This is a genomic window from Kitasatospora sp. NPDC091335 (assembly GCF_044757205.1).
Classification (GTDB): Bacteria; Actinomycetota; Actinomycetes; order Streptomycetales; family Streptomycetaceae; genus Kitasatospora.
Genome location: NZ_JBIVUM010000007.1, coordinates 1 through 115343, shown reverse-complemented (window position 1 = coordinate 115343; position 115343 = coordinate 1). Strand labels below are relative to the sequence as shown.

30 protein-coding genes (1 of these 30 running past the window's edge) are annotated in these 115343 nt (G+C 76.2%); 22 read left to right on the top strand and 8 right to left on the bottom strand.

The window, feature by feature from the left end; genetic code table 11:
- Positions 1–3710, top strand: the final stretch of a protein-coding gene (locus ACIQOW_RS17335) for a type I polyketide synthase (RefSeq protein ID WP_401085389.1). It extends 7201 nt beyond the left edge of the window; the window shows 3710 of its 10911 coding nt (coding positions 7202–10911); its start codon lies beyond the left edge, outside the window; its stop codon occupies positions 3708–3710.
- Positions 3711–3790: 80 nt separating this feature from the next.
- Here the strand turns inward: ACIQOW_RS17335 and ACIQOW_RS17330 are convergent, their stop codons facing one another.
- From ACIQOW_RS17330 to ACIQOW_RS17315, 4 genes are all read right to left on the bottom strand, one after another.
- Positions 3791–4429 (bottom strand): response regulator transcription factor, encoded by a 639-nt coding sequence (locus tag ACIQOW_RS17330; protein ID WP_188299918.1) that lies wholly within the window; start codon positions 4427–4429, stop codon positions 3791–3793.
- Positions 4426–5664 carry a sensor histidine kinase gene (locus tag ACIQOW_RS17325; RefSeq protein ID WP_401085387.1) on the bottom strand — a complete coding sequence of 413 codons (1239 nt, stop codon included), beginning with the start codon at positions 5662–5664 and terminating at the stop codon, positions 4426–4428. The genes ACIQOW_RS17330 and ACIQOW_RS17325 overlap by 4 nt, the downstream gene beginning before the upstream one ends.
- 64 nt (positions 5665–5728) lie before the next feature.
- Entirely contained in the window at positions 5729–6457 is a 729-nt protein-coding gene (locus ACIQOW_RS17320; RefSeq protein ID WP_188299916.1) for an ABC transporter permease, read from the bottom strand.
- Positions 6458–6512: 55 nt separating this feature from the next.
- Entirely contained in the window at positions 6513–7430 is a 918-nt protein-coding gene (locus ACIQOW_RS17315; protein ID WP_317620373.1) for an ABC transporter ATP-binding protein, read from the bottom strand.
- A 262-nt stretch (positions 7431–7692) separates the two neighbouring features.
- Between ACIQOW_RS17315 and ACIQOW_RS17310 the strand changes: the two genes are divergently transcribed.
- From ACIQOW_RS17310 to ACIQOW_RS17285, 6 genes are all read left to right on the top strand, one after another.
- On the top strand, positions 7693–8931 hold the full coding sequence (locus ACIQOW_RS17310) for a cytochrome P450 (RefSeq protein ID WP_401085383.1): 1239 nt from the start codon (positions 7693–7695) through the stop codon (positions 8929–8931).
- Positions 8932–9283: 352 nt separating this feature from the next.
- Positions 9284–47086 carry a type I polyketide synthase gene (locus tag ACIQOW_RS17305; protein ID WP_401085380.1) on the top strand — a complete coding sequence of 12601 codons (37803 nt, stop codon included), beginning with the start codon at positions 9284–9286 and terminating at the stop codon, positions 47084–47086.
- Positions 47087–47122: 36 nt separating this feature from the next.
- Positions 47123–58171 (top strand): type I polyketide synthase, encoded by an 11049-nt coding sequence (locus ACIQOW_RS17300; protein WP_401085378.1) that lies wholly within the window; start codon positions 47123–47125, stop codon positions 58169–58171.
- 15 nt (positions 58172–58186) lie between these two features.
- Positions 58187–82663 carry a type I polyketide synthase gene (locus tag ACIQOW_RS17295; RefSeq protein ID WP_401085376.1) on the top strand — a complete coding sequence of 8159 codons (24477 nt, stop codon included), beginning with the start codon at positions 58187–58189 and terminating at the stop codon, positions 82661–82663.
- A gap of 358 nt (positions 82664–83021) precedes the next feature.
- The gene (locus tag ACIQOW_RS17290; protein ID WP_401085373.1) at positions 83022–83741 is read left to right on the top strand and encodes a hypothetical protein; all 720 of its coding nucleotides are present in this window, start codon (positions 83022–83024) and stop codon (positions 83739–83741) included.
- Between the two features lie 583 nt (positions 83742–84324).
- Positions 84325–84657, top strand: a complete 333-nt coding sequence (locus ACIQOW_RS17285; RefSeq protein ID WP_401085370.1) for a hypothetical protein — start codon at positions 84325–84327, stop codon at positions 84655–84657.
- 138 nt (positions 84658–84795) lie between these two features.
- Here ACIQOW_RS17285 and ACIQOW_RS17280 read toward each other — a convergent pair whose 3' ends face one another.
- Positions 84796–85155 carry a hypothetical protein gene (locus tag ACIQOW_RS17280; protein WP_401085367.1) on the bottom strand — a complete coding sequence of 120 codons (360 nt, stop codon included), beginning with the start codon at positions 85153–85155 and terminating at the stop codon, positions 84796–84798.
- Between the two features lie 763 nt (positions 85156–85918).
- Positions 85919–86440 (bottom strand): SigE family RNA polymerase sigma factor, encoded by a 522-nt coding sequence (locus ACIQOW_RS17275; protein ID WP_401085364.1) that lies wholly within the window; start codon positions 86438–86440, stop codon positions 85919–85921.
- A gap of 241 nt (positions 86441–86681) precedes the next feature.
- Between ACIQOW_RS17275 and ACIQOW_RS17270 the strand changes: the two genes are divergently transcribed.
- The 11 genes from ACIQOW_RS17270 to ACIQOW_RS17220 all read left to right on the top strand — a co-directional run bounded on the left by ACIQOW_RS17270 (position 86682) and on the right by ACIQOW_RS17220 (position 103132).
- Positions 86682–88028: a GH1 family beta-glucosidase gene (locus ACIQOW_RS17270; RefSeq protein ID WP_401085362.1), complete on the top strand. Its 1347-nt coding sequence runs from the start codon at positions 86682–86684 to the stop codon at positions 88026–88028.
- 176 nt (positions 88029–88204) lie between these two features.
- Complete coding sequence (locus ACIQOW_RS17265) at positions 88205–89719, top strand: TIGR02677 family protein (protein WP_401085359.1); 1515 nt, start codon at positions 88205–88207, stop codon at positions 89717–89719.
- An 88-nt stretch (positions 89720–89807) separates the two neighbouring features.
- The gene (locus tag ACIQOW_RS17260; RefSeq protein ID WP_401085356.1) at positions 89808–91064 is read left to right on the top strand and encodes a TIGR02678 family protein; all 1257 of its coding nucleotides are present in this window, start codon (positions 89808–89810) and stop codon (positions 91062–91064) included.
- 16 nt (positions 91065–91080) lie between these two features.
- Positions 91081–95244, top strand: coding sequence for a TIGR02680 family protein (locus ACIQOW_RS17255; RefSeq protein ID WP_401085353.1), 4164 nt, complete (start codon positions 91081–91083; stop codon positions 95242–95244).
- Positions 95241–96464 carry a TIGR02679 family protein gene (locus ACIQOW_RS17250; protein ID WP_401085350.1) on the top strand — a complete coding sequence of 408 codons (1224 nt, stop codon included), beginning with the start codon at positions 95241–95243 and terminating at the stop codon, positions 96462–96464. The genes ACIQOW_RS17255 and ACIQOW_RS17250 overlap by 4 nt, the downstream gene beginning before the upstream one ends.
- Before the next feature lie 171 nt (positions 96465–96635).
- Positions 96636–98696, top strand: a complete 2061-nt coding sequence (locus ACIQOW_RS17245) for a phosphocholine-specific phospholipase C (RefSeq protein WP_401085347.1) — start codon at positions 96636–96638, stop codon at positions 98694–98696.
- A 154-nt stretch (positions 98697–98850) separates the two neighbouring features.
- The gene (locus tag ACIQOW_RS17240) at positions 98851–99381 is read left to right on the top strand and encodes an RNA polymerase sigma factor (protein WP_401085344.1); all 531 of its coding nucleotides are present in this window, start codon (positions 98851–98853) and stop codon (positions 99379–99381) included.
- Positions 99378–100214 (top strand): zf-HC2 domain-containing protein, encoded by an 837-nt coding sequence (locus tag ACIQOW_RS17235; RefSeq protein WP_401085341.1) that lies wholly within the window; start codon positions 99378–99380, stop codon positions 100212–100214. Before ACIQOW_RS17240 ends, ACIQOW_RS17235 begins: the two co-directional genes overlap by 4 nt.
- Before the next feature lie 122 nt (positions 100215–100336).
- Positions 100337–101149 carry an ATP-binding cassette domain-containing protein gene (locus tag ACIQOW_RS17230; protein WP_401085338.1) on the top strand — a complete coding sequence of 271 codons (813 nt, stop codon included), beginning with the start codon at positions 100337–100339 and terminating at the stop codon, positions 101147–101149.
- A 43-nt stretch (positions 101150–101192) separates the two neighbouring features.
- A complete protein-coding gene (locus ACIQOW_RS17225; RefSeq protein ID WP_401085336.1) occupies positions 101193–102542 on the top strand; it encodes a hypothetical protein in 1350 nt (449 codons plus the stop codon).
- Positions 102539–103132: a hypothetical protein gene (locus ACIQOW_RS17220; RefSeq protein WP_401085334.1), complete on the top strand. Its 594-nt coding sequence runs from the start codon at positions 102539–102541 to the stop codon at positions 103130–103132. The genes ACIQOW_RS17225 and ACIQOW_RS17220 overlap by 4 nt, the downstream gene beginning before the upstream one ends.
- A gap of 46 nt (positions 103133–103178) precedes the next feature.
- Here ACIQOW_RS17220 and ACIQOW_RS17215 read toward each other — a convergent pair whose 3' ends face one another.
- A complete protein-coding gene (locus tag ACIQOW_RS17215) occupies positions 103179–105392 on the bottom strand; it encodes an HAD-IIB family hydrolase (protein WP_401085331.1) in 2214 nt (737 codons plus the stop codon).
- Between the two features lie 240 nt (positions 105393–105632).
- On the opposite strand from ACIQOW_RS17215, the gene ACIQOW_RS17210 reads away from it, so the two are divergent.
- The 3 genes from ACIQOW_RS17210 to ACIQOW_RS17200 all read left to right on the top strand — a co-directional run bounded on the left by ACIQOW_RS17210 (position 105633) and on the right by ACIQOW_RS17200 (position 112896).
- Entirely contained in the window at positions 105633–108992 is a 3360-nt protein-coding gene (locus ACIQOW_RS17210) for an FtsX-like permease family protein (protein ID WP_401085328.1), read from the top strand.
- A gap of 95 nt (positions 108993–109087) precedes the next feature.
- A complete protein-coding gene (locus tag ACIQOW_RS17205) occupies positions 109088–111913 on the top strand; it encodes a hypothetical protein (RefSeq protein ID WP_401085326.1) in 2826 nt (941 codons plus the stop codon).
- Complete coding sequence (locus ACIQOW_RS17200) at positions 111910–112896, top strand: ABC transporter ATP-binding protein (RefSeq protein WP_401085323.1); 987 nt, start codon at positions 111910–111912, stop codon at positions 112894–112896. The genes ACIQOW_RS17205 and ACIQOW_RS17200 overlap by 4 nt, the downstream gene beginning before the upstream one ends.
- Before the next feature lie 84 nt (positions 112897–112980).
- Here the strand turns inward: ACIQOW_RS17200 and ACIQOW_RS17195 are convergent, their stop codons facing one another.
- Positions 112981–113361, bottom strand: coding sequence for a peptidase inhibitor family I36 protein (locus ACIQOW_RS17195; protein ID WP_401085320.1), 381 nt, complete (start codon positions 113359–113361; stop codon positions 112981–112983).
- Positions 113362–113877: 516 nt separating this feature from the next.
- Between ACIQOW_RS17195 and ACIQOW_RS17190 the strand changes: the two genes are divergently transcribed.
- Entirely contained in the window at positions 113878–114792 is a 915-nt protein-coding gene (locus ACIQOW_RS17190) for an alpha/beta hydrolase (protein ID WP_401085317.1), read from the top strand.
- Positions 114793–115343: the final 551 nt, after the last annotated feature.

Here is a 115343-nt window from a genome sequence, read left to right as displayed (position 1 = left end):
CCGCCGCAGGCGACGTGGCGGCCCTCGGCCAGGCCCCCGCCGGGCACCCGCTGCTGGGCGCCGTGCTGGCCCTGGCCGGGGACGGCGGCGCGGTGCTGACCGGCCGGCTGTCCACGGCGAGCCACCCGTGGCTGGCCGACCACACCGTGCTCGGCCGGCCGGTCGTGCCCGGCACCGCGCTGGTCGAGCTGGCGCTGCGGGCCGGCGAGCAGGTCGGCCGTACGGTGCTCGACGAGCTGGTGGTGCAGTCGCCGCTGACGCTCCCCGAGCGGGGCGAGGCGCAGGTCCAGGTCAGGGTGGCCGCCCCCGGCGAGGGCGACGACTGCCGGGTGGAGATCCACGCCAGGACCGGCGACCGGGCCCCCTGGACCTGCCACGCCACCGGCCTGCTGACCGGGGCCGCGGAGGCCGAGCCCTTCGACCTGACGGCCTGGCCACCGCCGGCCGCCGAGCCGGTGCCGCTGGACGGCTTCTACGACACGCTGGCCGGCAGCGGCTACGGCTACGGCCCGGTGTTCCAGGGGCTGCGCGCCGCCTGGCGGGCCGAGGACGCGGTGTACGCCGAGGTCGCGCTGCCCGAGGAGGCCGCCGAGGACGCGGCCGGCTTCGGCCTGCACCCGGCGCTGCTGGACGCGGCGCTGCACGCGGTCGGCTTCGCGGGCGGGTCCGGGACCGGGGGCACCGCCCTGCCGTTCGCCTGGACCGGCGTCCGGGTGGACGCGGTGGGCGCCTCCGTGCTGCGGGCCCGGATCACCAGGACCGCCGACGGTGTCGCGCTGCGCCTGGCCGACGGCACCGGGCGCCCGGTGGCCACGGTCGGCTCGCTGGTGATGCGCGAGGTGTCCCCGGAGGCGCTGGGCGCCACCGCCCCCGCAGGACCGGACGCGCTGTTCGCGGTGGACTGGCGGCCGCTTCCCCCGGCGGCGGCCGGTGCGGCGGAGCCCGACCTGACCGCCTGGGCGGTGGTCGGGGCGGCCCCCGAGGGCGGGGCGGGCCACCGCCACGCCGACCTGGCGGCGCTGCTCGCCGACCTGGACGGGGGAGCGGACGTACCGCCGGTGACCGTCCTGGCCGCGGACACCGGCGGGGAGTTCGCCGCCACCGCCGTCCACCGGGCGACCGCCCGGGTGCTCGGCGAGGTGCGGGCCTGGCTGGCCGAGGAGCGGTTCGCCGACTCCCGGCTGGTGGTGCTGACCCGCGGGGCGACGGCGGCCGGCACCGGCGGTGACCCGGCCGGAGCCGCGGTGTGGGGCCTGGTCCGCTCGGCGCAGACCGAGAACCCGGACCGCATCGTGCTGGTGGACGTCGAGGCCGAGGGCGGCCAGGCCGACCCCTGGGCCGGCTGGCCCGCGCTGGCCGGCGGCGAGGAGCCCCAACTCGCCGTCCGCGGTGGCGACGTACGGGTGCCGCGGCTGGTCCTGGAGGCCACCGTAGCCCGGCTGACCCCACCGGAGACGGCGGGCGCCTGGCGGCTCGGCATCGCGGGCCGCGGCGCCGGACTGGAGGACGTGGCGCTGGTGCCCGCGCCGGACGCCGACGCGCCGCTGAAGGCCGGCGAGGTGCGGGTCGCGGTGCGCTCGGCGGGCCTCAACTTCCGCGATGTGCTGATCGGCCTGGGCATGTACCCGGACCGGACGGCCGCGATGGGCTCCGAGGCCGCCGGCCTCGTGCTGGAGGTCGGCGCCGGGGTGACCGACCTGGCCGTCGGCGAGCGGGTGTTCGGCTTCTTCGCGGGCGGCGCGGCCGACCGGGCCGTCACCGACCGGCGGCTGTTGGCCCGGGTGCCGGAGGGCTGGTCGTTCGCCCAGGCCTCGTCGGTGCCCCTGGTGTTCGCGACCGCCTACTTCGGGCTGCGCGACCTGGGCGACGCCCGGCCGGGGGAGTCGGTGCTGGTGCACGCGGCGGCCGGCGGTGTGGGCATGGCGGCCGTCCAACTGGCCCGTCACTTCGGGCTGGAGGTGTACGGCACGGCCAGTCGTGGCAAGTGGGACGTGCTGCGTGCCGCCGGTCTGGACGACGCGCACATCGCCTCCTCGCGCGACCTCGCCTTCGAGGAGCGGTTCCGCGCCGCGACCGGCGGGCGCGGGGTGGACCTCGTCCTGAACTCGCTGGCCGGCGAGTTCACCGACGCCTCGCTGCGGCTGCTAGCCGAGGGCGGGCGCTTCCTGGAGATGGGCAAGACCGACATCCGGCAGCCCGACGGCCTCCGGTACCGGGCCTTCGACCTGGGCGAGGCGGGGCCGGCCAGGATGGGCGGCATCCTGCACGAGGTCATCGAGCTGTTCGAGGCCGGTGCGCTGCGGATGCTGCCGATCACCGCCTGGGACGTCCGGGACGCCGTCGGCGCCTTCCGGCACGTCAGCCAGGCCCGGCACGTCGGCAAGAACGTGCTCACCGTGCCCGCGCCGCTCGACCCCGAGGGCACCGTGCTGATCACCGGCGGCACCGGCACGCTGGGCGGGCTGCTGGCCCGTCACCTGGTCGCCGGGCACGGGGTGCGGCACCTGACGCTGCTCAGTCGTCGTGGGCCGGGGAGTCCGGAGGCGGCCGAACTGGTCGCCGCGCTGGCCGAGTCGGGAGCCGAGACCGAGGTGGTCGCCTGTGACGCGGCGGACCGTACGGCGCTGGCGGCCGTGCTGGAGGGTCTGGCCCGTCCGCTGACCGGTGTGGTGCACGCGGCCGGAGTGCTGGACGACGGGGTGTTCGGCTCGCTGACACCGGAGCGGCTCGCCACGGTGCTGCGCCCGAAGGTGGACGCCGCGCTCAACCTGCACGAACTGACCGCCCGTCACGATCTGGCGATGTTCGTCTTGTACTCCTCGGTGTCGGGCACCTTCGGCTCCGGCGGGCAGGCCAACTACGCCGCGGCGAACGCCTTCCTGGACGCCCTGGCCGCCCGGCGGACGGCCGACGGCCTGGCCGGCCAGTCGCTGGCCTGGGGGCTGTGGGAGCAGGCCAGCGAGCTCACGGGCCACCTCGGGAAGGCCGACCAGGCCAGGGCCGGCGGTCTCAGCGCGCCGCTGTCCACCGCCAGGGCGCTCGCACTGTTCGACCGGGCGCGCAGCGTGGGCCGGTCCCACCTGGTGCCGGTCGAGATCGACCTGGGCGTCCTGCGCGCCGCCGCCCACCCGGTGCCCGCCCTGCTGCGCGCGCTGGTGCGGGGGACGGTCCGCCGGGCCGCCGACAACCGGGGCGCGGACGGCCCCGCGCTGGCCGAGCGGCTGGCCGTGATGGCCGACGCGCAGCGCGACGCCACCCTGCTGGACCTCGTCACCGGGAACGCCGCGGTGGTCCTCGGGCACGGCTCGACGGACGCCGTGGCGGCCGACCGGCCGTTCAAGGACCTCGGCTTCGACTCGCTGACCTCGGTCGAGCTGCGCAACCGGCTGAACACCGCCACGGGCCTGCGGCTGCCCCCGACCCTGGTCTTCGACCACCCGACCCCGGCCGCGCTCGCCCGCCACCTGCGGGAGAGCCTGCTGCCCGAGGCCGACCCGGCCGAGGACCTGCTGGCCAGGCTGGCCGGGATGGAGGCCGACCTGGCCGCGCTGGCCGGGGCGGAGCGGGCCGGGGTCCGGGCCCGGCTCGAACTGCTGCTGGACCGGCTGCGCGACAACGACGGGCCGTTGGAGCCGCAGGACGACAGCGACCTGGAGTCCGCGACGGCGGAGGACATCTTCGCGCTGATCGACGACGAGCTGGGGAGCTGACCAGAACGCCCGGTGCCCGGACCCGCCGTCACGGCGGGCCCGGGCACCGGGCGTTGCGGCCGGAAGCCGGGCTCAGGGGTTCAGGTCACCAGGCCACGCCGGAACGCCTCGCCGACCGCGCCCGCCCGGTCGCGCACCCCGAGCTTGTCGTAGATCCGCAGCAGGTGGGTCTTGACGCTGGCCTCGGTGATGAACAGCCGGCTCGCGACCTCCTTGTTGGAGGAGCCGTGGGCGACCAGCCGCATCACCTCCAGCTCGCGCGCGCTCAGCATGCCGTTGCTGGGCCGCCGCACCCGGTCCATCAGGCGCTTGGTGATGGTGGGGGAGAGCATCGCCTCGCCCCGCGCCGCCACCCGGGCCGCCCGCAGCAGCTCCTCGGTGGGCGCGTCCTTGAGCAGGTAGCTGGTGGCGCCCGCCTCGATCGCGGGCAGCACGTCGTTGTCGGTGTCGAAGGTGGTCAGCACCAGCACCCGCACCTCGGGCGCGGTCTCGCCGAGCCGGTGGATCGCGGTGACGCCGTCCATCACCGGCATGCGCAGGTCCATCAGCACCAGGTCGGGCTTCAGTTCGGCGACCAGGTCCAGCGCCTCGGCGCCGTTGCCGGCCTCGCCGACCACCTCGAACTCGGGGCTGTTGGTGAACGCGCCGCGCAGGCCGTCCCGGACGATCGGGTGGTCGTCCACGATCAGCAGCCGGACGGGGACAGGCTGTTCGCTCATGACCCGGTGCCCCGGCGGATCGCGGGCACGCTCGCGTTGACGGCGGTTCCGGTGCCCGGAGTGCTCTCCACGGTCAGGGTACCGAGCACCCGGTCGAGCCGTCGGCGCAGGCCGTCCAGCCCGTAGCCGCTGTCGCCGTCGGCGGGCGGCGGCCCGTCCAGGTCGGCCACGGTGAAGCCGACACCGTTGTCGTGAACGTCCAGCATGACCGTGTCCTCCAGGTAGGAAATAGTCAACCTGACCTTACTGGCACGGGCGTGCTTCGCGATGTTGGCGAGGGTCTCCTGGGCGACCCGGAACAGCGCGATCTCGATCTCCGTCAGCAGCGGGACCGGGTCGCCGGTGGCCTCCACCGAGGCCGGGACGTCCTCGCGGGCCGACCAGCGCCGCGCGAGGTCCTGGATGGCGCTCGGCAGGTGCGCGGCCTCCTCCAGCTCCGCCGGGCGCAGCGCGGCCACCGAGCGCCGGGCCGCGGTGAGGCTCTCCCTGGCGAGCATCCGGGCCTGTTCGAGGTGCCACTCGCGCTGCTCGGGCTGCGGCCTGGTCCGGTCGGCGGCCTGGAGCTGGGTGATGATGCCGGCCAGCCCCTGCGCGATGGTGTCGTGGATCTCGTGGGCCATCCGCTGCCGCTCGTCCTGGATGCCCGCCTCCCGGGCCTGGATCAGCAGTTGGGCGTGCAGGCCGTTGTTCTCCGCGATCGCCGCCTTCAGTTCGGCGACCAGCCGGCGGCGTTCCTCGCTGCGCTGGTTGAAGCGGTGCGCCAGGTTGCCGAACACGCCGATCAGGCAGGTCTGGAGGGAGACCGAGGCGGCCGCGATGGCGATCCGCTTGGAGTTGTCCGGTACCCCGCTGGGGACCAGGTTGATGATCAGCGAGGTGGCGCCGACGCTGACCAGGGCCCACTGCGGCGGGAGCAGGTCGTAGGCCTGGACGAACCCGATCACGGCGAACACGAAGAAGATCGGGTGCTGCGTCATCAGCAGGGCGGCCAGCACCTGCTGGCCCGCCACGTAGGTCAGCATCGGGCCGGTGCGGCTCCGCCACTTCCCGGACCGCAGGGTGTACATCGCCAGCGTCCAGGCGGCGGTGACCGCGACCAGCGGGAGGAGGGTGAGGTGGGAGTGGACCGCGCCCTCCTCGGGCGCCAGGGCGGCCAGCACCGTGGCCAGGCTCAGCAGCGCGACGGGCAGGGGGGTGAGGAACCGGCGGTAGCCGATCGGCTCGTCGCTCTTCATGCTGCTCCTCGGCCCCCGCGGTGCCGCGGCCGGACGCCCCGGCCGCGGATGATCCAGACTATTCCTACTCCCAGCGGAAGAGCCGCGCCGCCAGCACGCCGAAGACCAGGCAGTAGGCGGCGAGCACCAACAGCGGTGTGGCTCCCGGCATGTGACCCTTGGCCACGTCCCCGAAGGCCTGAACGGAAGCGCCCAGCGGGGTGTAGTCGCCGATCTTGTTGACGGCTTCGGGCATCTGCTGGCGCGGCACGTAGAGGCCCGCGAAGAACATCAGGGGGAAGAAGAGCATGCTGCCCGCGCCCGTCGCGGCCTTGGTGGTCTTCATCACGGACGCCAGGAAGAGCCCGATGCACAGGACCGCCGCGACCGAGAGGAAGAACGCGAGTGCGAAGGCGGCGGGCTTCTCCGGGAGTTTGACGTCCCACAGCAGCCGGGAGGTGGCCAGCACCAGGATGGTGGTGGCGGTGGAGACGGTGGCCTGGACCACGAGTTGGGCGATCAGCACCCGGGCCGGGCCCACCGGAGTGGTCGAGAGCCGGCGCAGGATGCCCTTCTCCCGGTAGCCGACCAGGTAGGTCGGGGTGATGAAGAGACCGGTCAGCGCGAAGGCCAGCACCACCAGGACGGGGGTGAAGTAGTCGATGCTGCGCTGGCCGAGGTCCGGGTTGATCTCCCGGGAGGAAGGGATGCTGCCGATGATCACCACCAGGGCGACCGGGAAGAGCAGCGTCCAGAAGTAGGCGGCGGGGTCTCGCAGGAAGAGCTTGAACTCCACGGCCGTGAGTCGGTTCATCGCCCGCACGGGGGTCTCCTTACAGGGGGTCTGGTCTTGGTCCGGGGGCGGGGAGTCAGCGCGAGGGGTGGTCGAACCGGCGGCCGGTCAGGGCGAGGAACGCGTCCTCCAGGCTGGCCAGTTCGGCCCGCAGGTCGGCGGCGACGATCTGGTTGCGGGCCAGCGCGGAGGTGACCGCGTACACCAGGTTGCCGGTGCCGGTGACGACGACCTGGGCGCCGTGCCGCTCGACCGACGTCACCTCGGGCAGCGAGGTGAGGATCCAGTCGTCGAGGTGGGAGGTCGGGCGGAAGCGCACCTTCTGCTCGGCGCCGACGCCAGCCACCAGCCCGGCCGGGGTGTCCAGGGCGACGATCTTGCCGCCGTCGATCAGGGCCAGCCGGTCGCAGAGCCGCTCGGCCTCCTCCATGAAGTGGGTGACCAGGAGGACGGTGATGCCGCGCGACCTGACCTGCTCGATCAGCTCCCAGGTGTCCCGCCGGGCCGCCGGGTCCAGACCGGTGGTCAGCTCGTCCAGCACGGCCACCTTCGGGTTGCCGACCAGGGCCAGGGCGATCGACAGCCGCTGCTTCTGACCGCCGGAGAGGCTGGCGAACGGGCTGTCCAGCTTGTCCAGCAGGTTCAGCTCGGCGAGCAGCTCCCGCCAGTCGGCGCTGTCGTCGTAGAAGGAGGCGTACAGCTGCATCGCCTCGGCGACCCGGAGCTTGTCCGGCATCTCGCTCTTCTGGAGCTGCATGCCCAGGATCTGGTGCAGCTTGGAGGCGTCGCGCTGCGGGTCCAGGCCGTACACCGAGATGGTGCCGCCGGTCGGCTTGCGCAGCCCGGCGATGCTCTCGACCGTCGTGCTCTTCCCGGCCCCGTTGGGGCCGAGGATCCCGAAGATCTCCCCCTCCTGCACTTCGAACGAGATTCCGTCCACGACGACCTTCTGGCCGTATTGCATCCGCAGGCTCGACACGACGATCGCTGACACGGTCCTGCCCTCCGTCCTCTAAGGTCCCACCAGTGTCCGGCTCGCACCGTTTCGCGCGGATCGACCCGGCGATATCCGTACGGTGGAACTTCCCGCGATCGAATGGTTGACACCCGGAGTGCTCCGCCCGCCCCCCAGTCGTCGCGACCCGCTCCGGGGGCCCCTATTTCCCCTCCCCGGGCGGCGGTTAGGGGTGTCCGGTACAGGGCGCCCGTGCCTACGCTCGGCCCCAATTCGCGGAGGCTGAAGGGGCACGGGACCGATGGAGTCGAGTGAGCGGCAACTCCGGGCGCAGATGCGCTTCTTCCACGACCTGGTGCGCAAGCTCGCCGCCGACGGCGATCCGTACGCCAAGGTGCTGAGCGCACCGGACAACCCCTACCCGGCGTACGAGGCGATCCGGGCGCGCGGCGTGCTGTACCACAGCCCGCTCAACACCTGGGTCACCGCCGACCACGAGCTCGCCAACCAGGTGCTGCGGGACAAGCGCTTCGGCGTGCGCATGGCGAACGGCGACAAGGTGCCGGAGTTCATGAACTTCGACAACTCCATGCTCGGCCTCGACCCGCCGGACCACACCCGGCTGCGCCGGATGACCGTGCCGACCTTCAACCCGCGCATCGTCGAGCGCTGGCGGGGCCGGGCGGAGGCGATCTGCCACCGGCTGATCGACGACATCCTGGCCAAGGGCGGCCGGTTCGACCTGATGACCTCCTTCGCCCACCACCTGCCGACCGCGGTGATCGGCGACCTGGTCGGCATCCCCGAGGAGGACCGGGAGCGGTTCCACCTGCTCAGCCGCGAGATCACCCCCCTGCTGGACGGCGTGGTCACCTACGAGAAGTCGGTGAGCGTGCACGCGGCGCTCGACGGGATGGCCGAGCTGTTCGGCCGGATCGTCGAGCAGCGCAGGTCCGATCCGCGCGAGGACATGATCAGCCGGATGCTGCCGCTGGTCGACGAGGGCAGCCTGACCATGGCGGAGCTGCTGCCGCTGTGCATGTTCCTGCCGCTGGCCGGCACCGAGACCACCGTCAACCTGATCGGCAACGGCATCCTGGCGCTGCTGCGCCACCCCGAGCAGTGGCGGATGGTGGCCGAGGACCCGGAGCTGGCCCAGGGCGCGGTGAACGAGACGCTGCGCTACGACCCGCCGGTGCAGACCTACCGGCGGATCGCGCACGAGCCGGTCGAGCTGGCCGGCGTCACGCTGGCGGTCGACGACGAACTGGCGATCGTGGCCGCCGGGGCCAACCGGGACCCGAAGGTCTTCCCCGATCCGGAGCGCTTCGACATCACCCGGTCCAGCCGCAACGACACGCTGGCGTTCTCGGCGGGCATCCACTACTGCCTCGGCGCGCCGCTGGCCAAGTTCGAGGCCGAGGTGGCGTACCAGACCCTGATCACCCGGCTGCCCGACCTGCGGCAGGCCGGACCCGTGCGCAGGCGCGGCTCCTTCATCATCCGGGGGCTCCAGGAGTTCCCCCTGTCGGCCGGCTGATCCCGGCGTGGCGCGCGGCCCGGGGACCGGCAGGGGCCAGGCAGGTCCCCGGGCAGCATTCCGGCAGGAACCCGCAGGACAGGGCCCTGGTCCTGCGGGAAACGCCCCGGACCGAACCCCTAACTGTGGGGCCGCGGTCCGGGGACGGCGCCCGCCCCGCTTAGGGGTTGGTGCCGGTGGGTTCGCTCCCTAAGCTCGCGGAGGATGCGCCACCGGGTCGGACGGGAACTCCTCCCGGACAGTCGCGGTGGCCCTGTGTGAAGCACCGAATCCGCCAGGTCGACGCGGTGGACGAACGTCCACCCGTGCATTTCGTACGGCAATTTCCGGCGCATCAAGTGTTGAGGTGGCCATGCCTGAGTTCCCTGCCGATGACGCTGCCATCGCCGTCGTAGGACTCGCCTGCCGACTGCCGGGCGCCACGACACCGCGGGCCTTCTGGAAACTGCTCTGCGACGGCGTGGACGCGATCGGCGAGTTCCCCCTCGACCGCGGCGACCTGCCGGCCGAGGGCGTGCCGCGCCAGGGCGGATTCCTCGACCGGATCGACGGGTTCGACCCCGGCTTCTTCGGCATCTCGCCGCGCGAGGCCACCGCCATGGACCCCCAGCAGCGGCTGATGCTGGAGCTGAGCTGGGAGGCGCTGGAGGACGCCCGGATCGTCCCGGACGCCCTGCGCGGCAGCCGCACCGGCGTCTTCGTCGGCGTGATGGCCTCCGACTACGCCACCCTCGCCCAGCGCGGCGGCGCCGCGGCCATCGGCCCCCACTCGCTGGCCGGCCTGCAACGCGGCCTGATCGCCAACCGGGTCTCCTACGCCGTCGGGCTGCGCGGCCCCAGCATGACCGTCGACGCCGGACAGTCCTCCTCGCTGGTCGCGGTGCACGTGGCCGCCGACAGCCTGCGGCGCGGCGAGGCCACCCTCGCCCTGGCGGGCGGCGTGCACCTGATCGCGGCCCCGGAGAGCACCGTCGGCGCGGCCCGCTTCGGCGCGCTCTCCCCGGACGGTCGCTGCCACACCTTCGACGAGCGAGCCAACGGCTACGTCCGCGGCGAGGGCGGCGTCGTCGTCGCGCTCAAGACCGTCGCCAGGGCCGTCGCCGACGGCGACCGGATCTACGCCGTCATCCGCGGCAGCGCCGTCAACAACGACGGCGGCGGCGACAGCCTCACCACCCCGAGCCGCGACGCCCAGGCCGACGTGCTGAGCGCCGCCTACCGCCGGGCCGGCATCGCCCCCGACGCGGTCCGCTACGTCGAACTGCACGGCACGGGCACCGCCGTGGGCGACCCGATCGAGGCGGCGGCCCTCGGCGCCGTGCTCGGCGCGGGACGCACCCCGGGCACCGCGCTGCGGGTCGGCTCCGCCAAGACCAACATCGGCCACCTGGAAGGCGCCGCCGGCGCCGCCGGCCTGCTCAAGGCCGTGCTGTCGGTGACCCACCGGCAGCTCCCGCCCAGCCTCAACTTCGAGCGCCCCAACCCGCGCATCCCGCTGGACGAACTCGGCCTGCGGGTGCAGACCGCCCTCGAACCCTGGCCCGAGGGCCCGCGGATCGCGGGCGTCAGCTCCTTCGGCATGGGCGGCACCAACTGCCACGTCGTGCTCACCGAGTGGCCGGGCCGGGCGGAGGCCCCGCGCGAGCGGACCGCCGCCGACGACGCACCGGTGCTCTGGCCGCTGTCCGGCCGCACCGAGGACGCGGTGCGCGAGCAGGCCGCCAGGCTGCGCGCCCACCTGGAGGCCGACCCGGCCGCCGACCCGGCCGACATCGGCCACTCCCTGGCCACCACCCGCGCCGCCTTCGCCCGCCGGGCCGTCGTGGTCGGCCGGTCCCGGGACGAACTGCTGCGCGGCCTCGGCTCGCTGGCCGCCGGCGAGCCCGTGCGCGGAGTGGTCTCCGGCGAGACCGACGAGGGCCGGACGGCCTTCCTGTTCACCGGCCAGGGCTCGCAGCGGGCCGGGATGGGGCGCGGGCTGTACGAGGCGTTCCCGGTCTACGCCGAGGCCTTCGACGCGGTCTGCGCGGAGCTGGGTCTCCACCTCGACCGGCCGGTGCGCGAGGTCGTCTTCGAGGGCGTGGACCTGGACCGGACGGTGTGGGCGCAGGCGGGGCTGTTCGCCGTCGAGGTGGCCACCTTCCGGTTGCTGGAATCCTGGGGCGTGGTACCGGAGTTCCTGCTCGGGCACTCGATCGGTGAGATCGCGGCGGCGCACGTCGCGGGGGTGTTCTCGCTGGCCGACGCGTGTGCGCTGGTCGCGGCGCGTGGCCGGCTGATGCAGGCGCTGCCGGAGGGTGGCGCGATGCTCGCCGTGCAGGCGGGCGAGGCCGAGGTGCGTGCGGAGATCGGCGGGCGGCTGGACGTCGCGGCCGTCAACGGGCCTTCCTCGGTGGTGGTTTCGGGCCCCGCCGAGGTGGTGGACGAGTTCGCCGTCCGCTGGAAGGCCGAGGGCCGCAAGACCAGTCGGCTGACCGTCTCGCACGCCTTCCACTCGGCGCTGATGGAGCCGATGCTCGCCGAATTCGCTGCCGTCCTGGAGCAGTTGACCTTCGCCGAGCCGCGCATCCCGATCGTCTCCGATCTGACCGGCGCGATCGCCGAACCCGGGCTGCTCACCACCCCCGACTACTGGGTCCGCCAGGTCCGCGAGGCCGTCCGCTTCGCCGACGGCGTCGAGACGCTCGACGGCCAGGGCGTCACCCGCTTCCTCGAACTCGGCCCGGACGGCGTGCTGTGCGCGATGGCCCGGCAGGCCGGCGCCGAGGGCGCGCTCGCCCCGGCTCTGCGCAAGGACCGCGACGACGCGCAGACCCTGCTCGGCGCCGTGGCCCTGTTGCACACCGTCGGGGTGACGCCCGACTGGGACGCCGTCTTCGCCGGCCACGACCCCCGGCCGGTCGACCTGCCCACCTACGCCTTCCAGCGCCGCCGCTTCTGGCTGGACGCCCCCGCCCGGCCGGCCGCCGGGCCCGTTCCCGCCGCGCAGGCCCCGGCCGTCACACCGGCCGAGCCCGTCACCGAGCCTCTCGCCGAGCGGCAGGACGAGCGGCGGGACGAACAGCGGGACGAACGGGCGCTGCTGCACCAGATCCGCGCCCAGGTCGCCGCCGTCCTCGACTACCAGAGCCCCGGCGACGTCGACGCCCGGCTCACCTTCCGCGACCTCGGCCTCGACTCGCTCACCGCCGTCGAACTGCGCGACCGCCTCGCCGCCGCCACCCGGCTGCGGCTGCCGGACTCCCTGGTCTACGACCACCCGACCCCGCTGCGCCTGGCCGGCCACCTCTCCGGCCTGCTCTACGGCGAGCCCGCCACCGTCACGCCCGGCACCCCCGCCCCCGGCGCCGCGAGCGACGAGCCGATCGCGATCGTCGCCATGAGCTGCCGCTACGCGGGCGGCATCGACACCCCCGAGGCCCTGTGGCAGGCCGTCTTCGAGGGCCGCGACCTGGTCACCGGCTTCCCCGAGGACCGCGGCTGGGACATCGCGGGCGTCTACGCCGACGAGGGCCGCAACCCGACCGGCACGCTCACCCCCGCCGGGGCGTTCCTGACCGACGCGACCCGCTTCGACGCGGCGTTCTTCGGCATCTCCCCGCGCGAGGCCCTCGCCATGGACCCGCAGCAGCGGCTGCTGCTGGAGACGGCCTGGGAGGCCGTCGAGCGCCTCGGCGTCCACCCCGCCGAGCTGCGCGGCAGCCGTACCGGCGTGTTCGTCGGCGCCACCGCCCAGGACTACGGCCCCCGGCTGCACGAGGCCCCGGCCGACCTGGAAGGCCACCTGCTGACCGGCAACACCGCGAGCGTCGCCTCCGGCCGGATCGCCTACGTGCTCGGCCTGGAGGGCCCGGCCGTCACCGTGGACACCGCCTGCTCCTCCTCGCTGGTCGCCCTGCACCTGGCCGCCCAGTCGCTGCGCCTCGGCGAGTGCGCCCTGGCCCTGGCCGGCGGCGCCACCGTGCTGGCCACGCCCGGCATGTTCATCGAGTTCAGCAAGCAGCAGGGCCTGTCGGCCGACGGCCGCTGCAAGGCCTTCGCCGACGGCGCCGACGGCACCGGCTGGGGCGAGGGCGTCGGCCTGCTCGCACTGGAGCGGCTCTCCGACGCCGAGCGGCTGGGCCACCCGGTGCTGGCCGTGATCCGCGGCAGCGCGATCAACCAGGACGGCGCCTCCAACGGCCTGTCCGCGCCCAACGGCCCCTCCCAGGAGCGGGTGATCCGGCAGGCGCTGGCCGGCGCCGGGCTGACCGCCGCCGACGTGGACGCCGTCGAGGCGCACGGCACCGGCACCGCCCTCGGCGACCCGATCGAGGCCGGCGCCCTGCTGGCCACCTACGGGCAGGGCCGCCCCGCCGGGGACCCGCTCTGGCTCGGCTCGGTGAAGACCAACCTCGGGCACACCCAGGCCGCCGCGGGCGTCGCCGGGATCATCAAGATGGTGCAGGCGATGCGGCACGGCACCCTGCCGCGCACCCTGCACGCCGACACCCCCTCCGGCCGGGTGGACTGGAGCGCCGGCGCCGTCCGGCTGCTCACCGAGGCCAGGGACTGGCCGGAGCGCGACCGTCCGCGCCGGGCGGCGGTGTCCTCCTTCGGCATCAGCGGCACCAACGCCCACATGATCGTCGAGAGCGCGCCGCAGGCCGCCCCGGTGCCGGCCCCGGCCGCCGAGACCGGCCCCACCGGGCCGCTGCCGTTCCCGCTGGCCGCCCGCGGCGAGGCCGCGCTGCGCGCCCAGGCCGCCCGCCTCGCCGAGGCCGTCCGCGGCCAGGACGGGCCGAGCCCCGCCCTCGCCGACATCGGCCTGTCGCTGACCGGCCGGGCCGCCTTCGACCAGCGCGCCGTGGTGGTCGCCGCCGACCGCGCCGAACTGCTGGCCGGCCTGGACGCCCTGGCCCAGGAGCTGCCCGCGCCCCACCTGACCACCGGCACCGCCGGCGCCCCCGACGGCCCGGTGTTCGTCTTCCCCGGCCAGGGCTCGCAGTGGGCCGGCATGGCCGCCGGGCTGTACGCCACCTCCGAGGTCTTCCGCGCCGAACTCACCGCCTGCGCCGAGGCCCTCGCCCCGCACACCGACTGGTCGCTGATCGACGTGCTGCACGGCGCCCCCGGCGCCCCCACGCTGGAACGCGTCGACGTGGTGCAGCCCGCGCTGTTCGCCGTGATGGTGTCGCTGGCGAAGCTCTGGCGGCACTGCGGCGTCGTCCCCGCCGCCGTCATCGGCCACTCCCAGGGCGAGATCGCCGCCGCGCACGTCGCCGGCGGCCTCACCCTCGCGGACGCCGCCCGCATCGTCGCGCTGCGCAGCCGCTACCTGCGCGCCATCGCGGGCACCGGCGGCATGGCGTCGATCCCGCTGCCGACCGCCGAGGTCGAGGCACGGATCGCCCGCTTCGACGGCCGGATCGGCGTCGCCGCGCACAACGGCCCCACCGCCACCGTGGTCGCCGGCGAGGGCGACGCCCTCGACGAGCTCATCGAGGAGTGCCAGGCCCAGGACATCCGCGCCCGGCGCGTCCCGGTCGACTACGCCTCGCACTCCCCGGCCGTCGACCCGCTGCGCGAGGAACTGGCCGCCGCCCTCGCCGGCATCGAGCCCCAGGAGGGCCACACCGCCTTCTACTCCACCGTCACCGGCGGCCTGCTGGCGACCACCGGGCTCGACACCGACTACTGGTTCCGCAACCTGCGACAGGTCGTCCGCTTCGAGCCCACCGTGCGCGCGCTGCTCGCGGCCGGCCACCGCACCTTCATCGAGTCCAGCCCCCACCCGGTGCTCACCTTCGGCATCCAGGAGACCCTGGAGGCCGACGGCCGCGGCGGCGCCGTCCTCGGCACCCTGCGCCGCGACCAGGGCGGCCCCGAGCGGTTCCTCGGCGCGCTCGCCGAGGCGTACGTCGGCGGCGTCGAGGTGGACTGGACGCACGGCCTCCCCGGCTCCGCCCGGCGCGTTCCGCTGCCCACTTACCCCTTCCAGCGCGAGCGGTACTGGCTGGCGCCCGGCGCCGGCACGACCGACGCCACCGGCCTCGGCCTCGACCCCGCCGACCACCCGCTGGTCGGCGCCGCGGTCACCCTCGCGGGCGACGACACCCTGGTCCTCACCGGCCGCCTCTCCACCGCCGACCAGCCCTGGCTCGGCGACCACGTCGTCCTCGGCGCCGTCGTGCTGCCCGGCTCCGCGCTCGTCGACCTCGCCCTGCACGCGGGCCTGCGCTGCGGCTTCCCGCAGCTGGAGGACCTCACCCTGCAGAGCCCGCTGATCCTCCCGGCGGACGGCCAGGTCCAGATCCAGGTGGTGCTGCTGCCGCCGGACGGGACGGGCCGCCGCCCGGTCACCGTCCACTCCCGGCCGCGCGCGGCCGCCGAGGACCGCCCCTGGACCTGGCACGCCACCGGCGCGCTGAGCGCCGAGCCGGCCGCCGCGCCCGCACCGCGGGGCGCCTGGCCGCCCGCCGACGCCGTCCCGCTCCCGGTCCAGGACGCCTACCCCGGCCTGGCCGAGCGCGGCTACGCCTACGGCCCGGCCTTCCAGGGCCTGACCGCCGGCTGGCGGCGCGGGGAGGACCTGTTCGCCGAGGTCACCCTCCCCGACACCCTCCCGACCGACGGCTACGGCATCCACCCGGCGCTGCTGGACGCTGCCCTGCACGTGCTGCTGGTCGACGGCGACCCGGCGCGGACCCGGCTCGCCTTCTCCCTCGCCGGCGTACGGCTGCACGCCGCCGGGGCCACCACCGTCCGGGTGCACGCCGCCCCGGCCGGCCCCGACGGCTCCTACACCGTCACGCTGAGCGACCCGGCCGGCGCCCCCGTCCTGGACATCGACGCGCTGGTGCTGCGTCCCGTCGACCCGGAGCAGGCGGCCGCCGCCCCGGGCACCGCCGACCCGCTCCACCGGCTCGACTGGATCGCCGCCCCCGCGACCACCGCGCCCGCGACCGCCGCGCCCGCCGAGTCCGGTCCGACCGCGCCCGCCGACCTCGCGCTCGGCCTGCCCCCGCTGGACGGCGCCCCGGCACCCGCGGCCCTCCTCGTCCCGGTGGCCGGAGACCAGGCCGCCCCCGCCGAGAGCGCCCACACCCTGACCCGGGCCGCCCTCGCGCTGCTCCAGGCCTTCCTCGCCGAGGAGGCCTGGGCGGACACCCGGCTCGTCCTGCTCACCCGCCAGGCCCTCGCGGCCGGCCCGGACGAGGAGGCCCGCGACCTCGCCGCGGCCGCCGTCCTCGGCCTGGCCCGCACCGCCCAGGCCGAGCACCCCGGCCGGATCCTGATCCTCGACCACGACGGCGAGCCCACCGACGAGGCCCTGCGGGCCGCCCTGGCCGGCGACGAGCCGCAGCTCGCGCTGCGGGCCGGCCGCCTGCTGGCGCCCCGGCTGGTGAAGGCAGGGGCCGCCCCGGCCGCCGAGCCCGGCCGCAGGCCGTTCGACCCCGACGGCACCGTCCTGCTGACCGGCGGCACCGGCGCCATCGGCCGCCTGCTGGCCCGCCACCTGGTCACCGCGCACGGCGTCCGCCACCTGCTGCTGGTCGGCCGCCGCGGCCTGCCCGCCGAGGACCTCGCGGAGCTGACCGCCGGACTGGACGCCGAGGTCACCGCCGCCGCCTGCGACGCGGCCGACCCGGACGCCCTGGCCGCCCTGCTGGCCGCCGTCCCCGCCGAGCACCCGCTGACCGCCGTCGTGCACGCCGCCGGCGTCGTCGACGACGCCTCCGTCCAGCGGCTGCGCCCCGAGCAGCTGGACGCGGTGCTGCGCCCCAAGGCCGACGCGGCCTGGAACCTGCACCGGCTCACCCGCGACCTCGACCTGGCCGCCTTCGTCGTCTTCTCCTCACTGGCCAGCACCGTCGGCACCGCGGGCCAGGGCAGCTACGGCGCCGCCAACGCCTTCCTCGACGCCCTCGCCCAGCACCGGCACGCCCTCGGTCTGCCCGCCCAGGCACTGCTCTCCGGCCTCTGGGCGCACGGCGACGGCATGGGCGGCCGGCTCGGCGAGGCCGACCGGGCGCGCCTGGTGCGCGGCGGCCTGGCGCCGATGACCGCCGAACAGGGCCTCGCGCTCTTCGACGCGGCCCTCGCCGACGGCCGTCCGCTGATCGCCCCGGCCCGGATCGCCGTCGCCGAGGCGGCCGGCCGCGCCGAGGCCGTCCCCGCCGTGCTGCGCGGCCTGATCCGCACCCCGCTGCGCCGGGCCTCCGCCGCGGCGGGCGCGAGCGGCCTCGCCGACCGGCTGGCCGCGCTGCCCGCCGCCGACCGCCGCCGCACCCTGCTGGACCTGGTCCGCACCGGCGCCGCGACCGCGCTCGGCCACAGCGACCCGACCGGGATCGCGGTGGACGGCGCGTTCAAGGCCCTCGGCTTCGACTCGCTGATCGCGGTGGAGTTCCGCAACCGGCTGAACGCGGCGGCGGGCCTGCGGCTGCCCACCACCGTCGCCTTCGACCACCCCACGCCGAACGCGCTCGCCGACCACCTGCTCGCCCTGCTGACCTCCGACACCGCCGCCGACCCGGCGCCGACGGCGGCCAGGGCCGCGACCGCCGCCCCCGGCGAGCCGATCGCGATCGTCGCGATGGGCTGCCGTTTCCCCGGCGGCATCGGCTCGCCCGAGGAGCTGTGGCAGGTCGTCGCCGAGGGCGGCGACGTGATCTCCACGCTGCCCACCAACCGCGGCTGGGACCTCGACCGGCTCTTCGACGCCGACCCCGACGAGCCGGGCCGCTCGTACACCCGCGAGGGCGGCTTCCTGCACGACGCGGACCGCTTCGACGCCGCGTTCTTCGGCGTCTCCCCGCGCGAGGCCGCGGCGGCCGACCCGCAGCAGCGGCTGCTGCTGGAGACGGCCTGGGAGGTCGTCGAGCGGGCCGGGATCGACCCGACCGCGCTGCGGCACAGCGCCACCGGCGTGTTCACCGGTGTCGCCACCCAGGAGTACGGCCCGCGGATGGACCACGCCCTGGAGAGCTACGAGGGCTACCGGGTCACCGGCAACGCGGGCAGCGTCGCCTCCGGCCGGGTCGCGTACGCGCTCGGCCTGGAGGGCCCGGCCGTCACCGTGGACACCGCCTGCTCCTCCTCGCTGGTGGCCATGCACCTCGCGGTGCAGGCGCTGCGCTCCGGGGACTGCGACCTGGCGCTGGCCGGCGGCGCCGCCGTGATGTCCACCCCCGGCCTGTTCATCGAGTTCAGCCGGCTGCGCGGACTGTCCCAGGACGGCCGCTGCCGGGCCTTCGGATCGGGCGCGGACGGCTTCGGCCTGGCCGAGGGCGTCGGCCTGGTCATGCTGGAGCGGCTCTCCGACGCCCGGCGCAACGGGCACCAGGTGCTCGCGGTGATCCGCGGCACCGCGATCAACCAGGACGGCGCGTCCAACGGTCTGACGGCGCCCAACGGCCCGTCCCAGGAGCGGGTGATCCGGCAGGCGCTGGCCAACGCGGGGGTCCCGGCCGCCGAGGTCGACGCCGTCGAGGCGCACGGGACGGGCACCACGCTGGGCGACCCGATCGAGGCGCACGCGCTGCTCGCCACCTACGGCCAGGAGCGGGCGGGCGAGCCGCTGTGGCTCGGCTCGGTGAAGTCCAACATCGGGCACACCCAGGCCGCGGCCGGCGTGGCGGGCGTGATCAAGATGGTGCTGGCGATGCGGCACGGACTGCTGCCCGCCACGCTGCACGTGGACGAGCCGTCCGAGCACGTGGAGTGGGCGACGGGCGCCGTGGAGCTGCTGGCCGAGGCGCGTCCCTGGCCCGAGGCGGGGCGCCCGCGCCGGGCGGGCGTCTCCTCGTTCGGCATGAGCGGCACCAACGCCCACCTGATCCTGGAGGCCGCGCCCGCGGCGCGCCCGGTGGAGCCGGCGGCCGTCGAGGGCCCGGTGCCGTGGCTGTTGTCGGGCAAGACGCCGGCCGCGCTGGCCGGGCAGGCCGAGCGGCTGCGGGAGTTCGCGCTGGAGCGTCCGGAGGACGCGGTGGCGGACGTGGCGTCCGCACTGCTGTCCAGGGCCGCTCTGGAGCACCGCGCGGTGGTGCTGGGCGGCGACCGGCAGGCGCTGCTGGACGGGCTGGCCGTGCTCGGCGGCGAGGGTGTGGTGCGGGGCCGGGTGGTTCCCGGTGACGTGGTGTTCGTGTTCCCGGGGCAGGGTTCGCAGTGGGTCGGCATGGCGTGGGAACTCGCCGAGGCCTCACCGGTGTTCGCGGCGCGACTGGCGGAGTGTGAGGCGGCGCTGGCGCCGTACGTGGACTGGTCGCTGACCGGGGTGCTGCGGGAGGCCGCCGAGCTGGAGCGGGTCGACGTCGTCCAGCCGGTGCTGTGGGCCGTCATGGTGTCGCTGGCGGAGGTCTGGCGGGCGCACGGTGTGGAGCCGTCCGCCGTCGTCGGCCACTCCCAGGGCGAGATCGCGGCCGCGGTGGTCGCGGGTGCGCTGTCCGTGGAGGACGGCGCCCGGGTGGTGGCGCTGCGCAGCCAGGCGATCACCGAACTGGCCGGTGGCGGCGGGATGGTGTCCGTCGCGGCGGGCAGCGCGGTGGTCGAGGGGCTGATCGCGTCCTTCGACGGCCGGATCTCGGTGGCGGCCTTCAACGGTCCTTCCTCGACGGTGGTTTCGGGTGAACCGGACGCGCTGGACGAGCTGATGGCGCTCTGCGAGGCCCGTGAGGTGCGAGCCCGTCGGATCCCGGTGGACTACGCCTCGCACTCGGCCCAGGTGGACCGGCTGCGTGAGCGCATCCTGGCGGAGCTGGGCGAGATCGCTCCGGTGACCTCCACCGTGCCGCTGTACTCCACGCTGACCGGTACCCCGATCGACACCGCGCGGATGGGCGCGGAGTACTGGTTCGACAACCTGCGCTCCCCGGTCCGTTTCGAGGAGGCGACCCGGGCGCTGCTGGGCGGCGGCCGGTCGGTGTTCGTGGAGTGCAGTCCGCACCCGGTCCTGACCGTCGGCGTGCAGGAGACCGCCGACGCGGTCGGGACCGAGGCGGCCGTGCTCGGCACGCTGCGGCGTGGACAGGGCGGCCCCGGCCGGCTGCTGACCGCCCTGGCCGAGGCCTGGACGGCCGGTGTGGCCGTCGACTTCACCGCGGTCGTGCCCGCCGGCCGCCGCGTCGAGCTGCCGACGTACGCCTTCCAGCGCGAGCGCTACTGGCTGGAGCAGGCCACCGCGCAGGCCGCCGAGAGCGACCCGGCCGAGGCCCGGTTCTGGGACGCGGTCGAGCGCGAGGACCTGGCCGAACTGTCCGAGGCGCTGCGGCTGGACGACACCCCCGAGCTGCTCGGCTCGGTGCTGCCCGCGCTGGCCGACTGGCGGCGCCGCCGCCGGGACCGCTCGACGCTGGACTCCTGGCGCTACCGGATCGGCTGGAAGCCGGTGGACGGCGCGCGTGGCACGGCCGCCCTGACCGGCACCTGGCTGGTGGTGGCCACCGAGGAGGCCGCCGCCGAGGAGGTCGTCACCGCGATCCGCGCCGCCGGGGCGCAGACCGTCACCCTGGTCGTCGCCGACCCGGCCGTGGACCGGACGGCGCTGGCCGGGGCGCTCCTCGGTGCCGTCCCGCCGGCCGAGCCGCTCGCCGGGGTGGTCTCGCTGGCCGGCCTGGCCGAGGATCCGCTGCCCGGCACCGCGCTGCCCGCGGGCCTGGCCGTCTCGCTGACCCTGGTGCAGGCGCTCGGCGACGCCGGGATCGCCGCCCCGCTGTGGAACCTGACCCGCGGCGCCGTCTCCACCGGCCGCGCCGACCGCCTCGACCACCCGGTGCAGGCCCAGCTCTGGGGCTTCGGCCGGTCGCTGGCGCTGGAGCACCCGGACCGCTGCGGCGGCCTGGTCGACCTGCCGCCGGTGCTCGACGCGCGGGCCGGCCGGCGGCTGGCCGCGGTCCTGTCCGGCGCCATCGGCGAGGACCAGACGGCCGTACGCTCCTCCGGGACCTTCGCGGCCCGGCTGCTGCGCGCCCCCGAACCCGCACCCGCCGGTGAGCCGGGGCGGCTGTCCGGGACCGTCCTGGTCACCGGGGCCGACGGCGCCCTCGGCCGGCAGGCCGCCCGCTGGGCGGCCGGCCGCGGCGCGGAACGCCTGCTGCTGGCCGCCACCGGTCTGGATGGCGAACTCCTGGAGTTCACCGAGGAGTTGACCGAGGCCGGTACTCCGGCCGAGGCCGTCGCGGTGGACCTCGGGGACGGCGCCGCGCTCGCCGCGCTGCTCGCCGAGCACCCCGTCGCCGGCGTGGTCTTCACCGCGGAGACCGGCCCCACCGAGGCCCTGGAGCTGAGCGGCCGGGCCGGTTTCGAAGCCGTCCTCGCCGCCAAGACCGCCGGCGCCGCCCAGCTGCACGCCGCCCTCGCGGACGCGCCGCTGGACGCCTTCGTGCTGTTCTCCTCGATCGCCGGCGTCTGGGGCAGCGGCGGCCAGGCCGCCTACGCGGCCGGCAACGCCTACCTGGACGCCCTGGCCGAGCACCGCGCTTCGCTGGGCCTGCCCGCCACCGCCGTCGCCTGGGGCCCGTGGTCCGGCGGCCCGGACGGCCGCGGCGCGGACTTCCTGAGCCGCCGCGGCATCCCCGCCATGGACCCCCGGCTGGCCCTGGCCGCGCTGGACCGGGCCGTCGACCGGGACGAGACCGCCGTGGTCGTCGCCGACGTCGACTGGCCGGTCTTCACCGCCTCCTTCACCTCCGCCCGGCCCAGCCCGCTGCTCGCCGACCTGCCGGGGCCGCGCACCGCGACGGCCGAGGCCGCGCCCGGCAGCGGCCCGGCGTTCGGCGGCCGGATCGCCGCCCTGTCCGCCGCCGAGCGCGAGCGCGAGACCCTGGCCGTGGTCCGCGCCGAGGTCGCGGCGGTGCTCGGACACGCCGACCCGAGCGGCCTGGAGACCGGCCGCACCTTCAAGGACCTCGGCTTCGACTCGCTGACGGCCGTGGAACTGGGCAAGCGCCTGGCGGCCGGCACCGGCACCCCGGTGCCCGCCACCGCCGTGTTCGACCACCCGACCATCGGCGAGATGACCCGCTTCCTGGTCGGCGGGCTCGACGCGGGACCGGTCGCGACGGCCACCGCCGCCACCGACGAGCCGATCGCGATCATCGGCATGAGCTGCCGCTTCCCCGGCGGCGTCGAGGGCCCCGAGGACCTCTGGCGGCTGGTCGCCGAGGGCGGGGACGCCATCGGCGGCTTCCCCGGCGACCGCGGCTGGGACGTCGAGGGCCTCTACCACCCCGACCCCGACCGCCAGGGCCGCACCTACGTCACCTCCGGCGGCTTCCTCGCCGGGGCGGGCGACTTCGACGCCGCCCTGTTCGGCATCTCCCCGCGCGAGGCCCTCGCGATGGACCCCCAGCAGCGGCTGCTGCTGGAGTCCGCCTGGGAGGCCTTCGAGGACGCCGGGATCGACGCGGCCGGCGTGCGCGGCAGCCAGGGCGGCGTCTTCGTCGGCATGACCTCCTCCGGCTACGGGCAGGGCGCGGCGCTGCCCGACGGCGTCGAGGGCCACGTGCTGACCGGCACCACGACCAGCGTCGCCTCCGGCCGGCTGGCGTACACCTTCGGCCTGGAGGGCCCCGCCGTCACGGTGGACACCGCCTGCTCCTCCTCGCTGGTGGCCCTGCACATGGCCGCCGGGGCGCTGCGCTCCGGCGAGTGCTCCATCGCCCTCGCGGGCGGCGTGACCGTCATGGTGTCGCCCGACTCCTTCATCGAGTTCAGCCGCCAGCGCGGCCTCGCCGTCGACGGCCGCTGCAAGCCGTTCTCGGCGGCGGCGGACGGCACCAGCTGGTCCGAGGGCGTGGGCATGCTGCTCGTCGAGCGGCTCTCCGACGCCCGGCGCCACGGGCACCGGGTGCTGGCCGTGCTGCGCGGCAGCGCGGTCAACCAGGACGGCGCCTCCAACGGCCTCACCGCCCCGAACGGCCCCGCCCAGCAGCGGGTGATCCGCCAGGCGCTGGCCAACGCCCGGCTGGAGGCCGGCGAGGTCGACGCGGTCGAGGCGCACGGCACCGGCACCCGGCTCGGCGACCCGATCGAGGCCCAGGCGCTGCTCGCCACGTACGGTCAGGACCGCCCGGCCGACCGGCCGCTGTGGCTCGGCTCGGTCAAGTCCAACATCGGCCACACCCAGGCCGCCGCCGGTGTCGCCGGCGTGATCAAGATGGTCATGGCGATGCGCCACGGCGAGCTGCCGGGGCTGCTCCACCTGGACGCGGCCTCGCCGCACGTGGACTGGTCGGCCGGCGCCGTCGAACTGCTGGCCGCCGCCCGGCCCTGGCCCGAGCAGGGCCGGCCGCTGCGGGCCGGTGTCTCCTCCTTCGGCGTCAGCGGCACCAACGCCCACGTCATCCTGGAGAGCGCCCCGGCCGGGCAGGCCCCCGCCCCGGACGCGCCGCGGCGGCCCACCGCGCCCGTCGACGGCGTGCCGCTGCCCTGGCTGCTGTCCGCCGCCGACCCGGCGGCGCTGGCCGCCCAGGCCGAGCGGCTGCACGTCTTCGCCGCGGCCGGCACCGACGCCGACCCGGCCGACGTCGCGCTGTCGCTGGCCACCGGCCGGACCGGCCTGGCACGGCGCGCCGTCGTGCTGGCCGCCGACCGCCCCGGCCTGCTGGCCGGCCTCACCGCGCTGGCCGGCGGCGCCGAGGCGCCCGGCGTGCTGCGCGGCGAGACCGCCGACGGCCGCTCGGCGTTCCTGTTCTCCGGCCAGGGCTCCCAGCGCCCCGGCATGGGCCGCGCCCTCTACGCCGCCTTCCCGGTGTTCGCCGACGCCCTGGACGCCGTCTGCGCCCGGCTCGACACCGAGCTGGACCACCCGCTGCGCGAGGTGATGTTCGCCGAGGCGGGCACCCCCGTGGCCGCCCTGCTCGACCGCACCGTCCACACCCAGGCCGCGCTGTTCGCCTTCGAGGTGGCCCTGTTCCGGCTGCTGGAGGACTGGGGGGTGCGGGCGGACTTCCTGCTCGGCCACTCCATCGGCGAGATCGCCGCCGCGCACGCCGCCGGCGTGCTGTCGCTCGACGACGCCTGCACCCTGGTCGCGGCGCGCGGCCGGCTGATGCAGGCGCTGCCCGAGGGCGGCGCGATGCTCGCCGTCGAGATCGACGAGGCCGGGGCCGCCGAGGCGCTCGCCGCCTCCGACGGCCCGGTCGGCATCGCCGCTGTCAACGGGCCCCGGGCGGTCGTGGTCTCCGGACCGCAGGACGCGATCGACGAACTGGCCGGGCGCTGGCGCGCCGAGGGCCGGCGGACCAGCCGGCTGCGGGTCTCGCACGCCTTCCACTCCGCCCTGATGGAGCCGATGCTCGCCGAGTTCGCGGCCGTCGCCGAGGGCCTGGACTACCACCCGCCGCGCATCCCGCTGGTCTCGAACCTGACCGGCACCGCCGTCGGCGCCGAGGAGGTCTGCGACCCCGGGTACTGGGTGCGGCACGTCCGCGAAGCCGTCCGGTTCGCCGACGGCGTGCGCTGGCTCGCCGGCCAGGGCGCCGGCCGCTTCCTGGAGGTCGGCCCCGAGGCGGTGCTCACCGCCATGGCGCGCCTGACCCTGGACGCCGACGGCCGGGACGGCGCCGTCCTGGTGCCCGCCTCCCGGGGCGAGCGGCCCGAGGCCGACACCCTGCTCGGCGCCGTCGCCACCGTCTGGACCGGCGGCGCCGCGGTGGACTGGTCCGCCGTGCTCGCCGATCGCGGCGCCCGGCGGATCACCCTGCCCCCGTACGCCTTCCAGCGGCAGCGGTACTGGCTGCGCCCGGGCCGCGCCGCCGACGTGGCCTCCGACGGCCTGCTGCGCACCGAGCACCCGCTGCTCACCGCCGCCGTGCCGCTCGCCGACGGCGAGGGCGCGCTGCTGACCGGCCGGCTGTCGCTCGCCGCGCAGCCCTGGCTGGCCGACCACGCCGTGCGCGGCACGGCCATCCTGCCCGGCACCGGCTTCGTGGAGCTGGCCCTGCGGGCCGGCCGGGAGGTCGGCTGCACCGCGCTGCGGGAGCTGATGGTCGAGGCCCCGCTGGCCGTCCCCGCCACCGGCGGCGTGCGCATCCAGGTGCGGGTCGGCGACCCCGACGAGTCCGGCGACCGCCCGGTGTCCGTGCACGCCCAGGCCGACGGCGCGGCCGGCTGGACCAGGCACGCCTCCGGCGCCCTGGCCACCCGGCCGGAGACCGCGCCGTACGACCTCTCCGCCTGGCCGCCGGCCGGCGCCGAACCGGTCGAACTGGACGGCTACTACGACCGGTTGACCGAGGCCGGCTACGGCTACGGGCCGGTCTTCCGCGGGCTGCGCGCGGCCTGGCGGGCCGAGGACGCGGTCTACGCCGAGATCGCCCTGCCCGCGGACGCGGCCGAGGAGGCCGGCGGCTACGGCGTCCACCCGGCGCTGCTCGACGCCGCCATGCACGCCACCACCGTCGGCGGCTTCCTCGACGGCGCCGGCGCCACGCCGCTGCCCTTCGTCTGGTCCGGGGTGTCCCTGCACGCCACCGGTGCGTCCGTCGCCCGGGTCAGGCTCGCCCCCGCGGGCCGGGACGCGATCTCGATCCGGGTCGCCGACGCCACCGGCGCCCCGGTCGCCGACGTCCGCTCGCTGACCCTGCGCCCGACGCCCACCGGGCGGCGGGACACCCGCCGCGCGGAGGCCGGCGACGCGCTGTTCGCGGTCGAGTGGACCGCGCTGCCGGCCGGCGCCGCCGCCGAGCCCTGCCCGGTCGCCGAGCTGGCCGAGGTCGAGGCCGGCCTGGCCTCCGCCGCCCTGGTGCTGCACCGGGTCGAGGCGACCGGCGACGCCGCCGCCCGCGCCCGCACCGCCACCGGCGCGGCGCTCGACGCCGCCCGGCGCTGGCTGACCGGCGACCGGGACGAGGCCGCCCGCCTGGTGGTCGTCACCCGCGGCGCCGCCGCCGTGCAGCCGGGCGAGGAACCCGCCGACCCGGCGGGCGCCGCCGTCTGGGGCCTGCTCCGCTCGGCCCAGTCCGAGCACCCGGACCGCCTGCTGCTGCTCGACGACGACGGCACCGCCGACTGGGCCCTGGTCCGCCGGGCCGTCGAACTGGGGGAGAACCAGCTCGCCGCCCGCGCCGGCGCCCTCTACGCGCCCCGGCTGGTCCGGGTGCCCGCCTCCGCCGCGCTGACCGTCCCCGAGGACGCCGCCGCCTGGACCCTCGACCCCACCGAGCCCGGCATCCTGACCAGCCTGCGGCTGCTGCCCGCCGACACCGCCGAGCGGCCGCTCGGCCCCGGCGAGGTCCGGATCGGCGTCCGCGCGGCCGGCGTGAACTTCCGCGACGTGCTGCTCGCGCTCGGCATGTACCCCGAGCGCGCCGAACTCGGCTCCGAGGGCGCCGGCGTCGTCCTGGAGGTCGGTGCGGACGTCACCGACCTGGCCGTCGGCGAGCGGGTCCTCGGCCTGTTCCCCGGCGGCTTCGGCCCGGTCGCCGTCGCCGACCGGCGCCGGCTCGCCCGGATCCCGGCCGGCTGGACCTTCACCGAGGCCGCCTCGATGCCGGTCGTCTTCGTGACCGCCTACTACGGTCTGGTGGACGTGGCCGCCGCCAGGCCGGGGGAGTCGGTGCTGGTGCACGCCGCGGCCGGCGGCGTGGGCATGGCCGCCGTCCAGCTCGCCCGCCATCTGGGCCTGGAGGTGTACGGCACCGCCAGCGCCGGCAAGTGGGACGTGCTGCGAGCCGCCGGACTGGACGACGCCCACCTCGCCTCCTCCCGCGACCTCGGCTTCGAGGAGTCGTTCCGCGCCGCCACCGGCGGCCGGGGCGTGGACGTGGTGCTCAACTCGCTGGCCGGCGAGTTCATGGACGCCTCGCTGCGGCTGCTCGCCGACGGCGGGCGCTTCGCCGACATGGGCAAGGCCGACCCGCGCGACGCCGAGCGGGTCGCCGCCGACCACCCGGGCGTGCGCTACCGCGCCTTCGACCCCTCCGAGGCCGGCCCGCAGCGGATGGGCGAGATCCTCACCGAGGTGCTCGGGCTGTTCGAGTCCGGTGCGCTGCGGCTGCTGCCGATCACCGCCTGGGACGTCCGCGAGGCGCCCGCCGCGTTCCGGCACATCAGCCAGGCCAGGCACGTCGGCAAGAACGTGGTCACCGTCCCGGCGCCGCTCGACCCCGAGGGCACCGTGCTGATCACCGGCGGCACCGGCACCCTCGGTGGCCTGCTGGCCCGCCACCTGGTCACCGAACGCGGCGTACGGCACCTGCTGCTGCTCAGCCGGCGCGGCGCCGACAGCCCCGGCGCGGCCGAACTGGTCGAGCAGCTCACGGAGTTGGGTGCCGAGGCGACCGTCGCGGCCTGCGACGCCGCCGACCGGGACGCGCTGGCCGCGCTGCTCGCGCGGATCCCCGCCGAGCACCCGCTGACCGGCGTCGTGCACACCGCGGGCGTGGTCGACGACGGCGTCGTCACCGCCCTCACCACCGAACAGCTCGCCACCGTGCTGCGCCCGAAGGCGGACGCCGCGCTCCACCTGCACGAGCTGACCGCCGACCGCGACCTCGCGATGTTCGTGCTGTTCTCCTCCGTCGCGGCGGTGCTCGGCCCGCCCGGACAGGGCAACTACGCGGCGGCGAACGGCTTCCTGGACGCGCTGGCCGCGCACCGCCGGGCCCGCGGCCTGGCCGGCGCCTCGCTGGCCTGGGGCCTGTGGGCGGAGTCCAGCGGCATCACCGGCCACCTCACCGGCGCCGACCTGGCGCGGGCGGCCAGGGTCGGCGCCCCGCTGACCACCGCGCAGGGCATGGCCCTGTTCGACGTCGCCGGCACGGTGCCGCGCGCCCACCTGGTCACCTCCAACCTCGACGTCGCCGCGCTGCGCGGCGACCCGGCAGGACCGCCGCCGATGCTGCGCTCCCTGGTCGGCGCCGCGCTGCGCCGGGCCAGCGACGCCCCGACCGCCGCGAGCCTCACCCAGCGGCTCGCCGCCGTCCAGCCGGACGGCCGGCTCCCGCTGCTGGTCGACCTGGTCCGCGAGCAGACCGCCCTGGTGCTCGGCCACGCCTCCCCGGAGGCCGTCGCGGCCGGCCGCGCCTTCAAGGAGGCCGGCTTCGACTCGCTGACCTCGGTGGAACTGCGCAACCGGATGCAGGCCGCCACCGGCCTGCGGCTGCCCGCCACCCTGGTCTTCGACCACCCGAGCCCGGCCGCGCTCGCCGAGTACCTGCTCGGCGAACTGCTCGGCGGCCGGGACGTCCCGGTGGCGGCCCAGGCCGCCGCGGTGGCCACCGACCGGGACCCGGTCGTCATCGTCGGGATGAGCTGCCGCCTGCCGGGCGGCGCCGACAGCCCGGAGCGGCTCTGGGCGCTGCTCGCCGACGGCGGCGACGGCATGACCGGCTTCCCCGCCGACCGCGGCTGGGAGGCCGAGACCGCGGACGCGCCGTACGCGCTCACCGGCGGCTTCCTCCCCGACGCCACCGAGTTCGACGCGGCCCTGTTCGGCATCTCCCCGCGCGAGGCGCTGGCGATGGACCCGCAGCAGCGGCTCTCGCTGGAGGCCGCCTGGGAGGCGTTCGAGGCCGCGGGCGTCGACCCGACCTCGGTGCGCGGCGAGCAGATCGGCGTCTTCCTCGGCGCCGGGACCTCCTACTACGGCATCGGCACCGACCTCTCCACCACGGCCGAGGGGCACGTCCTCGCGGGCACCTCGAACAGCGTGATCTCCGGCCGGGTCTCGTACACCTTCGGCCTGGAGGGCCCCGCCGTCACGGTGGACACCGCCTGCTCCTCCTCGCTGGTCGCGTTGCACCTGGCGGCGCAGGCGCTGCGCGGCGGCGAGTGCGCGATGGCCCTGGCCGGCGGTGTCACGGTGCTGGCGGGGCCGGAGATCTTCGCCGAGTTCAGCCGGCAGGGCGGCGTCGCCGCGGACGGCCGCTGCAAGCCGTTCTCCGCCGAGGCGGACGGCACCGGCTGGTCCGAGGGCGTCGGCATGCTGGTGCTGGAGCGGCTCTCCGACGCCCGCGCGAACGGCCACCGGGTGCTCGCGGTGGTGCGCGGCAGCGCGCTCAACCAGGACGGCGCCTCCAACGGCCTCACCGCGCCCAACGGGCCCTCGCAGGAGCGGGTGATCCGCCAGGCGCTCGCCAACGCCGGACTGACCACCGCCGACGTGGACGCCGTCGAGGCGCACGGCACCGGCACCCGGCTCGGCGACCCGATCGAGGCCGGAGCGCTGCTCGCGACGTACGGTCAGGACCGCCCGGCCGACCGGCCGCTGTGGCTCGGCTCGGTCAAGTCGAACATCGGGCACACCCAGGCCGCGGCCGGCGTCGCCGGGGTGATCAAGATGGTGCAGGCCCTGCGGCACGGGCGGCTCCCGGCCACCCTGCACGTGGACGCGGCCTCGCCGCACGTGGACTGGGCGGCGGGCGCGGTCGAGCTGCTGGCCGAGGCGCGGCCGTGGCCGGCCGTGGACCGGCCGCGCCGGGCCGGCGTCTCCTCGTTCGGCATGAGCGGCACCAACGCCCACGTCATCCTGGAGGCCGCGCCGGTCGTCACCGAGGCCCCGGCCGCCATCGAGGCCGCGACCGCCCCGGAGACCGGCCCCGGGGTGCTCCCGTGGTTCCTGTCCGCCCGCACCCGGGCCGGGCTGGTGGCCCAGGCCGCGCGACTGGGCGCCTTCGCCGCCGAGCGCGACGAGCTCACCGGGGCGGAGATCGGCCGGGCGCTGCTCTCCCGGGCCGCCCTGGACCACCGCGCGGCGGTGCTCGGCAGCGACCGGGCCGAACTGCTGGACGGCCTGGCGGCGCTCGCCGACGACACGGCCAGGGCCGGGGTGGTCACCGGCGTCGCCCAGGAGCGCGACAGCCGTTCGGTGGCCTTCGTCTTCCCGGGGCAGGGCTCCCAGTGGGTCGGCATGGCGCGCGAACTCGCCGACTGGTCACCGGAGTTCGCCGGTCGGCTGGCCGAGTGCGAGGCGGCGCTGGCGCCGTACACGGACTGGTCGCTGACCGAGGTGCTGCGGGAGGCCGCGGCCCTGGACCGGGTGGACGTGATCCAGCCGGTGCTCTGGGCCGTGATGGTCTCGCTCGCCGAGGTGTGGCGGGCCCACGGCGTCCGCCCCTCGGCCGTGATCGGCCACTCCCAGGGCGAGATCGCCGCCGCCGTGGTGGCCGGCGCCCTGTCCGTCGAGGACGGCGCCCGGGTGGTCGCGCTGCGCAGCCGGGCCCTGATCGAACTCGCCGGTGACGGCGGCATGGTGTCCGTCGCCGCCGGCAGCGCGGTGGTCGGGGAGCTGATCGCGCCCTTCGACGGCCGGATCTCGGTGGCCGCCTTCAACGGCCCCTCGTCCACCGTCGTGTCCGGCGAACCGGACGCCCTGGACGAACTGATGACGCTCTGCGAGGAGCGCGACGTCCGCGCCCGCCGCATCCCCGTCGACTACGCCTCGCACTCCGCCCAGGTGGAGCGGGTCCGCGAACGGGTCCTGACGGACCTCGCCGGGATCAGCCCGCGGACCTCCCGCGTCCCGCTGTACTCCACGCTGACCGGCGAGCCGATCGACACCGTCCGGATGGACGCCCGGTACTGGTACGACAACCTGCGCTCCACCGTCCGCTTCGAACAGGCCACCCGCGCCCTGCTCGCCGACGGCCGCTCGGTGTTCGTCGAGTGCAGCCCGCACCCCGTCGTCTCGGTCGCCCTCCAGGAGACCGCCGAGGACGCCGGCACCACGCTCACCGCGGTCGGCACCCTGCGGCGCGACGACGGCGGCGCCGAGCGCTTCCTGAACGTCCTCGCCGAACTCTGGACGGCCGGCGTCCCGGTGGACGCCACCGGCGTGCTGCCCGCCGCCGGGCCCGTCGCCCTGCCCACCTACGCCTTCCAGCGCGAGCGCTTCTGGCCCAGGCCCCTCGCCGCGCACGACGCCGCCGCCGTCGGCCAGGTCACCGCCGGCCACCCGCTGCTGCGCGCCGCCGTCCCGCTCACCGACGACGCCGTCGTGCTGACCGGACGGCTCTCCACCACGAGCCACCCGTGGCTCGCCGACCACGCCGTGCTCGGCCGCACCCTGGTGCCCGGCGCGGCCTTCGTGGAGATGGCCCTGCGGGCCGGCGAACAGGCCGGCTGCGCCCTGCTCCGGGAACTGGTGCTCCAGGCCCCGCTGGTGCTCACCGCGACGGACGGCGCGGCCGTCCAGGTCGCCGTCGGCCCGGCGGACGGCGCCGGCGACCGCACGGTCGAGGTGTCCTCCCGCGCCGGCGAGGACGCGCCGTGGATCTGCCACGCCACCGGCCTGCTCGGCGCGGACGCCCCCGCCGTCGGCTTCGACCACACCACGTGGCCGCCCGCCGGTGCCGGGCCCGTCGACGTCGAGGGCTTCTACGAGGCGCTGACCACGGCCGGCTACGGCTACGGCCCCGCCTTCCAGGGCCTGCGCGCCGCCTGGCGGGACGGCGACACCGTCTACGCCGACGTCGCCCTGCCCCAGGACGTCCAGGCCGACGGCTACGGCGTGCACCCCGCCCTGCTGGACGCCGCCCTGCACGCCGCCGCCCTCGACGCCGAGGCCGGCACCAGGCTGCCCTTCGCCTGGACCGGCGTCTCGCTGCACGCCGTCGGCGCCACCGCGCTGCGGGTCGCCCTCACCCATGGCCCCGGCGGCACCACCCTGCGGGCCGCCGACCCCACCGGCGCCCCGGTGCTCGCCATCGACGCGCTGACCGCCAGGGAGGTCACCCCCGAGGCCCTGGACGGCGGCGCCGGACGCCGCGTCCACGACGCCCTGTTCGCCCTGGACTGGGTGCCCGCGACCGACCCGGCCGCCGCCCCCGACACCACCGGCTGGGCGGTGCTCGGACAGGACGACGCCGGACTGCCGCGGGCCGTCCGGCACGCCGACCTCGCCGCCCTGACCGCCGCCCTCGACGCGGGCGCGCCCGCGCCCGCCGTCGTGGTCCTGCCGGTACCGGCGGGCGGCGACGCCGAGGCCGTGCTGCGCGCCACCTCCGCCACCCTCGGCCTGCTGCGCGACTGGCTCGCCGAGGAGCGGCTCGGCTCCTCCCGGCTGGTCCTGCTGACCCGCGGCGCCGTCGCCGCCCGGGACGCCGGAGGAGACGGCGCCGACCTCGCCGGAGCCGCCGTCCACGGCCTGGTGGCCTCGGCCCAGGCCGAGCACCCCGGCGGCCTGATCCTGGTCGACCGCGACCCGGCCGGCGACGACGGGGCCTGGCCGGCCGCCGTCGACACCGAACCCAGGACCGCGCTGCGCGACGGCACGGTGCTCGTCCCGCGCCTGGTCCGCACCCCCGCCACGGACACCCCCGCGCTGCCCGGCACCGTCCTGATCACCGGCGGCACCGGCACCCTGGGCGGCCTGGTCGCCCGCCACCTGGCCGCCCGGCACCAGGTGCGGCACCTGGTGCTGCTCGGCCGCCGGGGCGCCGACGGCCCCGGCGCCGCCGAACTGGTCGAACAGCTGCGCGAGCTGGGCGCCGAGGCGACCGTCGTCGCCTGCGACGCCACCGACCGCGACGCGCTCGCCGCGGTGCTGGCCGAGCACCCCGTCACCGGCGTCGTCCACGCGGCCGGCGTGATCGACGACGGCACCGTCACCTCGTACGACACCGACCGGCTCGCCGCGGTGCTGCGCCCCAAGGTGGACGCGGCCCTCCACCTGCACGAGCTGACCGCCGACCGCGACCTCACGATGTTCGTGCTGTTCTCCTCCGCCGCCGGCACCTTCGGCTCCGAGGGCCAGGCCGGCTACGCGGCGGCCAACGCCACCCTGGACGCCCTGGCCGCCCGCCGGGCGGCCGCCGGCCTGCCCGCCGTCTCACTCGGCTGGGGCCTGTGGGCCTCCGCCAGCGGGATGACCGGACACCTGTCCACCGACCAGGTCGCCCGCGCCTCGCGCACCGCGGAGTCGCTGAGCGACGCCGACGGACTCGCCCTGTTCGACGCGGCCGTCGGCTCCGCCCTCCCGCACCTGCTGCCGATCAGGCTGCGCCCGGCCGCCGGACCGGACGGCGAGGTGCCGCCGCTGCTGCGCGCCCTGGTCCGCCCGGCCCTGCGGCGCGCCGCAGCCGCCGAGACCGGCACCGGCGCGCTCGCCCGGCGGCTGGCCGGCCTCGCCGAGGCCGAGCAGGTCAGGACGGTGACCGAGCTGCTCGCCACCGAGGTCGCCGCCGTCCTCGGCCACGCGAGCGCGACCGCCGTCGAGCCGGGGCGGGCCTTCAAGGACCTCGGCTTCGACTCGCTGCTCGCGGTCCGGCTGCGCAACCGGCTCCAGGAGGTCACCGGCCTGCGGCTGCCCGCGACCCTGGTGTTCGACCACCCGACCCCGGCCGTGCTGGCCGAGTTCGTCCGAGGCCGCCTGCTCGGCGGTCGCCCGGCGGGACCGGCCGCCGCCGCGGCGAAGCCCGCCGCGGCCACGGTCGCCCTCGACGAGCCGATCGCGATCGTCGGCATGAGCTGCCGCTACCCCGGCGGCGTCACCGACCCGGACCGGCTGTGGGCGCTGCTGGCCGCCGGCGGGGACGGCATCTCCTCCTTCCCGACCGACCGCGGCTGGGACGTCGCCGCGGTGTACGCCGGCGAGAGCGCGGGCTCCGCGACCGTCTTCGAGGGCGGCTTCCTGCACGACGCCGCCCGGTTCGACGCCGGGCTGTTCGGGATCTCGCCGCGCGAGGCGCTGGCGATGGACCCGCAGCAGCGGCTGCTGCTGGAAGCCTCCTGGGAGGCCTTCGAGAGCGCGGGCCTGGACCCGACCTCGCTGCGCGGCAGCAGGACCGGCGTCTACGCCGGCCTGATGTACCACGACTACGCGACCGGCGGCGGAGCCGTCCCGGACGAGGTCCAGGGCTTCCTGGGCACCGGCAACGCGGGCAGCATCGCCTCCGGCCGGGTGTCGTACACCTTCGGCCTGGAGGGCCCGGCGGTCACCGTCGACACCGCCTGCTCCTCCTCCCTGGTGGCGATGCACCAGGCGGCGCAGGCGCTGCGCTCCGGTGACTGCGACCTGGCGCTGGCCGGCGGTGTCACCGTGCTCGCCACGCCCGCGGTGTTCACCGAGTTCAGCCGCCAGGGCGGGCTGGCCTCCGACGGCCGCTGCAAGGCCTTCTCGGCCGCGGCCGACGGCAGCGGCTGGTCCGAGGGCGTCGGCGTGCTGGTGCTGGAGCGGCTCTCCGACGCCCGGCGCAACGGGCACGAGGTGCTGGCGGTGGTGCGGGGTTCGGCGGTGAACCAGGACGGTGCGTCGAACGGTCTGACGGCGCCGAACGGGCCTTCGCAGGAACGGGTGATCCGGCAGGCGCTGGCGAGTGCCGGGCTGTCGGCCGCCGAGGTGGACGCGGTGGAGGCGCACGGGACGGGCACCAAGCTGGGTGACCCGATCGAGGCGCAGGCGCTGCTGGCGACGTACGGTCAGGACCGGTTCGCCGACCGGCCGCTGTGGCTGGGCTCGATCAAGTCCAACCTCGGGCACACTCAGGCCGCGGCCGGCGTGGCGGGCGTGATCAAGATGGTGCTGGCGATGCGGCACGGGGTGCTGCCGGCCACCCTGCACGTGGACGCGCCGTCCCCGCACGTGGACTGGTCGGCCGGCGCGGTGGAACTGCTCACCGAGGCCCGTCCGTGGCCCGAGGCCGGCCGGCCGCGCCGCGCGGGCGTCTCCTCGTTCGGCATCAGCGGCACCAACGCCCACGTGATCCTGGAGTCCGTGCCGGCCGTCGAGTCCGCCGAGTCTCCGGCTGTCGAAGGTCCGGTGCCGTGGCTGCTGTCCGGCCGGACGCCGGCCGCGCTGGCCGGGCAGGCCGAGCGGTTGCGGGAGTTCGCCGCGGAGCGTGCGGAGCTGGCGGTGGCGGACGTGGCGTCCGCGCTGCTGTCCCGGGCGGGTCTGGAGCACCGTGCGGTGGTGCTGGGCGGCGACCGGCAGGCGCTGCTGGACGGGCTGGCCGTGCTCGGCGGCGAGGGTGTGGTGCGGGGCCGGGTGGTTCCCGGTGACGTGGTGTTCGTCTTCCCGGGGCAGGGTTCGCAGTGGGTCGGGATGGCGCGTGAACTCGCCGAGGCCTCACCGGTGTTCGCGGCGCGACTGGCGGAGTGTGAGGCGGCGCTGGCGCCGTACGTGCCGTGGTCTCTGACCGGGGTGCTGCGCTCGGCGGCCGAGCTGGACCGGGTCGACGTCGTCCAGCCGGTGCTCTGGGCGGTGATGGTGTCGCTCGCGGAGGTGTGGCGGGCCCATGGTGTCCGGCCCTCGGCGGTGGTGGGCCACTCCCAGGGCGAGATCGCGGCCGCGGTGGTCGCGGGTGCGCTGTCCGTGGAGGACGGTGCGCGGGTGGTGGCGCTGCGGAGCCAGGCGATCATCGAACTCGCCGGTGACGGCGGGATGGTGTCCGTCGCGGCGGGCAGCGCGGTGGTCGGGGAGCTGATCGCGCCCTTCGACGGCCGGATCTCGGTGGCGGCCTTCAACGGCCCGTCCTCGACGGTGGTTTCGGGTGAACCGGAGGCCCTGGACGAGCTGGTGGCGCTCTGCGAGGCCCGTGAGGTGCGGGCCCGCCGGATTCCGGTGGACTACGCCTCGCACTCGGCTCAGGTGGACCGGTTGCGTGAGCGCATCCTGGACGACCTGGCCGAGGTCGCTCCGGTCACCTCCGCGGTGCCGCTCTTCTCGACTCTCACGGGCACGTCGATCGACACGGTGCGGATGGATGCCGGGTACTGGTTCGACAACCTGCGCTCCCCGGTCCGGTTCGAGGAGGCGACGCGTGCGCTGCTGGCCGGTGGCCGGTCGGTGTTCGTGGAGTGCAGTCCGCACCCGGTGCTGACCGTCGGTGTGCAGGAGACCGCCGACGCGGTCGAGGCCGAGGCGGCCGTGCTGGGCACCCTGCGACGCGGCCAAGGCGGCCCCGAGCAGCTGCTGACCGCCCTGGCCGAGGCCTGGACCGCCGGCGTGGCCGTCGACTTCGCGTCGCTGCTGCCCGCCGGCCGCCGCATCGGACTGCCCACCTACGCCTTCCAGCGCGAGCACTACTGGCTGGAGACGGCGGCCGTGGCGGCCGAGGGCGACCCGACCGAGGCCCGGTTCTGGGACGCCGTCGAGCGCGGCGACCTGGCCGAGCTGTCGGAGTCCCTGGAGCTGGACGAGGACGGCGCGCTGCGGTCGCTGCTGCCGGTGCTGTCCTCGTGGCGGCAGCGGCGCCGGGTGGATTCGGTGGTGGACTCCTGGCGGTACCGGGTGGTGTGGAAGCCGCTGGCGGCTTCGGCGGACGGGCGGTTGTCCGGCCGCTGGCTGCTGGTGACGGGCGCGGGCGCGCCGTTGGAGGGTGTCGAGGCGGCGCTGGTCGCGGCCGGGGCCGAGGTCGTGCCGCTGGCCGTGGACGGTGCCGGCCGGGAGGAACTCGCGCTCCGGATCGGTGAATTGGCCGCCGAGGGTGAGTTCGCCGGCGTGCTCTCGCTGGTCGCCACGGCGGAGTCCGAGGGCTCTCCGGTGTCGGCCGGCGTGCCGGCGACACTGACGCTGGTGCGGGCCCTGGGCGATGCGGGCGTCCGGGCCCGGGTCTGGACGGTGACGGCCGGTGCGGTCTCGGTGGGCCGGGCCGACCGGCTGGTGAGCCCGTGGCAGGCGCAGGTGTGGGGTCTGGGTCGGGTGGTGGCGCTGGAACTGCCGGATGTGTGGGGTGGGTTGGTCGATCTTCCGTCGGTGGTGGACGAGCGGGCCGGGCGCCGGTTGGTGGCCGTGCTCGGTGGTCTCGGCGGTGCGGAGGATCAGGTCGCGGTGCGTTCCTCGGGCGTCTACGGCCGCAGGTTCGTGCACGCGCCGCAGCCGGCGGGTCGTGGTGGTGTGTGGACGCCGTCCGGCACGGTGCTGGTGACCGGTGGTCTGGGTGCGTTGGGTGCGTCGGTGGCCCGTTGGCTGGCCGAACGCGGCACGCCGCACCTGGTGTTGACCGGCCGGCGGGGCGGCGAGACGCCGGGCGTGGACGCCTTGGTCGCGGAGCTGACCGCGCTGGGCGCCCGGGTGACGGTCGCCGCGTGCGACGTGGCGGACCGCGACGAGGTGGCCGCGTTGCTGGCGGGGATTCCCGCCGAGCTGCCGCTGACCGGTGTCGTGCACACCGCCGGTGTGGTGGACGACGGCATGCTGGACTCGCAGTCTCCCGAGCGCTTCGAGACCGTCTTCGCGGGCAAGGTCGGCGGTCTGCTGCACCTGGACGAGCTGACCGCCGGTCTGGGCCTGGACCTGTTCGTGGTGTTCTCCTCGCTGGCGGGCACCCTGGGCAGTGCCGGGCAGGGCAACTACGCCGCCGCCAACGCCTTCCTGGACGCCTGGATCCAGCAGCGCCGCGACCGCGGCCTCGCCGGACTCTCGATCGCCTGGGGCGCCTGGGCACAGGACGGCCTCGCCACCGGCGAGGTGGTCGTCGAGCGGCTGCGGCGCGGCGGCGTGGTGCCGATGGACCCGGAGTCGGCGGTCCAGGCCCTGGCCAGGGCCGTCGACCAGGACGAGACCGACGTCAGCGTCGCCGACATCGACTGGCCGCAGTTCCTCGGCGGCTTCACCGGCTCCCGTCCGAGCGCCCTGCTCGCGGACCTTCCGGAAGCCGCCGCACGGCCCGCGGCCGCCGGGGCCGACGCCGCCGCGCCGGTGCGCTCCGAGCTGGCCTCGGCGCCGGCCGGACAGCGCCGCCAGTTGCTGCTCGACATCGTCCGGGCCCAGGCCGCGTCCGTGCTCGGCCACGCCTCGGCCGACGCGGTGGCGCCCGCCAGGGCCTTCCGGGAACTGGGCTTCGACTCGCTGACCGCCGTCGAACTGCGCAACCGGATCAGCGCCGAGACGACCCTGCGGCTGCCGACGACGCTCGTGTTCGACCACCCGACGCCGACCCGGCTCGCCGACCACCTGCTCGGCCTGATGCTCGGCGACGACACCCTGCTGACCGAGACGATGCTGACCGAGGCGATGACTCCCGCCCCGGCCGGGACCGACGAGCCGGTCGTGATCGTCGGCATGAGCTGCCGCTTCCCCGGCGACGTCGGCACGCCCGCCGAGCTGTGGCAGCTGCTGGCCGACGGCGTGGACGGCGTCGGTCCGTTCCCGACCGACCGCGGCTGGGACCTCGACCGTGACGCCGGGGCGTACGCGCCGGAGGGCGGTTTCCTGCGGCACGCGACCGACTTCGACGCGAGCCTGTTCGGCATCTCGCCGCGCGAGGCGCTGGCGATGGACCCCCAGCAGCGGCTGCTGCTGGAGGCGTCCTGGGAGGCCTTCGAATCGGCGGGCACCGATCCGCTGTCCGTCCACGGGGCCCCCGTCGGCGTCTTCGTCGGCACCAACGGCCAGGACTACGGCACCCTGCTCGCCGCCTCGGACGAGGAGGTCGAGGGGCACGTGCTGACCGGCAACGCCGCGTCGGTGCTCTCCGGCCGGGTGGCGTACGCGTTCGGGCTCGAAGGCCCGGCGATGACGGTGGACACGGCCTGCTCCTCCTCGCTGGTCGCCCTGCACCTGGCGGCTCAGGCGCTGCGCCGCGGCGAGTGCGAACTGGCGCTGGCCGGCGGTGTCACCGTGATGTCCACCAACACCGCCTTCGCCGAGTTCGCCCGGCAGGGCGGGCTGGCCGCCGACGGCCGCTGCAAGGCCTTCTCGGCCGAGGCGGACGGCACCGGCTGGTCGGAGGGCGTCGGTGTGCTGGTGCTGGAACGGCTCTCGGACGCGCAGCGGCTCGGGCACGAGGTGCTTGCGGTGGTGCGGGGTTCGGCGGTGAACCAGGACGGTGCGTCGAACGGTCTGACGGCGCCGAACGGGCCCTCGCAGGAACGGGTGATCCGGCAGGCGCTGGCGAGTGCCGGGCTGTCGGCCGCCGAGGTGGACGCGGTGGAGGCGCACGGGACGGGCACCAAGCTGGGTGACCCGATCGAGGCGCAGGCGCTGCTGGCGACGTACGGCCGGGAGCGGGCGGGCGAGCCGCTCTGGCTGGGCTCGATCAAGTCGAACATCGGCCACACCCAGGCCGCCGCCGGTGTCGCGGGTGTGATCAAGATGGTGCAGGCCATGCACCACGGCGTGCTCCCGGCCACCCTGCACGCGGACCGGCGGACCTCGGAGGTGGACTGGTCGGCGGGCGCGGTGGAGCTGCTGAGCGAGTCCCGCCCGTGGCCCGAGGCCGGCCGGCCGCGCCGGGCCGGCGTCTCGTCCTTCGGGATCAGCGGCACCAACGCCCACGTGATCCTGGAGGCCGCGCCGGCGGTGGCGGCCGAGGAGCCGGTGGCCGTCGAGAGTGTGCTGCCGTGGCCGGTGTCGGGGCGGTCGGCCGCCGCACTGGCGGCGCAGGCCGGCCGGCTGGCCGAATCCCTGGCGGGTGAGCCGCGGTTCGGAGCGGTGGAGGTGGCCAGGGCGCTGGTCTCCCGGGCCGCCCTGGACCACCGCGCGGTGGTGTTCGGCGGTGACCGGGCGGCCCTGCTGGACGGCCTGGCCGCGCTGGCGGCGGGCGAGCCGTCGGCCCAGGTGGTCCCGGGCGTCACGGCGGAGGGGCGGACGGCGTTCCTGTTCACCGGTCAGGGCGCGCAGCGGACCGGTATGGGACGCGGGTTGTACGAGGCGTTCCCGGTGTTCGCCGAGGCCTTCGACGCGGTCTGCGCGGAGTTCGACCTGCTGCTGGACCGTCCGGTGAAGGACGTGGTGTTCGAGGGCGCCGAGGATCTGGACCGTACGGTGTGGACCCAGGCCGGGCTGTTCGCGGTCGAGGTCGCCTCGTACCGGATGCTCGAATCCCGGGGCGTGACAGCGGACTTCCTGCTCGGGCACTCGATCGGTGAGATCGCGGCGGCGCACGTCGCGGGGGTGTTCTCGCTGGCCGACGCGTGCGCGCTGGTGGCGGCGCGCGGTCGGCTGATGCAGGCGCTGCCGGGCGGCGGCGCGATGCTCGCCGTACAGGCCGCCGAGGCCGAGGTGCGCGCGGAGATCGGCGACCGCCTCGACGTCGCGGCCGTCAACGGGCCGACCTCGCTGGTGGTTTCGGGCCCCGCCGAGGTGGTGGACGAGTTCGCCGTCCGCTGGAAGGCCGAGGGCCGCAGGACCAGCCGGCTGACCGTCTCGCACGCCTTCCACTCGGCGCTGATGGAGCCGATGCTCACCGAATTCGCAGCCGTCCTGGCCGAGTTGACCTTCAACGAGCCGGTCGTTCCGATCGTCTCCAACCTGACCGGCTCGACGGCCACGGCCGGCCTGCTCACCACCCCCGACTACTGGGTCCGCCAGGTTCGCGAGGCCGTCCGCTTCGCCGACGGCGTCGAGACCCTGCACAGCGAGGGTGTCACCCGCTTCGTGGAACTCGGTCCGGACGGTGTGCTGACGGCGCTGGCGGGCCGGATCCTCCCTGACGCGGTCTGCGCGCCGCTGCTGCGCAAGGACCGGGACGACCGCGAGACGGCGCTGCGGGCGCTCGCCACGCTGTGGACGGCCGGGGCGGAGATCGACTGGTCCGGGCTGCTGCCCGCCGGCCGTCCGGCCCCGCTGCCGACGTACGCCTTCCAGCGGGACCGCTACTGGCCGAGGGTGGTGCCCGGCGCGGCCGCCGTCACCGACCCGGACGAGGCCCGCTTCTGGCAGGCCGTGGAGAGCCAGGACCTCGGCGAACTCGCCGCCGCCCTGGACATCGCCCAGGCCCCCGAGGAGTTGGGCTCCGTGCTGCCGGTGCTGTCCTCGTGGCGGCAGCGGCGCCGGGTGGATTCGGTGGTGGACTCCTGGCGGTACCGGGTGGTGTGGAAGCCGCTGGCGGCTTCGGCGGACGGGCGGTTGTCCGGTCGCTGGCTGCTGGTGACGGGTGCGGGTGCGCCGTTGGAGGGTGTCGAGGCGGCGCTGGTCGCGGCCGGGGCCGAGGTCGTGCCGCTGGCCGTGGACGGTGCCGGCCGGGAGGAACTCGCGCTCCGGATCGGCGCATTGGCCGCCGAGGGTGAGCTGTCGGGCGTGGTCTCGTCGGCTGCCGGTGAGGAGTCGCACGTCGAGGGCTCGCTGGTCCCTGCCGGGGTGGCCGCCACGCTGACCCTGCTGCACGCCCTCACCGACGCGGGCGTCCGCGCCAAGGTGTGGACGGTGACGGCCGGTGCGGTCTCGACCGGTCGCGCGGACCGGCCGGCCGACCCGGCGCAGGCGCAGGTGTGGGGTCTGGGTCGGGTGGTGGCGCTGGAACTGCCGGATGTGTGGGGTGGGTTGGTCGATCTTCCGTCGGTGGTGGACGAGCGGGCCGGGCGCCGCCTGGCGGCTGTGCTCGGCGGTGCGGAGGATCAGGTCGCGGTGCGTTCCTCGGGCGTGTACGGCCGCAGGTTCGTGCACGCGCCGCAGCCGGCGGGTCGTGGTGGTGTGTGGACGCCGTCCGGCACGGTGCTGGTGACCGGTGGTCTGGGTGCGTTGGGTGCGTCGGTGGCCCGTTGGCTGGCCGAACGCGGCACGCCGCACCTGGTGTTGACCGGCCGGCGGGGCGGCGAGACGCCGGGCGTGGACGCCTTGGTCGCGGAGCTGACGGCGCTGGGCGCCCGGGTGACGGTCGCCGCGTGCGACGTGGCGGACCGGGACGAGGTGGCCGCGTTGCTGGCGGGGATTCCCGCCGAGCTGCCGCTGACCGGTGTCGTGCACACCGCCGGTGTGGTGGACGACGGCATGCTGGACTCGCAGTCTTCCGAGCGCTTCGAGACCGTCTTCGCGGGCAAGGTCGGCGGTCTGCTGCACCTGGACGAGCTGACCGCCGGTCTGGGCCTGGACCTGTTCGTGGTGTTCTCCTCGCTGGCGGGCACCCTGGGCAGTGCCGGGCAGGGCAACTACGCCGCCGCCAACGCCTTCCTGGACGCCTGGATCCAGCAGCGCCGCGACCGCGGCCTCGCCGGACTCTCGATCGCCTGGGGCGCCTGGGCGGAACAGGGCATGGCCACCGAGCAGGTGGTGGCCGACCGGGTCCGGCGCGCCGGACTGACGCCGATGGACGCGCGGTTGGCGATGGAGGCGATGGCCAGGGCCGTCGACCACGGCGAGGACTTCGTGGCGATCGCCGACGTCGACTGGGCACGGATGCTGCCCGCCTTCGCCGGCGCCAGGACCAGCCCGCTGCTGGCCGAACTGCCCGAAGCGGGCCGGGCCGGGCAGGCCGATCACGCCGGGGCCCAACCGGTCGGAACGCAGGGGCCGGCCGGAGTGCGGGCGCTCGCGGAACTGCCCGCCGCCCAGCGCGACCGGGCCCTGCTGGACCTGATCCGCGTCTGCGCGGCGGCGGTGCTGGGGCATGCGTCGAGCGCGAGCGTCGAACCGGGCCGGGCCTTCCGCGACATCGGCTTCGACTCGCTGACCGCGGTGGCCTTCCGCAACCTGATCGGTGCCCGCACCGGCCTCCAGCTGCCGGCCACCCTGGTCTTCGACCACCCGACGCCGATCGCCCTGGGCGAGTTCCTGCTCGCCGAGCTGTACGGTTCGGCCGACCCGGCGCCGGCGCCGGACACCGCGGCCCTCGCCGCCGAGGACGAGCCGATCGCGATCGTCGGCATGGCCTGCCGGTTCCCCGGCGGTGCCCGGACGCCGGAGGCCCTGTGGTCGCTGCTCTCCGGCGACGGGGACGCGATGACCGGCTTCCCCGCCGACCGCGGCTGGGACCTGGCCGGCCGGTCGGGCTCGTACGCGGCCGTCGGCGGCTTCCTCGACGGCGCCGCGGAGTTCGACGCGACGCTGTTCGGCATCTCGCCGCGCGAGGCGCTGGCGATGGACCCCCAGCAGCGCCTGCTGCTGGAGACGGTCTGGGAGACCTTCGAGTCCGCCGGCCTGGACCCGAGGTCCGCGCGGGGCCGGTCGGTGGGCGTCTTCGCCGGCACCAACGGCCAGGACTACCCGACGCTGCTCGCCGCCTCGGCGGACAAGGTCGAGGGCCACGTCGCCACCGGCAACGCGGCGGCGGTGCTCTCCGGCCGCGTCGCGTACGCCTTCGGGCTGGAAGGCCCGGCGCTGACCGTCGACACGGCCTGCTCGGCCTCGCTGGTCGCCCTGCACCTGGCGGCCCAGGCACTGCGCCGCGGCGAGTGCGAACTGGCGCTGGCCGGCGGTGTCACCGTGATGTCCACGCCGGGGGTGTTCAGCGAGTTCGACCGCCAGGGCGGCCTGGCCGCCGACGGCCGCTGCAAGGCCTTCGCGGCCGGCGCGGACGGGACGGGCTGGGGCGAGGGCGTCGGCGTCCTGCTGGTCGAGCGGCTGTCGGACGCGCGCCGCAACGGGCACCGGGTGCTCGCGGTGGTCCGGGGCAGCGCGGTCAACCAGGACGGCGCCTCCAACGGCCTCACCGCACCGAACGGCCCCGCCCAGCAGCGGGTGATCCGGCAGGCGCTCGCCAACGCCGGGCTGTCCGCCGGCGAGGTGGACGCCGTGGAGGCGCACGGCACGGGCACCACCCTGGGCGACCCGATCGAGGCCCAGGCGCTGCTGGCGACGTACGGCCGGGAGCGGGCGGGCGAGCCGCTCTGGCTCGGCTCGATCAAGTCCAACATCGGCCACACCCAGGCCGCCGCCGGTGTCGCGGGCGTGATCAAGATGGTTCTGGCGATGCGGCACGGCGTGCTGCCGGCCACCCTGCACGTCGGCGAGCCGTCGCCGCAGGTCGACTGGTCGGCGGGCGCGGTGGAACTGCTCACTGAGTCCCGCCCGTGGCCCGAGACGGACCGTCCGCGCCGGGCCGGCGTCTCGTCCTTCGGGATCAGCGGCACCAACGCCCACATCATCCTGGAGTCCGCCCCGGCCGCGGACCCGGCGCAGGCCCCGGCCGCCGTGCCGCCGGGCGGGCTGCCGTGGCTGCTCTCCGCGCAGAGCCCCGAGTCGCTGCGGGCCCAGGCGGACCGGCTCACCGCGCACCTGGACGCCGCGCCCGGCCACGACCCGGTGGACGCCGCCTGGTCGCTGGCCACCGGACGGGCCGGGCTGGCGCACCGCGCCGTCGTGCTCGGCGGCGACCGGGACGCGCTGCGCTCCGGCGCCGGGGCGCTCGCCGCGGAGGCCTTCTCGCCGGCCGTGGTCACCGGCACCGTACGGGAGGGCCGGGTGGCCTTCCTGTTCACCGGCCAGGGCGCCCAGCGGACCGGCATGGGCCACGAACTGTACGAGGCGCAGCCGGTGTTCGCCGAGGCCTTCGACGCGGTCTGCGCCGAGTTCGACCTGCTGCTGGACCGTCCGGTGAAGGACGTGGTGTTCGACGGCGCCGAGGATCTCGACCGTACGGTGTGGACCCAGGCCGGGCTGTTCGCGGTCGAGGTCGCCTCGTACCGGCTGCTGGAATCCTGGGGTGTGGCACCGGAGTTCCTGCTCGGGCACTCGATCGGTGAGATCGCGGCGGCGCACGTCGCGGGGGTGTTCTCGCTGGCCGACGCGTGCGCGCTGGTGGCGGCGCGTGGCCGGCTGATGCAGGCGCTGCCCGAGGGCGGGGCGATGCTCGCCGTGCAGGCCACCGAGGCCGAGGTCATGGCGGCGCTGGAGGGCCGCCTCGATGTGGCCGCCGTCAACGGGCCTTCCTCGGTGGTGGTTTCGGGCCCGGCGGAGGTGGTGGACGAGTTCGCCGAGCGCTGGAAGGCCGAGGGCCGCAAGACCAGTCGGCTGACCGTCTCGCACGCCTTCCACTCGGCGCTGATGGAGCCGATGCTCGCCGAATTCGCTGCTGTCCTGGCCGAGTTGACCTTCAACGAGCCGGTCGTTCCGATCGTCTCCAACCTGACCGGCACGACGGCCGGGCCAGGGCTGCTCACCACCCCCGACTACTGGCTGCGCCAGGTCCGCGAGGCCGTCCGCTTCGCCGACGGCGTCGAGACCCTGCACCGCGAGGGTGTCACCCGCTTCGTGGAGCTCGGCCCGGACGGCGTGCTGTGCGCGATGGCCCAGCAGTCCGTCTCCGAGGCCGTGTTCGCCCCCGTGATGCGGCGCGACCGCGACGAGGCCGAGACCGCGCTGCACGCGCTGGCCCGGCTCTGGACGGCCGGCGCCGAGGTGGACTGGCCGGCGGTCCTGCCGCGCGGCCGGCGGGTGGACCTGCCGACCTACGCCTTCCACCACGAGCGGTTCTGGCCGACCCCGGCGCCCGCGCCGGCGCCGTCCGGGGACGCCGTGGAGTCCCGCTTCTGGGAGGCCGTCGAGCGCGAGGACCTGGACGAGCTGGCGGGCACCCTGCGCCTCGGCGAGCACGCCCGGGTGCTGGGCGAGATCCTGCCCGCGCTCTCCTCCTGGCGCAGGCTGCGCCGCCAGGACTCGGTGCTGGACAACTGGCGCTACCAGGTCACCTGGAAGCCCGTGCCGGTCGCCGAGCCCGAACTGGACGGCAGCTGGCTGGTGGTCGTCCTCGACGGTGCGGACCCGGAGCTCGCCGAGGGCGTGCGCACGGCGATCCGCTCCGCCGGAGCGGGCACCGTCGACCTCGCGCTGGACCCGGCGGACCTCGACCGGGCCGCGCTCGCGGCCCGGATCCTGGACGCGGTCGAGGGCGTGCCCGACGTCGTCGGCACGGTGCTGCTGGCCGCGCCCGACGGTGCGCCCGACGGCCCCGCCGCCGTGTCGCCGGCCGTGGCGGCCGCTCTGGTGACGGTGCAGGCGCTCGGCGACGCCAACCTGAAGACCCCGCTGTGGACGCTCACCAGGGGCGCCGTCAGGACCGGCCCCGGCGAGGTGCTCGCCGACCCGGCCCAGGCGCAGGTCTGGGGCCTCGGCCGGGTCGCCGCGCTGGAGCACCCGCAGCGCTGGGGCGGCCTGGTCGACCTCCCGGAGAGCCTGGACGCGGCGTCCGGCCGGACGCTGGCCGGGGTGCTGGGCGGCACCCCGGGCGAGGACCAGGTCGCGGTGCGCGGCACCGGCGCGGCCCTCGTCCGGCGTCTCGTCCGGGTCGACGCCACCGACGGCGCGCCGGAGCCCACCTGGGCCCCGGCCGGCCCCGGCACGGTGCTGGTGACCGGCGGCACCGGCGCGCTGGGCGCGGTGGTCGCCCGCTGGCTCGCCGGGTCCGGCGTCACCAGGCTGCTGCTGACCGGCCGGCGGGGACCGGCGGCGCCCGGCGCCGCCGAGCTGGTCGCCGAACTCGCCGGGCTGGGCGCCGAGGCGACCGTCGTGGCCTGCGACGCCGCCGACCGCGAGCAACTGGCGGCGGTGCTGGCGGAGATCCCGTCGGACGCCCCGCTGACCGGCGTGGTGCACGCGGCCGGGGTGCTGGACGACGGCACCCTCGACTCCCTCACCCCGGAGCGGCTGGAGACCGTCCTGGCGGCGAAGGCGGCCGGCCTGGTCCACCTGGACGAGCTGACCGGGGACCTGGACTTCTTCGTGGCCTTCTCCTCGCTGGCCGGCACCGTCGGCAGCGCCGGGCAGGGCAACTACGCCGCGGCGAACGCCTTCCTGGACGCCTGGATGGAACACCGGCACGACCGGGGCCTGCCCGGGGTGTCGGTGGCCTGGGGCCCGTGGGCGCGGGAAGGCATGGCCACCAGCCAGGTGGTCACGGAGCGGCTGCGCCGCCACGGCGTCCCGGCGATGGACCCGCGCTCGGCGGTCCGGGCCCTGGCCAGGGCGATCGGCGAGGACCGGCCCCACCTGGTGGTCGCGGACATCGACTGGCCCACCTTCGCGCCCCGGTTCGCCGGGACGCGGCCGAACCCGCTGATGCGCGACCTGGCGGAGTTCGCGGCGCTGGTCCCGCTGGTCCCCGGCGCCGTCACCCCGGACGGTGCCGCCGGGCTGCGTCAGGAGCTGGCCGCGCTGCCCGCCCCGCAGCGGCAGCGGATGCTGCTCGACCTGATCCGCGCCCGCGCCGCCGCGGTCCTCGGCCGCGGCAGCGCCGAAGCCGTCGCGCCGGACCAGGCGTTCCGGGAGATGGGGTTCGACTCGCTGATCGCGGTGGAGTTCCGCAACCTGCTGCACCACGAGACCGGCCTCAGCCTGCCGGCCACGCTGGTGTTCGACCACCCGACGCCCACCGCGCTCGGCACCCACCTCGGCGGCCTGCTGCTGCCGGAGGAGGCCGACCGGCCGGCCGGCCTCGCGGCGGACCTGGACCGGCTGGAGGCCAGGCTGCTGCGGTTCGACGCCGACGAGCGCGAGCGGGCGGACGTCGCCGCCCGGCTCCAGGGCCTGCTGGCCCACCTGGCCGGGGCGGACGGGACGCAACCGCAGGACGCGCTGGACGACGCCAGTGCGGACGAGGTCTTCGACCTCATCCGGAAGGAATTCGGGGGCCCGGCTTGATCGGCGTCGAGGCACCACTCGTGAAGGGGAAGACCCATGGCGGATGACCAGAAGCTGCTCGACCATCTGAAGTGGGTGACGACCGAACTTCGCCAGGCGCACCGCCGGATCCGCACCATCGAGGACCGCGCGCAGGAGCCGATCGCGATCGTCGGCATGGGCTGCCGCTTCCCCGGCGGCGTCCGGACGCCCGCCGACCTGTGGCGGCTGGTGGCCGAACGCACCGACGCGGTCGGCGACTTCCCCGTCAACCGGGGCTGGGCCGAGGACGAGGACGAGGACTACGCCCGGCAGGGCGGCTTCATCCACGACGCCGACGAGTTCGACGCCGCGCTCTTCGGCATCAGCCCGCGCGAGGCCACCGCCATGGACCCGCAGCAGCGGCTGCTGCTGGAGGCCTCCTGGGAGGCCTTCGAGGCGGCGGGCCTGAACCCGCGCGCGCTGCGCGGCAGCCGCACCGGCGTGTTCACGGGCACCAACGGCCAGGACTACGGGCTGGTCGCGCTCGCCTCCCCGGAGGGCCTGGAGGGGCACATCGCGACCGGCACCACCGCCAGTGTGATGTCGGGCCGGCTCTCGTACGTGTTCGGCCTGGAGGGCCCGGCGGTCACCGTGGACACCGCCTGCTCCTCCTCGCTGGTGGCCATGCACTGGGCGGCCCAGGCGCTGCGCTCCGGCGAGTGCGACCTGGCCCTCGCGGGCGGCGCCACCGTGATGTCCACCCCCGGCGGGTACGCCTCCTTCAACCGGCAGGGCGGGCTGGCCTCCGACGGCCGCTGCAAGGCCTTCGCGGCCGGCGCGGACGGAACGGGTTGGGGCGAGGGCGTCGGCGTGCTGGTGCTGGAGCGGCTCTCCGACGCCCAGCGGCTCGGGCACGACGTGCTGGCGGTGGTGCGGGGTTCGGCGGTGAACCAGGACGGCGCCTCCAACGGTCTGACGGCGCCCAACGGGCCCTCGCAGGAGCGGGTGATCCGGCAGGCGCTGGCGAGCGCCCGGCTGGAGGCCGCCGAGGTCGACGCGGTGGAGGCGCACGGCACGGGGACCAGCCTCGGCGACCCGATCGAGGCGCAGGCGCTGCTGGCGACGTACGGGCAGGAGCGGGCGGGCGAGCCGCTCTGGCTGGGCTCGGTCAAGTCGAACATCGGCCACACCCAGGCGGCGGCCGGTGTCGCGGGCGTGATCAAGATGGTGCAGGCGATGCGGGAGGGCGTGCTGCCGGCCACCCTGCACGTCGACGAGCCGACCCCGCACGTGGACTGGTCGGCGGGCGCGGTGGAGGTGCTGGCCGAGGCCAGGCCGTGGCCGGAGCTGGACCGGCCGCGCCGGGTGGGCGTGTCGTCCTTCGGGATCAGCGGCACCAACGCCCACGTCATCCTGGAGTCCGCGCCGGAGACGGCTCCCGAGGAGCCTTCGGCGGTGCCGGTGCCGGTGCCGGGCCCGCTGACGGGGTCGGTGCCGTGGCCGGTGTCGGGGCGGACGGCCGAGGCGCTGTCGGCGCAGGCCGGGCGACTGGCCGAATTCCTTCGTGGTGAGCGGGAGTTCGCTCTGGCGGACGTGGCCGCGACGCTGCTCTCCCGGGCCGGGCTGGAACACCGTGCGGTGGTGCTCGGCTCCGATCGGGACGGCCTGGTGGAGGGCCTGGCGGCGGTGGCCGAGGGGCGCCCCGCGGCCGGTGTGGTGTCGGGCACCGTGACCGGGGGCCGGACGGCGTTCCTGTTCACGGGGCAGGGTGCGCAGCGGGCCGGGATGGGCCGGGGTCTGTACGAGGCGTTCCCGGTGTTCGCGGCGGCCTTCGACGAGGTCTGTGCGCGGTTCGACCTGGGCAGGCCGCTCAAGGACGTGGTGTTCGAGGGCGCCGAGGACCTGGACCGGACGATGTGGGCCCAGGCCGGGCTGTTCGCCGTCGAGGTCGCTTCGTACCGTTTGCTCGAATCCTGGGGCGTGGTACCGGAGTTCCTTCTCGGGCACTCGATCGGGGAGATCGCGGCGGCGCACGTCGCCGGGGTGTTCTCGCTGGCCGACGCGTGCGCGCTGGTGGCGGCGCGGGGCCGGCTGATGCAGGCGCTGCCCGAGGGCGGCGCGATGCTCGCCGTGCAGGCCGCCGAGGCCGAGGTGCGCGAGGCGATCGGTGAGCGGCTCGACGTCGCGGCCGTCAACGGGCCTGCCTCGCTGGTGGTTTCGGGCCCCGCCGAGGTGGTGGACGAGTTCGCCGCCCGCTGGAAGGCCGAGGGCCGCAAGACCAGCCGGCTGACCGTCTCCCATGCGTTCCACTCGGCCCTGATGGAGCCGATGCTCGCCGAATTCGCCGCAGTCCTGGAGCAGTTGACCTTCGCCGAGCCGCAGATCCCGCTGGTCTCCAACCTGACCGGCGAACCCTCCGCGCCCGGGATGCTCACCACCCCGGACTACTGGCTGCGCCAGGTCCGCGAGGCCGTCCGCTTCGCCGACGGCGTCGACACCCTGGGCCGTCAGGGCGTCACCCGCTACGTCGAACTCGGCCCGGACGCCGTGCTGGCCGGTCTGGCCGGACAGTCGGCCGCCGACGGGACCTTCGCCCCGCTGATGCGCCGCGAGCGGGACGAGGCCGAGACCGCCCTGACCGCCCTGGCCGTCCTCTGGACCACCGGCGCCGAACCCGACTGGTCCCGGGCCGTCACCGCCGGCCGCCGGACCGAGCTGCCGACCTACGCCTTCCAGCGCGAGCGCTACTGGCCGAAGCCCACCGCCGGCTCCGGCGACGTACGGGCCCTCGGCCAGATCGGCGCCCGGCACCCGCTGCTGGGCGCCGTCATCGCCCTGAACGGCGGGGGAGTGGTGCTGACCGGCCGGCTGAGCCTGGCCACGCACCCCTGGCTCGCCGACCACGCCGTCCTGGACACCGTGCTGGTGCCCGGCACCGCCCTGGTGGAGCTCTCGCTGCGGGCGGGCCGGGAGGCCGGCTGCGAGGTGCTGCGGGAGCTGGTGATCCAGTCGCCGCTGGTGCTGCCCCAACAGGGCGGCGTCGCCGTCCAGGTGAGCGTCGGAACGGCCGACGAGGCGGGGGACCGCACCGTGGAGGTGCTGTCGCGCGCCGAGGCGGAGGACGCCGAGTGGGTGTGCCACGCCGTCGGGGTGCTCGCTCCGGCGGGCGCGCCCGCCGCACCCGCCACGCCCGCCGCCTGGCCGCCCGCCGGTGCCGAGCCCGTCGACCTCACCGGCTTCTACGAGCGGCTGACCGCCGTCGGCTACGGCTACGGCCCGGCCTTCCAGGGCTTGCGGGCGGCCTGGACGGCCGGCGACAGCGTCCACGCCGAGGTCGTCCTCCCCGAGGCGGCCGCGGGCCAGGCCGAGGCGTTCGGCCTGCACCCCGCGCTGCTGGACGCGGCCCTGCACGCGGTGGGCTTCTCCGCCGCCACCGACGAACACCGCGCCGCCCGGCTCCCGTTCGCCTGGACGGGCGTCCGGCTGCACGCGGCCGGCGCGTCCGCGCTGCGGGTGACCCTGACCGTGACCGCCGACGGCATGGCGCTGGGCGTCGCGGACGGCACCGGGGCCCCGGTGATGACCATCGACTCCCTCGTGCTGCGCGAGGTCGAGGCCGCCCAGCTGGGCCCGGCCGTCGACCCCGCCGTCGCCAGGTCGCTGTTCGAACTCGGCTGGACCCCGGTGACGGCGCCGGACGGCACCGTCGAGCCGTCCGCCCTGGCCCTGCTCGGCCCGGACCTCCGGTCGCTCGACGCGCCCCGGTTCCCCGGCCTGGCCGAGCTGCTCACCGCGCTCGACGGCGGGCGGCCCGCGCCGCGGCTCGTCGTGCTGCCCGTCCCCGGCACCGCCACCGCCACCGGCACCGGCACCGACGCCGCCGACCTGCCCGGCCGGGTGCGGGAGACGGCCGGCCGGGTCCTGGCGGACCTCCAGGCCTGGCTGGCCGAGGACCGGCTGACGGACAGCAGGCTGGCGGTCGTGACGCGTGGCGCCGTCGCCGTCGGGCAGGGGCCCGTCGACCCGGTCGCCGCGGCCGTCCGGGGCCTGGTCCGCTCCGCGCAGACCGAGAACCCCGACCGGATCGTGCTGGTCGACCTGGAGCATGACGGCCCGGACGGCGACGGCCCGGGCGACTGGTGCCGGATCGCCGTCCACGGCGACGAGCCGGTCCTGGCCGTCCGTGCCGGCGTGCTCCTCGCCGCCCGGCTCGGCCGGCCCTCGGACGCGCTCGCCGTGCCGCCGGGGCGGGACGCCTGGCGGCTGGACACCCTCGGCCCCGGGACGCTGGAGAACCTCGCCCTGGTCGCCGCCCCGGACGCCGACCGGCCGCTCGGCCCCGGCGAGGTGCGGGTCGCCGTCCGCGCCGCCGGCGTGAACTTCCGGGACGTCCTGATCGCGCTCGGCATGTACCCGGAGCGCGCGCCGATGGGCGCCGAGGCGGCCGGCGTGGTGCTGGAGACCGGCCCCGGTGTCGAGGACCTCGCCCCCGGCGACCGGGTGTTCGGCTTCTTCTCCGGCGGCATCGCCGCCACCGCGGTCACCGTCCGCGACCTGCTGGCCCGCATCCCGGACGGCTGGACCTTCGCCCGGTCCGCCGCCGTCCCGCTGGTGTTCGCGACCGCCTACTACGGGCTGCGCGACCTGGCCGACGCCCGGCCGGGCGAGTCCGTGCTGATCCACGCCGCGGCCGGCGGCGTCGGCATGGCCGCCGTCCAGCTCGCCCGCCACCTGGGCCTGGAGGTGTACGGCACCGCCGGCCCCGGCAAGTGGGACGTGCTGCGCGGCCAGGGCCTCGGCGACACGCACATCGCCTCCTCCCGGGACCTGGACTTCGAGGAACGGTTCCGGGAGAGCACCGGCGGGCGCGGCGTCGACGTGGTGCTCAACGCGCTGGCCGGCGAGTTCGTGGACGCCTCGCTGCGGCTGCTCGCCTCCGGCGGGCGGTTCCTGGAGATGGGCAAGGCCGACGTCCGCGACACCGTCGGGCGCGACGACGTCACCTACCGCGCCTTCGACCTCGGCGAGGCGGGACCGGCACGGATGGGCGAGATCCTCGCCGAGGTCATCGCCCTGTTCGACGCCGGCGCCCTGCACGCCCTGCCGACCACCGCCTGGGACGTGCGCAACGCCGTCGAGGCGTACCGGCACATCGGCCAGGGCCGGCACGTCGGCAAGAACGTCCTCACCGTGCCCGCGCCGCTCGACCCCGAGGGCACCGTCCTGATCACCGGCGGCACCGGCACCCTCGGCGGGCTGCTCGCCCGCCACCTGGTGACCGGTCACGGCGTACGGCACCTGCTGCTGCTGAGCCGGCAGGGCCAGGCCGCCGCCGGGGCCGCCCAACTGGTCGGGGAACTGAGGGAACTGGGCGCCGAGGTGACCGTCGCGGCCTGCGACGCCGCCGACCGGGACGCGCTGGCCGCCCTGCTCGCCGAGATCCCCGCCGCGCACCCGCTGACCGGCGTGGTGCACACCGCGGGCGCCCTGGACGACGGCGTGTTCGGCGCGCTGACCCCGGCCAGGCTCGACACGGTGCTGCGCCCCAAGGTGGACGCCGCGGTCCACCTGCACGAGCTCACCGCCGGCGCCGACCTGGCCGCGTTCGTGCTCTACTCCTCCGCCGCCGGCACCTTCGGCACCGGCGGCCAGGCCGGCTACGCGGCCGCCAACGCCTTCCTGGACGCCCTCGCCGCGCACCGCAGGGCGGCCGGCCTGCCCGCCCAGTCGCTCGGCTGGGGCCTGTGGGAGAAGGCCAGCGCCCTCACCGGCCACCTCGCCGACGGCGACACGGTCGTCAGCGGCGACCGCCTCGGCGGCACCCTGAGCGCCGGCCTCGGCCTGGCCCTCCACGACCGCGCGGCCGCCCTGCCCGCCGCGCACCTGCTGCCGATCGCGCTCGACCTCTCGGCCGCCCGCGGCGCGACCGCCGAACCGCCGTCCCTGCTGCGCGGGCTGGTGCGCTCGGCCCTGCGGCGGGCCGCCGCGGGAGAGCGGGCGGACGGGCAGGCCTCGCTGGAGCGCCGCCTCCAGGGCCTGGAGGAGAGCGCACAGCGCCAGCTGCTGCTCGACCTGGTCCGGACGAACACGGCGACCGTGCTCGGCCACGCCGGGGCCGAGGCGGTCGGCCCGCAGCAGGCCTTCAAGGACCTCGGCGTGGACTCGCTGGCCGCGGTGGAGCTGCGCAACCGGCTGAACGCCGCCACCGGGCAACGGCTGCCCGCGACCCTGGTGTTCGACTACCCGACGGCCACGGCCCTCGCGGACTTCCTCGCCACCCGGCTGCTCGGCACCGCCGCCGAGGCAGCCGGGACCAGGACCGCGGCCGCCGTCGCCGACCCCGGCGAGCCGATCGCCATCGTCGGCATGGCCTGCCGCTTCCCCGGCGGGGTGGCCTCCCCGGCCGACCTGTGGCGGCTGGTGGCCACGGGCCGGGACGGGATCGCCGGCTTCCCGACCGACCGCGGCTGGGACCTCACCGGGCAGTCCGGTGCGTACGCGCCGCTGGGCGGCTTCGTCGACGACGTCGCGGACTTCGACGCCGGGCTGTTCGGCATCTCGCCGCGCGAGGCGCTGGCGATGGACCCGCAGCAGCGGCTGCTGCTGGAGGCCGTCTGGGAGGCCTTCGAGTCCGCGGCGCTCGACCCCGGGGCGCTCAGGGGCGAGTCGATCGGCGTCTTCGCCGGCGCCGCCCCCTCGTACTACGGCGTCGACGTGGAACTGCCCCAGGGCACCGAGGGGCACCGGCTGACCGGCGGCGCGACCAGCGTGCTGTCCGGCCGGGTGGCGTACGCCTTCGGTCTGGAGGGCCCGGCGATGACCGTCGACACCGCCTGCTCCTCCTCGCTGGTCGCCCTGCACCTCGCCGTCCAGGCGCTGCGCGGTGGCGAGTGCGACATGGCGCTCGCGGGCGGCGTGACGGTGATGACCGGCTCCGGGGTGTTCAGCGAGTTCGCCCGGCAGGGCGGGCTGGCGCCGGACGGCCGGTGCAAGGCCTTCGCGGGCGGTGCGGACGGGACGGGCTGGGGCGAGGGCGTCGGCGTGCTGCTGGTCGAGCGGCTGTCGGACGCGCGCCGCAACGGGCACGAGATCCTGGCGGTGGTTCGGGGGAGCGCGGTCAACCAGGACGGTGCCTCCAACGGCCTCACCGCCCCCAACGGCCCGTCCCAGCAGCGGGTGATCCGGCAGGCGCTCGCCAACGCGGGGCTGTCGGCCGCCGAGGTGGACGCGGTGGAGGCGCACGGCACGGGCACCAGGCTCGGTGACCCGATCGAGGCCGGGGCGCTGCTCGCGACGTACGGGCAGGAGCGGGCGGGCGAGCCGCTCTGGCTCGGCTCGGTGAAGTCCAACATCGGGCACACCCAGGCCGCGGCCGGCGTCGCGGGTGTGATCAAGATGGTGGAGGCGCTGCGGCACGGGACGCTGCCGGCGACCCTGCACGTGGACGAGCCGTCGCCGCACGTGGACTGGTCGGCGGGCGCGGTGGAGCTGCTGACGGAGGCCAGGGCGTGGCCGGAGGCGGATCGGCCGCGCCGGGCGGCCGTGTCGTCCTTCGGGATCAGTGGCACCAACGCCCACGTGATCCTGGAGTCCGTGCCGGCCGTCGAGTCCGCCGAGTCTCCGGCTGTCGAAGGTCCGGTGCCGTGGCTGCTGTCGGGCAAGACCCCGGCCGCGCTGGCCGCGCAGGCGGGGCGGCTGCGGGAGTTCGCCGCGGAGCGTGCGGAGTTGGCGGTGTCCGATGTCGCCGGGTCGCTGTTGTCGCGGGCCGCTCTGGAGCACCGCGCGGTGGTGCTGGGCGCGGACTGGACCGCGCTGCTGGACGGGCTCGACGCCTTCGACGCCTTCGACGGCGAGGGTGTGGTGCGGGGCCGGGTGGTGCCGGGTGACGTGGTGTTCGTCTTCCCGGGGCAGGGTTCGCAGTGGGTCGGCATGGCGCGTGAACTCGCCGAGGCCTCACCGGTGTTCGCGGCGCGACTGGCGGAGTGTGAGGCGGCGCTGGCGCCGTACGTGCCGTGGTCTCTGACCGGGGTGCTGCGCTCGGCCGCCGAGCTGGACCGGGTCGACGTCGTCCAGCCGGTGCTCTGGGCCGTGATGGTGTCGCTCGCGGAGGTGTGGCGGTCGTACGGCGTCCGGCCCTCGGCCGTGATCGGCCACTCCCAGGGCGAGATCGCGGCCGCGGTGGTCGCGGGTGCGCTGTCCGTGGAGGACGGTGCGCGGGTGGTGGCGCTGCGGAGCCAGGCGATCATCGAACTCGCGGGCGGCGGCGGCATGGTGTCCGTCGCGGCGGGCAGCGCGCTGGTCGGGGAACTGATCGCGCCCTTCGACGGCCGGATCTCCGTCGCCGCGTACAACGGCCCGTCCTCGACGGTGGTTTCGGGTGAACCGGAGGCCCTGGACGAGCTGGTGGCGCTCTGCGAGGCCCGTGAGGTGCGGGCCCGCCGGATTCCGGTGGACTACGCCTCGCACTCGGCTCAGGTGGACCGGTTGCGTGAGCGCATCCTGGACGACCTGGCCGAGGTCGCTCCGGTCACCTCCGCGGTGCCGCTCTTCTCGACTCTCACGGGCACGTCGATCGACACGGTGCGGATGGATGCCGGGTACTGGTTCGACAACCTGCGCTCCCCGGTCCGGTTCGAGGAGGCGACGCGTGCGCTGCTGGCCGGTGGCCGGTCGGTGTTCGTGGAGTGCAGTCCGCACCCGGTGCTGACCGTCGGTGTGCAGGAGACCGCCGACGCGGTCGAGGCCGAGGCGGCCGTGCTGGGCACCCTGCGGCGTGGCCAGGGCGGCCCCGAGCAGCTGCTGACCGCCCTGGCCGAGGCCTGGACCGCCGGCGTGGCCGTCGACTTCGCGTCGCTGCTGCCCGCCGGCCGCCGCATCGGACTGCCCACCTACGCCTTCCAGCGCGACCGCTACTGGCCGGACCAGGCCCCGGCCGCCGGTCCGCGGGAGACCGGCGCGGCCGACCCGGTGGAGGCCGGCTTCTGGGCCGCCGTCGAGCGCGGCGACCTGGCCGAGCTGGCCGACACCCTCGATCTAGGGGCGAACGCGCTGGACCAGGTCGTGCCCGCGCTCGCCACCTGGCGCACCCGCCGCCGCCGGGACGCCACCATCGACGGCTGGCGCTACCGCGTCGACTGGACCCCGCTGACCGGCCTGCCCGCCACCGGGCTGCTGGACGGCACCTGGCTGGTCGTCGCCCCGCAGGAATCCGAGCTCACCGACTGGGCCGTCACCGCGCTGCGCGCCGCCGGAGCCGAGGTGACCGTCCTGCTCGACCCCGGCACCGGCCCGGACGCGCTGGCCGCCGGGCTCGCCGAGGCGGCCGCAGCACCGGGCGCCGTGGCCGGCGTCCTGTCGCTGACCGCCGCCGTCGGCGCCGCCCTGCCCGCCTCCGCCCTTCCCGAGGGCACCGCCGCCACCCTGGCCCTGCTCCAGGCGCTCGGCCGGGCCGGCATCGAGGCGCCGCTCCGGGTGCTGACCAGGGGCGCCGTCACCACCGGCGGCGGCGACACGCTGGACAACCCGGCGCAGGCCCCGGTCTGGGGCCTCGGCCGGGTGGCCGCACTGGAGCACCCGGAGCGCTGGGGCGGCCTGGTCGACCTGCCGCAGGACGTCGACGCCAGGACCGGCGACCTGCTGACCGCCCTGCTGTCCGAGGACACCGACGAGGACCAGATCGCGATCCGCGCCACCGGGCCGCTCGCCCGCCGGCTGGTGCGCGCCCCGCTGGACCCCGCCCTTCCGGTGCCAGCCGGCTGGCGGCCCACCGGCACCGTCCTGGTGACCGGCGGCCTGGGCGCGCTCGGCGCCGAGTCCGCCCGGTGGCTGGCCGGGCGCGGCGCGCCGCACCTGCTGCTGCTCGGCCGGCGCGGGGCCGACACCCCCGGCGCGCAGGCCCTCGCGGAGGAACTGACCGGGTACGGCAGCCGGGTCACCCTGGCCGCCTGCGACACCGCCGACCGCGACGCCCTGGCCGCCGTCCTGGCAGGAGTGCCGCAGGACCAGCCGCTGACCGCCGTGCTGCACGCCGCCGGAGTCGACGGCCAGGCCCCGCTGGACGAGGCCGGCACCGGCCACCTCGACGCGGTGCTGGGCGCCAAGCTCGGGGGAGCGGTGCACCTGCACGAGCTGACCCTCGGACTCGACCTGGAGCAGTTCGTCGTCTTCTCCTCGGTCTCCGGGATCTGGGGCGGCGGCGGCCAGGGCGCGTACTCGGCCGGGAACGCGTTCCTGGACGCACTGGTGGAGCACCGCCGGGCCCGCGGCCTGGCCGGCACCTCGGTCGCCTGGGGCGCTTGGGCGGGCGCGGGAATGGCCGCCACCGGGGACACCGACGGCCTGCTGCGCCGCGGCGTGACCCCGATGGACCCCGAACTGGGCATCCAGGCCCTCGCCCAGGCCGTCGACCGGGCCGAGCACGGCCTCACCGTGGCCGCGGTGGACTGGGAGGCCTTCGGCGCGGCCTTCACCTCCACCCGGCCCAGCCCACTGCTGGCCGGGCTGCTCACCGGCCCGGCGGAGGCCGGGAGTCCGGAGCCCGCCGAGCCGGAGGACGCCGACGAGGCGGCCGCCCTCGTCGCGCGGCTGACGGCGGCACCGCTGCGGCAGCGCCCGCAGATCCTGGTCGACGTGGTGCGCGCCCAGGCGGCCACCGTGCTGCGCTACCAGGACGGCCGCACCCTCACGGCCGGCCAGGCCTTCAAGGACCTCGGCTTCGACTCGCTGACGGCCGTCGAGCTGCGCAACCGGCTGAGCCGGGTGACCGGGCTGCGCCTGCCGCCGAGCCTGGTGTTCAACCACCGCACCCCCAACGGGGTGGCGGCCTTCCTCGGCGAGCAGCTGGGCGTCCTGACCGAGGACCGGCCGGCCGGGCCGGACGAGGCGGCGGTGCGTGCCGCCCTGGCCGCCATCCCGATCGAACGGCTGCGGGAGGCCGGGCTGATGGACACCCTGCTGGGCCTGGCCGGGGCCGCCACCCCCGAGCCGGCCGGCCCGCTGGACGACCCGGGCACCCAGGACGGCCCCGACGGGCCGGACGAGCCGGACGGTCTCGGCGACCTGGACGACCTGGATGCCGACGCCCTGATCGAGATCGCCCTGAACACCGAACGAGACGACGTCTGAGCCATGGAGAAATCGATGAACACCCGCGGTGACAAGGCGGTCGAAGCGCTCCGGGCCTCACTCAAGGAGGTCGACCGGCTGCGCAGGCAGAACCGGGAGATCCAGGCGGCGGCCCGCGAGCCGATCGCGATCGTCGCGCTGGGCTGCCGGCTGCCCGGCGGCGTCACCGGCCCCGAGGACCTGTGGCGGCTGGTCGCGGACGGCACCGACGCGATCGGCGGGTTCCCGACCGACCGCGGCTGGGAGGAGTCCTTCCCCGGGGGCCGGGACTACGCCCGCCGGGGCGGCTTCATCGGCGACGCGACCGAGTTCGACGCCGAACTGTTCGGCATCAACCCGCGCGAGGCGCTGGCGATGGACCCCCAGCAGCGGCTGCTGCTGGAGGTCGCCTGGGAGACCTTCGAGCGGGCGGGCATCGATCCGCGGTCCGTGGCGGGCAGCGAGACCGGCGTCTTCGTCGGCGCCTCCCCGTCCGGCTACGACGGCGTCGGCCGGCTGCCCGACAACACCGCGGGCTACCACCTGACCGGCACCGCGAGCGGGGTGCTCTCCGGCCGGCTCTCGTACGTGTTCGGCCTGGAGGGCCCGGCCGTCACGGTGGACACCGCCTGCTCCTCCGCGCTGGTCGCGCTGCACCTGGCCGTCCAGTCGCTGCGCCAGGGCGAGTGCGGGCTGGCGCTGGCCGGCGGCGTCGCGGTGATCAGCACCCCGGCGGCCTTCGGCGAGTTCGGCAAGCAGGGCGGCCTGGCCGCCGACGGGCGCTGCAAGTCCTTCGCCGCCGCGGCGGACGGCACGGGCTGGGGCGAGGGCGTCGGCGTGCTGCTGCTGGAGCGGCTCTCCGACGCGCGCCGCAACGGCCACGAGGTGCTGGCGGTCGTCCGCGGCAGCGCCGTCAACCAGGACGGTGCCTCCAACGGCCTCACCGCCCCCAACGGTCCCTCGCAGGAGCGGGTGATCCGCCAGGCGCTCGCCAACGCCCGGCTGGAACCGGCCGACGTGGACGCCGTCGAGGCGCACGGCACCGGCACCCGGCTCGGCGACCCGATCGAGGCCGAGGCGCTGCAAGCCGTCTACGGGCGCGGCCGGAGCGCCGAACGGCCGCTGCTGCTCGGCTCGTTGAAGTCCAACGTGGGGCACACCCAGGCCGCGGCGGGTGCCGTCGGCATGATCAAGAGCGTGCTGGCGCTGCGCCACGGCCTGCTGCCGGCCACCCTGCACGTGGACGCCCCGACCCCGCACGTCGAGTGGACGGGCGGCGGCGTCGAGCTGCTGACCGAGGCCCGCCCCTGGCCGCAGGCCGAGCGGACCCGGCGGATCGGCGTCTCCGCGTTCGGCGTCGGCGGCACCAACGCCCATGTGCTCATCGAGGAGAGCCCCGCCGAGGTCGAGGCCGAAGCCGGCACCGGGGCCGGGGCCGAGCCGCCGGCGGCGGCGTCCGGTCCGGTGGCCTGGCCGGTGTCAGCGCAGAGTGCGCAGGCGCTGCGAGCCCAGGCGGCACGGCTGGCCGGATGGCTCGGTCCCGACACCGACCCGGGCGAGGTGGCCTGGTCGCTGGCCACCACCAGGGCCGGACTGGCCCACCGGGCAGTGGTGCTCGGGGCCGACCGGGACGGCCTGGCGGCGCTGGCGGAGGGCCGTCCCGCGGCCGGTGTGGTGTCGGGCGTCGCGGTCGAGGGCCGTACGGCGTTCCTGTTCACGGGGCAGGGTGCGCAGCGGGCCGGGATGGGCAAGGGCCTGTACGAGGCGTTCCCGGTGTTCGCGGCGGCCTTCGACGAGGTCTGCGCCGGGTTCGACCTGGGCGGGCCGCTCAGGGACGTGGTGTTCGGGGGCGCGGAGGATCTGGACCGTACGGTGTGGGCGCAGGCCGGGCTGTTCGCGGTCGAGGTCGCGTCGTACCGTTTGCTCGAATCCTGGGGTGTGGTACCGGACTTCCTGCTCGGGCACTCGATCGGTGAGATCGCCGCCGCCCATGTGGCGGGGGTGTTCTCGCTGGCCGACGCGTGTGCGCTGGTGGCGGCGCGTGGCCGGCTGATGCAGGCGCTGCCGGAGGGTGGCGCGATGCTCGCCATGCAGGCCGCCGAGGCCGAGGTGCGTGCGGAGGTCGGTGGCCGGCTGGACGTCGCGGCGGTCAACGGCCCGACGTCCGTGGTGGTTTCCGGGCCCGTCGAGGCGGTGGAGGCGTTCGCGGCCGAGTGGTCCGCGCAGGGTCGCAAGACCAGCCGGCTGGCTGTCTCGCACGCGTTCCACTCGGCGCTGATGGAGCCGATGCTCGCCGAATTCGCCGCCGTGCTCGGTGAGTTGACCTTCGCCGAGCCGCAGATCCCGCTGGTCTCCAACCTGACCGGCGAACTCTCCGGGCCAGGGCTGGTCACCACCCCGGACTACTGGCTGCGTCAGGTCCGCGAGGCCGTGCGCTTCGCCGACGGTGTCGACACCCTGGGCCGTCAGGGGGTCACCAGGTTCGTCGAACTCGGCCCGGACGCCGTGTTGTCCGGTCTGGCCGGACAGTCGGCCGCCGACGGGACCTTCGCCCCGCTGATGCGCCGCGAGCGGGACGAGGCCGAGACCGCCCTGACCGCCCTGGCCGTCCTCTGGACCACCGGTGGCGAGCTCGACTGGCGGTCCGTCCTGCCGGCCGGCCGCAGGCTGGACCTGCCGACCTACGCCTTCCAGCGCGAACGCTTCTGGCCCGACGTGCCGCTCGACGCGCCCGGCTCCCCCGAGGACGCCCGGTTCTGGGCGGCCGTGGAGCGCGCCGACGTCTCCGAACTGGCCACCACCCTGAGGCTGGCGGACACCCCGGAGGTCCTGGACGGCGTCGTCCCCGCGCTCTCCGCGTGGCGGCGCTCGCGCCGGCAGGAGGCGGTCGTCGACTCCTGGCGCTACCGGGTGGAGTGGCAGCCGCTGGCGGTGCCGGAGGCCGCCGGGCCGTCCGGCACCTGGCTGCTCGTCACCGCCGCCGAGGCCGCACCCGACCAGGCCGTGTCCGCCGAGACCGGACCCGCCGAGACCGCACCCGGCCAGGGCGGCCCGGCCGAAGCCGTGGCAGCGGCGCTGCGGGAGGCCGGGGCGCAGGTCACCACCCTGACGGCGGCCGGCGACCTGGCCGCCCTCGCCGAGCGGCTGGCCACCGAGGACCCCGCCGGTGTGGTGTTCCTGGCCGGCTCCGCCGCCGGCGGGCTGCCGGTGCCCGGCGACCTCGCCGCCCTGCTGCTGCTCTTCCAGGCGCTCGGCGACGTGGGCTCGCGGGCCCCGCTGTGGTGCCTGACCCGGGGCGCGGTCTCCACCGGGGACGAGGACGGGTCGCAGGCCCCCGAGCAGTCGCTGCTGTGGGGCCTCGGCCGGGTCGCCGCGCTGGAACAGCCGGACCGCTGGGGCGGGTTGATCGACCTGCCGCCCGTCCTGACCGCCGAGGACGGCCGACGGCTGGCCGCGCTCCTCGCCGCCGCGGGCGAGGAGGACCAGCTGGCCCTGCGCGGGGAGCGGGTGCTCGTCCGCCGGGTGGTCAGGGCGCCGCTGCCCGAGAGGCCCGCCGAGGAGTGGAACACCGGCGGCACCGTCCTGATCACCGGCGGGACGGGCGCCCTCGGCGGGGACACGGCGCGCTGGCTGGCGGGCCGGGGCGTGCCGCACCTGCTGCTGACCAGCCGCCGGGGCCCGGCCGCGCCGGGCGTGGACGAGCTGGTGGCCGAACTGACCGCGCTGGGCAGCCGGGTGACGGTCGCCGCCTGCGACGTGACCGACCGGGAGTCGCTGACCGGGCTGCTGGCCGGCATCCCGGCCGAGTACCCGCTGACCGGCGTGGTGCACACCGCCGGAGTCGGCTCGCCCGGTCCGCTGATGGAGACCGGCCCTGAGGCCGTCGCCGAGGTGATCGGCGGCAAGGCGGCCGGCGCCGCGCTGCTGGACGAACTGACCGACGGCCTCGACCTGTTCGTGGTGTTCTCGTCGATCGCCGGCCTCTGGGGCAGCGGCGGCCAGGGCGCCTACGCGGCCGGGAACGCGTTCCTGGACGCGCTGGTGGAGAACCGCCGGGCCCGCGGCCTGGCCGGGACCTCGGTCGCCTGGGGCCCCTGGGCCCAGGCCGGCATGGCCGACGACGCTGACTTCGAGGACTTCCTGCGCCGCCGCGGCCTGTCCGGGCTGGACCGGACGACGGCGATCCTGGCCCTGGCCGGGATCGTCGACCGGGACGAGGGCTGCGTGGCCGTCGCGGACGTCGACTGGGAGCGGTTCGGGCCCTCGTTCGCCTCCGGCCGGCCCAGCCCGCTGCTGAGCGAACTGGCCGAGACGGCCGGGACCACCGGCACCGCAGGCGCGCCCGCCGTCTCCTCGGAACTGCGGGACGCGCTCGCCGCCGCGCCCGAGGGCGAGCGCTCGCGCCTGCTGCTGGAGGTGGTCAGGGCCCGCACCGCGCTGGTCCTCGGGCGCCCGACCACCGAGGCGGTGGAGCCGCGCCGGGCCTTCCGAGACCTGGGCTTCGACTCGCTGACCGCCGTCGAACTGCGCAACCGGCTCGGCGAGGAGACCGGCCTGAGGCTGGCCGCGACGCTGGTCTTCGACCACCCGACGCCCGCCGCGCTGACCGAGCACCTGCTCGGCGAGCTGTTCGGCACGGCCGAGGAGGCTCCGCCACGGGCACCGGTGACGGCCGCGGTGGACGACGAGCCGATCGCGATCGTCGGCATGAGCTGCCGCTACCCCGGCGGCGTCCGTTCCGCCGGGCAGCTGTGGGAGCTGGTGGCCGAAGGCCGGGACGGCGTCGGCGACTTCCCCACCGACCGCGGCTGGCCCGAGGGCGGCTCGTACGTCCGGCGCGGCGGCTTCCTGGACGACGCCACCGAGTTCGACGCCGGCATGTTCGGCATCTCGCCGCGCGAGGCGCTGGCGATGGACCCCCAGCAGCGGCTGCTGCTGGAGGCGGTCTGGGAGGCGTTCGAGAACGCCGGCATCGACCCGTTCTCGCTCGGCCGCTCGTCGACCGGCGTGATGATCGGCGCCTCCTCCTCCGGCTACGGCCTCGGCATGGAGATGCCCGCCAACGTCGAGGGCCACCTGCTCACCGGCACCGTCAGCAGCGTGCTGTCCGGCCGGGTGTCGTACACCTTCGGCCTGGAGGGCCCCGCCGTCACCATCGACACCGCGTGCTCCTCCTCGCTGGTCGCCCTGCACCTGGCGGCGCAGGCACTGCGCCGCGGGGAGTGCGGGATGGCGCTGGCCGGCGGCGTCGCGGTGATCGTCTCCCCCGGGGTGTTCGCCGAGTTCGACAAGCAGAACGGCCTGGCCGCCGACGGCCGCTGCAAGGCCTTCGCCGCCGCCGCGGACGGCACCTCCTGGGCCGAGGGCGTCGGCGTGCTGGTGCTGGAGCGGCTCTCCGAGGCCCGCCGCAAGGGCCACCGGGTGCTCGCCGTGCTCCGGGGCAGCGCGGTCAACCAGGACGGCGCCTCGAACGGCCTGTCCGCCCCGAACGGCCCCTCCCAGCAGCGGGTGATCCGCCAGGCCCTGGCCGACGCGGGCCTCACCACCGCCGACGTGGACGCGGTCGAGGCGCACGGCACCGGCACCCGGCTCGGCGACCCGATCGAGGCCCAGGCCCTGCTCGCCACCTACGGCCGGGAGCGCACCGGAGAGCCGCTCTGGCTCGGCTCGGTGAAGACCAACATCGGCCACACCCAGGCCGCCGCGGGCGTCGCCGGGGTGATCAAGATGGTGGAGGCACTGCGGCACGGCGTGCTGCCCGCGACCCTGCACGTGGACGAGCCCTCCCCGCACGTGGACTGGTCGGCCGGCGCGGTCGAACTGCTCACCGAGGCCAGGCCCTGGCCGGAGGCGGACCGGCCGCGCCGCGCCGCCGTCTCCTCCTTCGGCATCAGCGGCACCAACGCCCACATCATCCTGGAGGCCGCACCGGCCGCCGAGCCGGCCGGGCCCGCCGGCTCCCCGGTCGCCGAGGGGCCGCAGCCCTGGCTGCTGTCCGGCAGGACCCCGGCCGCGCTGGCCGCCCAGGCCCGGCGGCTGCGGGAGTTCGCGGCCGGCCGGCCCGGCCTCGAGGTGTCCGACGTCGCTCGCTCGCTGCTGTCCAGGGCCGCCCTGGAGCACCGCGCCGTGGTGCTCGGCACCGACCGCGCCGCCCTGCTGGACGGCCTCGGCGCCCTTGACGGCTCCGAGGGCTCCGACGGTTCCGATGGCACGGGCGGCTCCGGCGCTTCCGGCGGTGAGCGCGTGGTGCGGGGCCGGACGGTGCCCGGCGACGTGGTGTTCGTGTTCCCCGGCCAGGGCTCCCAGTGGGTCGGCATGGCCCGCGAACTGATGGACGCCTCACCGGTGTTCGCCGAGCGGATGGCCGCCTGCGCGGCGGCCCTGGCACCCTGGACGGACTGGGCGCTGACCGAGGTCCTGGACGACGAGGAGCAGCTCGCCAGGACGGAGGTGGTCCAGCCGGCGCTGTGGGCGATCCTGGTCTCGCTGGCCGAGGTCTGGCGGTCGTACGGGGTCGAGCCCTCGGCCGTGGTCGGCCACTCCCAGGGCGAGATCGCCGCCGCGGTGGTGGCCGGCGCCCTGACCCTGGAGGACGGCGCCAAGGCGGTCGCCCTGCGCGGCCTGGCGCTGACCGAACTGGCCGGCGGCGGCGCGATCGCGGCGCTGGCGGTCGACGAGGAGCGCGCGCGGGAGCTGATCGCACCGTACGACGGACGGCTCTCGGTGGCCGCGCACAACGGCCCGTCCTCGACCGTGGTCTCGGGCGAGCCCGCGGCCCTGGCGGAGCTGCTGGCGCTCTGCGAGGCCGACGGCACCTGGGCCCGGCTCATCCCGATGAACTACGCCTCTCACTCCGCCCAGGTCGAGCGGGTCCGCGAACGGGTCCTGACGGACCTCGCCGGGATCACCCCGGTGGCCTCCCGGATCCCGCTGTACTCCACGCTGACCGGCGAGCCGATCGACACCGCGCGGATGGACGCCCGGTACTGGTACGACAACCTGCGCTCCACCGTCCGCTTCGAGCAGGCCGTCCGCGCCCTGCTCGCCGACGGCCGGACGGTGTTCATCGAGTGCAGCCCGCACCCGGTGCTCACCCTCGGCGTCCAGGAGACCGCCGACGCGGCCGGCGTCGACGCAGCCGCGCTGGGCACCCTGCGGCGCGACCACGGCGGCCCCGCCCAGCTGTCGGCCGCCCTCGCCGAGGCCTGGACGGCCGGTGCGGCCGTCGACTTCACCCCCGCGGTGCCCGCCGGGCCCACGGTCGAACTGCCCTCCTACGCCTTCCAGCGCGAGCGCTACTGGCCGCGGTCCGTGGTGGCCGCGGGCGACCTGGCCACGGTCGGCCAGGTCGTCACCGCCCACGCCCTGCTGGGTGCCGCCGTCCCGCTGCCCGGCGACGCCCTGCTGCTGACCGGGCGGCTGAGCGCGGCCGGCCAGGGCTGGCTGGCCGACCACGCGGTGCGCGGCGACGTGCTGGTGCCCGGCACCGCGTTCGTCGAGATGGCCCTGCGGGCCGGCGAGCAGGCCGGCTGCGCCCACCTCGCCGAACTGGTGCTTCAGGCACCGCTGGTGCTGCCCGCGGCGGGCGGCGTCGCGGTCCAGGTGAGCGTCGGCGGCGCCGACGGCACCGGCAGCCGCACCTTCGAGGTGTTCTCCCGGCCGGACGCCGCCGGCACCGAGCTGGTCTGCCACGCCACCGGCGTGCTCGCCCCGGCCGCCGCGCCGCAGGACGGGCCCGACCTCTCGGTGTGGCCGCCCGCCGGGGCCGAGCCGGTCGAGGTCGAGGGCTTCTACGCGGCGCTGACCACGGTCGGCTTCGGCTACGGCCCCGCCTTCCGGGGGCTGCGCGCCGCCTGGCGCGACGGCGCCACCGTCTACGCCGAGGTCGCGCTGCCGTCGGACGTCCCGGCCGACGGCTACGGGGTGCATCCCGCCCTGCTGGACTCCGCCCTGCACGCCGTCTCGCTCACCGCCGAGCCCGGCACCGGCACCCGGCTGCCGTTCTCCTTCGAGGGCGTCAGTCTCCAGGCCGCAGGGGCCACCGTGCTCCGGGTGGCGCTGACGGCCGGTCCCGACGGGATCGCCCTGCACGCCGCCGACCCGGCCGGCGCGCCGGTGGTCGGCATCGCGTCGCTGACCCTGCGCGAACTCGCCGCCGACTCAGTCCGGCGGGCCGGCGAACGCGCCGTCCACGACGCCCTGTTCACCGTCGACTGGTCCCCGCTGCCGCGCCAGGCCCCGGCCCGGCCCGACACCGCGGCCTGGCGGGACCTCGGCGCCGTCGAGGCAGGCGCCGAGCCCCCGGTGGTCGTGCTGAGCGTGCCGCCCGCTCCTGCCGAGGCCCCGGCCGTGCGCCGGACCACCACCGAAGTCCTGTGCGCTGTCCAGGAGTTCCTCGACGCCGACCGCTTCGCCGCGGCCCGGCTGGTGGTCGTCACCCGCGGTGCGGTCCCGGCCGCCCCCGGCCAGCCGGTCACCGACCTGGCCGGCGCCGCGGTGTGGGGCCTGCTGCGCTCGGCGCAGTCCGAGCACCCGGGCCGGGTGCTGCTGCTGGACCGCGACCCGGTCGGCGGGGACGCCGACTGGCAGGCCTGGGCCACCGTCGACGACGAGCCGCAGCTCGCGCTGCGCGAGGGCGGGGCCCGGGTGCCCAGGCTCGCCCGGCAGAGCGCCGCCGAGGTCCTCGCCGCCCCCGACGGGACCGGTGCCTGGCGCCTGGACGTCACCGCCCAGGGCACCCTGGAGAACCTCGCCCTGGTGCCCGTCCCCGAGGCCGACGCCCCGCTGGGCGCCGGACAGGTCCGGGTGGCCGTCCGCGCGGCCGGCGTCAACTTCCGCGACGTCCTGATCACCCTCGGGATGTACCCCGACCACGCGGTGATGGGAGCGGAGGCCGCGGGTGTCGTCCTGGAGGTCGGCGCCGAGGTCACCGACCTGGCCGCCGGGGACCGGGTGTTCGGCCACTTCGACGGCGGCGGCTTCGCCAACCGGGCCGTCACCGACCGCCGGCTGCTGGCCCGGATGCCGGCCCACTGGACCTTCGCCGAGGCCGCCGCCGTACCGGTGGCGTTCACCACCGCCTACTACGGTCTGGTGGACGTGGCCGCCGCCAGGCCGGGGGAGTCGGTGCTGGTGCACGCCGCGGCCGGCGGCGTGGGCATGGCCGCCGTCCAGCTCGCCCGCCATCTGGGCCTGGAGGTGTACGGCACGGCCAGCGCCGGCAAGTGGGACGTGCTGCGAGCCGCCGGACTGGACGACGCCCACCTCGCCTCCTCCCGCGACCTGGACTTCGAGGAGTCGTTCCGCGCCGCCACCGGCGGGCGCGGCGTGGACGTGGTGCTCAACTCGCTGGCCGGCGAGTTCGTCGACGCCTCGCTGCGGCTGCTCGCCGACGGCGGGCGCTTCGCCGACATGGGCAAGGCCGACCCGCGCGACGCCGAGCGGGTCGCCGCCGACCACCGGGGCGCGCGGTACCGGGCGTTCAACCCCGCCGAGGCGGGCGCGGAGCGGGTGCGCGAGATCACCGCGGAGATCGTCGCCCTGTTCGACGCGGGCGCGCTGACCATGCTGCCGGTCACCGCCTGGGACGTCCGCGAGGCGCCCGCCGCGTTCCGCTTCATGAGCCAGGCCAGGCACGTCGGCAAGAACGTGGTCACCGTCCCGGCGCCGCTCGACCCCGAGGGCACCGTGCTGATCACCGGCGGCACCGGCACCCTGGGCGGGCTGCTGGCCCGCCACCTGGTGACCGAACGCGGCGTACGGCACCTGCTGCTGCTCAGCCGGCGCGGCGCCGACAGCCCCGGCGCGGCCGAACTGGTCGAGCAGCTCACGGAGTTGGGTGCCGAGGCGACCGTCGCGGCCTGCGACGCCGCCGACCGGGACGCGCTGGCCGCGCTGCTCGCGCGGATCCCCGCCGAGCACCCGCTGACCGGCGTCGTGCACGCGGCCGGCGTCCTGGACGACGGTGTGTTCGAGGCGATGACCCCGGAGCGGGTCGAGGCCGTGCTGCGGCCGAAGGTCGACGCCGCCGCCAACCTGCACGAACTCACCGCCGGCACCGACCTCGCGCTGTTCGTGCTGTACTCCTCGGCCTCGGCCACCTTCGGCAGCGGCGGCCAGGCCAACTACGCGGCGGCCAACGCCTTCCTGGACGGCCTCGCCTCCCACCGGCGCGCCCTCGGCCTGCCCGGCCAGGCCCTCGCCTGGGGCCTCTGGCAGGAGGCCAGCACGATGACCAGGCACCTGAACCCGGGGGCCGCCGCCCGCCCCGACCGGCTCGGGACCGGCCTGGGCACCGCGCAGGCCCTCGCGCTCTTCGACGCGGCCACCGCCGCGCCCGCGGCGCACCTCGTCCCGACCGTCCTGGACCGCACCGTCGGCGGCGAGGTCCCCGCGCTGCTGCGCGGCCTGATCCGGCCCGCCGTGCGGCGCGCCGCCGAACGGGAGGCCGGCGACGGCGCCACCCTGGCCGGCCGGCTGCGCGGCGCCTCCGCGAGCCAGCGTCGGCAGCTGCTGCTGGACCTGGTCCGCGGCAACGCCGTCACCGTGCTGGGCTACGCCGACGCCGAGGCGATCGGCGCCCGGCAGGCCTTCCGCGACCTCGGCTTCGACTCGCTGACCGCGGTCGAGCTGCGCAACCGGCTCAACAGCGCCACCGGCCTGCGGCTGCCCGCCACCGCGGTGTTCGACCACCCCAACCCCACCGCGCTCGCCGACCACCTGGCCACCCGGCTGCTGGGCGACAGCGCCCCGGCGCCCGTCCCCACCGCCCCGGTGCCGACCGCCGCTCCCGGCGATCCGGTCGCGATCGTCGGCATGGCCTGCCGGCTGCCCGGCGGCGTCGCCTCCCCGGCCGACCTGTGGCGGCTGGTGGCCGCGGGCGAGGAGGGCATCACCGCCTTCCCGGTTGACCGCGGCTGGGCGCAGGACACCGTCGCCGGCGAGGCCGCCAGGGGCGGATTCGTGGACGGCGCCACCGACTTCGACGCCGGGCTGTTCGGCATCTCGCCGCACGAGGCCCTCGCGATGGACCCCCAGCAGCGGCTGCTGCTGGAGACCGCCTGGGAGGCCTTCGAGGACGCGGGCATCGTCCCCGCCGCTCCCGGCAGCCGCTCCACCGGCGTCTTCGTCGGCGCCGCCGCGTCCCACTACGGGCTCGGCACCCGCATCCCGGACGGCGCGATCGGCCACCTGATGACCGGCAACGCGACCAGCGTCGCCTCCGGCCGGCTGGCCTACGTGTTCGGCCTGGAGGGCCCGGCGGTCACCGTCGACACCGCCTGCTCCTCCTCACTGGTGGCCCTGCACCTCGCCGTGCAGGCCCTGCGCAACGGCGAGTGCGACCTCGCGCTGGCCGGCGGGGTCACCGCGCTCGCCACGCCGGGCGTGATCACCGAGTTCGAACGGCAGGGCGGCCTGGCCTCCGACGGGCGCTGCAAGGCCTTCTCGGAGGACGCGGACGGCACCGGGATGTCCGAGGGCGTCGGCCTGCTGCTGGTCGAGCGGCTCTCGGACGCCCGCCGCAACGGGCACCGGGTGCTCGCGGTGGTGCGGGGTTCGGCCGTGAACCAGGACGGCGCGTCCAACGGTCTGACGGCGCCCAACGGGCCCTCGCAGGAGCGGGTGATCCGTCAGGCACTGGCCAGTGCCGGGCTGTCGGCCGCCGAGGTCGACGCGGTGGAGGCACACGGCACCGGTACCCGGCTCGGCGACCCGATCGAGGCCCAGGCCCTGCTGGCGACGTACGGCCAGGACCGGCCCGGCGACCGGCCGCTGCGGCTGGGCTCGGTGAAGTCCAACATCGGCCACACCCAGGCCGCGGCCGGTGTCGCCGGGGTGATCAAGATGGTGGAGGCGATGCGGCACGGCGTGCTGCCCGCCACCCTGCACGCGGACCGGCCGACCTCCCACGTGGACTGGTCGACGGGAACGATCGAGCTGCTGACCGAGGCCAGGCCCTGGCCGGAGGCCGGACAGCCGCGCCGCGCGGGCGTGTCCTCGTTCGGCATCAGCGGCACCAACGCCCACGTGGTGCTGGAGGAGGCGCCGGCGGAGGAAGCGGCCGGGCCGGCCGCACCGGCGCAGGAGCCGACCCCGTGGGTGGTGTCGGCGCAGAGCGCGGCGGGCCTGCGGGCCCAGGCGGCCCGGCTGGCCGGGTGGCTGGAGCCGGACGCCCGCCCGGAGGAGGTGGCCCGGTCACTGGCGACCGGACGCACCGGGCTGGCCCACCGCGCCGTCGTGCTCGGCGGCGACCGGGCGGCGATGCTGGACGGCCTGGCGGCGCTGGCGGAGGGCCGTCCCTCCGGCGGCGTGGTCTCCGGGGTGGTGGCGGAGGGCCGGACGGCGTTCCTGTTCACCGGCCAGGGGGCGCAGCGCGTCGGGATGGGCAAGGGCCTGTACGGGGCGTTCCCGGTGTTCGCCGAGGCCTTCGACGCCGTCTGCGCGGAGTTCGGCCCTGACCTGCCGCTGAAGGACGTGGTGTTCGAGGGCGCGGAGGACCTGGACCGTACGGTGTGGGCGCAGGCCGGGCTGTTCGCCGTCGAGGTGGCGCTGTTCCGGCTGCTGGAGTCCTGGCAGGTGGTCCCCGACCTGCTGCTCGGGCACTCGATCGGCGAGATCGCGGCCGCGCACGTCGCCGGGGTGTTCTCGCTGGCCGACGCGTGCGCGCTGGTCGCGGCGCGGGGCCGGCTGATGCAGGCGCTGCCGGGCGGCGGCGCGATGCTCGCCGTGCAGGCCGCCGAGACCGAGGTGCGTACCGGGATCGGTGACCGGCTGGACGTCGCCGCCGTCAACGGGCCCGCCTCCGTGGTGGTTTCGGGCCCGGCGGAGGTCGTCGACGAGTTCGCCGCACGCTGGAAGGCCGAGGGCCGCAAGACCAGCCGGCTGACCGTCTCGCACGCCTTCCACTCGGCGCTGATGGAGCCGATGCTCGCCGAATTCGCCGCCGTCCTGGCCGAGTTGACCTTCAACGAGCCGCAGTTCCCGATGGTCTCCGACCTGACCGGGGAACTCGCCGAGCCAGGGCTGATGTCCACCCCCGACTACTGGGTGCGCCAGGTCCGCGAAGCGGTCCGCTTCGCCGACGGCGTGGACACCCTGCGCCGCCAGGGCGCCACCCGCCTCGTCGAGGTCGGCCCGGACGGGGTGCTGACCGCACTCGCCGGCCAGAGCGCCCCCGACACGGCCGGCGTACCGCTGCTGCGCAGGGACCGGGACGAGCGGGAGACACTGCGCACCGCCCTGGCCACGCTCTGGACGGCCGGCGCCGAGATCGACTGGCCTGCCCTGCTGCCCGCCGCCCGGCGGGTACCGCTGCCCACCTACGCCTTCCAGCGCGAGCGGTACTGGCCCGAGGCGGCCGAGCCGACGCACACCGCGGCCGACCCGGACGAGGCCCGGTTCTGGGCGGCCGTCGAACGCGAGGACCTGGACGGGCTCGCCGAGACCCTGGACATCGAGGGGGCGCCCGAGCACCTCGGGTCCGTCCTGCCGGTGCTCTCCTCCTGGCGGCGGTCGCGCCGGCAGGACGCGGTGATCGGCTCCTGGCGCTACCGGGCGACCTGGAAGCCCCTCGCCGGGCTCGCCGGGGCCGCGCTCTCCGGCACCTGGCTGCTGGCCGCGCCGGAAGGCTCCGAGCCGGGGGCCGCCCTGGCCGCCGCGCTGCGGGACGCCGGGGCCGAGGTGCTCCCGCTCGACCTCGACGCCCCGCCCGCCGACGCCGCCGGCGTCGTCGCGCTGCTCCCGTCGGACGACGCGGTGGCCGACGCCGTCGGCCTGCTGCGGGCACTGGGCGAGGCGGGCGTCGACGCCCCGCTCTGGCTGGCCACCGCCGGCGCCGTCTCGACCGGCCGCTCCGACCCGCTGCGCGACCCCGCCCAGGCCCGGCTCTGGGGCCTCGGCCGGGTCGCGGCGCTGGAGCACCCGCAGCGCTGGGGCGGGCTGATCGACCTCCCGGCCGTGCTCGACCCGCCGTCGGCCAGGCGCGCCGTGGCCGTCCTCGGCGGCGGCACCGGCGAGGACCAGGTCGCCGTCCGTGGCGCCGGGGTGTACGGCCGCCGCCTGGTCCGCGCCGCCTCCGACACCGTGCCCGCCGCGCCGTGGGTGCCGTCGGGGCCGGTGCTGGTGACCGGTGGGACGGGTGCGCTGGGTGCCGAGACGGCGCGTTGGCTGGCCGGTCGGGGGGTGCCGAAGCTGGTGCTGACCAGTCGTCGGGGCGCGGAGGCGCCGGGCGTCGCCGAGCTGGTGGCGGAGCTTTCGGAGCTGGGCAGTGAGGTGGTGGTGGCCGCCTGCGGGGCGACCGACCGGGAGGGGCTGGCGGCGCTGCTCGCCGAGCACCGGCCGACCGGCGTGGTGCACGCCGCCGGTGTCGCCCAGGGCGCCGTGCCGCTCGCCGGCACCGACCGGACGGAGATCGCCAGGGTGCTCGACGGCAAGGCCGTCGGCGCCGGGCTCCTCGACGAGCTGACCGCCGGGTCGGACCTCGACCTGTTCGTGGTGTTCTCCTCGATCGCGGCCACCTGGGGCAGCGGCGGCCAGGCCGTCTACGCGGCCGCCAACGCCCACCTCGACGCCCTGGTGCAGCGCCGCAGGGCGGAGGGCCTGCGCGGCACCTCGGTCGCCTGGGGCCCGTGGGCCGGCGGCGGCATGGCCGCCCGGGGTGAGGCCGCCGAACAGCTGCGCCGCCGGGGCCTGGCCGCGATGGACCCGCGGCTCGCGGTGCTCGCCCTGGCCCGCGCCGTGGACGGCGACGAGGCCTGCGTGACCGTGGCCGACGTGGACTGGACGCTGTTCGCGCCGCTGTTCGCCACCGCACGGACCAGTCCGCTGCTCGCGGACCTGCCGGAGGCGGCCGCCGCCCTGACGCCGGAGACCGCGGCCGCCGAGGACGCCTCGGGGTTCCCGGCCCGGCTGGCGGCGGCCCCGGCCGCGCGCCGCGAGCGGATGCTGCTGGACCTGGTCAGGTCCTGCGCCGCCGCCGTCCTCGGCCACGCCTCGGCGGAGGCCGTGGACGCCGGGCAGGCGTTCCGCGACCTCGGCTTCGACTCGCTGACCGCGGTGGCCCTGCGGAACCTGCTGACCAGGGACACCGGGCTGGCACTGCCCGCCACCCTCGCCTTCGACTACCCGACGCCGGCCGTCCTGGCCGCCCACCTGGCCGCGGAACTGGCCGGAGAACTGCCGGAGTCCGCGCCCACGGGGGCCGCGGAGGCACCCGTCGGACCGGCCCCCGCCCCGGACGATCCGGTGGTGATCGTCGGTATGAGCGCCCGCTACCCGGGCGGGGTGCGCTCGGCGGCGGAGCTGTGGGAGCTGGTCGCCGCCGGCGTGGACGGCGTGACCGGCTTCCCGGCGGACCGCGCCTGGCCGGTCGAGGGCATCGCCGCCGAGGCGGCGCGCGGCGGCTTCGTCGACGGCGCGACCGAGTTCGACGCGGCCCTGTTCGGCATCAGCCCGCGTGAGGCGCTGGCGATGGACCCGCAGCAACGGCTGCTGCTGGAGGCCTCCTGGGAGGCCTTCGAGGACGCCGGGATCGATCCGCGCTCGGTGCGCGGCGGACAGATCGGCGTCTTCGTCGGCGCCTCGAACTCCGGCTACAACGCCGTCGGAGGCCTGGAGGAGGCGAGGAACCACCTCCTGGCCGGATCGGCGAACAGCGTGATCTCCGGCCGGGTGGCGTACACCTTCGGCCTGGAGGGCCCGGCGGTCACCGTCGACACCGCCTGCTCCTCCTCCCTGGTCGCGCTGCACTGGGCGGCGCAGGCACTGCGCGAGGGCGACTGCGAGACCGCCCTGGCCGGCGGTGTGACGGTGATGGTCTCCCCGGCCGCCTTCGGCGAGTTCGACCGCCAGGGCGGGCTGGCCTCCGACGGCCGCTGCAAGTCCTTCGGCGCCGGCGCGGACGGTACGGGCTGGGGCGAGGGCGTCGGCGTCCTGCTGGTCGAGCGGCTCTCCACCGCCCGGCGCAACGGGCACCGGGTGCTGGCCGTGCTGCGCGGCAGCGCCGTCAACCAGGACGGCGCCTCCAACGGCCTCACCGCGCCGAACGGCCCCGCCCAGCAGCGGGTGATCCGCCAGGCGCTGGCGAGCGCCGGGCTGTCCCCGGCCGACGTGGACGCGGTGGAGGCGCACGGCACCGGCACCGTCCTGGGCGACCCGATCGAGGCCCAGGCGCTGCTGGCGACCTACGGCCAGGACCGTGCCGGCGAGCCGCTCTGGCTCGGCTCCGTCAAGTCCAACATCGGCCACACCCAGGCCGCCGCCGGCGTCGCCGGGGTGATCAAGATGGTGCAGGCGATGCGCCACGGCGTCCTCCCGGCCACCCTGCACGCGGAGCGGCCCAGCCCGCAGGTGGACTGGTCGGCCGGCGCGGTGGAACTGCTCACCGAGGCCCGTCCGTGGCCCGAGGCCGAGCGACCGCGCCGCGCGGGCGTCTCCTCCTTCGGCATCAGCGGCACCAACGCCCACGTCATCCTGGAGAGCGTGCCGGCCACCCCGGCCGAGGAGCCGGCCGCCGCACCGGCGCTGCCCGCCTGGACGGTCTCGGCGAAGACCGCCGAGGGCCTGCGCGACCAGGCGGAGCGCCTGCGCGCCTTCGTCGCACCGGGCGCGGACGTCCGGGACGTCGCCTGGTCGCTGGCCGGCAGCCGGGCGGACCTGGACCACCGGGCCGTGGTCGTCGGCGCCGACCACGCCGAACTCCTGCGCGGCCTGGCCGCGCTGGCCGCCGGCGAACCCGACGCCACCCTGGTCACCGGCACGGTCGCCGACCGCCGCACCGCCTTCCTGTTCACCGGCCAGGGCTCGCAGTACGCCGCCATGGGGCGCGGACTGTACGAGACCTTCCCGGTGTTCGCGGACGCCTTCGACGCGGTCCGCGCGGAGCTGGACCTCCGGCTCGACCGGCCGCTCGGCGAGGCGGTGTTCGAGGGCACCGATCTCGACCTGACGGGGTGGACCCAGGCCGGGCTGTTCGCGGTCGAGGTCGCGTCCTTCCGGCTGCTGGAATCCTGGGGCGTGGTACCGGACTTCCTGCTCGGCCACTCGATCGGCGAGATCGCCGCGGCACACGTCGCCGGGGTGTTCTCGCTGGCCGACGCGTGTGCGCTGGTCGCGGCGCGGGGCCGGCTGATGCAGGCGCTGCCGGAGGGCGGCGCGATGCTGGCGGTCGAGGCCGCCGAGGCCGAGGTGCGCGCGGAGATCGGCGAGCGGTTGGACGTCGCCGCCGTCAACGGGCCCACCTCCGTGGTGGTTTCGGGCCCGGCGGAGGCCGTCGAGGAGTTCGCCGAGCGCTGGAAGTCCGAGGGGCGCCGTACCCGCCGGCTGACCGTCTCGCACGCCTTCCACTCGGCCCTGATGGAGCCGATGCTCGCCGAATTCGCCGCCGTCCTGGCCGAGTTGGAGTTCGCCGAGCCGGGCATTCCGATCGTCTCCAACCTGACCGGCACGACGGCCGGGCCAGGGCTGCTCACCACCCCCGACTACTGGCTGCGCCAGGTCCGCGAGGCCGTCCGCTTCGCCGACGGCGTCGAGACCCTGCACCGCGAGGGTGTCACCCGGTTCGCGGAGCTGGGACCGGACGGCGTGCTGTGCGCGATGGCCCAGCAGACCGTCGCGGACGGCGTGTTCGCCCCGCTGCTGCGCCGCGGCCGGGAGGACTCCCTGACCGCGCTGCGGGCGCTGGCCCGGCTGTGGGCCGACGGAGCCGAGGCCGACTGGTCCGCGGTGCTGCCCGCGGGGCGGCGGGTGGAGCTGCCGACGTACGCCTTCCAGCGGCAGCGGTTCTGGCCGCGGACCGGCGCGTCCGGTCCCGTGGCGGCCGGGGACACGGTGGACGCCAGGTTCTGGGACGCCGTGGAGCGCGAGGACCTCGGCGACCTGGCCGAGCTGCTGGACGCCCCCGACCCGGCCGGGCTGCTCGGCGCGGCCCTGCCGGTGCTCTCCTCGTGGCGGCAGCGCCGCCGGGTCGACTCGGTGGTGGACTCCTGGCGCTACCAGGCCACCTGGCGCCCGCTCACCGGCGGGGCGGCCGCTCCGGCGCTGACCGGCCGGTGGCTGCTGGTGCTCCCGCCCGCCGGTGCGGCGCACCCGCTCGCCGAGGCGGTGGCGGCGGCGATCCGCGCGGCGGGAGCCGAGCCGGTGCCGTTCCGGCCCGCCGGCACCGACCGGACGGACCTGGCCGCACAGCTCCTCGACGCGGGCACGGTGACGGGCGTGGTGTCACTCGCCGCCCTCACCGGGGCGCCGGCCGAGGACGCCGCGCTGTCGCAGGGCCTGGAACTCACCCTGGCCCTGTTCCAGGCGCTCGGCGACGCGGGCGTCAGCGCCCCGTTCTGGGCGCTGACCGAGCACGCGGTCTCAGTCGGCCGCTCCGACCCGGCCGCCGACGCCGGACAGGCGCAGGTCTGGGGCCTGGGCCGGGTCGCGGCCCTGGAGTCCCCGGACCGCTGGGGCGGCCTGATCGACCTGCCGTCCGCACCGGACGCCAGGGCGGGCACCCGGCTGGCCGCGGTGCTGGCCGGCGGCACCGGCGAGGACCAGGTGGCCGTGCGCGGCTCGGGCACCTACGGACGCCGGCTGGTCAGGGCGGCCGCGGGACAGGGCGCGCCGTCCGGAACGGGCACCGGATCGCCGTCGGGCTCGCCGTCGGGCTCGCCGTCGGGTTTGCCGTCCGGATCGCCGGCCTGGTCGCCGGCCGTCGAGGGGACCGTCCTGGTCACCGGCGGGACCGGTGCGCTGGGCGCCACCGTCGCCCGCTGGCTGGCCGGGAGCGGCGTGGCCCGGGTGGTGCTGACCGGCCGTCGCGGCGCGGACGCGCCGGGCATGACGGGCCTGGTCGCCGAGTTGGCGGAGCAGGGCACCGAGGCCGTGGTCGCGGCCTGCGACGTGACCGACCGGGCCGCGCTGGCCGAGGTGCTCGCCGCGATCCCGGAGGACCGCCCGCTGACCGGCGTGGTGCACGCCGCCGGCGTGCTGGACGACGGCACCCTCGACTCCCTCACCCCGGAACGCCTCCGGACGGTGCTGGCCGCCAAGGCGGCCGGCCTGGTCGCCCTGGACGAGCTGACGCGGGGCCACGAGCTGGAGTTCTTCGTCGTCTTCTCCTCGCTGGCCGGCACCGTCGGCAGCGCCGGGCAGGGCAACTACGCCGCCGCCAACGCCTTCGTGGACGCCTGGACGGCCGGGCGGCGCGAGCGCGGTCTGCCGGGTGTCTCGGTCGCCTGGGGCCCGTGGGCGAACGAGGGGATGGCGGCCGATCCGGCCCTGGTGCAGCGGCTGCGCCGCGGCGGCCTGCCGCCGATGGACCCGGCGCTCGCCGTCACGGCGCTGGCCCGGGCGATCGGCCACGACCAGGCCACCCTGGTGGTCGCCGACGTCGACTGGCCGCTGTTCGCGGCCGGCCTGGCCGGGCTGCGGCCCAGCGCGCTGCTGGCCGACCTGCCGGAGGCCGCCGAGGCCGCCGCCGGCGCCGCCCGGGGCACCGGGCGGGCGGCGGAGTTCAGGACCGAACTGGAGGCCGCGCCGGAGACCAGGCGCCCCGGACTGCTGCTGGACGCCGTACGGTCCTGGGCCGCGGCGGTGCTCGGCCACGGCTCACCGGACGCGGTCGGCGCCGAACAGGCCTTCCGCGACCTCGGGTTCGACTCGGTGACGGCGGTGGAGTTCCGGAACCTGGCGACCGCCAGGACCGGCCTCGCGCTGCCCGCCACCCTGGTCTTCGACCGGCCGACCCCGGCCGCGCTGGCGCGCAACCTGGCCGAGCGGCTGTTCGGCGCGGCCGAGCCCGGCGGTGCCGTCGAGGCGGCGGGAGGCACCAGGGCCGAGGCGGTGGGCGGCGCCAGGGCCGAGGACGAGCCGATCGTGATCGTCGGCATGGCCTGCCGCTTCCCCGGCGGCGCCGGCTCGCCGGAGGCGCTCTGGGAACTGCTGTCCGACGGCGTCGACGCGATGACCGGCATCCCCGCCGACCGCGGCTGGGAGACCGGCTGGACCGGCGTGGACGCGGCCGCCCGGGGCGGATTCCTGGACGGCGTGGCGGAGTTCGACGCAGGCCTGTTCGGCATCTCGCCGCGCGAGGCCCTGGCGATGGACCCCCAGCAGCGGCTGCTGCTGGAGGCGTCCTGGGAGGCCTTCGAGTCCGCCGGAGTGGACCCGCAGGCGATGCGGGGCCGGCCGGTCGGCGTCTTCGCAGGCACCAACGGCCAGGACTACCCGCTGGTCCTCGCCGCCTCCGAGGAGGACGTGGACGGCCACGTCGTCACCGGCAACGCCGCGTCGGTGCTCTCCGGCCGGGTGGCGTACGCGTTCGGGCTCGAAGGCCCGGCGATGACGGTGGACACCGCCTGCTCCTCCTCGCTGGTCGCCCTGCACCTCGCGGGGCAGGCACTGCGGAGCGGCGAGTGCGAACTGGCCGTCGCGGGCGGCGTCTCGGTGATGTCCACCCCGGTGGTGTTCGCCGAGTTCGACCGGCAGGGCGGGCTGGCCGCCGACGGCCGCTGCAAGGCCTTCTCGGCCGCGGCGGACGGCACCGGCTGGGGCGAGGGCGTCGGCGTGCTGCTGCTGGAGCGACTCTCCGACGCTCGCCGCAACGGCCACGAGATCCTCGCCGTGGTGCGGGGCAGCGCGGTCAACCAGGACGGCGCGTCCAACGGTCTCACCGCCCCCAACGGTCCTTCGCAGGAGCGGGTGATCCGGCAGGCCCTGGCCAACGCCGGACTCTCGGCCGCCGACGTGGACGTGGTGGAGGCGCACGGCACCGGAACCCGCCTCGGCGACCCGATCGAGGCCCAGGCGCTGCTGGCCACCTACGGCCAGGACCGCGCCGGTGAGCCCCTGCTGCTGGGCTCGGTGAAGTCCAACCTCGGGCACACCCAGGCGGCGGCCGGCGTCGCCGGGGTGATCAAGATGGTGCTCGCCCTGCGGCACGGCACGGTGCCGCCGACCCTGCACGTCGCCGAGCCGACCCCGCAGGTGGACTGGACGGCGGGCGCGGTGGAGCTGGTGACGGACCGCCGGCCGTGGCCCGCCGTGGACCGGCCGGCCAGGGCGGGGGTGTCCTCCTTCGGGATCAGCGGCACCAACGCCCACGTCATCCTGGAGGCCGCTCCGGCGGCGCCGGCTCCGGCTCCGGCTCCGGACACCACGTCGGATCCGCAGGCCGACGAAGCCGGAGCCGTGCTGCCCTGGCTGCTGTCCGGGCGCTCCGCCAAGGCGCTGGCCGGCCAGGCCGAGCGGCTGCGCGCCTTCACGGCGCGGCAGGCCGGCCCGCGGCCCGAGGACGTGGCCAGGTCGCTGCTCTCCCGGGCCGGGCTGGAGCACCGCGCGGTGGTGCTCGGCGCCGACCGGGACGCCCCGCTCGGCGCCCTGGCCGCCGGCCGGCCGTCCGGCGCGCTGGTGTCGGGCGTCGCGGCCGAGGGCCGTACGGCGTTCCTGTTCACCGGTCAGGGCGCGCAGCGGGTGGGGATGGGCGCCGGGTTGTACGGGGCGTTCCCGGTGTTCGCGGAGGCCTTCGACGCGGTCTGCGGGGAACTGGACCTGTTGTTGGACCGTCCGGTGAAGGACGTGGTGTTCGGGGGCGTCGAGTACCTCGACCGTACGGTGTGGGCGCAGGCCGGGCTGTTCGCGGTCGAGGTCGCGTCCTTCCGGCTGCTGGAATCCTGGGGTGTGGTACCGGACTTCCTGCTCGGGCACTCGATCGGCGAGGTGGCGGCGGCCCATGTGGCGGGGGTGTTCTCGCTGGCCGACGCGTGCGCGCTGGTGGCGGCGCGCGGGCGGCTGATGCAGGCGCTGCCGGAGGGCGGCGCGATGCTCGCCGTCCAGGCCGCCGAGGCCGAGGTGCGCGCGGAGATCGGTGACCGGTTGGACGTCGCCGCCGTCAACGGGCTTTCCTCGGTGGTGGTTTCGGGCCCGGCGGAGGCCGTCGACGAGCTGGCCGAGCGCTGGAAGTCCGAGGGCCGACGCGTCCGGAGGCTGAGCGTCTCGCACGCCTTCCACTCGGCGCTGATGGAGCCGATGCTCGCCGAATTCGCCGCTGTCCTGGCCGGGTTGACCTTCACCGAGCCGCGCATCCCGGTCGTCTCCAACCTGACCGGCACGATCGCCGAACCCGGACTGCTGTCCACGCCGGACTACTGGGTCCGGCAGGTCCGCGAGGCCGTCCGCTTCGCCGAAGGCGTCACGCACCTGGCCGGGCAGGGCGTCACCCGGTACCTGGAACTCGGCCCCGACGGCGTGCTGTGCGGGCTGGCACAGCAGTCCGTCGCGGCGGGCACCTTCGCGCCGCTGCTGCGCAAGGGCCGCGCGGACCGGGACACCGCCGTCGAAGCGCTCGCCAGGATCTGGACGGCGGGCGCCGACGCCGACTGGACGGCCGTCCTGCCCGCCGGGCGCCGGGTGGCCCTGCCGACGTACGCCTTCCAACGGGACCGGTACTGGCCGCGGTTGCCGCTCCCGGCGGCCGGCCGGGCCTCCGGCGCGGCCCCGACGCTGGACGACTGCCTCTACCGGGTCGACTGGAAGCCGGTCGAGGTCGCCCCGGCGCGGCTGGACGGCAGCTGGCTGCTGGTCACCGACGGCTCGGACGACACCACGCCTGCGGACGCCACGTCCGCGGACACCGCGCTCGCCGACTCCGTGCTCGCGGAGCTGCCCGCCGACACCGAACCGGTCCGGCTGGCCATCGGCGACCTCGACCGGGACCAGCTGGCGGACCGGTTGCGCGCCGCCGCCGAGAAGGCGCGCGGGGTCGTCTACCTGCCCACCGGGCTGACCCGCAGCCTCCTGCTGATGCACGCCCTCGGCGACGCGGAGGTGGAGGCGCCGCTGTGGATGGTCACCCGCGGCGCGGTGGCCGTGGACGCGGCGGACCGGGTCACCCACCCCGAGCAGGCGCAGCTGTGGGGCTTCGGCCAGGCCGCCGCGCTGGAACACCCGCGGCGCTGGGGCGGGCTGGTCGACCTGCCCGCCGAGCCGGACTCCGGCACCCTCACCGCCCTCGCGGCCGTCCTCGACGGCGGCACCGGCGAGGACCAGCTCGCCCTGCGCGGCGACCGGGTGCTCGTCCGCCGGCTGACCCGCACCGACGCCGATCGGGTCCGTATCGACGCCGGTCAGGACCGCACCGACACCGGTCAGGCCCCGGCGGCGCCGTGGCGGCCGTCGCGGCCCGGCACGGTGCTGGTCACCGGCGGCACCGGCGCGCTGGGCGCGGTGGTCGCCCGCTGGCTGGTCGACCGGGGCGTCACCGACCTGGTCCTCACCAGCCGGCGCGGCTCCCGCACCCCGGGAGCCGAGGAGCTGACCGCCGAACTCACGGCGGCCGGAGCCCGGGTGACGGTCGCCGAGTGCGACGCCGCCGACCGGGACGCGCTGGCGGCGACGCTGGCCGCCGTCCCGGCCGACCGTCCGCTGATCGGCGTCGTCCACGCCGCCGGGGTCGCCCAGTCGGCGATGCTCGCGCAGACCGGCGCCGAGGACATCGCGAGGATCACCGGCGGCAAGGTCGACGGCGCCGCCCACCTGGACGAGCTCACCGCGGCGGCCGACCTGGAGCTGTTCCTGGTGTTCTCCTCCATCGCGGCCACCTGGGGCAGCGGCGGCCAGGCCCTCTACGCGGCCGGCAACGCCTACCTGGACGCCCTGGCCAGGAACCGGCGCGACCGCGGTCTTGCCGGGACCTCGGTCGCCTGGGGCCCGTGGGCGGGCGGCGGAATGGCGGGCGACGGGGCGGAGGAGTTCCTGCGCCGCCGCGGACTGACGCCGCTGGACCCGCAGTTCGCGCTCTCGGCCCTCGCGGCGGCGGTGGACGGCGGCGCGGCCGCGCTGACCGTCGCCGACGTGGACTGGTCCCGCTTCGCGCCCGCCTTCACCTCGGGCCGGCCGAGCCCGCTGCTGGGCGACCTGCCCGAGGCCGCCGACGCCCTGGCCCCGGCCGGGCCGGCGCCGGCGGAGGACGGCGGGGCGGAGGACGGCGGGGCGGACGGCGGCGCGCCGCGCGTCCGGCTGGCGGGGCTGGACGCCAAGGAGCGGACGGCCGTCCTGCTGGAGCTGATCAGGGACGTCCTGGTCGAGGTGCTCCGCTACTCCTCGGCCGAAGGCATCGACGAGACCAGGCCGTTCCGCGACCTGGGCTTCGACTCGCTCACGGCCGTCGAGTTCCGCAACCGGCTGGCCGGGGAGTGCGGGGTCCCGCTCCCGGCGACGATCGTCTTCGACCACCCGACCCCGGCCGCGCTGGCGGCCCGCCTGCACAGCACCCTGCCGGGCGCCGAGTCGGGCACGGACGTCGAGCCGCTGCTCGGGATGCTCGACGGCCTGGAGGCGGCGATGGCCGTCAGCCCGCCCGACGAGCTGTCCCGCACCAGGGTCGCCGTGCGCCTCCAGGCCTTCCTGGCCCGCTGGGCCACCGGGGCCCCGGCGGAGGAGGAGGACACCATCGCCGACCTCCTGGACGCCGCGGACGACGAGGAACTGCTCAACCTGGTCCGGGAGGAGCTGGGCAACGGCGACCTGGACTGAGCGGCCCGGAGCCGTCCGGCGGCGGTGCGGGGGCGGTGGCCGGCTCGAACCGGCCACCGCCCCCGCACCGTCCCGTGACGCTCGCGGATACCGTGGGGCCATGATGCGTGCGTGGCTGCCGCTGGCGCTCGTCCTGCCAACCCCGACCCCGCCCGGGTGCGCGAACAGCTCCCCGCCGCCACCACCTGACCCGGCGACAGTCCGGTCCGGGGCGTTGCAGTCCGGTGACATGGAATGCGCGATTCCGTCGATCGTTCGTACTAATTTCGACGTGCACGCCGCCCCCGCCTCCCGGCCCTCGCCGGACGGGGACGGGCACCGAGCGCCTCCGCACCCGTACTTCGTTCAGGAGAACCGCATGTCCCTCTCGACGACCCGCCGTACGACCGCTCGCCGTTCGCTGGTCGGGACCGTCCTGGCCGCGGCCCTGCTGGTACCCGCGGCCACGGCCTGCTCCTCCTCCGCGGACGCCCACGACACGGCCGCGCCCGCCACCACCCCGCCGGCCGCCACCGCACCCACCACCCCGGCCGCGCCGCCCGCCACCGCACCGCCCACCACGCCCGCCGTGCCCACCACTTCCGCCAAGAGCGGCGCGCCCGCCCCGGCCACCACGCCCTCCAAGGGCGGCGTGACCACCCCGGCCGCCCCGCCCAAGGGGACGTCCGCGGGCCACTCCCCGACCCTGGTGGACGGCAGCACGGCGGAGATCCGCGACCTCGGCAACCAGAACTACAGCGCCAAGATCGTCAACAGCGGCCAGGTCCTCGCCACGCTGGAGACGAAGAACGAGGACGCCGGACTCAACGCCAACGGCATGTTCGTCGTGCTCTCCCTGGACGGCACCATCCACTCCTGGATGGGCGGCTCCCACTCCGGCCCGGGCACCGTCAAGCTGGCGGGCGGCTGGACGGCCAAGGTCACCAAGACCGGCGAACTCCACTACCGCGCCGAGATCCTGGGCATGAACAACGAGGTCTACGGCACGCTGGACGCCGACCAGCACGACACCGGAGCCGCCGCCAACGGCGTCTACATCGTCCTCTCCGCCGGCGGCGAGATCAGCGCCCACGCCTGATCACCCCGGGGCCACCAGCCTCCCCACGGCAACGCCCGCCACCGCCCCCGCCGAGCACGGGGGCGGCGACCAGCCCCGCCGACCGCCGCCCGACCTGCCGGAGCCGACACTCCTCGGCTTTCGACGGACACGCCCATCTATGTGGCCCGCCTTCGATAGGTGGTATCCGGAGCCGACCAAGAGAGGCGAGGACCGATGCAGCGCGCTGATGCGGAGTGGATGCTGAGGTGGTGTACCCTGCAAGGCTTCCTGGCGGTGCGGGCCGTCGCTCGGTACGGGGTGTTCGAGGCGGAGGCGGCTGTCGCGGGCGTGGCGTCCGGGACGGAGGCTCTGGCGGAGTACCTGGCGGGGGTGGCGGACGTCTGTCGGCGGGTCAGAGGCGAATGGGCGGCCGGGGCCCGGGCGGAGGCGGCGTTGGTGACTGGGTTTCGGGAGACGGACTCGATCGGGCAGCGTTGGCTGTTGGCCACCTGCCGCGAGTACGGAGGAGAAGACGAGTACCGGGCGCTGCTGGCGGCGGCGCGGAGTATGAAGACGGGCCGTCCGGGCGGGCGTCGGCGTCGTGCGGCGTCGGTGCGAGGACATGCACGACGCCGGGTTCGCCGACATCCACGAGCTGGCCACGGCTCACGCGCCCGGCGAACTACCGGAGGAGCCACGACGGCAGATCGAGGAGATCGCCGACGCCTGCCACCGGATCCCGTACCCGGCGGCCATGGTGCCGCCGGTGCGGCCGCTGCTGGCCCCCCGGCGGTTGGCGGGGAGCTGGTTCCCGACGTCGCGGATCGGCCGGGCCTGGGTGCGGGAGCGTTCCGCGGGGTTGCCCTACCGGGTGCCGCGCTCGATCCGGCGGACGCTGGAGAAGGCCGGACCCGAGGACGGTGGCCAGGAGGACGGGACGCGCGTGCGTTCCTGATGGCCGCCCGGGAGCTGACGGTCGCTTGAGCGGCGCGCGGGCAGGTGGACGTGCCGAAGGGCGGAACCACCGAGCCGCTCGGTGATACCGCCCTCAGCCGACGCTCGGCGCTCTGCAAAGGGACGCCGAGGTCGGGTCTCAGCGGACCTCGGCCACCAGCGGCCCGTACCGCGCCTTGATGTCCGCCTCCGCCGTCTGCCACTGCGGGGTCTCGACCACCACCCCGGCGCCGTTGGGGGCGATCGTCAGCCCGTTGATCGCCACGCCCTTGGCCTGCCATTCCGTGGTGTCCGCCTTGATCCGGTCCACGAGCGCGCGGAGCTGGTTCTCGGAGGCCTGCACGTCGGCGAACGTCACCTTCAGCAGGGGCCATCCGGTCGCCATGCGGGTCACGTTGGCGTCCAGGTCGCTGCCGGGGACCCGCATCACATAGACCGTGTTCGTGCGGGCGGAGACGCAGACGCCGGAGTAGTGGTCGGGGTAGTTCGTCATCGCCATGCCCCCGATGGACCGGCCCGCTCCCATCAGATCGGCCTGCGGATCGTCCGAGGACGAGCCCGAGGACGTGGGCCGGTTCGAGGACGAGCCCGACGACGTGGGCCGGTCCGAGGACGAGCCCGAGGACGTGGGCCGGTCCGAGGACGAGCCCGACGACGTGGGCCGGTCCGAGGACGAGCCCGAGGACGTGGGCCAGGAGGAGGACGAGCCCGAGAACAGCGGCAGGCCCGACGGGACGCCGGTTGACGAGGGGGAACCGGAGGACGACGGGTCAGGCGTCGGGACTCCGGACGAGGCCGAGCCAGACGAAGCCTCGCCCGATGACGGCATCCCCGACGAGGACCCCCCAGCGGCACCCTCGACGAACTCCCCCCCGATGAGGAGTCCCCCCGACGAGGACCCCCCCGGCGAAGGCTGCGTGACCACGCGCGAGTGCTGGCCCGGCGCCCCCATCGACGAGGGCCCCTGCTCACAACCCCAGATCACGACCGCCGGCCCCGGACCGGTCGCCCCAGGGGTCGGACTCGACAGGCCCATGCCCGCCCCCGCCACCCCCGTTCGCCCCGGCCCGGCGCCGCCGCCGACCTGGGTCAGCAGGCCCGCCCCGACGGCCAGCACCGCCACCGCCGTCGCCCCCCGTACGGCCGCCTGCCGCCGGACCCGTCGTCGTCCGGCCTCGCGCAGCTCGGCCAGCGGCGGGCTGCCGCCGATGCCCGCCGCGTGCGCCCCGAGCCGGGTGACCAGTTCCTCCTCGAACCTGTCCTCAGCGCTCATGCCCCACCAACTCCCTCACCGGTTCGATTTCCTGTCGAAGCGCCTTGATCCCGCGCGCCAGGTGGGTCTTCGCCGTGGGCACCGAGCACCCCAGCTCCTCCGCCACCTGCGCGACCGGCAGGTCCAGGTAGTAGCGCAGCACGACGGCCGCCCGCTGCCGCCGTGGCAGTCCGGCCAGCGCCGCCGCCAGCTGGTCGTCCCGCTCGGCGTCCTGGACCGCCGGCCCGTCCGGCAGTGCGGAGGTGAGCACCTCGCGTCTGGTCCGGCGCCACCGCGAGACGTGGGTGCGGACCATCGTCGTGCGGACGTACCCCTCGGTGGCTCCCGCGTCCCGGATCGTCGAGCGTCTCGGGTACACCTGGGCCAAGGCGTCGTGCAGCAGGTCCCGGGCGTCGTGGACGTTCCCCGTGATCAGGTACGCCCCGCGCAGCAGAGACTGGTACCGCGCCGCGACGAACTCGTCGAAAGGGTCGGATCCGGAGCCCCCGGGACGGATCGATTCGCGCTTCATACCCACCAGGACGTCACAGCGGCCGAAAACGGATGACAACGGACCGTACCTGTTTTGGCCAGGGGCTTTCGGCTGCCGCCGGCCCGGCCCAGCCCGTCCCAGGACAGTCGGCGCCGCACGGCGCCGCACGGCGCCGCACGGCGCCGCACACCGGCCCGTCCCGGCCGGCCGACGGCCTCTGGTGTTTCGGCGCCGCGTCACTAACATGAGTTCTCCTCGCGTTTCTCGTCAGGAGGCTGTCATGCCGGACCGCTTCGACCTCCCGGCGGACTTCCGCTGGGGCGCCGCCACCGCCGCCTACCAGATCGAGGGGGCGGTGGAGGAGGACGGCCGCGGCCCGTCCGTCTGGGACGTCTTCGCCGCCCGCCCCGGCGCCGTCCGCGACGGCCACACGGGCGCGGTGGCCTGCGACCACTACCACCGGTATCCCGAGGACATCGAGCTGATGCGTGGGCTCGGCCTCGACGGCTACCGCTTCTCCGTCTCCTGGCCCCGGGTGCTGCCCACCGGCGCCGGCGCGGTCAACGAGGCCGGGCTCGCCTTCTACGACCGGCTCGTGGACGCGCTGCTGGACGCCGGCATCACCCCGCTGCCCACCCTCTTCCACTGGGACCTCCCGCAGGCCCTGGAGGACGGGGGAGGCTGGCTCGACCGCGACACCGCGTACCGCTTCGCCGAGTACGCCACCGTCATGGCCGACCGCCTCGGCGACCGCGTCCCCGCGTGGATCACCCTCAACGAGCCCTTCGTCCACACCGTGTACGGCTACGCCCTGGGCACCCACGCCCCCGGCCGCACCCTGATGTTCGAGGCCCTCCCGGCCGCCCACCACCAGCTCCTCGCCCACGGCCTGGCCGCCTCGGTCCTCCACGACCGCGGCCTGTCGGCGATGCTCTCCAACAACCTCACCCCCGTCGAGCCGGCCTCCCCCTCGGCCGAGGACACCGCCGCCGCCGAGGCCTACGACGCCCTGCACAACCGGCTGTTCACCGACCCCGTCCTCCTCGGCCGCTACCCCGACCTCTCCGCCCTCGGCGTCCCCGACGACATCTTCGGCGCCGTCCACCCGGGCGACATCGACCTCATCCACACCCCCGGCCTCGACGGCCTCGGCCTCAACTTCTACAACCCCACCCGCGTCGCCGCCCCCACCGGACCCGGCCTCCCCTTCGACCTCGTCGACATCCCCGACGTCCCCCACACCGCCTTCGGCTGGCCCGTCGTCCCCGAGGCCCTCCACCGACTCCTGCTCAACCTCCGGGACTTGTACGGCAAGGCCCTCCCGCCCATCACCATCACCGAGAACGGCTGCTCCGTCACCGAGGACACCGTCCCCGACCGGCCCCGCATCGACTTCATGGCCGCCCACCTCGACGCCCTCGCCCGGGCCGTCGCCGAGGGCGTCGACATCCGCGGCTACTACACCTGGTCCCTGCTCGACAACTTCGAGTGGGCGGAGGGGCTGTTCAGCCAGCGCTTCGGCCTCGTCCACGTCGACTTCGCGACCCAGCGGCGCACCCCGAAGGCCTCGTACGCCTGGTACCGCGACCTGATCGCCGCCCACCGGGCCCGCTCGCTCCCGCACTGACAGCGGTCCGAGGCCGCCGCCCGTCGCCGCAGCCGCCCGTCGCCGCCGCCGGGCGGTACGCGGTGCCCCCGGCAGGGTGGCCGCTGGACCTCCGCGGGCGCTCCGTCGCCTCCGGCATCAGTATTCTGGTGCCCGACGGAGGGGAAGGGGAGTCGTTGCGCAGGGTGCCGCCGGAGATGTTCCGGTTCACGACGGGGGAGAAGGCCGAGCTCTACGGTGCGATCCTCCAGGCCTTCGGCGCCGCCAACGAGCGGCTGGAGACCGCGCTCGGACTGGACGAGGTCAGGGCCCGGCTGCGGACGGTCGGCTGGCTCGACGCGATCCACGACGACGACCTGCGGGAAGCGCTGCTGAAGCTCAGGGAGTGGCAGCTGCTGGACGTCGTCCAGAACCACGCGGAGAACTACCGCACCGCCGAGGAGTACGAGCGCCGCAACCTCCAGTACTCGCTGACCAGGCGCGGCGAGGCCGCGTTCGCCGGGGTCGAGCACGCGCTCGCGGTGCTGGCCTCGACCGGGGCGCTCCAGACGGCGGTGCTGGAGGCGATCACGGACCGGCTCGACGAGCTGTACGTCCTGCTGGGGGACTCCGCGTCCTCGGACCGCCGGGTCTTCAGCACGCTCCAGGAGCTGGAGGGCCACCTGGAGGCGCTGCTCTCCAACACCAAGGCGTTCAACGGCGAGTTGCAGCGCCTGCTGCGCGCCGAGGGGGCGGACCTGGCGACCTTCCGGGAGGTGAAGGCCGCGACGGTGGCCTATCTCCAGGAGTTCCTCGTCAACCTCGACCAGCGGGGACAGACGGTCGCCTCCGCCGTGGAGCGGGTCGAGGAGCGCGGGGTGGGCCTGCTGCACGAGCGGGCGGTGCGGGGCGCCGAGCTGCCGCCGGTCGCGGACGGCGATCCGGCGCCGGCCTGGCTGGAGCGGCGCCGGGCACGCTGGGAGGGGCTCCGGGCCTGGTTCCGGCCCGTGGACGGGTCGCGGCCCCGGGTGGAGCAGCTGTACGACGTGGCGCGGCGGGCGATCGTGACGCTCCTCCAGGTCCTCGACCGGATCACCGAGTCACGGCGCCGCTCCTCCGGCGCCGTCCAGGACTTCCGGGAACTGGCCCGCTGGTTCGCCGCGGCGCCCACCGAGGACGACCTGCACCGTCTCTGGTCGGCCGCCTTCGGCCTCGGCCCGGCCCGCCACGCCCATCTCGCCCACCCCGACCAGGAGTTGGTGCCCTCCTCGGGCACCTGGGCGGAGGCCCCGCCGGTGGAGGTGTCCGCCCTGCTGCGGGCCAGCGGCCGCACCGAGCGGTTCACGCGCACCGGCAGGGTGCGCGACATCGGCGGGATCAAGGCGGCCCGCGCCGAGCTGGCCCGCAAGGAGCGCGCCGAACTCGAAGCCGCCTGGGACGTCCTGGGCACCGACGGCCCCGTACGGCTCTCCGGCTTCGGCACGCTGGACCATTCCGTCTTCGAGCGGCTGCTCGACCTCCTCGGCAGGGCGCTGGCGGTACGGCCGGACGGCAGCGGAGCGCGTCGGGCGGTCACCTCGGACGGCCGGGTCGAGGTCGTCCTCCGGCCGCTGCCCGATGCCGGACGGGCCGTCCTGTGGACGTCCAGGGGGCGGCTGGAGGGGCCCGACTTCCTGGTGGAGATCCGAGGCCCGGGCGCCTCGCGGGCGAGCACCGCTGAGGGGTCCACATGAGTGGATCGGTCCGCATGAGCAGAGGAGTCCGCATGAGCAGAGAGGTCCGGATGAGCGGGCGGAGCGCGGTCACCCTCGGGAGGGACACATGAGCACGCTCGCGAACCAGCTGGTCCTGGCCGAGCGGCAGGACGTCGCCCGCGGCGTCAGGCTGCTCCTCGGCCGACCGCTGATCACCGAGCGCGGCGACCCGGCCGCCTTCGAGCTGGTCCGCCGCCGGCAGGGGCCGCTGACCAAGTGGTTCGACTACAACTGCGGCTGGCAGCTGGTGGTGGAGCCGCGCCTGGGGTACGCGCGGCTGTTCAAGATCCGGGCCGTGCCCCACACCTCGCGCCCCGCCCGGCGGCTGCGGTCCGGCAGGGCGCCGTTCGACCGCCGCCGCTACACCCTGCTGTGCGTCGTCGCGGCCGAGCTGCTCCCCGTCCCGGTGACGACGGTCGGCCTGATCGCCGACCGGGTCGTCCAGGCCTGTGCCGCCGACGAGGCGCTGCCGCCCTTCGACACGGCGGGCAGGTCCGAGCGGATGGCCTTCGTGGACGTGCTCAAACTCCTGGAGGCCTACGGGGCGCTCCTCACGGTGGACGGCGTCACCGAGAGCTTCGTCGACTCGGCGGAGGCCAAGGTGCTCTACCGCGTGGACGCCACCGTGCTGATGCGCCTGCTCGCCGCGCCCGTCGGCCCGTCCCGGCTGGCCGTCCCGGCGGAGGACGTACCGTTGCGCTTCGAGGAACTCCTGGAGGGCACGGTGCGCGAGAGCCGGTACGGCGGCGCCGACGCCTCCGACGCGCAGCGCAACCTCGGACTGCGGCACTCGGTGCTGCGCCGGCTCCTCGACGATCCCGTCCTCCACCACGACGAGCTCCGCGCCGACGAACTGGCCTACCTCACCTCCCCGACCGGGCGCCAGATCGTGCGGCGCGCCGCAGAGCAGGGCGGTTTCGTGCTGGAGGAACGGGCGGACGGTCTGCTGCTCGTAGACCCGGACGGGATCGCCACCGACAGCCGTTTCCCGGACGACTCCGCGACGGCCCGTGTCGCCGCCCTGCTCCTGCTGGACCCGCTGACGGCCGCCCCCGGCGGGCTGACACCGGAACAGCTCACCGTGGAGGCGAACGGACTCCTGCGGCGCTTCCCGCAGTGGGCGAAGGGCTACCAGTCGGAGGACGGCGCACAGCGCCTCACGGCCGACGCCGTCCGGGTCCTCACCGACTTCGGCCTGGCCGGCCGGGCCGGCGACCGTACCGTTGCCCGGCCCGCGGCGTTCCGGTACCGGAGCACCGTGACCCCCGCGACCGCCGGTGCCACGACCGCCGTGACCCCCGCGACCGCCGGTCCCACGACCTGACCAGGGAGGACTTCCGATGACCGTGACACACCTTCCGCGGCCCTCCGCGCTCCGGACGCCAGGGGCCGTGGCGCGGTGGCAGCCCTCCAGGGCCGGCATCCTCAACGTCTGGCGCTACTACGACGAGACCTTCACCTTCCACGAGGGCCGGCTGCTCCTGCGGGGGCAGAACGGCACCGGAAAGTCCAAGGCGCTGGAGGTGCTGCTGCCGTTCCTGCTCGACGCCAGCCTGCGCCCCAGCCGGCTGTCCACCTTCGGCGGCTCCGAGCGCACCATGCACTGGAACCTGATGGGCGAGGGCACCTCGGGCAAGACCCGGGTCGGCTACGTCTGGCTGGAGTTCGTCCGCGGCGGCGACAGCGCCGGCGACGGAGACGCCGCGGACGATCCCGTCCGGTTCACCTGCGGCGCCAGACTCCAGGCCAGCGTGCACACCACCGGCGTCACCGCCGACTACTTCACCACCAACGCGCGGATCGACCGCCCCGGCGGCCTCGCCCTGGTCAACGAGGCCGGCCAGCCGCTCACCCGCGCGGCCCTGGCCGAAGCCCTCCAGGGCCGGGGCGAGCTGCACGGATCGTCGGCCGACTACCGCAACACCGTCCGCGGCACGCTCTTTCCCGGACTGGGCGAGCAGCGCTACGACGCCCTGATCACCGCCCTGCTCCAGCTCCGCACCCCCAAGCTGTCCGAGCGCCTGGACCCGTCGCTGCTGTCCGCCCTGCTCTCCCGGGCCCTGCCGCCGCTCGGCCAGGGCGAGATCACCGAACTGGCCGAAGGCTTCGAACGCCTCGACCGCCAGCGAGAACACCTGAAGACCCTGGACGACGAAGTGGCCGCGGCCACCGCCGTCGCCCACCAGCAGCGCGGCTACGCCCAGCGCGTCCTGCGCGCCGGGGCCGCCGCGCTCATCTCCGCGACCACCGAGATGGACAACCTCACCCGCGTCGCCCGGGAGAGCGAGGAGGAGCACGCCGGAGCCCTGCGCGAGCGCGAGGCGAGCACCCGCGCGAAGGACGAGCTCGGCCACCGGGTCCAGGAGATCGACGGCGCCATCGAGGGGCTGCTCGGCTCCGAGGTCTACCGGCAGGGCCAGGAACTCGACCAGCTCCGCCGCAGGGCCGAGCAGGCCGCCGGGGCCGCCGCCAGGCTGCGCGCCGCCGCCGACCGGAAGGCCGGTGCGGCCGCCGAGGACGCCGGGCGGGCCGACGAGGCGCGGCTGCGCTCCGACCAGCGGGCGGAGCACACCCGCGTCGCCAGGGAGGATGCCAGGGGCGCGGCGCGGCGCGTGGCCATGGAGTCCCTCTGCACCGAGGTGCAGGAGGTGCTCGGCGCCACCCCGGATCCGTCCGGGGACGTGGGGGAGCAGGGGCGCAGGGCACGCCGCCTGCTGCGCGGTGCGGTCGTGTCGCGGCACGGCCAGATCGCCGGGGTCCGTGCCGCCGTCGAACGCCACGAGCGTTCCGTCGCGGACCGGACGGTGGCGGAGCAGCACCTCGACACGGCGCGCGGGCGGCTGGCCGAGGCGTCCGCGCGGCGGGACGGGAACGCCGGCGCCTACGAGGCCGCCGTCGACGCCCACGCCGACGGGCTGCGCCGGTGGGCGGCGGCCGACTGCACCGAACTGCGCATCGAGGACGTCGAGGAGCTCGCCTCCCTGGCCGCCGCCGAGACGGACGTCCTCGCGCTGGTCGAGGCGGCCGCCCGTACGGCGGAGAGCGCCCTCACCGCCGAGGAGACGACCGTCCGGGCGGGCCGGGACGACGCCCGCGCCCGGCGCGACCGGACCGCCGACGAGCTGGCGGACACGGCGGCGGCGACCGATCTGCAGCCCGTCGCCCCGCGCACCCGCACGGCCGACCGGTCGGTGCTGCCGGGAGCGCCGCTGTGGCGGCTGCTGGCGTTCCGGCCGGACGTGCCTCCCGCCGACCAGGCGGGCATCGAGGCGGCCCTGGAAGCGGCCGGCCTGCTGGACGCCTGGCTGACCCCCGACGGCGGCCTCGCGGTCCCCGGCCACGACACCCTGGCCGACCCCGCGTCGGCCACGCCCGCACCGGGCACCTCCCTGCTCGACGTCCTGGTTCCCGAGCCCGAAGGCCCGGTGCCGGCCGGTCAGGTGCGGCGGCTGCTGGCCGGCGTCGCCTACGGCCCCACCCTCCCCGCGGGCCACCCGGTGGCGGTGGCGGCCGACGGCAGCTGGCGGCTCGCGACGGCGGTCGGCTCCTGGACCAAGGCGGAGTCCGGCCACATCGGAGCCGCGGCCAGGGAACGCGCCAGGCAGCGGCGCATCGCCGTCCTCACCGCCGAACTGGCCGAGGCCACCGCCACCGTCACCGGTTTCGAGGCGCGGCTGCGCGGCCTCGCCGACCGCAGGGCGCGCCTCGGCGCCGACCTCCTGTCCCGGCCGCACCACGGGGAGGTGGACCGGGCCAGGCGCGCCTGGGAGCGGTCCGAGTCCGAGGTGGGCGCCCGCGAGGACGCCGTACGCGAGGCCGTCGAGCGGCTCGTACGGCAGGAGGACGCCGTCGCGGCCGCGCTGCGCGCCCTCGCCGTCGCGTCGGCCGAGCACGCCCTGCCGACCGAGCGGGCCGCCCTGGACGCGACCGCCACGGCCGTCGACGGGCTGCGCGAGCAGGCCGACGTCTGGCTGGACGCCCACCTCGCCTGGGTGGCCGCCCGGCACGCCTGGGACACCGCCCGCGGCCACGCCGAGGCCGCCGGGGAGGCCGCGGCGGAGAGCGCGGCCGAGGCGGAGGAGGCCGAGGCGGCCGCCCGAGGGCTCCGGTCCGCGCTCCAGGCCGTCGAGAGCACCGTCGGCGAGGACTACCGCCAGGTGGCCGCCAGGATCGGCGACCTGCGGACGTCGCTCGACCGGACCCGCCGTGAGATCGACGCCGGCACCCGGGCACTCATCGCGCTGGAGGGCCGGATCGGCGCGCTGAGCGCCGTCACGGCCCAGGACGCGGGCCGGCGCGACGAGGCCGTGGCGGCCCGCAACGAGGCCGCCCGTGGCTTCCGGCGCCTGTGCGTGCTCGGATTCCCCGAGGACGCGGGCCTCGGTCTCACCCTCACCGCCGCGGACGGTACCCGCGCCACCCTCGAAGCGGCCCGCGAGACCGCCGCCACCTGGCCGGGACTGCCGCACGGCACCAGGAACCTCGGCGACTCCCTGAACCGCCTCTCCGAAGCCGTCCACCGCGCCCGCCAGAGCCTCAGCAGCCGCGCCGACCTCGAACTGGAGGCCGAGGAGGACATCCACGTCCTCACCGCCACCGTCGACGGCATCCGGGTCGGTGCGACGAGCCTCCTCGCCATCCTCACCGGCGACCGCGACCGCAGCCAGGACGACATCACCGCCGCCGAACGCGGACTCTTCGACCGGACCCTCACCGGCGACACCCGCCGCCACCTCGCCTCCCGCATCCGCCAGGCCGGTGAGCTCGTCGAGCGGATGAACGGCCACCTCGAACGGGTCCGCACCGCCTCGCGGGTGGCCGTCCGGCTGGTGTGGCAGATCCACCCGGACCTGCCCGCCGGCACCAGGACGGCCCGGGAACTGCTGCTCAAGGACCCGGCCAGGATCACCGAGGCCGACCGCGAGGCCCTGCACGCCTTCTTCCGGGGCCGCATCGAGGAGGCCAAGACCCGCAACACCGCCGCCACGTGGGAGGAGCAGCTCGCCGAGGTCCTCGACTACACGGCCTGGCACCAGTTCGTCGTCAAGCTGGACCGCGCCAACGGCGCCGGCTGGCAACTGCTCACCAAGAAGCTCCACGGCGCGCTCTCGGGCGGGGAGAAGGCCATCGCGCTCCACCTGCCGCTGTTCGCCGCGGTGGCCGCCCACTACGAGGCGGTGCCGGAGTCCCCGCGGCTGATCCTGCTCGACGAGGTCTTCGTCGGCGTCGACACCGTCAACCGCGGGCAGGTCTTCGCCCTCCTCGCGGCGCTCGACCTCGACCTGGTGCTCACCTCGGACCACGAGTGGTGCACCTACCGGGAGCTCTCCGGCATCGCCGTCCACCAGCTGATCACCGGCGGCGACGGCGACGACGCCGTCACCAGCGCCCGCTTCACCTGGACGGGCACCGACCTGCTGCCCGACGAGGCGGACCCGGACGGGGCCGACCCGGATGAGGCCGGCCCCGGCGCGGACGGGGCCGGCCCGGACGGACCGGCATGACGGACCGCCACCCCCTCGACCTCCCCGAGCTCCGCCCCCTCTGGGCGGCCGTCCACGACCGCCTGTCGACCGGCCGCCCCGTCAGCCGGGTGCGCTCCGGGCCGCTCGACGACGCCGGCCGGGAGGCCCTGGCCGACCTCCTCGGACTCGACCGGCTCCCCGGCGTCCAGCCGACGATCCACCTCGGCGGACTGGAGACCGCCGTGGTGGACGCCTGCGGGGGACCGGTCCGGGAGGTGGTGGCGGCGATCCTCGGCCCGATCCCCGACCGGGCCGCCGAGCGCGAGCGCAGGACCGGGCAACGCGACGCCCTGTGGGGGTGGCTGGCCGGCCACGACGTGGTGACCGCCCAGCCCGTCCTCCTGGAATGGGTCGCCCACCTGCGGGCCAACGGACTGGCCGACGGCTCGCCCGAGCGGACCCGCGACCTGCTGTCCGCCGCCCTGACGGTGCTGGCGGCCCTCCCCGCGGGCGGGGAACCGCTCCCGGTCATCGCCGCCCGGCACCTCGACGGGGACTCCCACGCCCTCGACGACGGGACCCGGCTGTCCGGCCTCGTCCTGCGCGCCCTGGCGGTGCTGTACGGCACCGGCGTGCCGGACGGCGCCGAGGCCAGGCGCGCGCTCTGGAGCCGGGCCGGGGTGGCCGACGACCAGCTTTCCGCCACCGTGCTCGCCGTCGGTCTGCGCCTCGGCGGGGACGGCCCGGTCGCCGGGGTCTCCCGGATCTGCGCCGAGGCCGGTCACCCCGTCAGCCTCACCCTGGCCCAACTCCGCTCTCCCGGCGGACTCGCCGTGCCCGCGGGGCCGGTGCACATCGCCGAGAACCCCAGCGTGCTCGCCCTGGCCCTGCGCCGCTTCGGCCGGAACTGTCCACCGCTGGTCTGCACCTCGGGCTGGCCCAACACCGCCGTGATCCACCTGCTGCGCCTGCTCGCCGGAGCCGGGGCCTCCCTGCACCACCACGGGGACTTCGACGGCGAGGGCATCCGGATCGCCGCCCACGTCATGGCCAAGACCGGAGCCGTCCCCTGGCGGATGGCGGCGCAGGACTACCGCCGCGCCGCGGCGCTGGTCCGTTCGGGCCCCGACCCGGGGCGCCTCACGCCCGCACCGTGGGACCCGGCCCTCGTCGACGCGATGGCCGAACTGCGCACCGCCGTGGTCGAGGAAGTGACCGCGGACGCCCTGCTGGACGACCTGGCGACGGTCGGACGATGACAGCCGTGCCCGGCGGGGGGACGGCAGGGCGGATCGATCCTGTCCGTACAACTCGATGCGTTCGTCCGCCGTACGGCGGGCAGTCATGAACGGTCCGCCGGGCGGTACCCCGCACGCGCTGTCCTGGGGGCGCCGTCCTCCACCCTCATGACATGTCGAGGTCATCCACCCATGGCAGAGCCGAACCGTCGCCGCTTCCTCCAACTCGCGGGCGCCACCGCCGCGTTCCCGTCGCTGTCGCAGAGCATCGCGCGAGCCGCCGCCATCGCCCCGCTGGGCGGCACCGGCACCATCCAGGACGTCGAGCACATCGTCGTGCTGATGCAGGAGAACCGTTCGTTCGACCACTACTTCGGCGCGCTGAAGGGCGTCCGCGGCTTCGGCGACCCCCGTCCGGTGACCCTGCCGAGCGGCAAGCCGGTGTGGTACCAGACGGACGGCCTCAAGCGGGAGGTGCTGCCGTTCCGGCCCCAGGTCAGGGATCTCGGGATGCAGTTCGTCCAGGACCTCAACCACGACTGGGCCGGCGGCCACCGGGCCTTCAACGGCGGCAGGTACGACCAGTGGGTCCCCGCCAAGACGGCCACCACGATGGCCTACCTGACCCGCGACGACATCCCCTTCCACTACGCGCTCGCCGACGCGTTCACCGTCTGCGACGCCTACCACTGCTCGTTCATCGGCTCCACCGACCCGAACCGCTACTACCTGTGGTCGGGCTGCACCGGCAACGGCGTCACCGGCAACGGCCCGGTCCTCGGCAACCAGGAGGCCGGCTACACCTGGACGACCTACCCCGAGCGGCTGGAGAAGGCCGGGATCTCCTGGAAGATCTACCAGGACGTCGGCGACGGCCTCGACGCGGCCGGTTCCTGGGGCTGGATCGGCGACGCGTACCGCGGCAACTACGGCGACAACTCGCTGCTCTACTTCGACAACTACCGCAACGCCAAGCCCGGTGACCCGCTGTACGACAAGGCCCGCACCGGCACCAACGCCAAGGCGGGCGACGGCCTTTTCGACCACCTGCGGCGCGACGTCCAGGCCGGCACGCTGCCGCGGATCTCCTGGATCGCCGCCCCCGAGGCCTTCACCGAGCACCCCAACTGGCCCGCCAACTACGGCGCCTGGTACGTCTCGCAGGTGCTGGACGCGCTCACCGCCAACCCCGCCGTGTGGGCCAGGACCGCGCTGTTCGTCACCTACGACGAGAACGACGGCTTCTTCGACCACATGGTGCCGCCGTTCCCGCCCTCCTCCGCCGCGCAGGGGCTGTCGACGGTGGCGACCACCGCCGAGCAGTACGCCGGCGGCATCGGCTACGCGGCCGGACCGTACGGGCTGGGCCAGCGGGTGCCGATGCTGGTCGTCTCGCCCTGGAGCACCGGCGGCTACAGCTGCTCGGAGACCTTCGACCACACCTCGGTCATCCGCTTCATGGAGCGCCGCTTCGGCGTCCGGGAGCCCAACATCTCGCCCTGGCGGCGCGCCGTCTGCGGCGACCTGACCTCCGCCTTCGACTTCACCGCGTCGAACGCGACCCCGGCGGCGCTCCCCTCCACGGCCGGCTACCTCCCGCCGGACCGCGACCGGCACCCGGACTACGTGCCCACCCCGCCCGCCGCCGGCGCCATGCCGAAGCAGGAGCCGGGCGCGCGGCCCACCCGCCCGCTGGCGTACGCGCCGTACGTGGACGGTGCGGCCGACACCGCCACGGGCAAGTACCGCCTCACCTTCAGCGCGGGCGCGGCGGCGGGCGCCCAGTTCCTGGTGACCTCGGCCAACCGCACCGACGGCCCGTGGACGTACACCACGGAGGCGGGCAGGACGATCGCGGACGCCTGGAACACCACGTACTCCCAGGGCGTCACGGACCTGACCGTGCACGGCCCGAACGGCTTCCTGCGCCGCTTCCGCAGCCCCGGCAAGGCGGCCGGGCCCGAGGTCACCGCGCGGCACGACGCGACCACCGGCAACCTCGCCCTCACCCTCACCAACCCGGGCACCGCGGACGCCGTGCTCACCCTCGCCAACGCCTACGGCGGCGCCCCGCAGACCGTTGCCGTCCGCCGTGGCGCGACCGTCACGTGCACCGTCGACCTGAGTGCCTGCCGCCGGTGGTACGACGTGACCGTCACCTCGGGCGGGACCGCGGACTTCGTGCGCCGCCTCGCCGGCCACGTCGAGACCGGCGCCCCCGGCCTCTCCGACCCGGGCATCGCCACCTCCTGACGCCACCTCCGCACGACGCCACACGCTTCCGCACGCCGCCGCCCCGGGTCCCGCAGGCCCGGGGCGGCGGCGTGTGACGGGGATCACGGTCCGCGGGAAAACCGGGCGGCCCGGAGCGCCGTAAGACCAGGACGTGAAACGTTCACCGGCCTTGATGACCGATGCGCGGCTGGTCCGGCGCATCGCCCGCGGGGACACCGCGGCCTTCGACGAGCTGTACCGGCGCAGCGCCCCCTGGCTGACGGCGCGGCTGCGCCGGCGGTGCGCGGACGACGAGATCGTCGCCGAGGTGCTCCAGGAGACGTACCTGGCGGTGTGGCGGGCGGCCGGGTCGTTCGCCGACAGCATGCGCGGCGAGGAGGCGGGCGGGTGGCTGTGGACGATCGCCGCCCGCCGGCTGGTGGACGCCTTCCGGACACGTGGCCGGCACGGCGCGCCGCCGCCCCGGTCGGTCGCCCCAGGGCCGGCGCCCTCGGCCGAGCACGAGGTGCTGGAGGCCGCGGTGGGAGGCGACGTCGGGGCGGCCCTGGACCGGCTCGCCCCCGAGCTGCACCAGGTGCTGACCGCGATGGTGCTCGACGGGCTGACGGTCAGGGAGACCGCGGCGCTGCTGAAGATCCCCGAGGGGACGGTCAAGACCCGTGCCCGCCGGGCCCGCCTCGACCTGCGAAAGGCCCTGTCATGACTGCCCACGTCCCGCGTCCGCTGCTGGTGAGCTACGTGCGGGGGGAAGACGCCCCGGGCCCCGCCCCGACCGCCGGTGAGCTGTGGGCGGTGGAGGCGCACCTGGAGCGGTGCGCCGACTGCCGGGCCGAGCTGGCCAGGGCGTCCCTGGCCCACAGCCCGGCGGACACCGCACTGGTGGAGCAGGTGCGCGAGCGCCTGGCGCGGGCGGTGCCGCTGTCGCCGGTGCGCCGCCGCCGGTGGCGGCGGGTGCGGCGGGAGCTGGCCCGGTGGGCGGCCCCGGCGTTCGGACCGTGGGTCTGCGCGCTGCTGCTCGTCGTGCTCGGCGCCCTGGTGCTGTCGGCGGCCGGCGGGGGCGACTCCCCGGTCCTGTTGCTGCTGGCCCCGGCGATGCCGCTGCTGGGGGTGGCCCTGAGCTGGGGCCCGCACGCCGATCCGGCGCACGAGCTGATCGCGACGACGCCGCGGGCGGGGCTCGGCCTGCTGCTGCGAAGGACCGTGGCGGTGCTGACCCTGGTGGTCCCGGCGCTGGCGGCCGGCGGCGCGATCACCGGCACCGCGCCCGCGCTGGTCCTGCTGCCGGCCCTCGCCCTGACCTGCGCCGCCCTGGCGCTCGGCAGCAGGGTGGGCATCCAGCGCGCGGCGAGCGCGCTCGGCGCCGGATGGGCCGCGTTGGTGGTCGTCCCCGCGACGGACGGCCGGACCGTCCCCTCCTACCTGCGGGACTCGGCCGCCCCCGGGTGGGCGGTCGCGGTGGCGCTCCTGGGCGCCGCCGTCGTCCTGTGCCGCAACGCCTACCTGCATCCCCGTGAGGCCCGCGCGCGCCGGGGCTGACCGCCGGGTGGCCCGCCGTCACGGCAGGCCACCCGCCCCACCACGCACCCGCATCCTTCACCCGCACCCCCACCCCCGTACTTCAGCCGCATCCTTCACCCGCACCGCGAGGAGAAACGACCATGCCCGTCACCGGCATCGCGAGCGAGATCGCGCCCACCCGCTACGCCCACCACATCAGGGCCCGCGGCCTGACCGTCCGGCGTGGCCGCCGCCGCGCGGTCGACGGGATCGACCTGGACCTGGGCACCGGCGTGCACGGCCTGCTCGGACCCAACGGGGCGGGCAAGACCACTCTGATCCGTACCCTCGCCACCGTCCTGACCCCGCACGGCGGCGAGCTGGAGCTCCTGGGCGGCGCCCGCCGCGGCCGGGGCGAGCTGCGCGCGCTGCGCCGCCGGCTGGGCTACCTGCCGCAGGCGTTCGGGCACTACCGGCGGTTCACCGTAAGGGAGTTCGTCGAGTACATGGCCTGGCTCAAGGAGGTGCCCGGGCACCGGGCGGCCGACGCGGTGCAGCACGCCATCGACCGGGTCGACCTGACCGGCCGGGCCGACGACCGGATGGGCTCGCTCTCCGGCGGCATGCTGCGCCGGGCGGGCATCGCCCAGGCGATCGTCAACGACCCCGACATCCTGCTGCTGGACGAGCCCACGGTCGGCCTGGACCCCGCCCAGCGGATGGAGTTCCGCGCGCTGCTGCGCGGCATCGGCGAACAGTCCTGCGTCCTGGTCTCCACCCACCTGGTCGAGGACGTCGCCGCGGCCTGCACCAGCGTGGTGCTGATCGACGAGGGCGGCACGGTCTTCGCCGGCCACGTCGACGGGCTCCGCGGCGCGGGCACCGACGCCGACCCGGGCGACAGCGACATCGAGCGCGGCTACTCCGCGATCCTGCGCCGGCACCGCGAAGCGAAGGCCGGCGGCCCGAAGTAGGGCCGTCACCACCCGACCACCCCTCTACCCCTGGAGACTGTGAATGTTCCGCATGGTGCGCCTGGAGACGAAGCGCTCCGTCGCCCCGGCGCTGTTCCTGGCGCTGGCCGCCCTGACCCGGGTCTTCCTCTGGATGGACGTCCAGCAGTGGGCGGCCAGTTGGACGTCCCTGGTCCACTCGCTGCGGTCGACCGCCTGGGTCGTCCTGCCGCTGGTGCTGGCCGCCGCGATCTGGCACGGCGGGCGGGAGCGGCGCAGCGCGGTCTCCGAGCTGTTCGCCGCCACGCCGCGGCCGGGCCCGGTGCGGCTGCTGCCGGCCTTCGCGGTGACGGCCGGCGCGGCGGTGCTCGCGGTGGCGGCGATCGTCGGGTGGGCCGCGGCGATCGTCTCCGGGAACGCGACGTTCAGCGACGGCCAGTGGCCGCTGGGCCTCGCGGTGGGGCTGCTCGTCGTCGTCGCCGTCGCCCTGCTCGGGCTGGGGATCGGACGGGTCGCTCCGGCGCCGGTCGCGGCGCCGCTGGGGGCGGTCCTGCTGTTCCTGGTCCTGGCGGTCAGCCAGGTCAGGGACGGGCGGCCGGCGAACCGTCTGGTGGACACGGTGCTGCCGATGCTGCCGGTGACGGACGACTTCCACCGGGTGCTGCCCTCGCTGTCCGCGGGCCAGGCCGTCTGGTTCGCCGCCCTCGGGCTGAGCGGTGTGCTGCTGGCCGTCGCGGCGACCACGCGGGCCCGGGTGCTGGCCGCGGCGCCGGCCGTGGCCGGGCTGGCGCTCGGCTCCCTGGTCGCGCCGTCGGGTGCGATCGTCCCCGAGCCGCGGGCCACCGAGATGGTCTGCGCGGCGGAGGACGGCCGGGTCTGCGTCACCAGGGTGCACCGCGCCGCACTGCACGACCTGCTGCCGCCCGCCCGCAGGGTGCTGGACGCCTTCGCCGGGGTGCCCGGCGGCCCGACCCGGGTGCAGGAGGATCCGGTGAGCTGGATGATCGACGACGGCCGGGCGGCGGGCGGCGCCGGGGACCCCGGTACGGTGCGGATCGAACTCCCGTACCGGACCCAGCAGGGCGGCATCCGGTGGGAGCCCGCCACGGTCCTCGACCTGTTGGCCCAGAACGCCCTCGGCGACCGCGACTGCCCCCTCGGGGAGCGGGCACGGGCGCGTGCGTCCGACGCCTCCAAAGCGGTCACCGTCCTGCTCCTGGACACTCCCGCGGACAGGCTGAGTCCCGTCGCCCGCGCGGCCCTCGACACCCTGCGCGCGCTGCCCGCCGAGGAGCGCAGGCAGAGGATCGGGGAGGCCCGGAAGGCCGGGCTGGCCTGCGGGGATCCGCTCGCCGCCGTGACCGGTGACGCCGGTACGGGCGAGGCCGTCACGGGTGAGGAGGCCGGCCGATGACGCCGGGACTGCGCGGCCTGGTGCTGCACCTGCGGAGCCGGGCGGTCCCGGCCGCCCTGCTGGTCTTCCTGGTCGCCGCCGCGCTCACCTGGGCCGGGTACCGGCTGGACGATCCGGGCGCCGCGCGGATGGTCGGTCTGGTCGCCGCGGTGCTGGGCGTCGCCGCCGTCGCCCGCACCCTGGCGGGCCCGGACGAGGAACTGGAGCGCGGCACGCCGGTCCGCTGGCGGCTGGTCCGCGCGCTGCACGTGACGCTGCCCGGCGCTGTCCTGCTCGGCCTGCTCGCCGCCGTGCACCTGGCCGTCGGCCGGACGGCCCACGCGGTGCCCTTCGCCACCCTCGTCCTGGCCGTGCCGGCGCTCACCGGGCTGACCGGACTCGCGGCGGTGCTGCTCGGGGCGCAGGCCGCGTGGGTCCCGCCCGTCGGCTGGGGCCTGCTCATGCTGGCGGTGGGGGCCCGGCCCTCCCTCGTCGAGCAGGCGATGACCTGGATGGTCCAGGAGCCCCGCACCGACACCTCGACGGCGGTGGCCGTGGGCCTGACCGTGCTGGGCACCGCCGCCTACACCCTGCGCGGCAGCCGCCGGTGAGCAGGCGCGGGGCCCTGGCCGGGCCCCGGATGGCGGCGGCTCCGGCTCACGGGCGCCGCGCGGCGACGGGGGACGGGCGGCCCGATCGGGGTGTCATCGGTGGCGTCACCGGTGGCGTCACCGGCGGTGGGACCGGGGCGGAGCAGCCGCGGATGGCGCGGACGATCCGGGCGGCCCAGTCCCCGGGCCGTTCCCGGCCGAGGAGTTCGGAGAGCCGCTCCATGCGCGCCCGGCGTTCGGCGGGCGCGAGGTCGAGGGCACGGGCCAGGACGGCCGTGAGGTCCTCGGGCGAGCGGGGGTCGGTGAGCAGGGCGGCCTCGCCGAGTTCGGCGGCGGCGCCGGTGTGGCGGGAGAGCACCAGGACGCCCGGCGCGGCGTCCCGGTCCTGGAGGGCGGCCCGGGCGGCGACGTACTCCTTGGCGGTCAGGTTCATCCCGTCCTGGAGGGAGGTCACCCAGAGCACGTCCGCCGCCAGGTACTCGTCGACGACCCGGGCCGGGGGCAGGCCATGGGGCAGGTAGTCCACCGGCCGCCAAGTTCCCCGCTGCCAGCGGGTGTTGACATCGGCGACGCGCTGTTCGAGGTGGCGGCGGGTGGTGTCGTACGCGGTGATGCCGGGCTCGGGGGGCGCGCAGACCAGCCGGAAGACGATCCGGCCGAGCAGTCCGGGGCGGCGGGAGAGCAGACGGTCGACGGCCTCGACCTTCTGGACCGGGGCCTTGGCGTAGTCGAGGCGTTCGACGGAGAGCACCACGCGGACGCCGGCCGGAGCACGGCGCGGTGTGCGGAGGCGGGCGAGCCGCTCGACGGCCGGCCGGTCGATCCCGAGCGGGTGGACCCCGGTGCGCGGCGGATCGGGCAGACCGGCCAGGGCCCCGCGGAAGTTCCCGGCGAACTCCTCGGTGTGGAAGCCCGCCCAGTCGAGGCACGCCAGTGAGCCGCGCAGTTCGGCGGCGACCGGGAGGGTGGCGAAGACGTCCGGTGCGGGGAAGGGGGTGTGGTGGAAGATCCCGGTCCCGAGGTCGGGCCGGAGGCGGCGTAACAGGCCGGGGACCAGCCAGAGGTTGTAGTCGTGGAGCCAGACGGTGGCGCCCGGGGCGGCCTGGGCGGCGATGTGCCGGGCGAAGCGCGCGTTGACGGTGCGGTAGTCGGCCCAGGTCCGCTCGTCGAGGACCGACCTGCCCGGTTCGGACATCAGGACCGGCCAGAGGGTCTCCTTGCAGGCGCCGTGGAAGTAGCCGCGCCAGGTGGCCGTGTCCAGCGGTACGGGGGACAGCGGCAGCGAGGTGGGTGGCGGGAGGGCCGCCGTCCGGTCGCGGCCGGTCAGCGCGGTGACCCAGACGCCCGGCAGGCCGTCGGCGAAGGCGCTGGTCAGGGTGGGCAGGATGCCGTTGGGGCTGCCGGGCGGCTGCCAGCTCGCGCCGTTCCAGTGCAGCGGCGGGCGGTGGTAGGCCACCACGAGGGAGTGCCGGCGCGCGGGGCCTTCGGCGGCGGGGCCTTCGGCGGCGGGGCGTTGGGCGGCGGCGGAGGCGGCCTCGGGTTCGGGGGAGACCCAGCCGAGGTCCAGGAGCGCCGCGTGGATGCCGGCCGCGCCGGCCGGGCCCGGCCGGTGGACGAGGGGGTCCCCGGCGAGGGCGGTGAGCAGCGCGGGTTCGGCCCCGCCGACGACCACGGCGTGCACGCCGAGCCGGAACAGCGAGAGGTCGTTGAGCGAGTCCCCGGCGACCAGGATGTCCTCGGGCCGCCAGCCCAGCTTCGCGGCCAGGGCCCGTACGGCACTGCCCTTGGAGGCCCCCGGCGGCAGCACGTCGAAGTAGCGGTCCGCCGAGTACACCCAGGCGCAGCCGAGGGCCTCGACGGCCGCGGTGAGTTCGCCGGTGAGCCGGTCGGGGGCGAGGTGGTAGGAGCAGCGGCCGTCCTGGACGACGCCGTGCTGGTAGTCGAGCCCGGGGAAGCTGCGCAGCGCGGCGCGTACCCGCTCCTGCCCGGGCCAGCCCGCCCGCAGGTGTTCCTGTACCGGGTCCACGGTGGTGAAGTCGGTGCCGTCGACGACGGTGGCGCCGACGTCGGCGATGATCCAGCGTGGCCGGGGGACGAGCGGATCGCGGAGGACCTCCCGGACGGAGGCCGGCGAGCGTCCGGTGGCGAAGACCGGTGTCACCTCGGGGTGGTGGGCCAGGGCGTCCCGCAGCCTGCGCCGGTCGTCCCGGGTGCCGCCGAGCAGGGTGCCGTCCAGATCGGTGACCAGAATCCTCGACATCCGAGGGACGCTAACACCCTCACGCCCCGTGGTGAAGTGTTCACCTCGCGCTGATATCCGCCCCCGGTGCGGACGGGCGGGGAACGGGTTGAACCCGGGCGGGCCGCCGGGCCGTCTGACCGGTTGAGGAATTGGTACAGACCATATGTGGGGTTGCTGTGATAGAACCTCAACTCTGTACCGGGCGGGGTCTCGTGGCGCGTGCCCCTCCGCTCCGGAGGCCGGCGAGGGGAGCAGTGGATGATACTGGCGGGTATCCGGCGCCGGTTCGGGAGACACGGGCTGGTGCTGGCGGCCGTGGCCGCGAGCATCCTGGTGGCGACGGCGGTGCTGTCCGCGGTGGCCGGGCTGGCCGAGTCCGCCGCCGCCTCGGGGGTGCGCCAGCGGCTCGCGGCCGATGCCGGGCGGTCGGTCGAGGTGTCCGCGCACTGGACGGCGAAGGACCTGCCCGCGGCCGACCGGGCGGTGCGAGCCTCGCTGGCCCGGACGATGGGGGGCGCCCCGTTCCGTACCGAGACGGCACTGAGCGGCTCCGTCACCGTGGACCTGCCGCTGCCGCCCGCCATGCGCCGGCGGCCGACCGAGACGGTGCTCTCCGTGCTCCCGATCGGCCTGCCGGACCCGGGCCGCTACGCCCGGCTGCGCAACGGCAGCTGGCCGGACGCCCCGGCCGCTCCGGCCGCCCCACCTCCCGGTGACGGGCTGCGCGTCGCGCTCCCCGAAGCCGCCGCCGACCGGCTCGGCCTGGACGTCGGCAGCACCGCCGTCGTCCCCGGCCCCGCCACCGGCGCCCCGGTCACCCTCACCGTCACCGGCGTCTACCGGCCCGACCCGGCGGCCGTCGCGCTCTGGACCGGCCTCGGCGGCCCCGACGGCGCGACCCGCCCCCTGCTGCTCGTCGACGGCGGGCAGCTGACCGCGCTGCCCTCGTTCGGTGCCGTCGCCCGGGCCGTGTGGCTGGCCCTGCCCGACACCGGCGGGTTGAGCCTGCCCCAACTCACCGCGCTGCGCGACCGGGTGGCCGTCTTCGTCCGCGGGGACACCGCCCGCACCGTCTACCGCGGCGCCCCTCCGGCGCTGACCGACACCGTGGTGCGCAGCGGCTTCCCCGCCGCGGTCGACAACCAGGCGACGGCGGCCCTGGCGGCCAGGGCCGGAATCGCCGTACCGCTCGCCCTGCTCGCCGTACTCGCCTCCGTGGTCCTGATACTGACGGCACGCCGGCTGTCCGACGCGGTCGCCGGCGAGCAGGCCCTCCAGCGCTCCCGGGGGGCCGGATCGCTGCGACTGCTCGCGGCGGCGGCCGGCCAGTGGGCGCCGGCCGCGGTGCCGGCCGCGATCGGCGGACTGCTGCTGGCCGAACCGCTGCTGGCCGCCGTGCTGCGCGGCGTCGGGGTGAGCGGCTCCGAGGCGCAAGGGCTGGCCGCGGACGCCGGCCGGACGGCCTGGTGGACCGCAGGGTTCGCGCTGGTGGTGCACGGCGCGGCGCTGTTGCTGCCGCTCGCCCGGCAGGCGCTGGACCCGGGCGCCCGGCGGGCCCTGCGCGCGCGCAGCGGCCGCCGGCTGGGGCTGCAGCGGGCCGGCGCGGACCTGGCGCTGCTCGTGGTGGCGGCCCTCGCCTTCCTCCAACTGCGGCACTACCAGGGCCTGGTGGCGACGGGTGCGGGCTCCGGGTTCGACGCCGGGATCGATCCGGTGCTGGTGCTCGCCCCGGCGGCGATGGCGGTGGCCGGAGCGGTGCTGCTGCTGCGGCTGCTCCCGCTGGTCGGGCGGCTGCTGGAGCGGTCGGCCGGGCGGGCCCGCGGACTGGTCCTGCCGCTGGGCGCCTGGCGGCTGAGCCGTGACACCGGCCGCCAGGCCGTCCCCGTCCTGGCGACGCTGCTGGCGGTGGCCTGCGGCAGCCTGGCCGCCGGGGTGCTGACCGCGCTGCCGGCCAACGACCGCGCTCGCGCGGCCCAGACCGTCGGCGCCGACCTGCGGCTGTCCGGGGTGCCCGGCGCCCCGCCCGAACGGCAGGCCGCGCTGGCCGCCCTGCCGGGAGTGACCGGTCTGACCCCGGTGGCCGAGCAGACCGCCTTCGTGGGCAGCACGGTGGTCAGGACCGTCGCCCTCGACACCACGGGCGCCATGGCCACCGGGCAGCTGCCCGCCCTGCGCCGGGACCAGGCCGACCGCCCGGCCCCCGAGCTGCTGGCCGCACTGACCTCCGTACCCGTCCAGGGGCTCCCGGTGCCGGGCGGGCCGACCGCCCTGGAGGTGACCGTCCAGGCCACCGCCGACCTGCCCGTCCCCGCCCCCGGACTGCGTCTGAGCCTCCGGTTCCAGGACTCCCGCGGGCTGGCCGACCAGGTCACCGCCCCGCTGCCGGCCGACGGCGGCCCGCACACCGTGACCCTGGACCTCCCCGGCAGCGACCGGCGCGCCCTCCCGCTGACGCTCACCGGGCTCGACGTCCGGTTCCCCGCCCGGCTGGCCGCCCGCACCACCGTCGACCTGCGGGTGTCGGGCATCGCCGCCGTCACCGGCGGGCAGCGGACCGCTCTCGCGCTCCCGCCGGGCCGGCAGTGGTCCCCCGCCGGCACGGTCCTCCCCAAGCCGGTCGAGCTCCGCTGCCCCGGCACCGCGCCCACCCGGGAGGTCCAGATCTCCGACGACTCCGGGGCCTGCTCCTGGGAGAGCGGCGGCTCCGCGCTGCTGCACGCGGTGCTGTCCTCCCAGGAGCCCGAGCGACCGGACGGGAGCGGCGCCGACCTGTCCTTCGCGGTGGTGTCCGAGGCCGGACCCGGAGGCACGACCGGCGGACGGCCGTCCCCGGTGCTCCCCGCGGTCGCCGACCGCGCACTGCTCGACGCGGTGAACGCCAAGGTCGGCGACACCCTGCGGATCGACTGGGAGCGCGACGGGAAGAGCACCCAGCGGGTCCGGATCACCGGGGAGATCGCCGCCCTGCCGGGCTACGGCAAGACTCCGGGGCATCTCCTGCTGGACCTGCGCACCCTCGTCCAGACCCGCGCCGCGGCCGGGATGGCGCCGCCCGCCGTGGCCGGCTGGTGGCTGGCGAGCAGCGACCCGGCGGCCACCAGGGCCGCCGTCGACGGGCACGGCGAGTTCGGCCGGGCGGAGAGCGCCACGCAGGTCGCCGTGGCCCTGGCGGACGACCCGTTCCGGACCGGACTGCGCGGTGCCTGGCTGCTGGTCGTGGTCACCGCACCGTTCTTCGCGGTGACCGCCCTGGTCCTGCACACGGTGAGCGCGGCCAGGACCAGGCAACGCGAGTTCGCGGTGCTGCGCGCCCTGGGCGTGCGACGCGGCGAACTGACCAGGCTGCTGCGCGCCGAACAGCTGGCGGTGATTGCGCCGCCCGTCCTGCTCGGCGCCCTGCTGGGGCTGCTGCTGGCGGCCCTGCTGCTGCCGTTCACCGTGCTGGACGACAGCGCGGCGCCGCTCTTCCCGGCCCTGGACGACGCCCCCGGCCGGCCCGCCGCCGCGCTCACGGCGCTGGCGAGCGGCCTGCTGCTGGCCCTGGCCGTGCTGGTCCTCACCCGGCTGCTGGCCCGGGTGGACCTGGTCCGGGCCCTGCGCGCGGGGGAGGACGGATGAGCCGGGCGGACGGCCCTACGGGGAATGGCCCGACGGGGCACGGCCCCGTACCGGACGCCACGCGAGGACGGACCTTCCGACGGGGGGAGCCCCACATGCTGACACTGCGCCTGATCCGGCGCGAGGCGCGGATCGCCTGGCCGGTCGCGGCCGTGCTCGTGCTGCTCGCCGTGCTGCTCACGGCGATCCCGCTGAGCTGGCCGCCGCGGTTCGACCGGCTGGCGGCCGGCTCGTTCGCCGACCGGGTGGCCGCCGCGCAGGAGCCCGGAGCGCTGCTCTCGGTCGACACCACCACCAGGAAGGCGATCTGGCTGGGGACCTCGCCTCCCGGTGCGCTCGACCGCGGCCTGGACCGGATCGGCGCCACGCTGCGCGGCACCGTCACCCCGCCGCTGGCCGCCACCCTCGGCACGCCGCAGGTCAGGGTGTCCACCGAGCTCGCGGGCGCGATGGGGCCGGGGGTGACCACCGCGTACAGCGGGGCGCCGGGGATCAGCCTGGTCCACGCCCGGCCCGACGCCTCCAGCGGCCCGGTCGAGTACGTCCGGGGCCGGGCGCCGGACCAGCCGCCGCCGTCGAAGGACCCGTCCGCGGAGCGGGCGCCGATCGAGGTCGCGGCCTCCGAAGCGGTCATGAACAAGGTCGGCCTGGCGCTCGGGCAGCGGTTCGAGCTGAAGAGCAAGGGGTGGAGTGCCCCGATGGTCCTGGTCGGGGTCTTCCGCACCGACCACGGCGCCCGCCCGCTCTGGCAGCGGTTCCCGATGCTGGTCGAGCCCTGGGTCGTGCAGGGGCTGACCGGCGCCGAGCTGTACGCCCAGCTGCTGACCAGCGCGGGCGGGATCGAGCAGACGACCGACGAGGCGCCGCTCCACGTGTCCTGGGACCTGCCGGTGACGGTCGACCGCACCGGCCCGGCCGCCACCCCGGCGGGGCTCGCCGAACTGCGCTCCGGACTGGCCGGGCTGCGGTCCACCGGCCTGGACCGGCTGTGCGGGGAACAGGTGGTGAAGGACTGCACGCTGCTCGACCACATGGTGGCCGGGGTCACCGTCACCGACCGTCTCACCCCGGAGCTGGAGGCGTTCGCCGCCCAGCGCGGGCGCACCGAACAGCTCCAGGGCTTCGCGCTCGCCGGACTGCTCGCCATCGTGGTGGCCACCGCCGTCGCCGCGGCGCGGCTCGGTGCCCGCCGCCGGGCCAGCGCCTTCGCGCTCCAGCTCTCCCGCGGCGCCCGGTTGTCCGGGATCGCGGGCCGCCTGCTGGCGGAGGCCGCGGTGGCCGTCGGTGCCGGCATGGCGCTGGGGTGGGTGCTCGGGTGGGCGCTCACGCCACCGGGCGCCGGCCTGGGATCGCCGGTGCCGGTGCTGGTCGCCGGGGTGCTGGTCTGGTGCGCGCCGGCCGCGGTGCTGCTCGCCTCGGCCGGTCGGGCCCGCCCGGTGCGGCGCACCCGCCGGATCGTCCTGGAGGCCCTGGTGCTGCTGCTGACCGGGGCCGGACTGTTCGCCCTGCGGACCCGCGGGACCTTCGCCGGCTCCGGCATCGACCTCCAACTCTCCCTGACACCCGTGCTGTTGGCGGTGGTCACGGTGCTGCTCCTGCTCCGTCTGCTGCCGCCGGTGCTGCTCCGGGCCACCCACTGGGCACGTCGCTCGCGCGGTCTGGTCCCGCTGGTGGCGCTCGCCCGGGCCGGTGCGCACAGCGGCGCGGCCGCACTCGCCCTGCTGGTGCTGGTGCTGGCCACGGGGTACGGGGTGTTCGGCGGGATGGTCACCCGCACCGTCGCGGACAGCCGCGCGCAGACCGCCGAGTGGCGCACCGGCGGGGCGGCGGCCGCCCTGGTCGGCCCGCGCGACCGGCTGTCCGGCGACCTGTCGAAGATCCCCACCGTCGGCCACCGGGTGACCGTCAACGGCGTGACCGCGGAGATCACCGCGCAGGAGGACGGCACCAGCATCCCCGGGGCCCAACTGGTCGGGCTGGACGCCGCCGCACTGGGCGCCGCCGAGCCGTCCTCCCCGGTCGCCCGCGCACTCCTGGCCGCAGACGGGGCGGACGCGCCGGTCGAGCGGACCGGCGAGGGCGGCAGCATCCCGGTGCTCACCGCGCTGGCCGACCCGGACCTCGCCGCCCGCTTCCCCGACGCCACCTTCGAGGTCTCCGCGCCGGGTGTCGGCCGCAGCCTGGTCCGCGTCGTCGGCGCCCTGCCCGAGGAGGCACTGCGCGACCCGGTGCTCGGGCCGGTGCTCGGCAGCGGGCCGCGCAGCGGGCCGCTGCTCCTGCTCGGCGGCCGGTCCGGGCAGCAACTGCCCGCGCAGAACCGCCACGCGTCCGCCGTCCTGTTCTACCCGGCGGCCGGCGGCCCGCCGCTGGATCCGGCCGCGGTGCGGGCCGGCGCCGCGGCGCAGCTCGCCCCCGGCGGCGACACCTGGGGCTCGGTGGAGTTCCGCGACCCGGCCACCGAGCTCGACCTGCTGCGCGGCGACGGACTGGTCCGCTCGGTCGGGCTCGCCTTCCAGGTCACCACCGGGATCGGCCTGCTGCTCGCGCTCGGCGCGTTCGCCCTCGACCTGCTGCTCAGCGCGACCGAACGGGCCCGCACCTCCTCGTACCTGCGGACCCTGGGCACCGGCAGCCGCGCGGTGTTCGGACTTCAGGTGCTGCAACTGCTGCCGGTGCTGCTGGCCGCGGCGGCCGGTGGCACCGCGCTGGGCCTGCTGCTGCCCGGCGCGCTCGGCCCCGCCCTGCGGCTGAGGGCACTCACCGGTGGGCCGTTCGAGCCCGCCACACACATCGACTGGACGATCACCGTGGGGCTCGGCCTCGCGGTGGCCGTGCTGGTGTCGGCGGCCGCCGCACTGGAGGCGGCGATCAGCCGCCGCCGCGGCCTGGGCGCCGTGCTACGACTGGGGGAGGCGTTGTGACCGACCGTCCGACCGAACGACCTGCGGCGGGGACCGCGACGGCGACCGGGGCCGGAGCCGCGACCGGCCGGCCGATGGTGGCCTGCGAGAGCCTGGTACGGATCTACCGCACCGGCGCGGTCGCCCGCGGCGGAGTCGAGGTGCAGGCCCTCCAGGGGCTCGACCTGACCGTACGGGAGGGCGAACTGCTCGCCCTGGTCGGCGCCTCGGGATCCGGCAAGTCCACCCTGCTCGGCATCCTGGCCGGCCAGGACACCCCCAGCGCCGGCACCGCCGTGGTGGACGGCACCGACCTGGGCGCACTCAAGCGCCGCGAGCGCACCGCCTACCGGCGCCGGACGGTCGGGGTGATCCAGCAGCAGACCGCGAGCAACCTGCTGCCCTACCTGACGGCCCGCGAGAACGTGCAGCTGCCGATGGGCTACACCGGCGTGCCGCGCCGCGAGCGCGCCGCCCGGGCGCTGGAGCTGCTCGACCTGATGGGCATCGCCCACGCCGCCGACCGCACCCCGGCCGCGCTCTCCGGCGGCGAACAGCAGCGGGTCGCCATCGCCGTCGCCCTGTCCAACCGGCCCCGGCTGCTGCTCGCCGACGAGCCCACCGGCGAACTGGACACCGCAACCTCGGAGGAGGTCTTCGCCGCGCTGCGCACCGCCAACAGCGAACTGGGCACCACCGTGCTGATCGTCACCCATGACGCCCTGGTGGCCGACCAGGTCCGGCGTACGGTGCGGATCCGCGACGGGCGGACCTCCACCGAGGTGTTGCGCCGCACCGCCGCCACGGGCGCGGAGGGCGCCACCGCCGCCGAGGAGTACACCGTGCTGGACCGGGTCGGCCGGCTCCAGCTGCCGCGCGAGTTCACCGAGTCGCTGGGCCTGGCGGACCGCGTGCGGCTGGTCCTGGAACGCGACCACATCACGGTGTGGCCCGACCGGGACCGCCCGCCGGCGGGCGGCCGGGAGGAGGAGAGCGCCGGCTGAGCCGGTGCGCCCCGGCCTCGCCGCGCACTCCTCCGCCGCCGGGCGGGCCCGGTGCTGGGCCGGCTCGGTGCGGCCGGGGAGCCGCTACCCGAGGTAGGCGCGGTAGGCGCTGACCCAGCCGCCGATGCTGCTGTAGCCCGAGGCGTCGATGGTGATCGACCCTCCGGTGCAGTCGAAGTTGTCCCACAGCTCCACCCGGTCGCCGCCCTCGGTACGGGCGGAGCGGATCTTGTCGTTCCAGTTGTCGCCGACGTACGTGCACTGCCCCTGGGTGTTGGAGAACCAGGTGTCGGCGCCCGTGAAGTGGGTGCCGGTGAAGGCGTGGAAGCTCGGGTTGCGGGCGAGGTCGCCGCCGGCGGCGCGGGAGGCCGAGGGGGTGAGGGGCTGGGCGGAGGAGGAGGGGGCGACGAGCACGGTGGCGGTGAGGACCGCGGCCGTGAGCAGCACCCTGCGGACGATGGCCATGACGTCTCCTTCGGTCGGACACGGCCGGGCGAACGGGCCGGGGGAGGAGCGGGGCGCTTGCCGGTGCTCCGGCCCCGTCGGCACCTTCACTCGGCGGGCAGCTCAGGATTACCCGCGATGGCGGCGGATAGCTGCGTATGCGAAGAAATGGCGGAAACAGGTGCCGGATCCACGGCTTGGAGGGATTCCGAGGAATGCCGGGCCCCGTTCGGGGTTCGCGCGGGGATTCGAATGACGTGACCGGGCCGGAACGGTGGTCCTGGTGGGGCGCCTGGGGTCGCCCGGAGCGACAGTCCGTTCGATGACAGAGGGCCGCGCCTGGCGTTTCGGCGGCGATCGCACCGGTGTTCACCCGCCGGATCCGGTCGCACCCGATCGGATGCGGGTCGGACACCGGACGGACGCCGGTCGGTGCGGGGCCCCGTTTATCGCCCATTGGCCGTACGTCAACGCACAGTTGGTGATATCGATTGCCTGACCACGGACAACCGGAACACCGACGAGAGGGAACACTCCTTGACGACTCACCACCGGCACGGCGCCCGCGTCCGGACGCTGCCGGCGCTGGCGGCGGCCCTGTGCACGATCACCGGCGTCACCGCGCTCGGCACCACCCCGGCCGCCGCCGCGGACACCCGGCACCCGGTCTACGCCATCGCCCACCGGGTCGACACCCTGGACGGCGTGGACGCCGCGATCAACCACGGCGCCAACGCCATCGAGATCGACGTCTGCTCCTGGTGGAACCCGAACGAGTGGCGCGCCTACCACGACTGTTCCTCCGCCGGCGACAACCGGCTCGGCCCCGGCCTCGACAGCATGCTCGACCGTGCCCTGCCGCAGGTGCTGTGGACGGTGTCGGCCGGCGACGACACCGCCGTCTACACCGAGTTCGCCCACCTGGTGCGCGTCCTGCTCGACGCCGCCGAGGGCCGCACGGCAGCCCCGACCGCGCTGCTGGAGGCCGTGCTGACCGGCCTGGAGGCCCCCGACACGGGCGGTGCCGCCGCCGTGCAGAACGCGATCATGTGCGCGGACCGCGCGGCCTCGCGGGATCCGCTCGCCTACTACCGCGACGTCCAGGCCCACCGCACCGACGAGCCGCTGTTCGGCCCGCTCACCCGCAACCTCACGCCCTGCACCTTCTGGCCCGCCCAGCCCGCCGAACCGCCCACCCGGGTGCGCAACGCGGTGCCGGTCCTGCTGGTCGGCGCCGACGGCGACCCGGCCGCCACCTACCCCGGCCAGCTCTCCGCCCACCGCGCCCTGACCGGCTCCCGCCTGGTGACGCTCCGGGGCGCCTTCCACCACACCGCCTACGCGGGTCTGTTCGCGCCCCGCGACGCCTGCGTGGACGCCGCTGTCGACCACTACCTCCTGGACGGCGTCCTCCCGGCCCGGGACGCCGACTGCCCCGCCACCCGGCCGTGACCGGCGCCACCCGGCCCCGACGTGGTCGCCCCTGACGTGGTCGCCCCGATTCGGGAGCCGGCGCCGTTCACGCTGGGCATTTGTCCCGGGGCCCGAGGGGGAGTACTGTCTCCCAGTCGCTCGACATGGGAGCACCGGACACGCGTCAGCGCGGACGGTCCCGGGGCGGCCAATCCTCTGGAACCCACACTTCCCGGCTCGGGCCGAGGCAGTCCTGTCATGTGCAGGTGCGGCCCGGTCTGTATTCGGTGTGTTCGTTTTATCGGATTGCAGCCGGATTCGCTTTCCGAAGCGGTGACCGGCTAGAGTTTGAAACGTCAGACAGGGCGCCAAGCGCTGGAAGACACCGGCAAGTCGGAAGCGAAAAGCCCCGGTAAACGGAGCGGAAAGCGTCTGATAGGCTGGGAATACGAAAGAACGAAGCCCGGAGGGTCTGCTGGAAGGCAGTCCGAAGGGAGCGTCCGTTCCTTGAGAACTCAACAGCGTGCCAAAAGTCAACGCCAGATATGTTGACATCCCCGGCCTCAGGTTTCCTGGGGTTGGAGATTCCT

What these genes read in the sequence shown, in the direction of transcription:
- ACIQOW_RS17330 (WP_188299918.1), bottom strand. Translation starts at nt 4,429, where the DNA reads ATGAGCGAACAGCCTGTCCCCGTCCGGCTGCTGATCGTGGACGACCAC.
- ACIQOW_RS17325 (WP_401085387.1), bottom strand. Translation starts at nt 5,664, where the DNA reads ATGAAGAGCGACGAGCCGATCGGCTACCGCCGGTTCCTCACCCCCCTG.
- ACIQOW_RS17320 (WP_188299916.1), bottom strand. Translation starts at nt 6,457, where the DNA reads ATGAACCGACTCACGGCCGTGGAGTTCAAGCTCTTCCTGCGAGACCCC.
- ACIQOW_RS17310 (WP_401085383.1), top strand. Translation starts at nt 7,693, where the DNA reads ATGGAGTCGAGTGAGCGGCAACTCCGGGCGCAGATGCGCTTCTTCCAC.
- ACIQOW_RS17305 (WP_401085380.1), top strand. Translation starts at nt 9,284, where the DNA reads ATGCCTGAGTTCCCTGCCGATGACGCTGCCATCGCCGTCGTAGGACTC.
- ACIQOW_RS17300 (WP_401085378.1), top strand. Translation starts at nt 47,123, where the DNA reads ATGGCGGATGACCAGAAGCTGCTCGACCATCTGAAGTGGGTGACGACC.
- ACIQOW_RS17295 (WP_401085376.1), top strand. Translation starts at nt 58,187, where the DNA reads ATGAACACCCGCGGTGACAAGGCGGTCGAAGCGCTCCGGGCCTCACTC.
- ACIQOW_RS17290 (WP_401085373.1), top strand. Translation starts at nt 83,022, where the DNA reads ATGTCCCTCTCGACGACCCGCCGTACGACCGCTCGCCGTTCGCTGGTC.
- ACIQOW_RS17285 (WP_401085370.1), top strand. Translation starts at nt 84,325, where the DNA reads ATGCACGACGCCGGGTTCGCCGACATCCACGAGCTGGCCACGGCTCAC.
- ACIQOW_RS17280 (WP_401085367.1), bottom strand. Translation starts at nt 85,155, where the DNA reads ATGGCGATGACGAACTACCCCGACCACTACTCCGGCGTCTGCGTCTCC.
- ACIQOW_RS17275 (WP_401085364.1), bottom strand. Translation starts at nt 86,440, where the DNA reads ATGAAGCGCGAATCGATCCGTCCCGGGGGCTCCGGATCCGACCCTTTC.
- ACIQOW_RS17270 (WP_401085362.1), top strand. Translation starts at nt 86,682, where the DNA reads ATGCCGGACCGCTTCGACCTCCCGGCGGACTTCCGCTGGGGCGCCGCC.
- ACIQOW_RS17265 (WP_401085359.1), top strand. Translation starts at nt 88,205, where the DNA reads ATGTTCCGGTTCACGACGGGGGAGAAGGCCGAGCTCTACGGTGCGATC.
- ACIQOW_RS17260 (WP_401085356.1), top strand. Translation starts at nt 89,808, where the DNA reads ATGAGCACGCTCGCGAACCAGCTGGTCCTGGCCGAGCGGCAGGACGTC.
- ACIQOW_RS17255 (WP_401085353.1), top strand. Translation starts at nt 91,081, where the DNA reads ATGACCGTGACACACCTTCCGCGGCCCTCCGCGCTCCGGACGCCAGGG.
- ACIQOW_RS17250 (WP_401085350.1), top strand. Translation starts at nt 95,241, where the DNA reads ATGACGGACCGCCACCCCCTCGACCTCCCCGAGCTCCGCCCCCTCTGG.
- ACIQOW_RS17245 (WP_401085347.1), top strand. Translation starts at nt 96,636, where the DNA reads ATGGCAGAGCCGAACCGTCGCCGCTTCCTCCAACTCGCGGGCGCCACC.
- ACIQOW_RS17240 (WP_401085344.1), top strand. Translation starts at nt 98,851, where the DNA reads ATGACCGATGCGCGGCTGGTCCGGCGCATCGCCCGCGGGGACACCGCG.
- ACIQOW_RS17235 (WP_401085341.1), top strand. Translation starts at nt 99,378, where the DNA reads ATGACTGCCCACGTCCCGCGTCCGCTGCTGGTGAGCTACGTGCGGGGG.
- ACIQOW_RS17230 (WP_401085338.1), top strand. Translation starts at nt 100,337, where the DNA reads ATGCCCGTCACCGGCATCGCGAGCGAGATCGCGCCCACCCGCTACGCC.
- ACIQOW_RS17225 (WP_401085336.1), top strand. Translation starts at nt 101,193, where the DNA reads ATGTTCCGCATGGTGCGCCTGGAGACGAAGCGCTCCGTCGCCCCGGCG.
- ACIQOW_RS17220 (WP_401085334.1), top strand. Translation starts at nt 102,539, where the DNA reads ATGACGCCGGGACTGCGCGGCCTGGTGCTGCACCTGCGGAGCCGGGCG.
- ACIQOW_RS17215 (WP_401085331.1), bottom strand. Translation starts at nt 105,392, where the DNA reads ATGTCGAGGATTCTGGTCACCGATCTGGACGGCACCCTGCTCGGCGGC.
- ACIQOW_RS17210 (WP_401085328.1), top strand. Translation starts at nt 105,633, where the DNA reads ATGATACTGGCGGGTATCCGGCGCCGGTTCGGGAGACACGGGCTGGTG.
- ACIQOW_RS17205 (WP_401085326.1), top strand. Translation starts at nt 109,088, where the DNA reads ATGCTGACACTGCGCCTGATCCGGCGCGAGGCGCGGATCGCCTGGCCG.
- ACIQOW_RS17195 (WP_401085320.1), bottom strand. Translation starts at nt 113,361, where the DNA reads ATGGCCATCGTCCGCAGGGTGCTGCTCACGGCCGCGGTCCTCACCGCC.